Source organism: Streptococcus wuxiensis (assembly GCF_040888245.1).
In the GTDB taxonomy this organism is placed as follows: Bacteria; Bacillota; Bacilli; order Lactobacillales; family Streptococcaceae; genus Streptococcus; species Streptococcus wuxiensis.
The window spans coordinates 1-115,343 of sequence record NZ_JBFNFE010000004.1 but is presented as its reverse complement, the minus strand read 5'-3'; the positions used below and the strand labels follow the sequence as shown (position 1 = coordinate 115,343).

Below are 115,343 nucleotides of genomic sequence, written 5' to 3'. Positions count from 1 at the left end.
AAATTTGAGTGCAAAAATTAATGATACTAGCTTATAGGAGGAAGTTATTCAGTATCAAAAACTATTGGCATTTATGAATCTAGGAATAATTTGTATTTTTATCACAATGATAGAAATTACTTATCATGTCTGTAAGATGAAATTTTCAGGCAAATGTTTTGAAAAGATCATGAAAAAGAGTTAAGATGTTTATGTAAGAAGAAGTAAACGCTTACTCGACAAGGAGGATATTTTATGTCATATAAAACAAGCAATGCAGAAGGACTTGTAGATTTCATTAACACCTATGATTTAGAGCCAATGGCGCAACAAGTTATTCCAAAGGCGGCATTTGGTTATATCGCTAGTGGAGCAGAAGATACCTTTACTTTGAGAGAGAATATCCGAGCTTTTAACCACAAACTCATTGTTCCTCGGACCTTATGTGATGTGGAAAACCCAAGCACAGAGATTGAATTTGATGGTGAAAAACTATCTTCACCAATCATTATGGCACCTGTTGCAGCCCATAAACTAGCTAATGAGCAAGGAGAAGTTGCGACTGCGCGTGGAGTACACGAGTTCGGTTCACTCTATACAACTAGCTCCTACTCAACAGTTGACCTGCCAGAAATTTCTCAAGCCCTTCAAGGTACACCTCATTGGTTCCAATTCTACTTTAGTAAAGATGATGGCATTAACCGTCACATTATGGATCGCGTCAAGGCAGAAGGTTATAAGGCTATTGTCTTGACAGCAGATGCGACAGTTGGAGGTAACCGTGAGGTAGATAAACGAAACGGTTTTGTGTTCCCAGTTGGCATGCCTATCGTAGAAGAATACCTACCTCAAGGTGCTGGTAAGTCAATGGACTATGTCTATAAATCAGCCAAACAACGCCTATCTCCACGAGATGTAGAGTTTATCGCAGAATACTCAGGACTTCCTGTTTATGTCAAAGGTCCACAATGTCGTGAAGACGTTGAACGCTCACTGGATGCAGGGGCTTCAGGTATTTGGGTAACCAACCACGGTGGTCGACAAATTGATGGTGGACCGGCTGCTTTTGACTCGCTACAAGAAGTGGCTGAAGCAGTAAATAAACGTGTGCCAATCGTTTTTGACTCTGGTGTTCGTCGTGGTCAGCACGTCTTTAAAGCCTTGGCTTCTGGAGCCGACTTAGTAGCCATTGGACGACCTGTCATTTATGGTTTAGCCCTTGGTGGTAGTGTTGGTGTACGCCAAGTCTTTGAACATTTGAATGATGAATTGAAGACAGTTATGCAGTTATCTGGAACACAGACAATTGAAGATGTGAAACGATTCAAGCTTCGTCACAATCCATATGATCCAAGTTTCCCAGCTGATTCACATGATTTAAAATTGTATTAGTAGTAAAACAAACCTCCACTCCATGTGGAGGTTTTTGAGTTATGTTTTTGTAAACATGAAAGAGAGTTTAAAAAGTGAACTTAACGAGTATATAAGAAAAATTTTAATACATTTTAAACTATTTTAAAAATTTTTAGGAAATTTAGTTGACAAATGTAGATTTTGAGAGTATACTGATAATTGTAATTGACAAATGTAGATTTTGGAGGTATGCTGATGCAGATTTCGGATGCAGAATGGCAGGTCATGAAGATTATCTGGATGCAGGGGAAACAGACTAGTACTGATATCATAAAAGTATTAGAGAAAAGGTTTAGCTGGTCCAAATCCACGATCCAGACACTCTTGGCTCGTTTGGTGGAGAAAGAATGTTTGACTCGGGAAAAGCAGGGCAAGTCCTTTGTCTATTCGGCCCTTTTAACTCTAGACGACAGTAGAGTTTTAATGGTTCAGGATATCAAAGACAAGCTTTGTTCTCGCAGGATGAAGCTCTTGCTAGCTGATTTGATTGAAGAATGTGACTTTACCCTAGCTGACTTGGAAGGCTTGGAAGAAGTGATTTCAAAGAAAAAAGCAAGTGCTGTAACAGAAGTAAAATGTAATTGTATGTAAAGGAGACGCTATGTTAAATCTATTTGTATCTATTGTTGTTTTAGGAATGATTGCTTTTATCCTCTTTTGGTTTTTCAAAAAACCGCAAGAAGATGCTAAGAGAGCCCAGCAAAAAAATGGCTATCAGGAGATTCGAGTGGAGGTCATGGGGGGCTACACTCCAGGAACCATTATCCTCAAAAAATCGCAACCTGCTCGCATTATTTTTGATCGAAAAGATCCTTCACCTTGCTTGGATCAAATCGTTTTTCCAGACTTTGGAGTGCATGCAGATCTGCCTATGGGAGACCAATATGTGGTTGAAATCACTCCTGAAAAAGCAGGAGAATATGGTTTCTCTTGTGGCATGAATATGATGCACGGTAAGATGATTGTAGAATAGGAGAATGATATGACTGAAATTGTAAAAGCAAGTCTTGAAAATGGCGTTCAAAAAATCCGTATCACGGCAGACAAAGGCTACCATCCAGCCCACATTCAACTGCAAAAAGGGATTCCTGCTGAGATTACCTTTCATCGTGTGACACCTTCAAACTGTTATAAAGAGATTCTCTTCGAAGAAGAAGGGATTCTAGAACCAATCGCTCAAGACGAGGAAAAAGTCATTCGCTTTACGCCTCAAGACTTGGGCGAGCATGAATTTTCATGCGGCATGAAGATGCAAAAGGGGACCTACACCGTTGTTGAAAAAACTAAAAAGTCTCTCAGTCTTTTACAACGTTTTTGGATTACTAGTATCTTTACTGTGCCTCTTGTGATTCTCATGATTGGGATGTCGACAGGAGGAATTAGTCACCAAGTCATGCGTTGGGGCACCTTTTTAGCCACAACACCCATTATGCTGGTAGCTGGAGTTCCATATATCAGAAGCGCCTGGGCTAGTTTTAAAAAGCACAATTCCAACATGGATACCTTGGTTGCTCTGGGAACCCTAGTGGCCTATTTCTATAGCTTAGTTGCCCTCTTCACTGGTCTGCCCGTTTACTTTGAAAGTGCTGCATTTATCCTTTTCTTCATTCTTTTGGGAGCAGTTTTTGAGGAAAAAATGCGAAAAAATACTTCGCAGGCAGTCGAAAAATTATTAGACCTACAAGCAAAAACAGCAGAGGTTTTGCGTGATGATGTTTATGTTCAAATACCTCTAGAACAAGTCAAAGTTGGGGATCTCATTCGCGTTCGACCAGGTGAAAAAATTGCCGTTGATGGTATTGTCTTAGAAGGTGAAACGAGTATTGATGAATCAATGGTGACTGGGGAAAGTATTCCAGTCGATAAATCAGTTGGAGATGCTGTCATTGGTTCAACCATCAATAATAGTGGTACGATCATTTTTAGAGCCGAAAAAGTGGGCTCTGAGACTATGTTGGCTCAGATTGTGGACTTTGTGAAAAAAGCGCAAACGAGTCGTGCTCCTATTCAAGATTTGACAGACAAGATTTCTGGGATTTTTGTACCAGCAGTTGTCATTTTAGGACTTCTTACTTTTTGGATCTGGTTTGTTTTCTTAGGAGAAAGCTTTGTGACGTCGCTCCTCTATGGAGTAGCAGTTTTGATAATTGCCTGTCCTTGTGCACTAGGACTCGCGATACCGACAGCACTCATGGTTGGAACAGGACGAAGTGCCAAGATGGGGATTCTTCTCAAAAATGGTACAGTTTTACAGGAAATCCAAAAAGTCCAAACAGTTGTTTTTGATAAGACAGGAACCTTGACCGAAGGGAAGCCAGTGGTAACAGATGTTGTCGGAGATGAAGGAGAAGTGCTAAGTTTGGCTGCTTCACTGGAAGATGTATCTCAACACCCGCTAGCTCAAGCTATTGTTAATCGTGCATCTGAACTAGGAATTAGCCTTTACCCAGTGGAAAACTTCCAAGCCTTGCATGGAAAAGGTGTGACTGGGATTATTAATGGTAAACAAGTCTTGCTGGGGAATGCCAAACTTTTAGCTGACCTAGCTATTCCACATGATTATCAAGAACGATTTGATTTGCTTGAGAAAGAAGCAAAAACAGTTGTCTTCCTATCCGTAGATGGTCAGTTAAAAGGCTTAATTGCCTTGCAGGATGTCCCTAAGGAAAATGCCAAAGAAGCTATTGCCAAATTGAAAAAACGTGGCCTTAGAACTGTTATGCTTACCGGAGATAATGCTGGAGTAGCCCATGCGATTGCAGAGCAAATTGGGATAGAAGAAGTGATTGCAAATGTCTTGCCAGAGGAAAAGGCACATGAAATTCACAAGCTTCAAAAGAATGGCAAATTGGCCTTTGTTGGAGATGGTATCAATGATGCGCCGGCCCTCAGTGTAGCCGATGTCGGAATTGCCATGGGCTCTGGTACAGATATTGCTATCGAATCAGCAGATCTTGTCCTTACAACCAACAATTTACTAGGATTGGCACGTGCTTTTGATATGAGTAAGAAGACCTTTAATCGTATTCTACTCAATCTTTTCTGGGCTTCTATCTATAACCTCATTGGTATTCCGATTGCAGCAGGAGTCTTTTCAGGACTTGGTTTAGTGCTCAATCCAGAACTTGCAGGATTGGCCATGGCCTTTAGTTCAGTCTCTGTTTTAATCAGCTCTCTTATGCTTAATTTTACTAAAGTCGATTAATACTCTTCGAAAATCTCTTCAAACCACGTCAGCTTTATCTGCAACCTCAAAGCTGTGCTTTGAGCAACCTGCGGCTAGCTTCCTAGTTTGCTCTTTGATTTTCATTGAGTATAAAAAGGCGGTCTTAACCGCTTTTTTCTATTCTAAAACAGATTTTCAAACCGCTTCCAAACTGTACTGTAATAGAGAATGAAAGTTTCTGAGCATATACTTAGAAATCTAAAATCAAATGTGATAAATTAGGATTGTAAATTTACTGAATCGTTTTCAAATAACATATAAAAGCGTTTTTTGTAAATATATGAAATTATTTTGAAGGAGAGTTATCATTATGACTCAAGGGAAAATTACTGCATCTGCAGCAATGCTCAACGTATTGAAAACATGGGGCGTAGATACTATCTACGGTATCCCATCAGGAACACTTAGCTCACTTATGGACGCTTTGGCTGAAGACAAAGATATCCGTTTCTTGCAAGTTCGCCACGAAGAAACAGGTGCTCTTGCAGCGGTTATGCAGGCTAAATTTGGCGGATCTATCGGTGTTGCAGTTGGTTCAGGTGGACCTGGTGCAACTCACTTGATCAATGGTGTTTACGATGCAGCTATGGATAACACTCCATTCCTTGCTATCCTTGGATCACGTCCAGTTAACGAATTGAACATGGATGCCTTCCAAGAGCTTAACCAAAACCCAATGTACAACGGTATCGCTGTTTACAACAAACGTGTAGCTTACGCAGAGCAATTGCCAAAAGTGATTGACGAAGCTTGCCGTGCTGCCGTTTCTAAAAAAGGTCCAGCTGTCGTTGAAATTCCAGTAAACTTTGGTTTCCAAGAAATCGACGAAAACTCATACTACGGTTCAGGTTCATACGAGCGTTCATTCATCGCTCCTGCTTTGAACGAAGTTGAAATCGACAAAGCTGTTGAAATTTTGAACAATGCTGAACGTCCAGTTATCTACGCTGGTTACGGTGGTGTTAAAGCTGGTGAAGTAATCACTGAATTGTCACGTAAAATCAAAGCACCAATCATCACAACTGGTAAAAACTTCGAAGCGTTCGAATGGAACTACGAAGGTTTGACAGGTTCTGCTTACCGTGTTGGTTGGAAACCAGCTAACGAAGTGGTCTTTGAAGCAGACACAGTTCTTTTCCTTGGTTCAAACTTCCCATTTGCTGAAGTTTACGAAGCATTCAAAAACACTGAAAAATTCATCCAAGTGGATATCGACCCTTACAAACTTGGTAAACGTCACGCCCTTGACGCTTCAATCCTTGGTGATGCAGGTCAAGCAGCTAAAGCTATCCTTGATAAAGTAAACCCAGTTGAGTCTACTCCATGGTGGCGTGCAAACGTGAAGAACAACCAAAACTGGCGTGATTACATGAACACACTCGAAGGTAAAACTGAGGGTGAATTGCAATTGTATCAAGTTTACAATGCAATCAACAAACATGCTGATCAAGACGCTATCTACTCAATCGACGTAGGTGACACTACTCAAACATCTACTCGTCACCTTCACATGACACCTAAGAACATGTGGCGTACATCTCCACTCTTTGCGACAATGGGTATTGCCCTTCCTGGTGGTATCGCTGCTAAGAAAGACAATCCAGATCGCCAAGTATGGAACATCATGGGTGACGGTGCATTCAACATGTGCTACCCAGACGTTATCACAAACGTTCAATACGACCTTCCAGTTATCAACGTTGTCTTCTCAAATGGTAAATATGCCTTCATCAAGGACAAATACGAAGACACAAACAAACACTTGTTTGGTTGTGACTTCCCTAATGCTGACTATGCGAAAATCGCTGAAGCGCAAGGTGCTGTAGGATTTACAGTTGACCGTATCGAAGACATCGATGCAGTTGTTGCAGAAGCTGTTAAATTGAACAAAGAAGGTAAAACTGTTGTTATCGATGCTCACATCACTCCACATCGTCCACTTCCAGTAGAAGTACTTGAGTTGGATCCAAAACAACACTCAGAAGAAGCAATCAAAGCCTTCAAGGAAAAATACGAAGCTGAAGAGCTTGTACCATTCCGCCTCTTCTTGGAAGAAGAAGGGTTGCAATCACGCGCAATTAAATAATTTCTCTCATCGAAAATCAAATGTAAACTGCGTTATCTTCACCTTGCCGTACTCCAGTACTGCCTGCGGTTTGATGCCTTGTTTATTCTTTGATTTTCATAGAGAGAAACTTGAAAAGATCGGAGCAATCCGGTCTTTTTGTGGAGGACAGTAAATGAATTTAAATCAATTAGATATTATCGTGTCAGATGTTCCCCAAGTCTGTGCTGAATTAGAGTGTATCTTGGATAAAAAGGCGGACTATGTTGATAACAGTTTTGCTCAGTTCACGATTGGCAGTCATTGTCTAATGTTGTCCCAAAATCATTTGATTCCTTTGGAAGATTTTCAGTCAGGTATCATTCTTCACATTGAGATTGAGGATCTAGAGCAGAATTACCAACGTTTAAAAGAGAGAGGTGTCGAGATTTTACACGGTCCTTGTGAAACGGATTGGGGAACAGAGTCCTTATTAGTTAAAGGTCCTGCTGGTCTAGTGCTTGATTTTTATCGTATGAAATAAGGGGCTTAGTCATTTGAAGATAACCTTAACTATTCTTAAAACAGAATGTGAGAATATGAACTATTGAAAGATCGGAGCAATCCGGTTTTTTTTCTGTTATGCGATTTTCAGTCCGTCTCGTTCCATTAGGTGCGAGACAAAAAACCACCCGCTGACGGGTGGTTATGATTTCTACACTTATTGTTTGGCTTCCTGTTTTAATTGTTGCACCTGTTCCTTGTACTGGAGAAGCTCCTTGTCTTTTTTATGGATAGTCGTTTCTGCTTCAGCAATGCGGCTTTTCAGCTCTTGAGTCTTGCCATGGTGATAGCTAAAACCAATAGCACTACCAACAATGATCCCGATTACTAGACAAGTAAAAATCACCAAAATCAAGGGAGCAGATAGTTGTGTAAAGACAAGACTGACAGTTACTGTTTGACGATTGAGCAGACCAAAGGAGATCACAATGACTAATAAGATCAAACCGCCAATTAGATAAGCCTTATCTTTCAGTGACAATTCATTAAATTTTTTTAGCATAAGTTCCTTTTCTCCTGACTATGTTGATAGAAAATTACACACCATTTAGGTATTAACAAAATTCATTTTACTAGAAAATTTCGATACTGTCAATAATTTCTAACAGCTTATTTACCATCAATCGATTCATTGAAAAGGAGTATTCATTTTCTAATATTTGATTGACTAAACAGATCGGAGCAATCCAGTCTTTTTTCTGTTCCCTCTTTCTTCTCACAAGATTGTGATAGTTTACATCTTTATAACAAAAGCTTCAAAGTCTTGATTGTTTTGAAAGAAGATTATAAAATAAGATTCAGTAAAAATGAAATAGGTTTTGAAAATAACTGAAAAACAAATGAAAATGTTAGGTTGGGTAGCGACCTTTATGTCTGTTATGATGTATATGTCTTACTTCCCACAAATCATGGACAATCTGGCTGGTCAAAAAGGAAATTTCATTGAGCCCTTGGTTGCAGCGATCAACTGTAGTCTATGGGTCTACTACGGTCTTTTCAAAAAAGAAAGAGATATCCCCCTTGCAGCAGCGAATGCACCAGGTATTATTTTTGGCCTAGTAACCGCTATCACAGCTTTGATTTAAAAGGAACAGAGGAGACTAGTTTTCAGTCTTCTTTTTTTGTTTCCGGGGAGGCTATTTGCTTTTTCGAGAGGATAATTTTTTAAAAAACAATCTGATCAACTTAAATAGTAGAATAGTATCAGTATGTCACAGTATTTTATAAGAAAAGGTTTCAGAATGAGCTATAATATAAGTAAATGAACAAGCAAATAAGAAAGTTGAGTAGACTTATGACCGAAAAACTGACTTTTCCGGATGGTTTCGGCTGGAACAGGCGAAATGAACAAGCGCTATGGCTTTATCTATGTGGATCGAGATAACGCAGGAAATGGGACTCTCAAACGTAGCAAGAAGAAATCCTTCTACTGGTACAAGGATGTCATTGCCAGCAATGGTGCAAGCATTGAGTAGAGCACATTTGTTCACTATTTTTATAAAATCTTCTCCCTAATTTATAAGATGTGAAAAAGAGTTCAATTCGAACTCTTTTTTTGCTATAATGAGGGGAGAAAAATCAGACAGGAGATTGACATGTCAGAACCGTTATTTTTACAATCAGTTATGCAAGAAAAAATCTGGGGTGGAACCAAGCTACGTGATGAGTTTAGCTACGATATTCCAAGTGAAAAAATCGGAGAATACTGGGCCATCTCAGCCCATCCAAATGGAGTCTCTAAAGTTGCCAATGGTCGCTTTGAAGGAACAGACCTAGCTACTTTGTATGCAGAGCACCGTGAATTGTTTGGCAATCGTCCAGAGCCTGTATTTCCACTCTTGACCAAAATCCTTGATGCCAATGACTGGCTCAGCGTCCAAGTCCATCCAGACGATGCCTATGGACTAGAGCATGAAGGCGAACTCGGAAAAACAGAATGTTGGTACATCATTGCAGCAGATGAAGGTTCAGAGATTATTTACGGTCACAATGCCAAGTCAAAAGAAGAACTCCGTCAGCAAATTGAAGATAAAAACTGGGATGCCTTGCTGACAAAGGTTCCTGTTAAGGCTGGAGATTTCTTCTATGTACCAAGTGGAACTATGCATGCTATCGGTGCAGGTATCTTAATTCTTGAAACGCAACAGTCTAGTGATACCACCTACCGAGTTTATGACTTTGACCGTAAGGATGATAATGGCAACTTGCGTGAACTTCACCTAGAAAAATCAATCGATGTTTTGAATATTGGTGATCCTGCTAACAGCCGTCCTGTGACTGTCAAAGCAGATGATTTGCGTTCAACTTTACTTGTCTCTAATGATTTCTTTGCAGTTTACAAGTGGGAAATCACAGGAAAAGTTGAATTTGAGAAGACAGCTGATTACAGCTTGTTGAGTGTCTTGGCTGGTCAAGGGAAACTGACTGTAGACGGAAAAGACTATCCAATCCAAAAAGGTAGCCACTTTATCTTGCCGAGTGATGTTGAAGCTTGGACCTTGGAAGGGCAAGGTCTAGAATTGATTGTTAGCCATCCATAAAAAGAAAAGACTTGAGAGATATTCTCAAGTCCTTTTTTGTATTTACATAAATTGGGCGATAAAGACCACGATGATGATAATTGGAATGATGAAACGAAGAAGGAAAAGCCAGACTTGGAAAAGTCCTTGTTTCCAAGGTGTTTCATCAAGATGAAGTTCCTCCATTGCTAGTGTTTTCTTGAAAATATAGCCTGTAAAAAGGGACAAGCAGAGAGCACCGAAAGGCATGAGGAGGTTGGAAACCAAGAAATCCATGGCGTCAAAGAAGGTCTTTCCAAAGATATGGACATCAGCCATCACACCATAGGATAGGGCCGAAGGGATACCAAAGACAAAAGTCAATACACCTAAAATCATACTCCACTTAGCACGCTTACGATTGTCTTGGTTGGTGATATTTCCAACGTTGATCTCAAGCATAACGACTGAGGAAGTTATCGTCGCAAAGAGGAAAAGCAAAAGAAAGAGAATATAGAAAATCGTACCAAAAGGCATATTGTCAAAGAGTTGCGGCAAGACAATAAAGAGGAGACTTGGTCCACCTTCAGATTGGATATTAAAGGCTGACATAGCAGGGAAAATCGCAAGTCCCGCCATGATAGAAACTGAAATGTTCAAGGCTACGATGGAAATTCCTGATTGGACCAGCTTTGTCTTCTTGTCTAGGTAGGAAGCGTAAGTCAACATGGCTGTAACTCCAAGGGATAGAGCAAAGAAAGATTGACCCAGTGCATAGAGAAGTCCAGCACTTGTTAGTTTTGAAAAGTCAGGTTTGAGGAAGTAAACGACGCCTTCCATAGCATTTGGCAAGCTAAGAGAACGCCCGATAATAACAATAAAGATGATAAAAAGTAGGGGCATCATAACCTTAGATGCTCTTTCAATACCTTTTTGAACGCCGTGTGATACGATGAAAATATTGAGGAAGATAAAGGCTGCTTGGGCTCCTAAAGCAATAACTGGATTAGAAATGATGGAAGAGAATTGCTGGGCATAATCTCCATTTCCGATTAGGTGGAATAATCTTCCAATCTCGATACCAAGGTATACCAGAATCCAACCTCCAATGACACTATAAAATGAGAGAAGGATGAAAAGAGCAAAGGCACCAATCCAACCAATAAAGTTGTACTTTTGATTGTTTCCAAGTTTGCCAAAGGTTTTGATTGCTGACACGCCAGCGCTTCGACCAAGGGCAAACTCAGCCAGTAGAAGAGGGAAACCAATCAATAGTGTCGAGATTAGAAAGACCAGTAAAAATCCACCACCACCATTAGCAGCAGTCATGTAAGGGAACTTCCAAACTGCTCCAAGACCAATTGCAGAACCAGCAGATGCAAGGATGAAACCCAGTTTTGAGCCCCATTGCGATTTTTCAGACATCGTTAAAACTCCAATCTATTTTTAAAATAAGAAAAGGCTACTTGAGTTGTCAAATAGCCCTCTCTCAATTGCTCTTTAAGAGCCTTTTATTTGATTGATAGACTTGATTATCCTATCATGTTTTCTGAAGCCTGTCAAGAAAGCGATTTTCAAGTTTTCATAAAAAATATGATAAAATACTTGACTCTACCCTAAGGTAAGGGGATATACTATTCATGTGAGGAGGAAATCATGTACCATATCAAAGAAGCTGCGCAACTTTCAGGTGTCTCCGTCAAGACCCTCTACCATTATGATAAGATAGGACTCTTGGTCCCCTTAAAGTCAGAAAATGGCTATCGAACCTATAGTCAAGAGGATTTAGAACGACTTCAGGTTATCCTCTATTACAAGTATCTAGGCTTTTCTTTAGAAAAAATAGCAGAGTTATTGAAGGAAGATACGACAGATATATTGTCACATTTAACTAGACAGTTGGATTATTTAACCCAGGAGAGGCAACATCTGGATACCTTAATTTCAACCTTACAAAAAACCATTCAAGAACAAAAAGGAGAAATAAAAATGACCGTTCAAGAAAAATTCACTGGATTTAGCTACCAAGACAATCAAAAATACCACCAAGAGGCGGTAGACAAGTATGGCCAAGAAGTCATGGATCAAGCCCTTGATCGTCAAAAAGGACGAGAGGATGAGGTTGCATCAGCCTTTAATCAAGTCTTTCAAGCCTTGGCTCAAAATCTCAAAGCTGGTCTGCCGATAACAGAATCTGAAAATCAAGAGGAAGCAGCCAAGCTCTTACAAGCTATTCGTACTTATGGATTTGACTGCTCTATCGAGGTCTTCGGTTATATCGGCCAAGGCTATGTCTATAATCCAGAGTTCAAGGAAAACATTGACAAATTTGGGCCAGGAACAGCTCAATACACTTCAGATGTTATTGCCCACTATGTTAGAACTCAGACAAAATAAAAATCGGCGGAGTAATCTCTGCCGATTTCTTACTTTAAAGTTTAATCATAATGCAGACTTCCTGCCACCCAGCCAGTACAGAGGGCAGAAGTGATGTTAAAGCCACCTGTGTGGGCGTTGATATCCAGCACCTCCCCAGCAAAGTGAAGTCCAGGAACCAATTTACTTTCCAGTGTTTTAGGATTGATTTCCTTGAGACTGACACCTCCTTTGGTAACAAAGGATTTAGCCAAGGACATCTTGCCAGTTACAGGGATTTTGAGAGATTTGATAGACTGGACAAGTTGCTCACGTTCCTTTTCAGTTAGCTGTTTGACTTTTTCAGGATATCCTTGGACAAAGAATTCTGCCAAGCGTTCTGGCAACAAAGATTTCAAGGCATTTTTTAAGGATTTTTCACGGTTTTCTTCTAGAAAATTTACTAAGTCGCCTTCAGAAAGTTGTGGCAAGACATCTAAAGATAGGATTTCGCCACCCTTGACAAAGCTTGACATACGAAGAGCAGCGGGACCAGATAAACCAAAGTGGGTAAAGAGCAGATCATGAGTAATGACGTGCTTGCCATAACTGAGGGTCACATCATCTAGGGAAATCCCCTGCAAAGCCTTGTGCGGAAAATCTGTCAATAAGGGACTTTCAGCAGCCTCAAGTTCGGTAATGGTGTGTTTGAAATGACGGGCAATCTCGTGACCAAAACCAGTCGAACCAGTAGAAGGATAAGACTTACCACCTGTTGTGACAATGAGTTTATCACAAGTAAAGGTCTGGTCTGCGGACTTAAGGACAAACTGGTCGTCTATCTTTTTAACAGAAACAATCTCTGTTTGAGTAGCAATTTGCCCACCAAGTTCAATGATTTTCTTTTCCAAGGCTTCGATAATGGTTCGCGATTTATCGCTGGCTGGGAAGACACGGCCGTGGTCTTCTACCTTGAGTTTGACTCCATTCTCCGTAAAAAAGTTAATGATATCATGGTTATCAAACTGGGAGAAGACACTGTAAAGAAATCGCCCATTTCCAGGTATTCCAGCTAGTAGGTCATCTAGAGTTCCGTTGTTAGTTACATTGCAACGACCACCGCCGGTTCCAGCTAATTTTTTCCCGAGTTTCCGATTTTTTTCGATGAGAAGTGTTTTCTGCCCGTAAAAGCTACTGGAAATCGTAGCCATCATACCAGCAGGGCCACCTCCGATGACAATAGTATCAAAATGTTTCATAAGAGTATTGTACCATAAAAAAACAAGAGATGATTAGACATCTCTTGTCAGATTCATTAGTTGATTTCGTATCCCATGAGGAGCCCGCCTTCTTCCGCATAGAAACTGCAGAGTCCAGAAGTTGGGATGATTCTAATGTCAGCTTGTGGGTATTTTTCTCGTAAGAGCTCTGAGAGCTGTTGGCAGAATTTTTCATTACTGCGGTGAGCCATGACGATACGCCCACCAGCGTAGCCAGCTTTGATTAACTCTTCATAAGCAGCCTGAAGGGACTTTTTAGCACCACGAGCTTTTTGGAGGAGTTCTAAGGTTCCGGTTTCGCTTGCTTCCCCAACCATACGAATATTGAGGAGCCCGACAACTGTACCGATAAGCTTACTTAATCGACCGTTTTTAACCAGGTTATCCACTTTAGCAAGAACGAACAACAACTTCGTTTTTGCTTGGTAAGTAGTAATAACTTCAACCACTTCTTCAAAAGAAAGTCCTTGGTTGATCAAGTCATTGATCTTTTCAACGATTAGGTCAACTTCCCCACCAGCTGATAAGCTATCGATGACATGAATTTGAGTATCAGGGTGTTCTTCGAGATAGATATTCTTAGCTAATTGAGCACTATTGTGGCTACCAGAGAGAGTTCCAGTGATAGTCACTACAAAAATATGTTTGGCACCTTCGAATGCTCGTAAGTAATCATCAGGACTAGGGCAGGCTGATTTTGAAGCTTCAGAAGTCGCATACATAGTTTCCATCATCTTATCGATATCCAGATTGGCATCATCGACAAAGACTTGATCTGCTACCTGAATCTTTAAGGGAACACTGACAAATTCAGTATCAAAAGCAAGGTTTTCCAGCTGGCGATAATCACAACCAGAGTCAGCTACAATCTTCCAAGTCATAGAAATTCTCCATCTTTATCACTTATACATTGACAAAGGTTCTGTCTTTTTTTACAATTATATCATGAAAGCCCTTGAAACAAAAGTAGTACCTCTCTGTTGTCACAAGTAGAAAGAAATTGTTATGTCTGAACGTAAAATATCTGAAAAATCGCTTGAAAACCTTAGAAAATCAAATCAAGAATCTAATTTGCTAACCAGAGAAGCGATTGAAACAGCTCTTTTGCAACTCTTGGAGAAAAAGGAGTTGGCTAAGATTAGCATTTCTGAGTTAGTCAAGCGTGCTGGCGTTTCTCGTGCAGCTTTTTATCGAAACTATGATTCAAAAGAAGAGATTTTAGAAAGTGTCTTTAAACGTAGCGTCCATAACATCATGGAGCAATTGAGTCATTACGATGTTAAAACAGACCTTTATCTCGTATGGGTTCACCTCTTTAGAGAAGCCAAGAAAGAAGCCAAAGTTATTCAGCTTGCCCTAGACTATCACTTAGAAAAAATCTTTGTGCAAGCCATGCAAGAATTTCTAGAAAAATACTATGGGAAATCAAAAGGTGTCAGTTCTTACCTGCATTCTTTTTGGAGTTCGGCCATCGTATCGGTCTTGCTTAAATGGATCAAGGATGGGATGAAGGTTCCTGCTGAAAAAATCGCAGATCTACGCCTGCCATTTTTTAAAAAATAAAACATGAGGAGAAATGCTATGACAGAAAAAAGACTAGCTTGGGATGAGTATTTTGCTGCTCAAGCCTTATTGATTGCCAATCGCTCAACCTGTAAACGTGCCAAGGTAGGAGCTGTTTTAGTCAAGGATAACAAGGTTATTTCAACAGGCTATAATGGTTCTGTATCAGGAACAGAGCATTGTATAGATCATGACTGTCTGGTGATTGAAGGCCACTGTGTCCGCACTCTTCATGCAGAGGTAAATGCTATACTGCAAGGAGCCGAACGTGGAGTTCCTAAAGGCTTTACAGCTTACGTTACTCATTTTCCATGCCTCAACTGTACAAAACAACTGCTTCAGGTAGGTTGTGAGCGTGTTGTTTATATCAACCAATACCGTATGGATGACTATGCCCAACACCTTTATCAAGAAAAGGGAACAGAATTAACTCACCTACCACTTGAAACAGTGCAGGCAGCTCTCCAAGAGGCTCACCTAATCTAGAAATTATAAAAAAATAAATGGTTTAGAAAGCTTTTTAAACCATTTTTTGATATAATAAGAAGAATAAATTGAAAGAAGGAATTCTGAAAATGGGAAAACTTGAAGTTATTAATCATCCACTGATTCAACACAAATTATCAATCTTGCGTCGCACTGACACTTCTACAAAAGCTTTTCGTGAACTAGTAGACGAGATTGCAATGTTGATGGGATATGAAGTGCTTCGTGATCTTCCACTTGAAGATGTAGAAATCGAAACACCGATCACAAAAACAGTTCAAAAACAGTTGGCTGGTAAAAAATTGGCGATTGTCCCAATCTTGCGTGCAGGTATTGGTATGGTTGATGGACTATTGAGTTTGGTTCCAGCAGCAAAAGTTGGTCACATTGGTATGTACCGTGACGAAGAAACCCTTCAACCAGTAGAATACTTGGTAAAATTACCTGAAGATATTGACCAACGTCAAATTTTTGTAGTTGATCCTATGCTTGCAACAGGTGGATCAGCGATTTTGGCTGTTGACTCCCTTAAAAAACGTGGAGCTTCAAACATCAAGTTTGTCTGCCTTGTATCAGCTCCAGAAGGTGTGAAGGCACTTCAAGCAGCACACCCTGATGTAGAAATCTTTACAGCAGCTTTGGATGAACGCTTGAACGAACATGGTTACATCGTTCCAGGTCTTGGAGACGCTGGAGACCGGTTGTTCGGAACAAAATAAGATTCTAAAGTGATATTGAGACTAAAGCCTAGTCTTAGTTTTGAAAGGAGGTTGAATTTTTGTATCTGTTAGTAGGATAGAGCAAAAATTTGACCTTTTTTGACCAAGGATATATAATAATCCTATTAACAAAGAAATTAGAAATCAAAAGGAGAAATGAATGATTCCTGTAGTTATTGAACAAACAAGTCGTGGAGAACGCTCGTATGACATTTACTCACGTCTTCTTAAGGACCGCATTATCATGTTGACTGGACCAGTCGAAGACAATATGGCAAACTCAGTTATCGCCCAATTGCTTTTCTTGGATGCCCAAGATAGTACAAAAGATATTTACCTTTATGTAAACACTCCTGGAGGTTCTGTATCAGCTGGTTTGGCAATCGTTGATACTATGAACTTTATCAAGGCAGATGTCCAAACTATCGTTATGGGAATGGCAGCCTCAATGGGGACTGTCATTGCATCAAGTGGAGCAAAGGGTAAACGTTTCATGCTTCCAAATGCAGAATACATGATTCACCAACCAATGGGTGGTACAGGTGGTGGTACTCAGCAGACTGATATGGCCATCGCTGCTGAACACTTACTTAAAACTCGTAAGACTTTGGAGCAAATCCTAGCAGATAATTCTGGCAAATCTGTTGAGCAAATCCATAAAGATGCTGAACGTGATTACTGGATGAGCGCTCAAGAAACTCTTGACTACGGTTTTATTGACGAAATTATGGCTAATAATTCTTTGAATTAAACTACTAAAGCAAGCTCGACTGAGCTTGTTTTTTTTGATATAATAGAAGGAAGATTGTAAGAAGGAAGTTGAATTATGTTTCAAAAAGAGAATCGGTCTGGTCTGATTATCTATTTATACTATAATCGCGATGCTAAAAAACTCGCAAATTATGGTGATATTTGTTACCACTCAAAAAAACATCGTTACCTACAACTTTATGTTCCAACAGAGGAAGTAGAAGAGCTGGTAAATCGTTTAGGAAAAGAGAAATTTATCAAGAAAGTGAGAGTTTGTCATATCCAAGAATTGGAAACTCCTTTCGTTGGGAACCTATATAAAACTAGCGAAAACGTTATCATTTAAAAAGTGAGAGAAACTTGTTGACAATTTTCTGATAATTCGGTATATTCTTAACATGTAATTTAAATTGAACATTAAAAGGAGATAAACATGAAGAAAAAATTTGCATTGTCACTTGTAGCTCTTGCAAGTACAGCTCTTTTAGCAGCTTGTGGGGAAGTGAAGTCAGGAGCTTCAAACACAACAGGTAATCCAATTGATGAAAAAGTTGTAAAAATTGGTTTCAACTTCGAAGAAACTGGTGCTGTAGCATCTTATGGTACTTCTGAGCAAAAGGGTGCTCAACTTGCAGTTGATGAAATCAACGCAGCAGGTGGTATCGATGGAAAACAAATCGAAGTAGTCGACAAAGATAACAAATCTGAAACTGCTGAAGCTGCTTCTGTTTCAACAAACCTTGTGACTCAATCTAAGGTAGCAGCTATCGTAGGACCTGCGACTTCAGGTGCGACTGCAGCAGCAGTAGCAAATGCTACACAAGCTGGAGTTCCATTGATTTCTCCAAGTGCTACTCAAGATGGTTTGACAAAAGGTCAAGATTTCCTCTTCATCGGAACATTCCAAGATAGTTTCCAAGGAAAAATCATCTCAAACTACGTTTCAAACAAATTGAACGCTAAGAAAGTGGTCTTGTATACAGATAACTCAAGTGACTACGCTAAAGGTATTGCAAAATCTTTCCGTGATTCATTCACAGGTGAAATCGTAGCAGACGAAACATTTGTATCAGGTGATACAGACTTCCAAGCAGCTTTGACAAAAATCAAAGATAAAGAATTTGATGCAATCGTATTACCAGGTTACTACACAGAAGCTGGTAAGATTGTAAACCAAGCTCGTGGTATGGGAATTGATAAGCCAATCATCGGTGGTGACGGATTTAACGGTGCAGAATTTGTTCAACAAGCAACTGCTGAACGCGCATCAAATATCTACTTCATCTCTGGATTCTCAACTACTGTTGATGTTTCAGATAAAGCAAAAGCCTTCCTTGAAGCTTATCGTGCAAAATATAACGAAGATCCTTCAACATTTGCAGCTCTTGCTTATGACTCAGTTTACCTTGTAGCTAATGCAGCAAAAGGTGCAAAAACTTCAGTTGATATCAAGAACAATCTTGCTAAAACACAAAACTTCGAAGGTGTTACAGGTCAAACAAGCTTTGATGCAGATCATAACACTGTGAAAACAGCCTTCATGATGACCATGAATAATGGTAAAGTAGATGCGGCAGAAGTCGTAAAACCTTAATTTTATAGATATCGTAAATGGGGAATGAGCTTTTACTCACTCCCTGTTTCGGTGTTTATAAAGGGATTATTTTTATAAAATCCTAAAAATAAAACTTAGAAAGAGTGAACCATATGCTTCAACAACTTGTCAATGGTTTAATCTTGGGTAGTGTCTATGCCTTGCTAGCCCTGGGTTATACTATGGTTTATGGAATTATCAAGCTTATTAACTTTGCCCATGGTGATATCTATATGATGGGTGCTTTCATGGGTTATTTCTTGATTAATGCCCTCCATTTAAATTTCTTTTTAGCCTTAATTTTGTCCATGATTGGTTCAGCTATTCTCGGCGTAATCATCGAGTTTCTAGCTTACCGTCCACTCCGTCATTCAACTCGTATCTCTGTATTGATTACTGCTATCGGGGTATCCTTCTTGCTTGAGTATGGAATGGTCTATCTAGTAGGTGCCAATACACGTGCCTTTCCTCAAGCAATCCAAACAGTTCGTTATGACTTGGGTCCAATCAGTCTAACAAATATTCAATTGTTGATTTTGACAGTTTCGATTGTCTTGATGATTCTTTTGCAACTCATCGTGCAAAAAACAAAAATGGGGAAAGCCATGCGTGCCGTATCTGTAGATAGTGATGCAGCTCAATTGATGGGGATCAACGTAAACCGTACAATCAGTTTCACCTTTGCCTTAGGTTCAGCTCTTGCTGGTGCAGCAGGTGTCTTGATTGCCCTTTACTACAACTCTCTTGAACCATTGATGGGAATGACTCCGGGTATTAAATCATTCGTGGCTGCCGTTTTAGGTGGTATCGGTATTATTCCTGGTGCAGCTCTTGGAGGTTTTGTAATCGGACTATTGGAAACTTTTGCAACAGCTTTCGGAATGTCAGATTTCCGTGATGCTATCGTGTACGGAATCTTGCTATTGATCTTGATTGTTCGTCCAGCTGGTATCCTTGGGAAGAATGTGAAAGAGAAGGTGTAAACAATGAAAGAAAATTTAAAAGTTAATATTCTCTGGTTGCTCCTTTTGTTGCTTGGATATGGTGTGATTAGCTTATTAGTTTCGTTTGGTATTTTAAACCTTTTCCATATTCAGATTCTAGAACAAATTGGTATCAATATTATTCTTGCAGTAGGACTTAACCTTATCGTTGGTTTCTCTGGTCAATTTTCTCTTGGACATGCTGGATTCATGGCTATCGGTGCCTATGCAGCAGCCATTATTGGTTCTAAATATCCAACTTATGGTGCCTTTTTTGGAGCTATGTTGCTTGGTGCTATCATTGCTGGTTTGGTTGCCTTGGTCGTTGGAATTCCTACCCTTCGTTTGAAGGGGGACTACCTTGCAGTTGCGACACTTGGTGTTGCTGAAATTATCCGTATCCTAATCGTCAATGGTGGTGATTTAACAAACGGAGCTGCTGGTATCCTTGGTATTCCAAACTTTACTAATTGGCAAATGGTATACATTTTTGCCGTGATTACGACAATTGCAACGCTGAATTTCCTTCGTAGTCCAATCGGTCGTTTAACCTTGTCTGTTCGTGAAGATGAAATTGCAGCTGAATCTGTCGGGGTCAATACAACAAAAATCAAAATTATCGCATTTGTATTTGGAGCTATGACTGCAAGTATTGCAGGTTCCCTTCAAGCAGGATTTATCGGTTCTGTTGTGCCAAAAGATTATAGCTTTATCAACTCTATCAACGTTTTAATTATCGTTGTATTTGGTGGCTTGGGATCAATTACAGGAGCAATTGTCGCTGCGATTGTTCTTGGTATTTTGAATATGTTCCTTCAAGACGTAGCTAGCGTTCGTATGATTATCTATGCTTTGGCCTTGGTACTTGTTATGATCTTCAGACCAGGAGGCCTTCTAGGAACATGGGAATTGAGCCTATCAAGACTCTTTAAAAAAGGTAAGAAGGAGGGACAAAACTAATGGCATTACTTGAAGTAAAACAGTTAACCAAGCATTTTGGTGGTCTGACTGCTGTTGGAGATGTAACTCTAGAATTGAACGAAGGTGAACTTGTTGGCCTGATTGGACCGAATGGTGCTGGGAAAACAACTCTCTTCAACTTGCTGACAGGAGTTTATGAACCTAGCGAAGGAACAGTAACCTTGGATGGTCACTTGTTAAATGGCAAGCAACCCTATAAAATTGCTGCTCTTGGCTTAGGGCGTACCTTCCAAAACATCCGCCTCTTTAAAGACTTGACAGTTTTGGATAACGTTCTTATTGCATTTAGTAACCATCACAAACAACATGTTTTTGCAAGTTTCTTGCGTTTACCAGCTTTTTATAAGAATGAAAAGGAATTAAAATCCAAAGCCTTAGAATTACTAAAAATCTTTGATTTAGATGGTGATGCTGAAACCTTAGCTAAAAACTTAGCCTATGGCCAACAACGTCGTTTGGAAATTGTTCGTGCCCTTGCTACAGAACCTAAAATCCTCTTCTTGGATGAGCCTGCAGCAGGTATGAACCCACAAGAAACTGCAGAATTGACTGAGTTGATCCGTCGCATCAAGGATGAATTCAAGATTACTATCATGCTGATTGAACATGATATGAACTTGGTCATGGAAGTCACTGAACGTATCTACGTACTAGAGTACGGTCGTTTGATTGCTCATGGGACACCAGATGAAATCAAGAGCAATAAACGTGTTATCGAAGCTTATCTTGGAGGTGAAGCCTAATGTCTATGTTAAAAGTTGAAAACCTCTCAGTTCACTACGGTATGATTCAAGCTGTACGTGATGTGAGCTTTGAAGTCAATGAAGGGGAAGTTGTTTCTCTTATCGGTGCTAACGGTGCTGGTAAAACAACCATCCTTCGTACTCTTTCAGGACTTGTGCGTCCAAGTGCTGGTAAGATTGAATTTTTGGGACAAGAAATCCAAAAGATGCCTGCACAAAAAATTGTGGCATCAGGACTTTCTCAAGTACCAGAAGGGCGTCACGTTTTCTCCGGTTTGACTGTTATGGAAAACTTGGAGATGGGAGCCTTTCTTAAGAAAAATCGTGAAGAGAATCAAGCAAATTTGAAAAAAGTCTTCTCTCGTTTCCCTCGTTTGGAAGAACGTAAAAATCAAGATGCGGCTACTCTATCTGGTGGTGAACAGCAGATGCTTGCCATGGGACGTGCACTCATGTCAACGCCTAAACTACTTTTATTAGATGAACCATCAATGGGGCTTGCGCCAATCTTTATCCAAGAAATTTTTGATATCATCCAAGATATTCAAAAACAAGGAACAACCGTTCTCTTAATTGAGCAAAATGCTAATAAAGCACTTGCCATCGCTGACCGAGGATATGTTCTTGAAACAGGAAAGATTGTCCTATCAGGAACAGGAAAAGAACTCGCAGCATCAGACGAAGTCAGAAAAGCATATCTAGGTGGCTAAAACAATCCAGTGGATTGTTTTAGTCGGCGGATAAAAATTGCGTCAGCAATTAATATCTAGTCTAGGGGATTGTTTTAATCGGCGGATAAAGATTGCAAAGCAATCATACAATCTACATAAGTATAAGATTAAGGGCTCTAAGTTGAGCTCTTTTTCGTAAAGTCCTTCAGATTTTTCTGAATCTTGAAAAAGAAATGAAAGCGTTTGATAGCTTTCCGTAAAAAGTGTATAATAAAACTATAAACATAAAGGAGATTTCCTATGGCAGTTAAAGATTTTATGACACGCAAGGTCGTTTATATCAGTCCTGATACAACTGTTGCACACGCAGCAGATTTGATGCGCGAACAAGGCTTGCACCGTCTCCCTGTTATTGAGAATGATAAATTAGTAGGCTTGGTAACAGAAGGGACAATCGCTGAAGCTAGTCCTTCAAAAGCGACTAGTCTTTCAATCTTCGAGATGAATTATCTGCTTAATAAGACAAAAGTAAAAGACGTCATGATTCGAGATGTTGTTACTGTCTCAGGCTATGCAAGTTTAGAAGATGCAACTTATCTCATGCTTAAAAATAAGATTGGTATTTTGCCAGTTGTTGACAACGGACAATTGTATGGAGTCATTACAGATCGTGATGTATTCAGTGCCTTTCTTGAAATCGCTGGATATGGTGAAGAAGGAATCCGTGTTCGTTTTATCACTGAAAATGAAGTTGGAGTTTTAGGTAAGATTGTTTCTTTAATCGTTGAGGAAAATCTTAATATCTCTCATACAGTTAATATTCCACGTAAGGATGGTAAGATCGTTATTGAAGTACAAATTGAGGGAAGCATTGATCTTTCATCGTTGAAAAAGAAATTCGAGGATGAAAATATTCTCGTGGATGAAATTACAAAAACTTCTGCAAAAAAACTCTAAAAAGAAAAATATAACTTACTTTAAGCTTGCGAAAAAAACTTTTTTCTAGTATAATAGTTTATTGTGAGCAAACCTCACTTACCCCATGCAATGACTTGGGGTCATTAGACCAAAAGGAGGAACATATCAATGGCTAAATACGAAATTCTTTATATCATTCGTCCAAACATTGAAGAAGAAGCGAAAAACGCTTTGGTAGCACGTTTTGACTCTATCTTGACTGACAACGGTGCAACTGTTGTTGAATCAAAAGATTGGGAAAAACGTCGTCTTGCATACGAAATCCAAGATTTCCGTGAAGGACTTTACCACATCGTTAACGTTGAAGCAAACGATGACGCAGCTCTTAAAGAGTTTGACCGTCTTTCAAAAATCAACGCTGACATTCTTCGTCACATGATCGTCAAACTTGACGCGTAAGAAGGTAGATTATGATTAACAATGTTGTACTTGTAGGGCGTATGACACGTGACGCTGAGTTACGTTATACCCCATCAAATGTAGCAGTTGCGACTTTTACTCTTGCAGTAAACCGTACATTCAAGAGTCAAAATGGCGAACGTGAGGCTGATTTTATCAATGTCGTTATGTGGCGCCAACAGGCTGAAAATCTTGCTAACTGGGCTAAAAAAGGCTCTCTTGTCGGTATTACAGGTCGTATTCAGACTCGTAGTTACGATAACCAGCAAGGACAACGTGTCTACGTGACAGAAGTCGTAGCTGAGAATTTCCAAATGTTGGAAAGCCGTAGTGCTCGTGAAGGACAAAGTGGTGGAGCTTATTCTGCACCAACTGCTAGTCATGCAGCACCTACAAATTCAGTACCTGACTTTTCACGTGATGAAAATCCATTTGGATCAACCAATCCTTTGGATATTTCAGATGATGATTTACCATTCTAATGGACAATTAATACTATAAAGGAGAAAAAACATGGCTCAACAACGTCGTGGCGGATTCAAACGCCGTAAAAAAGTTGATTACATCGCAGCAAACAAAATTGAATATGTTGATTACAAAGATACTGAGCTTCTTAGCCGTTTCGTTTCAGAACGTGGGAAAATCCTTCCACGTCGTGTAACTGGAACTTCAGCTAAAAACCAACGTAAAGTAACAACAGCTATCAAACGCGCTCGCGTAATGGCTTTGATGCCTTTCGTAAACGAAGATTAAAGAAAAGACCCTTACGGGTCTTTTTTTCACGAGATAGTTTTTTTCTGACCTTGGCGTGCTATAATGGTAATAGAAAGAGTAAAGGTGGGTAAGTCAAAGATGAATTGTACGATTAGAAATATGATTAAGTCTGATATTGAATCCTTATCTCATGGATTTATGAATCAAGGTTGGCCTGGTAGAGAGGAAATTTTGGCTAGATATTTTCTGGAACAGGAAAGTGGGGAGAGAGAAGTCTTAGTTGCAGAGATTGATGGTGTTGTAGCGGGCTACGTTACCATTTTGCCCTCTGCTAAACATGGTCCTTTTGCAGAAGTCTATCCAGAATTATCAGATTTTAATGTGTTTGAGCCTTTTCGAAATCAAGGGATTGGGAATCAACTGCTAGAAGAAGCAGAAAAACGAGTCAAGTTTGTTTCGAGTAAGGTCACTCTTGGTGTAGGTTTGCACTTAGGCTATGGCCCTGCCCAGAGATTGTATATCAGACGGGGCTACATTCCAGATGGGACAGGTGTCTGGTATCGAAATCAACCCTTGGAAATGAATGCAACTAGCCAAAATAATGATGATTTGGTTTTGTATCTAGTAAAGGAATTCGGATAAGAGACAAGGATTTTATTGGGGATGTGGGATTTCTCTACTTTATGGTATAATGGAAAGAGTGAATTGAAGGAGGTATTATAATGGATGCCAAGTTAAGATACAAGGCTAAGAAAACTAAAATTATCTTTTTTGATATAGATGATACTTTACGAAATTCAAAGACTGGCTTTATTCCAAGCACTATTCCAACAGCCTTTAAACAATTACGTGATAAAGGAATTTTGACAGGAATTGCGACTGGACGTGGAATTTTTGGTGTCGTCCCAGAGATTAAAGCCCTCAAACCTGATTTCTTTGTAACCTTGAATGGTGCTTATATTGAGGACAAAAAGGGCAATGTCATTTATAGTAACAAAATTGCTAAAGATAAGGTTGAGGAATATATTACTTGGACCAAAGAAGTTGGGATTGATTATGGTTTGGTGGGAAGCCATGCTGCTAAACTATCAAGACGAACAGAGATGATTAGCCAGGCGATAGACCCGATTTATCCTGATTTAGAGGTGGACCCTGATTTTTACCAAAAAGAAGATATTTATCAGATGTGGACCTTTGAGGACCAGGGAGATGACCTGAGATTGCCTGATGCTTTAGCATCGACTTTGCGTATGGTACGCTGGCATGAACATTCGTCAGATGTGGTGCCGATTTCCGGTTCTAAGGCAGCTGGAGTTGCCAAAGTGGTAGACCAATTAGGTTTAAAACCTGAAAACGTGATGGTTTTTGGGGACGGACTTAACGATTTAGAACTCTTTGATTATGCAGGCATTAGTGTCGCTATGGGTGTTTCTCATGAAAAAATCAAAGAAAAAGCAGATTATATTACAAAAACATTAGAAGAAGATGGCATCTTTGATGCCTTAGAAGGATTTGGTATGGTAGAAAAAGAATTACATTTTCCACAAGTAGACATTGAAACAGTAGAAGGTCCAATTGCGACTATTAAGACAAATCATGGGGATATGCGTATCAAACTTTTCCCTGATTACGCACCAAAAACAGTAGCCAACTTTATTGCTCTGTCAAAAGATGGTTACTATGACGGTGTGATTTTCCACCGTATTATTAAAGATTTTATGATTCAAGGTGGAGACCCAACTGGAACCGGTATGGGTGGAGAGTCTATCTATGGAGAATCTTTTGAGGATGAGTTTTCAGAAGAACTTTACAATGTCCGCGGAGCCCTTTCTATGGCTAATGCTGGGCCAAATACAAATGGTAGCCAGTTCTTTATCGTGCAGAATCAACACTTGCCATATTCTAAGAAAGAAATTGCTCGTGGTGGTTGGCCAGAGCCAATTGCGGAGATTTATGCAGAACAAGGTGGAACTCCTCACCTAGACCGTCGTCATACTGTATTCGGTCAACTTGCGGATGAAGCTTCTTATGAAGTTCTGGATGCAATTGCAGGTGTCGAAACAGGTGCAATGGACAAGCCAGTTGAAGATGTCGTAATTGAAACTATTGAAATTGAGGACTAAAATGAAAATCGGTGATAAGCTAAATGGCCGTATTACTGGGATTCAGCCCTATGGAGCTTTTGTTGAGTTAGAAACAGGAGTGACAGGCCTGATTCATATTTCGGAGATTCGGACAGGATTTATCGAGAATATTTACGAGGTTTTAAAAATCGGTGATGAAGTCCAGGTGCAAGTAGTAGATTTTGACGAATATACAGGGAAGGCTAGCCTTTCCATTCGTACCTTGGAAGAAGAAAAACATCAACTTCCTAGACGGAGACGTTTTTCGAATGATCGCATCAAACATGGATTCGCGCCGCTTGGTCGCATGATGCCTGTTTGGACACGAGAAGCCTTGAAACATTTAAAGAAAAACAGTAATTGATATCCCTCAAATCATTGTGATGTTATTATATTTTGCTATAATGGAAGTATGAACGAAGAACAATTATTAAAAACAGGAGAGCGAATTAACCAACTCTTCTCTACTGACATCAAAATTATTCAAAATAGTGAGGTTTTCAGCTATTCAGTGGATAGTGTACTTTTGTCACGCTTTCCTCGTTTTCCGAAAAATGGTTTGATAGTAGATTTCTGTGCGGGCAATGGAGCTGTTGGACTGTTTGCCAGTAGCCGAACCAAGGCTAAAATTCTATCTGTAGAAATTCAGGAACGTCTTGCTGATATGGCTGAACGATCAGTACGTTTAAATGGGCTGGACGGACAGATGCAGGTCATCTGTGATGATTTGAAAAATATGCCAAGTCACATTCAGGGGAGTAAGGTTGATTTGATTTTATGCAATCCGCCTTATTTTAAAGTGGATCCAAATTCTAATCTGAACGAAAGTGAGCATTACCTTTTAGCTCGGCATGAAATTACAACCAATCTTAAGGAAATCTGTCGTAGTGCCCAGAGTATTCTCAAATCAAATGGGCGGTTAGCTATGGTTCATCGTCCTGATCGATTATTAGATATCTTAGCTACGCTCCAACAGCATAATCTGGCTCCAAAACGTCTGCAATTTGTTTACCCTAAACGGGAGAAGGAAGCCAATATGCTTTTGATTGAGGCTATTAAGGACGGCTCCACTAGTGGTTTTAAGGTTTTACCACCACTCATTGTTCATAATAGTGATGGTACTTATACACCAGAAATTCAAGAGATTTACTATGGATCATAAGGCTTATATGTATGTGGTAGAGTGCCGTGATGGTTCCTACTATACAGGCTATACAACAGATGTGAAGAAAAGAATTACCGTGCACAATAGCGGTAAAGGAGCCAAGTATACACGAGCTCGCTTGCCAGTAAAACTCATCTTTGCGGAAGGTTTTGACAGCAAGGAAGAGGCCATGTCTGCTGAAGCTTTTTTCAAGCGCAAGACACGCATGCAAAAAGAACATTATATTAAAGAGTGTCAAAATAAAAATTTAGTCGATGCTTTTGATATGTAATGAGGAGTCCTTTGGCTCCTCTTATTTTTGTCAAAAATTGAAAAAAATGCTACAATAAAGAGAATAAAGAAACGAGGTATTATCATGTCTAAGATTCTAGTATTTGGTCACCAAAATCCAGACTCAGATGCTATTGGTTCATCTGTAGCTTTTGCTTACCTTGCAAAAGAAGCTTACGGTTTGGATACAGAAGCGGTTGCTCTTGGAACTCCAAATGAAGAAACAGCTTTCGTCTTGAACTATTTTGGTGTAGAAGCACCGCGCGTGATCACATCTGCTAAAGCAGAAGATGCAGAGCAAGTCATCTTAACAGACCACAATGAATTCCAACAATCTGTTTCAGATATCGCTGAAGTAGAAGTTTACGGTGTGGTGGACCACCATCGTGTGTCTAACTTTGAAACTGCCAGCCCACTTTACATGCGTTTGGAACCAGTTGGATCAGCATCATCTATCGTTTACCGCATGTTCAAAGAACACGGTGTAGCTGTTCCAAAAGAAATCGCAGGTTTGATGCTATCAGGTTTGATTTCAGATACTCTTCTTTTGAAATCTCCAACCACTCACCCATCAGATAAAGTCATTGCTCTTGAATTGGCTGAATTGGCTGGTGTGAACTTGGAAGTATACGGTCTTGCCATGCTCAAGGCTGGTACAAACTTGGCAAGCAAATCTGCTGAAGAATTGATTGATATCGATGCCAAGACATTTGAACTCAACGGAAACAATGTTCGTGTGGCTCAAGTGAATACAGTTGATATTGCTGAAGTCTTGGACCGCCAAGCTGAAATCGAAGCAGCCATCCAAGCCGCAAATGCAGCTAACGGCTACTCTGACTTTGTCTTGATGATTACAGACATCGTCAACTCAAACTCAGAAATTTTGGCTCTTGGTGCTAATATGGACAAGGTAGAAGCAGCTTTCAACTTCAAACTTGAAAACAACCACGCTTTCCTTCCAGGTGCTGTTTCACGTAAGAAACAAGTGGTACCACAATTGACTGAAAGCTTTAATGCATAATCATAGATGGGGAAGCCCATTGTTAAAAAGGAGTTTCGACTCCTTTTTTTCTAGGAGAGAAAGATGTTAGAAAATGGCGATTTGATTTTTGTGAGAGAAGATACAGAAATGGGGCAGGCTATCCAGGAATCTACTGGTCACTATAGCCATGTGGCCATCTTTTTGGACGGACAGGTCTATCATGCTACGGTGGAAGGTGGCGTCCTTGCCCAGACTCCTGAGGAATTCTTTGAACACGGGAAAGTATATGACCTTTATCATTATGAGCAGATTGATTGTACAGAGGTCAAAAGGCGAGCAGAGAGTCTTTTAGGGGCTCCCTACAATGCTTCCTTTTACCCAGATGGAGATGGTTTCTATTGTTCCCAGTTTGTAGCAGAAATCCTCCCTATTTTTGAGACCATTCCCATGAAGTTTGGTGATGATACACAGGAAATCAGTGATTTCTGGAGAGAATATTATCGAGAGTTGGGGCTTCCTGTGCCTCTGAATCAGCCTGGCACTAACCCGAGTCAATTAGCGGCCTCTCCATTTTTAGTTTGTAAAGAAAGGAATCTTCATGATTCAGATTTTTAATCCATCTCGTTTGACACGACAACCATTCTTTAGAGATTTGGTTGACTATCTTGATCAGCACGACGATGTGATTCTGCGGCAAATCAAGGCTCAATTTCCAGATCAACCAGTGGATAAGTTGATGGAAGAATATATTAAGGCTGGCTTGATTTTACGAGAGAACAAACGCTATTATCTCAATCTTCCCTTTCTAGAGTCTACGGAATCTCTTGAATTGGATCAAGAAGTCTTTGTAAGAGATGATAGTCCCATCTATCAAGAAATATTGGAGAAAGATTTTCAGACTGAATTGCGCAATCAAACCAATGCAGCTATCCTAGAAGAGTATACGGATTTTGCTCGGGAAAAGATGACCTTGTCTAATTACTTTTATAAAGTTAAGCACCAGTATCCGCTGACAGAAGATCAGCAGAAACTCTATGCTGTTTTGGGGGATGTCAACCCTGAGTATGCTCTCAAATATATGACAACCTTTTTGCTTAAATTTCTCAAAAAAGACCAGCTTATGCAGAAACGTCGTGATATCTTTGTCGATAGTTTAGTTTTGTTAGGCTACATCGTTCAAAATGAAGAGGGGAAATATGAGTTAGCTGTAGAATTTGACAAAGAAAGACTCATATTTATAAAAAAATAAAGGCTAGGAAATTCCCTAGCCTTCTTTAAGTTCTTATAGAAAACGTTCTGCGATAGCTGCATCTCCAGCGTAGTCTTCCTTCTTGCCTTGGACGATTTGATAGCAATCAGCTCCTTTACCAGCGATAATCACAGCATCCAGTTCTTGATCTGTAACAGACATCGCAGCCTTGATAGCTAGCTCACGGTCAGCAATCTTTTCAACAGGACGATGGATGTAGCTGCTAATTTCATCAGCAATGGCCATTGGATCTTCATAGTTTGGATCGTCAGCCGTTAGAAATACTTGAATTTCAGGATGTTGATCGAGCAGAAGTCCAAAGTCCTTACGACGGCTTTCTCCCTTGTTTCCTGTTGATCCGAGTACTAAAGCAATCTTTCCAGTCTGATGTGTTTCAACGACTGAGATCAATTTCTTCAAGCTATCACCATTATGGGCGTAGTCGATGAAAACTTTTGCGCCATTTTTCTGAGTGAGAACTTCCATACGGCCAGGAACGCGTGTTGCAGCAATCCCTTTTTTGATGTCTTCAAGACTAGCACCTAAACGAAGGCAGGCAAGTCCTGCAGCGACTGCATTTTCTTGGTTGAAATATCCAATCAACTGGATATCATAATCGCCAGCTAATTTACCAGTAGCTGAGAAGCTAAAGGCTTTGGAGTTCTCGATTTGGTTACTTGACTGGCTACCGTAGAAGTCATGATCTTGGTTCTCAACTTGTTCTTTTAAGACAGAGAAGTGGTCCATATCGCTATTAATGACAACTGCTCGGCTATTTTTCATCAAGAGACGCTTGTGGTAGAAGTAGTCTTCAAAGGTTGGATGCTCAATAGGACCAATATGGTCAGGACTGATATTTAGGAACACACCTACATCAAAAGTAAGACCGTAAACTCGTTTCACCAAGTAGGCTTGACTGGAAACTTCCATAATCAGGTGGCTTCTTCCATTATCAACTGCCTGCGCCATCATATCAAAGAGGTCGATGCTTTCAGGTGTTGTCAGAGCAGACTTGAAGAAAGTTTTTCCGTCCAAAGTCGTATTCATAGTTGATAACATAGCAGGACGATGTTGCTGATTTAAGATATTGTAGGCGAAGTATGCCGCTGTTGTTTTTCCTTTGGTACCAGTGAAAGCGAGAAGTTTTAGTTTTTCCTGCGGATTGCCATAAAATTCCATGGCAATCAAACTCATAGCCTTCTTAATGTCGCTAACAACGATGACAGGAATGCCTACTTCATAATCCTGCTCCGCTACATACCAACCGAGTCCTTGTGAGATTGCTGAAAGAAGAAATTCCTTCTTGAAAGCAGCTCCCTTAACAAAAAATAGGCTATTATCTTTTGCTTTTCGGCTATCGTAGCAGATGCTATCAAAAGTTACATCATTAAAATTATAGTGGTAATGTCCTTGGTCGATAATCTCACGGAAGAGATCGTCTTTCTTTAAAATATCTAATACGGTTTCAATCTTTATCATACTTTCTATTGTAAACTGAAAGTCTGAATTTTACAAGTAACAAGGAAAAGTTTATAATGGAAGATAAGGAACTTTTCCTAGTGATTAAAATTGAATGAGGAAGTTATGTCTAACGAAAATAATCATCAGCAGGCCCAGATGTTACGCGGGACTGCTTGGCTTACAGCTAGTAACTTTATCAGTCGCCTGCTCGGGGCTATTTACATTATCCCTTGGTATATTTGGATGGGAACATATGCTGCTAAGGCTAATGGTCTCTTTACCATGGGTTACAATATCTATGCTTGGTTCTTGTTGATTTCGACAGCAGGTATCCCAGTGGCGGTCGCAAAGCAGGTCGCTAAATACAATACCATGCATGAGGAAGAGCATAGTTTTGCCCTGATTCGAAGTTTCTTGGGCTTTATGACTGTGCTAGGACTTGCCTTTGCCTTGATCTTATACCTCTTTGCACCTTGGTTGGCGGACCTTTCCGGAGTCGGTAAGGACTTAATTCCAATTATGCAAAGTTTAGCGTGGGCTGTCTTGATATTCCCATCTATGAGTGTTATCCGTGGATTTTTCCAAGGGATGAATAATCTTAAACCTTATGCCATGAGTCAAATTGCTGAGCAGGTTATCCGTGTCATTTGGATGCTCTTAGCAACCTTTATCATCATGAAGCTCGGTTCAAAGGATTATCTATCAGCTGTTACCCAATCTACCTTTGCAGCTTTTGTGGGAATGGTAGCTAGTTTTGCAGTCTTACTTTATTTCCTTTATAAGGAAGGATTGCTCCAAAAAGTTTTTGAAACACGAGATAAGATTGACAGTAAGAGTCTTTTGGTTGATACGATTAAGGAAGCAATTCCTTTTATCTTGACTGGTTCGGCTATTCAGCTTTTCCAAATCTTGGACCAAATGACCTTTATCAATAGCATGAAGTGGTTTACCAACTATAGTAATGAAGACTTAGTTGTCATGTTTTCTTATTTCTCTGCCAATCCTAATAAAATCACTATGATTTTGATTTCGGTTGGAGTTTCGATTGGTAGTGTTGGTCTGCCTCTCTTGACTGAGAACTATGTCAAAGGGGATTTGCCAGCGGCTTCTCGTCTAGTTCAAGATAGTATCACCATGCTCTTCCTATTCCTCTTACCAGCAACGGTTGGTGTAGTTATGGTAGGTGAACCCCTCTATACAGTCTTTTACGGTAAGCCAGATGGCTTGGCTATGGGTTTGTTTGTCTTTGCAGTCTTGCAGTCAACAATTCTAGGTTTGTACATGGTTTTGTCGCCGATGCTTCAGGCGATGTTTCGTAACCGCAAAGCAGTCTTGTATTTTGTATATGGTTCTATCGCCAAAATTATTCTTCAAATACCATCAATAGCGATATTCCATAGTTATGGCCCTTTAATTTCAACAACAATCGGACTCATTATTCCAAATGTTTTGATGTACCGTGATATATGTGAGGTGACAGGTGCGCGTCGAAAGATTATTCTGAAGAGAACAATCTTAGTTACTATTTTGACTCTAGTTATGTTTATTCTAGTAGGACTCTTGCAATGGATTATTGGATTTGTCTTCCAACCAACTGGACGTTTCTGGAGTTTCCTATATGTCGCCTTAATTGGTACAATCGGTGGCGGGCTTTACGGAGTTATGTGTCTCTATACTCGTCTCTTGGATAAGGTTATTGGACAGGAAAAAGCCAATCAGTTACGAGCACGATTAAAATTATCATAAAAATTTATAAATAAAATGAATAATTTGAACTTTTCTATCCGAAAAAGTTTAAATTGTTCATTTTTTTATTTAAAAAATAGGATAAAATATAAAATTAGTAGAAAAAAATCTATAATTTGGTAAAAATTAGATAAAATCACTTGACTAAAAAAAACAATAGCTGTATAATGATACAAATATTTAAATTTGGAGGTTCTGTTTATGAAAAAGTCTAAGGCAAAATATCTGACGTTAGCAGGCGTTGTCCTAAGTGCAGGTCTGCTATTGGCGGCTTGTAGCAACTCAGCTAGTTCTACTAAAACATACAACTATGTATATAGTAGCGATCCATCTAGTCTAAACTATCTCTTAGAGAATCGTGCAACAACAGGTGATGTTGTGACAAACTTGGTAGATGGTTTGATGGAAAATGACCAGTATGGAAATTATATTCCTTCATTGGCAGAAGATTGGACTGTATCCCAAGATGGTTTGACTTATACTTACAAACTTCGTAAGGACGCCAAATGGTATACAGCAGATGGTGAAGAGTATGCACCAGTGACAGCACAAGATTTTGTGACAGGATTGAAATATGCTGCGGATAAAAAATCTGAAGCTCTCTATCTAGTTCAAGATTCTGTTGCTGGCTTGGATGACTATATCAACGGAAAAACAACAGACTTTTCAACAGTTGGTGTAAAGGCTATTGACGACCAAACTGTCCAATATACCTTGACTCACCCAGAAACTTACTGGAACTCAAAAACAACTGCGACTATTCTGTTTCCAGTAAATGCAGACTTCTTGAACTCAAAAGGGGATGATTTCGGTAAAGTGGATCCAGCAAATATTTTGTATAATGGTCCATTTATTCTCAAATCATTCACATCTAAATCTGTCATGGAATACAAGAAAAATCCAAATTACTGGGATGCAAAAAATGTATTCGTAGATGAAGTGAAGTTGACTTACTACGATGGAAGCGACCAAGATGCCTTGGCACGTAACTTCATGGAAGGAGTATACAGCTACGCACGTCTCTATCCAAATAGTTCGAGCTTTGAAGGAATTAAGGAAAAGAATAAAGATAATATTATTTACAGCATGCAAGATGCGACATCCTACTATTATAACTTTAACCTAGATAGACAATCTTATAACCATACTTCAAAAACAACTGATGCTGAAAAGACAGCCCAACAAGAAGCAGTTTTGAATAAATCATTCCGTCAGGCTATCAACTTTGCCTATGACCGTACTGCTTATGGTGCCCAATCTCAAGGGGAAGATGGAGCAACTAAGATTATCAGAAACTTGCTCGTTCCACCATCATTTGTAACACTTGATGGTAAAGATTTTGGTGATGTCGTAGCTTCTAAGGTGGTCAATTACGGTCAAGTATGGCAAAATATGAACTTCGCTGATGCCCAAGATGCTTACTACAATGCCGATAAGGCCAAAGAAGTCTTTGCTCAAGCCAAGAAAGAATTGGAAGCCAAAGGTGTTCAATTCCCAATTCACCTGGATTTACCGGTTGACCAAACCTTTAAGAAGGGGGTGTTAGAGGCAAGTTCTTTCAAACAGTCTATTGAATCTGTTCTAGGTGCAGATAATGTCGTTATCGATATTCAAATGCTGACTACTGAGGAAATGGATAGTATTGGTTATCTAGCGAATACAGCTGCACAAAAAGACTATGACCTTTATAACGGTGGTTGGGGACCAGACTACCAAGACCCATCAACTTACCTCGATACTCTTAGCTTAACAAGTGGTGGCTCACTACAAAACCTCGGTTTGGAACCAGGAGCAACCAATGCTAAAGCAACAGCTGTTGGTTTGGATGTCTATACTAAGATGTTGGAAGAAGCCAATGCTGAACAAGATTTGAACAAACGTTATGATAAATACGCTGAAGCACAAGCTTGGTTGGTGGATAGCTCTCTAGCAATTCCAAACGTTTCTAAAGGTGGAACACCTACATTGAGAAAAACAGTTCCATTCTCTGCCGCCTTCTCTCAAGCTGGTAATAAGGGTGTTGAATCCTACAAATACGTGAAATTGCAAGATAAGATTGTCACAACAGCTGAGTATGAAGAAGCTAGACAAAAATGGCTGAAAGAAAAAGAAGAATCTAATAAAAAAGCCCAAGAAGATTTTGCTAAACACGTTAAGTAATCAGTCTATTCAACAGGAAAAACGATAGTTTCTCAGGAAGTTATCGTTTTTATATAGTTTGAAACTATAACTAGCTCTTGAAAACAAGAAAACGAAGGATCCAAAATAAGTGGTACAATAGTTACTATAGATTTGGAGGTAAAGTATGAGCAAATCATTTCACATCAACACAATTTTAGCCCAAGCAGGTATCAAGTCAGATAAAGCGACAGGTGCTTTGGTTACACCTATTCACTTTTCAACGACCTATCAACATCCAGAATTTGGTCAATCAACTGGATTTGACTATACCCGCACCAAAAACCCAACTCGTAGCAAGGCAGAGGAAGTTTTGGCAGCTATTGAATCAGCCAAGTATGCTTTGGCGACTAGTTCAGGTATGTCTGCGATTGTGTTAGCCTTTAGCGTTTTTCAAGTAGGAAGCAAGGTTTTGGCTGTCCGTGACCTTTACGGTGGCTCTTTCCGCTGGTTCAATCAAGTGGAGCAGGAAGGACGTTTCCACTTTACCTATGCAAACACAGAAGAAGAGCTAATTGCCGAGCTAGAAAAGGATGTGGATGTACTTTATATCGAAACACCAACCAACCCTTTGATGTTGGAATTTGATATTGAAAAATTGTCAAAATTAGCTCATGCTAAGGGTGCTAAAGTTGTCGTCGACAATACCTTCTATAGCCCGATTTACCAACGTCCAATTGAAGATGGAGCAGATATTGTCCTTCATTCAGCGACAAAATACCTTGCAGGCCATAATGATGTTCTAGCTGGTGTAGTTGTGACAGATAATGCTGATTTGTACGAAAAACTCTTTTACAATCTCAACACGACAGGGGCTGTTTTGTCACCATTTGATAGTTATCAATTGATTCGTGGTCTTAAAACATTGTCACTTCGTATGGAGCGCTCAACAGCTAATGCTCAAGAAATCGTAGCCTTTTTGGAACAATCACCTGCAGTCAAAGAAGTTTTGTATACAGGTCGTGGGGGAATGATTTCCTTTAAAGTGGCAGATGAAAAACGTATCCCTCATATCTTAAATACTTTGAAAGTATTCTCTTTTGCTGAAAGTCTGGGTGGTGTTGAAAGTCTAATTACCTACCCAACCACTCAAACGCATGCAGACATTCCTGCAGAGGTTCGTCATTCTTATGGACTGACCGATGACCTTTTACGCTTGTCTATTGGTATTGAGGATGCTAGAGACTTGATTGAAGATTTGCGTCAAGCTTTGGAAGGATAAGACTATGGGGAAATATGATTTTACGACTTTGCCCAATCGTTTTGGACATCATACCTACAAATGGAAAGAAGCAGAGACTGACCGTCAAGTATTGCCGGCCTGGATTGCTGACATGGACTTTGAAGTCTTACCTGAGATTCGTCAGACTGTCCATGACTATGCTGAGCAATTAGTCTATGGCTATACCTATGCTAGTGATGGCTTGATTGAAGCCGTTCAAAACTGGGAGGAAAAACATCATGGTTATCGCTTTGATAAGGATGCTCTTGTCTTTATCGAAGGGGTAGTGCCAGCTATTTCAACAGCCATTCAAGCCTTTACTAAAGAAGGTGAAGCGGTTCTGATTAACACACCGGTTTATCCTCCTTTTGCTCGAAGTATTAAGCTCAATAATCGTAGACTAATCACCAACTCTCTAGTAGAAAAAGACGGGCTTTTTGAGATTGACTTTGAGCAATTGGAGAAAGACTTTGTCGAAGAAGATGTGAAACTCTACGTTCTCTGCAATCCTCATAATCCTGGTGGACGCGTTTGGGAGAAAGAAGTTTTAGAAAAGATTGGGCAACTTTGTCAAAAACATGGAGTCTTGCTAGTATCTGACGAGATTCACCAAGATTTAGCTCTATTTGGAAATAAGCACCAGTCATTCAACACGGTAAACGAAGATTTTAAAGAATTTTCACTGATTTTAAGCAGTGCTACCAAGACCTTTAACATTGCTGGGACGAAGAATTCCTACGCTATTATCGAAAATCCTAAGTTGAGACTTGCTTTCCAAAAGCGCCAGCTGGCTAATAATCAACATGAAATCTCAGGTTTGGGTTATTTGGCAACAGAAACTGCCTATCGATATGGTGAAGATTGGTTGACAGAACTCAAAGAACTGATTGAGAAACACATCAATTATGTAGTGGATGTATTTGGCAAAGAAACTAAAATCAAGGTCATGAAACCTCAAGGGACCTATCTCATTTGGCTTGATTTTTCAGCCTATGATATTAGCGATGAAGAGCTAAGAAAGCTTTTAAGAGACGAAGCCAAAGTTATCCTGAACAGGGGCTTGGACTTTGGTGAAGAAGGAGCCCTCCACGCTCGTCTCAATGTAGCCATGCCAACATCTATTTTGGAAGAAGTCTGCCAACGAATCATTGCCACTTTTTCAAATCTTTAAAAACTAGCCTTTTAGGAGAAAAGTCTTCCTAGAAGGCTATTTTCATAGGCGAAAATATGGTATAATTAAGAGATAAAGTAAAGGGGAAATTATGGCTAAATTGATTCCAGGAAAGCTTCGAATGGAGGGAGTGGAACTCTACGAAACTGGTCAGATTGAAATCATTAAAGAACAAGACCATCGCATCTATGCGCGTGTAGCGGAAGAAGAAATTCGTTATAGTTTAGACGATGACTTGATTTTTTGTGCATGTGATTTTTTCAAAAAAAGAGGTTACTGTGTTCATTTAGCAGCTCTAGAATATTACTTGAAAAATGATCAACTAGGACAAGAAATTGTACTCAATCTGGAGGCTAATCAGGAAGAGAAGGAAACTGTTGAGACACAGGTGACTTTCGGAGGAGAATTCTTGAAGTCTATCCAAGTTCCGCGTCAATCCAACATCTATCGGCTTTCTGCTCAAGGGCAGGTGGAAGCAGGAACCAATCGCATTATCTGGACCTTAAGAATTGGTCTTTCTCAACAAGACAAATTTTATGTGATTAGGGATATCCCTCTTTTCTTAAAAGTCATAGAGTTTTCCAAACCTTACATGATAGGAAAGCATTATGAGACTTCATTAAGACTTGAACAATTTGATAAAGCCAGTCAAGAAGTTTTGAATTTTTTACTTGGATTAGTTGAGGAGAAAACAGACAATTCTATTTTTTTCCCAAATCAAGGACGACATCTCTATTTCCCTAAAACCTTTTTTGAGCAGGGGGCTAGTCTACTGATGGGATTAGAAGCCTTTCAGTTTGACCACCAACTTTCGAGTTATCATCATCTTCTCTTCCAAGACTTTGATGGCCAAGCAAGTTTGTTTTCATTTAGAATTGAAGAAAAATCCAACTATTTTGAAATGGAGATTTTCGAACAGACAGGGCTTAATTTCTTTTACAGGGGACAAGTATTATTCTACAAAGGGAATTTTTTCCTGATGACGAAAAAACAGGCTAGTTTATTAGATGCGCTTAGAAAAGTTCCTTTAGATAATGGTGGCAGAAAGATCTTACAGTTTGATACTTGTGATCGAGATCTTTTAGCTTCGACCTTGTCACAGTTTAAATGCCTAGGAAAAGTAGAAGCTCCTGATTCACTACAAATCCAATCCTTCCGTCCGTCTTTTTACATGGAACGAGAAGAGAATGGTTCTATTCGATTAGATATGCAATTTCAATATGAAACTTACCTAGTAACCAATCGTAATGAACTAGAGAACCTCCCTTTTGCTAGTGACATTCAATTGGAAAAACAGATTTTTCAGTTGGCCTTATCTGCTGGGTTTGAAGCGGATTTTCGTTCGTGGCGTCAAAGTTTGAAAGCTGAAGCAGTCCATGCTTTCTTTCAGGAAGTTTTACCAGCATTTTCAGTGCTTGGAGAATTAAAGATTTCGGAGAGCATGCAAGATCTTTATCAGATTCAAAAACCTCAAGTTCAGATATCATCCAAGGGAAGTCTTTTAGAAATTCAATTTGATTTTCAGGATATTGATCCAGAAGAAATCAATCGAGCAATGAAAGCTCTCGTTGCCAAGCAGGACTATTATATTAGCTCGTCTGATCAGGTCTATTATTTTGATGAACAGACAAAACGTATTCGACAAGATTTAGAAGACTTAAGAATTGATGAGATAGAGAGTGCTGCTTTTCAGGCTCGCAAGTCTTTGGCTTATACCTTATCTCATCTGTTTAAGGACCAGGACCAGGTTACTTTTACTGATGAATTTCGTCATTTGGCGCATCATTTAACGCATCCAGAGGATTTTCCAATGAAACCTCTGAATATCAAAGCAGATCTCAGAGACTATCAGAAAAAGGGGATTCAATGGCTTCAGATGTTAGACCATTATGGATTTGGTGGAATTTTAGCTGATGATATGGGACTTGGAAAAACCTTACAAGCCATCGCCTTTTTAAGTAGCCAACTTCAGGAGTATAGCCGTGTCTTGATTCTTGCTCCATCTGGTCTCATCTATAATTGGGCTGATGAATTTAAAAAATTTGCACCGAATTTGGATGTGGCTGTCGTACATGGATTGAAACCTTATCGCGAGACTATTTTAGCAGAAAAACATCAGGTCTATGTAACCAGTTATGCCACTTTCCGTCAGGATAGTGAAATCTATCGAAGTTTATCTTTTGATTTTCTATTTCTAGATGAAGCCCAAGTGATGAAAAATGCCCAAACCAAAATTGCTAAGATTTTGAGAAAGTTTGTGGTTCCATCAGTTTTTGCCCTTTCCGGAACACCAATTGAAAATAATCTAGGGGAATTATGGTCTATCTTTCAGATTGTATTGCCAGGACTTTTGCCAGCAAAAAAAGACTTTATGAAATTGCCTGCTGAGAGAGTGGCACAGTTTATCAAACCATTTGTCATGCGTCGAAAAAAAGAGGATGTTCTTACAGAGTTACCTGATCTGATAGAAGTCGTTTATAAAAACGAACTGGAAGACCAGCAAAAAGCTATCTATCTAGCTCAACTTCAACAGATGCAAGAGCGTTTGGGACAAGTGACCGATGCAGAATTTCAACGAAATCGAGTTGAAATTTTAACAGGACTCATGCGACTTCGCCAGATTTGTGATACTCCAGCTCTATTTATGGAAGATTATAAGGGAGATAGCGGGAAGCTTGATAGTTTACGAGATCTGCTAGGTCAAATTGCTGAGGGAAATCATCGTGTACTCATCTTCTCTCAATTTAGGGGAATGCTTGATCGCATCGAAAATGAGTTGCCTCAGCTTGGCTTAACTTCCTTTAAGATTACTGGCTCTACACCATCACAGGAGCGTCAAGAAATGACCAAAGCTTTTAACCAAGGTGAGCGCGATGTGTTTTTGATTTCTCTAAAAGCTGGTGGAGTTGGTCTCAATCTTACTGGTGCGGATACAGTTATTCTGGTAGACTTATGGTGGAATCCGGCAGTTGAATCGCAGGCTATTGGCCGGGCCCACCGTATGGGACAAGACCAAGCTGTTGAGGTGTATCGTCTGGTAACTAGAGGCACAATTGAGGAGAAGATTCAAGAGTTGCAGGAAGAGAAAAAGAATCTGGTCTCAGAAGTATTGGATGGAACAGAGTCTCGTGGAAGTCTCACACTTACTGAAATTCAAGAAATATTAGGAATTTCTGAAGCCAAGACTTGAAAAATCAAGACTTTACGTTATAATGGAGTATTGAAAGGGAATAAAAATGAAACAAGTACGATTTCCAATAGTGTCAGATGATGAGATCATGCTGACAGAGATGCCATTTATGGACTTATATGATGAGTCGGATCTCATTAGTAATATCAAGGGAGATTACCAGGACAGAAACTACTTGGAATGGTCACCAATTACTACCGAAAAAAAGCCACTGGTTCAAGCATCAGATAAGCTACCTGAAAAGAAGGAAAAATCCTATGCTGAACTTGCTCGTGAAGAAGCAAGAGCCGATCTAAAACGGAAACGTTCAGCAAAATATTTGACTCAAGATGTTAGTTTTACGAAACGTTATAAACCTTCAAATAATGTAGTAAGACAGGCAAATCAGCCAACAGCTCCTTTCCAAAAGGAAAATCCTGGGGAGCTAGCAAAATTTAGTGACAAACTAACTCAGAACCATTATATTTTGGCTGAAATGGCTCCTCAGATGCAACAGACAACTAAAGAAGAGCATCTTGGACCAAAGAAAAATAATTATGATTTTTTAAAGAAAAGCCAAATTTATAACAAAAAAGAAAATCAATCAGAAAAAGAACGTAAAATTGCTCAAGAGTTGAACTTGACAAATATGACAGAGTAAAGGGGAAAAAGATGGCAAAAACCTATCATTTTATTGGAATTAAAGGATCAGGGATGAGTGCCTTGGCCTTGATGTTGCACCAAATGGGGCATAAGGTCCAAGGATCTGATGTAGAGAAATATTACTTTACACAAAGAGGCTTAGAGCAAGCAGGGATCAAAATTTTGCCTTTTGATGAGAAGAATCTCCAAGGGGATTTAGAAATCATCGCTGGGAATGCCTTTCGTCCAGACAACAATGTTGAAATTGCTTATGCAGATAAGAACGGACTAAGCTATAAACGTTATCATGAGTTTCTTGGTAGCTTTATGCGTGACTTTATCAGCATGGGTGTTGCCGGAGCACACGGTAAGACTTCAACAACAGGTATGCTTTCTCACGTTTTGTCACACATCACTGATACAAGCTATCTAATTGGAGATGGTACAGGTCGTGGTTCTGAAAATGCTAAGTATTTTGTCTTCGAATCAGACGAGTACGAACGTCATTTCATGCCATATCACCCAGAATACTCTATTATTACTAATATCGACTTTGACCATCCTGACTATTTCACAAGCTTAGAGGATGTCTTCAACGCCTTCAATGATTATGCTAAACAAATCACCAAAGGTTTGTTTGTCTACGGTGAAGATGCTGAGTTGCGTAAGATTACGGCAAATGCCCCAATCTATTATTACGGTTTTGAAGCAGACAACAATGACTTTGTAGCCAGTGATTTGCTTCGTTCTACTACAGGTTCAACCTTCACAGTTCATTTCCGTGGACAAGAGTTGGGTCAATTCCACATTCCAACTTTTGGTCGCCACAACATCATGAATGCAACAGCAGTAATTGGTTTGCTTTATACTGCTGGCTTTGACTTGGATTTGGTGCGTGAACACTTGAATACTTTTGGAGGCGTTAAACGTCGCTTTACAGAAAAGATTGTTAACGATACAGTCATTATCGATGATTTTGCGCATCACCCAACTGAAATCATTGCAACTCTAGATGCTGCACGTCAAAAGTACCCAAGCAAGGAAATTGTTGCTATTTTTCAACCGCATACTTTTACTCGTACAATTGCTTTGTTGGATGATTTTGCACAAGCTTTGAATCAGGCTGACGCAGTTTACCTAGCACAAATCTATGGATCAGCTCGTGAAGTTGACCATGGTGATGTTAAGGTTGAAGATTTAGCAGCTAAGATTGATAAGAAACATCAAGTTATCACTGTTGAAAATGTGTCTCCGCTCTTAGACCATGACAATGCTGTATACGTCTTTATGGGAGCAGGTGACATTCAATCATATGAATACTCATTCGAACGTCTCTTGTCAAATTTGACAAGTAATGTTCAGTAAGGAACACCATGGAATTTCCAATTAAAATAAGGGAAGTTCAGCAATCTGATATCGAGCAGGTTTGCTTGATACAGAAGAGTAGTCAAAACTTCCAAGCAACATTTAATAGAGAAATAATAGAAGAACGTATCCGTAATTTTGCGGATACGTTTCTCTTAGCTAGTTTAGATGATCAGGTGATTGCTTATATTTTAGCGACAGATTTTGCTACATCCTCAGTAAGTAGATGGATAGTAGAGATGGCAGATGGAGAAGCTATTAGTAATGGAAATCTTGTGATTGATGCTTTATCTGTTCATCCGAATTATCAAGGGCAAGGATTTGGAACCTTGTTGCTTGCATCCATGAAACAAGTTGCTCTTCAACAAAATAGTCCAGCTATTTATCTGGTCTGTAAAGATGAATTGCTGTCTTATTTTGAGATGAATGAATTTATAGAGCAAGGAATAGTAGATCTGGGAGTCGGAAATGAAGTTAATTTTCTCATGTGCTGGAAGAATCCCTTTTATCAGGAGGAACTATGATTATTCGACAAGCTAGACTGAGTGATTTAGACCGTATTTTAGAGATTGAACTAGAAAATTTTTCTATTGAAGAAGCCATACCTCGATCTGTCTTTGAAGCACATTTAAAGGAAATAAAAACGAGCTTTCTAGTGGCTGAAAAAGAGGGAGAGATACTCGGTTATATCGAAGGACCAGTAGTCCCTCATCGTTATTTACAAGACCAGTCTTTCACTGAAGAAATAAAAGACCACAGTCGTCAAAAAGGCGGATATATATCTGTGACTTGTCTTTCTATAGCAAAAAAAGCTCAATCTCTAGGGCTAGGGAAAAAACTCCTGACCGCATTGAAAGAAGTGGCTCTTAAGCATGAACGAGAGGGAATCAATCTGACCTGTCATGACTACCTTATTGAATACTATGAGAAGCATGGTTTTGTCAATGAAGGAAAGTCTAAGTCCCAATTTGCGGGAGAAGAATGGTATGATATGGTCTGGGAAAACAAGAATTAGTGAGTAGAAAGGCTTCTAAGGTTGCTTTTCTTTAGTTTTTAAGATATAATATTAAGGATTATCAACAAGGAGGTAAATACCTTTGAGCGAAAATTCAAATGAAGAAAAGTTGAGTTTTAAAGAGCAAATTTTGCGAGATTTAGAACGACTAAAAAAAGAGGCAAATGAAGTTGAACAAACGGATGACCTTTTTTCAACTTTAGCAAAACCTTCTGAAGCAACTTCAGAAAAAAAGGAACCAAGTATTTCGGAAGAGGAGTTGATTGCAAAATCAGTTGCAGCTGTTGATCAATTGATTGATAATGCCCCAACTGTTCCTGAGCGTCCTGTTCTTGTAGAAGAAGTTCCAGAAGAAGCTGCAGAGGAAGTACAAGAAGAAATTCCAGAAGCAGTACGAGAAGAAGTAGTTGAGTCATCTCAATCAATTCCGGAAAAAGAAGAGAATAATTCAATTCCAACTAGAGTTTCAGTTTCTTATCGTGCATTTGATACTGCTCCAGAAAAAGAAACAGTAAACCTTGCGTCACACAAGGAAGAATTGACAAGTCAAGAAGCTACTGAAGAAGCGGACCTTCCTAGAAGAAGTCGGAGAGAGACTGTGAAACCAGCCAAGAAAAAGAAGAAATCCCGCTTAAAAGGATTTTTAGTAACAGTTTTGGTATTATTGATTCTAATTGGTGCTGGTGGATTCTTTGGCCTACGCTATGCTGAATCAGCTCTACAACCAGTAGATCCAAGTTCTAAACAATATATGTCAGTTCAGATTCCAGATGGTGCTAATACTCAAGAAATTGGCTCAGTTTTGGAAAAATCTGGTGTTATTAAGAACGGTTTGGTCTTTACACTTTATGCCAAGTATAAAAACTACACTGGATTGAAGTCTGGTTATTACAACTTGCAAAAGAGTATGAGTGTTGAAGATGTCATTAAAGAGTTGCAAAAGGGTGGTACACCTGAACCTCAGGAAGTTGCTCTTGCAGACTTGACTATTCCTGAGGGCTATACTTTGGAACAAATTGCTCAAACTGTTGGCCAACTTCAAGGTGACTTTAAGGAACCTTTGACAGCGGAAGCATTCTTGGCTAAGGTCCAAGATGAGACCTTTATTGCTCAAGAGGTTGCCAAATATCCAAACTTGCTTGAAAGCTTGCCAGCAAAAGATAGTGGTGTTCGTTACCGTTTAGAAGGTTATCTTTTCCCTGCGACTTATACGATCAAAGAAAGTACAACTGTTGAAAGTTTAATTGATTCAATGCTTGCAGCTATGGATAAGAACCTTTCTTCACACTATGCTGCTATCAAAGAAAAAAATTTGACCGTAAATGAGCTCTTAACAATTGCATCACTTGTTGAGAAAGAAGGAGCAAAAACAGAAGATCGTAAGCTGATTGCAGGAATCTTCTATAACCGCTTAAACCTCGGTATGCCACTTCAAAGTAATATTGCTATCCTTTACGCAGAAGGCAAACTTGGTCAAAACATCAGTCTCTCTGATGATGCAGCCATTGATACATCTATTAATTCACCATACAATGTCTACACAAAAGTAGGTCTAATGCCTGGTCCAGTTGATAGCCCAAGCTTGGATGCTATCGAATCAAGTATCAATCAGACAAAGAGTGAATATCTCTATTTTGTAGCCAATGTTCAAGATGGTAAAGTTTACTATGCAACAACACTAGAAGAACATGATCGTAATGTTCAAGAACATATCAATAGTAAATTACCTCAATCAAATAGCACAAACTAAAATTATGTGGTTTTCCACATAATTTTGCTTTAAAGCATATATTTATTAATTTAATCAAAAGAAAGTTGAGAAAAATGGTAGAAAAAACATATCCAATGACCTTGGAAGAAAAGGAAAAACTCGAAAAAGAATTAGAAGAATTGAAACTAGTACGTCGTCCAGAAGTTGTAGAACGTATCAAGATTGCTCGTTCATATGGTGATTTGTCAGAGAACAGTGAGTATGAAGCAGCGAAAGACGAGCAAGCTTTCGTTGAGGGACAAATCTCAAGTCTAGAGACTAAGATTCGTTACGCAGAAATCGTTAACAGCGATGCCGTTGCAAAAAATGAAGTTGCTATCGGAAAAACTGTAACAATTCAAGAAGTTGGAGAAGACGAAAAGGAAGTATACATTATCGTTGGTTCAGCTGGTGCTGATGCCTTTGCGGGTAAAGTGTCAAATGAAAGCCCAATTGGTCAAGCATTGATTGGTAAGAAAAAAGGTGATGTTGTTACAATCGAAACACCTGCTGGAAGCTATGATGTTAAAATCTTAAAGGTTGAAAAAACCGCTTAATAGGATAAAAAGAAGGAGTGGATTTAGGGAAAGCGTTTTCTATCACTCCTTTTCTTATTTTTTTAAAACTTAAGGAGACTAGATGAATTCAGAAAAAAAGCACAAAAAGAAAAGTAAAATGGAGCGTGGCCTAACCAATCGCCATGTTCAGGTTATGGCCATTGCAGGAACGATTGGTACGGGATTATTTCTTGGGGCTGGTCGGTCTATCAGTTTAACTGGACCTTCGATTGTCTTGGTCTATATGATTACAGGTGGCTTCATGTATCTCATGATGCGTGCTATCGGAGAAATGTTGTATCAAGACCCAGAGCAACACACCTTTATCAATTTTATTACTCGCTATCTTGGAAAGGGCTGGGGATATTTCTCGGTTTGGTCTTATTGGTTATCAGTAGTCTTTATTGGTATGGCTGAGATTACAGCTATTGCTCACTATGTTCAGTTTTGGTTTCCGTCTTGGCCATCTTGGTTGATTCAGGTTGTCTTTTTATCAATTTTAGGATTGGTTAATCTGATTGCAGTTAAAATATTTGGTGAAGTGGAATTTTGGTTTGCCATGATTAAAATCGTTGCTATTCTTGCCATGATTGCGACGGGTATTTTTATGGTCTTGACCGGCTTTGAAACTCCTTATGGATTAGCAAGTCTCGCCAATATTAGTGAGCAATTCTCCCTTTTCCCAAATGGAGGAATGAATTTTGTCATGGCCTTTCAAATGGTTTTCTTTGCTTACTTGATGATTGAATTTATTGGCGTTACAACATCTGAAACCAAAGATCCTCGAAAAGTCTTGCCTAAGGCGGTTAAGGAAATTCCTTTGCGAATTATCTTCTTCTACGGTGGGGCTTTACTTGCAATCATGTCTATTATTCCTTGGCGTGAGCTTTCTGCGACGGATTCACCATTTGTAACGGTATTTGAACTTGTTGGTCTTAAGTGGGCAGCAGCCTTGATTAACTTTGTTGTTTTGACTTCCGCTGCGTCAGCCTTGAATTCAACCCTTTACTCAACAGGTCGTCACTTGTACCAAATTGCCCATGATTCACCAAATCGTTTCTTGAAAGCTATTAAGGCAGATACACTTTCACGCCACAACGTTCCTCAGAATGCTATCATTGCTTCTGCGGTATTGATTGGTCTTGCAGCCTTCATCAATGTACTTCCTGGCGTATCAGATGCCTTTGCTTTGATTACGGCTTCTTCATCAGGTGTTTATATCGCCATCTACATCTTAATCATGGTGGCCCATCTTAAGTATCGCAAGTCAAAAGACTTTATGGCAGATGGCTATCTCATGCCCCAATATCGCTTGCTAAATCCTCTGACTATGCTCTTCTTTATCTTTGTATTTGGAATTCTCTTCTTACAAGAATCAACTGTAATGGGAGCCAGAGGTTCAGCTATCTGGATTGTTGCTTTTGGTATTTATAGCCAATGGAAATTTAGAAAATAAGTTATAAGCTCATCAACTCAGGTTGATGAGCTTTCTAGTTTGACTGCTCTTGGTAATAAGACTATAATGAAGCTATAAGTGTCTTTAGGAGGTTTTGATGCAGGTAAGATTGGAAAATACAGAGTCTCAGAAATCGCAAATTATAGGAGACTTGATTCGCTCCTATAATCGTTCCAAAAGAGAAGTTGCTGAAAGTGAGCCACTAAACCTTTATGTCGAAGATGAACATGGTGAAATCATGGCTGGTTTAGTAGCAGAGACTTTCGGGAATTGGTTAGAAATTGAGTATTTGTTTGTGAAGGAGGACTTGCGAGGACAAGGAATCGGCTCCCAACTATTACAGCAAGCAGAAAGTGAAGCTAAAAAGAGAAACTGTCGCTTTGCTTTTGTGAATACCTATCAGTTTCAAGCGCCAGCCTTTTATCAAAAGCAGGGCTACAAGGAAGTCTTTATCTTAAAAGATTATCCCTACACTGGACAAAGGCACTATTATCAAAAAGATTTGTAAACATAGAACTCTCTATCATGTAAGTGGTAGAGTTTTTTTGTAAAAAAAATCTCACAAAATGACAGATATATATTGCATAATGTAAAATATATGATATAATAAAGTTGAAAAAAGAAGCGCGACTTTTAAAATTAAGGAGGAGGTAACAAGTGGCTAAGAATTTAAAATTAAAGTTAGCTCGAGTGGAGCTTGATATGACACAAGGTGATTTGGCAGAAGCTGTGGGTGTAACTAGGCAGACTATCGGTTTGATAGAAGCTGGAAAGTACAATCCTACGCTTTCACTTTGCCAATCCATTTGCAGATGCTTAGGGAAAACGCTGGATCAATTATTTTGGGAGGAAGAAGATGAAAAATAGATTATTTTATTATCAATTACTGGATGAAAGAGAAGAGCAACTGATGAATAAAGCGGGGGCTGAAAGTTTCTATATCTCTATAGCTTTCTTGCTTTTATCTTATATGATTGCAGTATTAGCACCAAGTCTTTTTAATCCGAGAATGATTCTCATCATTATCATTATTGGAACTTTTTACTTTTTCGGCCGTGCTCGAGATCTCGGTGTGACCTACTATAGTCGTTTTCATTTTACATTTTTAGGATGCCTGTTATTAACTCTTGTGATTACAGCCATCTTGATGCTACAAAACTACCAGTTTAATATCGAAATTTATCAGCACAACCCTCTACATATTAAGTACATTTATGCATGGGTATTTACTTATATCTTTTATCTTCCTTGGGTATTTATTGGCAACTTAGGCTTGAAAAGTTATGGTGAATGGGCTCAGAAAAAGTTTGAGCAGGATATGGATGAACTTGAGAGTATGGAATAGCTTGTTAGCTTTTTCTCCATCTTGGTAAAATGTGTTATAATAGTACTAATTTATGAGAAAAGAAGAAATTTTTTCTTTTTTTACAAATAAGGAAGAAGGACAGTATATGTACCCAGATGACAGTTTAACATTGCACACAGATTTGTATCAGATTAATATGATGCAGGTTTACTTCGACCAAGGAATTCATAATAAGAAAGCAGTTTTTGAAGTTTATTTCCGCCAACAACCGTTTAAAAATGGTTATGCTGTTTTTGCAGGTTTGGAACGAATTGTGAACTACCTAGAAAACCTGCGCTTTTCTGATAGCGATATAGCTTATTTAGAGTCACTTGGTTATCATGGCGCCTTCTTGGAATATCTCCGTAATCTCAAGTTAGAGTTGACGGTGCGTTCTGCTCAAGAAGGGGACTTAGTATTTGCTAATGAACCGATCGTTCAAGTGGAAGGACCTTTGGCGCAGTGTCAATTGGTTGAAACAGCTCTTTTAAATATTGTCAACTTTCAAACCTTGATTGCGACCAAGGCAGCTCGTATTCGTTCAGTCATTGATGATGAACCATTGATGGAGTTCGGTACACGTCGTGCGCAAGAGATGGATGCAGCGATCTGGGGAACTCGTGCCGCTGTTATTGGTGGTGCCAATGGAACTAGTAATGTGCGTGCTGGTAAGCTCTTTGGAATTCCGGTTTTAGGGACTCACGCCCATGCCTTGGTTCAAGTCTATGGGAATGACTACCAAGCTTTCAAGGCTTATGCCTCAACTCACCGTGATTGTGTCTTTCTTGTAGATACTTATGATACTCTTCGTATCGGTGTTCCAGCAGCCATTCAGGTTGCAAGAGAATTAGGTGACAAGATTAACTTTAAGGGTGTTCGTATTGACTCTGGAGATATCGCCTATATTTCTAAAAAAGTTCGTCAACAACTGGACGAGGCAGGGTTTACTGATGCTAAGATTTATGCATCCAATGACCTAGATGAAAATACCATCCTTAACCTCAAGATGCAAAAAGCTAAGATTGATGTCTGGGGTGTCGGGACTAAGCTCATTACAGCCTATGACCAACCAGCACTTGGAGCAGTTTACAAGGTGGTTGCCATTGAAGATGAAAATGGTCAGATGCGCAATACTATCAAACTTTCAAACAATGCAGAGAAGGTTTCAACACCAGGTAAGAAACAAGTTTGGCGCATCACCAGCCGTGAAAAAGGCAAGTCTGAAGGTGACTACATTACTTACGATGGTGTAGATGTTACTAGTATGACAGAGATTAAGATGTTCCATCCGACCTATACTTACATCAAGAAAACTGTCCGAAATTTTGATGCCGTTCCCCTCTTGGTGAATATCTTCAAGGAAGGTAAGCTAGTCTATGATTTACCAAGTCTGCCTGAAATCCAAGCCTATGCTCGCAAGGAATTTGACAAGCTTTGGGACGAATACAAACGTGTTCTTAACCCACAACATTATCCTGTGGACTTGGCTCGTGATGTATGGCAAGACAAGATGGACTTGATTGATAAGATGCGTAAAGAAGCTCTGGGCGAAGGAGAAGAAGAATGAGTTTGCAAGAGACCATTATCCAACAACTAGGTGTTAAACCAGTCATTGATGCTCAAGAAGAAATTCGTCGTTCCATTGACTTTTTGAAAAAATACCTTAAAAAACATCCTTTCCTTAAAAGTTTTGTATTAGGAATTTCTGGTGGTCAAGACTCGACTTTAGCTGGTCGCCTTGCCCAACTAGCTATGGAAGAAATGCGAGCTGAAACCGGTGATGATTCTTATAAATTTATAGCAGTTCGCCTGCCTTATGGCATTCAAGCTGATGAGGATGATGCCCAAAAAGCCCTAGCTTTTATCCAGCCAGATGTGAGTTTGGTGGTCAATATCAAGGATTCTGTAGATGCAATGGCAGCGGCAGTAGAGGCTACTGGTAGTCTAATGTCAGACTTTAATAAAGGGAATATCAAGGCTAGAAGCCGGATGATTGCCCAATATGCACTCGCAGGAGCTCATAGTGGAGCTGTTATTGGTACTGACCATGCTGCCGAAAATATCACAGGTTTCTTTACTAAGTTTGGTGACGGCGGAGCAGATATTCTCCCTCTTTATCGTCTTAACAAACGCCAAGGAAAACAACTATTGAAGGAGCTAGGAGCTGATCCTGCTCTCTATGAAAAAGTACCGATTGCTGATCTAGAAGAAGAGAAACCAGGATTGGCAGATGAAGTTGCACTCGGTGTAACCTACGCAGAGATTGATGACTACCTGGAAGGTAAGCAAGTAAGCCCAGAAGCCCAAGCAACCATTGAAAAATGGTGGTACAAAGGCCAACACAAACGCCACCTACCAATCACAGTCTTTGATACGTTTTGGGAGTAAAAAAGAAGGAAAAGTGCTGCTTTTCCTTCTTTCTTTTTATAAGTATTAATTAAAATGTTTGAGATATGAAGTGTGGAAAGGTTACTCATCTTGCATAAAATATGATATTGTAACTAATGAATTACTATCAAAATAAGAATCTTTATCAAAATATTTGCAATTTCCTATTGTAATACTATGTATTTTGTAATTCTTAATAAAATAAGGTAATTTTTCATATTTTTTTTCAAGTAATGTTACATTATGAAATCCAATATTTTCAAAAAGCTCTTTTACTTCAGAAGCTTCTTTTGCAAGTAAAATGTCATAATCATCAGGTGGAAGGATATACTGATTTTTTAAAATATCAGTAAGTCGCTCCGAAATTCGTAAACTAACATTTTCAGGAATACTTGAATCACTATTCTCACTGGAGATTATAACTTTCCCTGTTAAAATTCCATAATCATTATAATCTAAAGTAAAACACCAAGTTGAAATTCGACTATTTGAATACACCTCAAAATTAATTAAAGCTTGGTTAATTTCTACTTTTTTAAATCGATTAATTTTATCGATTTCTTCGTGAATTATTCTATTGAACTCTTCTTGATTTAAGAATTCTGGAAATTGAATGGATAAAGACTGTCTAAGCTCCTCGTCTTGTTTCTCTTCAAGACGCTCTTGACTATGCCATGAGTGTATTTCAGCAACAAAATTTACAACTTTACCTGGGATACTAATAACATTAGAAATTCCTGTTATAGTATTATTGGCTACACTAACAACTCCATCGACAGTATTACTAGTTATTTTTGAAGTTTCATCAACAACTACTTTTACGGCTTTTGAAGTCTCAGTAGCAATATCATTTACAACCTTTGAGGATTCATTAGCGATACCGTTTACAACTTTAGAAGTTTCATTGGCGATACCATTTACAACTTTAGAAGTTTCATTAGTAACGTTATCTACAAATTTAAAGAAATCATTTAACATAAAACAATACCGTTAATCAAAATAAAGCAAATCTTTGCTAGTACTTGTAAACAGATCGAAACCATCTTTGGTAACAACACCGCAGTCCTCGATACGAACACCGACTTTACCAGGGATGTAGATACCAGGCTCAACTGAGAAGCACATGCCTTCTTCGATTACCATGTCGTTTCCTTCCATGATGGATGGGAATTCGTGGACGTCCATACCAATACCGTGGCCGAGACGGTGGTTGAAGTATTCACCGTAGCCAGCTTTTTCAATCACTTCACGAGCTGCGCGGTCTACTTCATGCGCAGTCACACCAGGTTTGATAAAGTCAAGGGCAGCTTGTTGAGCTTCCAGAGTCAAGTTGTAAATGTCTTTCTTGAATTGATCAGGTTTACCGACAGCGACTGTACGAGTCATATCTGATGCATAACCATTCACCATTACACCGAGGTCAAAGAGGAGAAGGGCATTGTTTTCAACCTTATTGGCTCCAGGAATACCATGAGGGTTTGCAGCGTTATCACCTGTCAAAACCATAGTATCAAAACTCATTTCATAGCCTTCGCGTTTCATGGCAAAATCAATCTGTGCGATAATATCAGTTTCCGTATTATCAAGAGAGATATTGTCAAAACCAACTTTGACAGACTTGTCTGCATAGACACCTGCTACCATCATCTTTTGAACTTCGTCAGCTGACTTGATCAAGCGCATACGCTGGATTAGTGGAGTCAAGTTTTCAAATTCAGCAGTTTCAAAGACAGATTTTAAACCATGGTATTTAGTCAAAATAAGGTTGTCAAACTCAACTGCGACACGTTTGAAATCAAGTTGTGGCAAGGCGTTTTGGATTTTTTTCCAAGGGTTTTCAGAGTCTACATAACCAACAACCGGGAATGAAACAGTGCTAGTTGCTCGCTCAACTTCAAGGGCTGGGACAAAGAGAAGTGGTTCCTGGTCTCCAAGGACAAAGAGGAACATTTGACGTTCGTGTGGATCACTGTAAAAACCAGTGAGGTAATTGATAGTGACGGGGTCAGATACGACTGCGACGTCTAACTTTTCAGATTCGAGATATGTTACAATTTGTTGTAATTTAGACATATGTTACCTTCTTTCTACCCCTCTATTTTTGCAAAAATTAGTAGAAAATGCAAGAGAGAAGGGGAAAAGAGCCTAAAAAAATTCCAACAGCTAATAGCATGTTGGAATAGAAAGATCAGTTGAATTCTGCCTTACTTTTCACATCGCTGTATTCTTCAGCAACTTCTTGGCTAAGAATATCTTCATAAGCTGGCAGAACAATGTCGTGACCATATTTTTTCTTGAGTGCAGTAGTGACCAAGCGATAGGCTAAGTTTGCATTACGAGATAAGATAGGTCCGTGGAAATAAGAGCCGAAAACATTTTTATAGTGAACACCTTCACCGATCTTTTCTTCATTATTTCCATTTCCGTATACGACCTGCCCGAGTGGTTTTTGGTCATCTGAGAGGAAGGTACGGCCTTGGTGGTTTTCAAAACCATAATAGGTTTCATCAAATTCTTCGTTATGAATTTTAATGTCCCCAATAAAGCGGTTGTTAGTTTGGTTGAGGGTGTAGTGTCCCATGACACCTAGACCTTCGATACGTCTTCCAGAAGCTTCGATATAGTATTGACCCAATAGTTGGAAACCACCACAGATAGCAAGGACGACACCGTCATTTTGGATAAAGTTATCGATACTTTCTTTTTTAGCAGGCAAATCACCAGCAATGATACTTTGTTCAAAGTCTTGGCCACCACCGAAAAAGGCAATATCGTAGTGATGTTCATCGAAATCATCATGAAGCGAAACGATATCAATTGTTACATGTGCACCCAGCTTTTCAGCGACGTACTTGAGCATGAGGATGTTTCCATTATCTCCGTAGGTGTTCATGAGATTCCCATAGAGGTGGGCGATATTTAGTTGGTAAGGATAATTGCCGTCTTTTGAGGAAAGTGAAGTATAAACCATTAGTTCATCTCCTTTCTAACAAGCTGACGATTGGCAAGTAATTCTCGGAATTCTAGCATAGCCGTATAAGTCGCAAGGATATAGGCATGCTTGCAGTCTTGAGCTTCGATTGTTTTGAGAACTTGTTCCAGGCTACTTGTTTCAGTGATCTTGTCAGCTGGATAGCCAGTAACACGTAGACGACGAGCAATTTCAGAATGACGAACTCCACCCGCATTGATTTCAGGAATGTCCATATCCGTAATTTGCTCAAAGTCAGCATCCCAAATCCAGCTGGTATCAATCCCGTCTGCATAGTTGGCATTGAGGAGAACAGATAGACTAAATGGATAAGGAGCTAGCTTGATCATTTCGATGGCCTGGGTAGCACCAACAGGGTTTTTAATAAGAACCAGTGTGCATTCCTTGTCACCGATATGGAAGGTTTCTTGTCGTCCAAAGACAGCACGACTCTTGTCAAATCCTTGTTTAATCAGTTGAGAATCAGCGCCTAGGTAACGAGCGATAGCAACTGCAGCAAGAGCATTGTAGATGTTGTAGAGACCACCGATTTGAATACCATATTCCTGACCATCAATAACAAAACGAGAACGATTGTTAGTCAACTCAACCAATTCTGTCAGACGGTAGTCCAAGTCAGGACGCTTGCATCCACAATTTTCACAGATATAAGCTCCCAAGTTAGCATAAGTGTTGAGCTCGTATTTCAGAATACTTTGACATTCAGGGCAGAGGATACCTTCAGTATTGTAGTGAGCAAGTTGCGCTGGACCTTTTTCTAGATCAAAACCAAAATACTGAACAGGATTTGAAATTGCAGGCTTGTAGAAAAGCGGACTATCACCGTTTAGCAGAACAGTAGCAGTAGGAACTTTTCGAATAGCGTCCAAAATCATGTTGTAGGTCGTATAGATCTCACCGTATCGGTCCATCTGATCGCGGAAGATATTAGTGATAACGAAAAGACTAGGCTGGATATAGTCACAGATATGTGAGAGACTAGCTTCGTCGATTTCAAGTACTGCTATATTTTTTCCAGTTTTTGAAGATTTTGCAGTCAAGAAAGTAGTCGTAATCCCTGTGATCATGTTGGCACCACTTGGATTGGTTAACACTTGACCATAAATTTCCTTTAGGATACCGACAGTGAGAGCGGTTGTCAAGGTTTTTCCATTGGTACCAGTTATCACAACAATCTCGTAGTTCTTCGCTAAATGTTGTAGAATATCTTTATCAAATTGAAGGGCGAGTTTTCCAGGTAGCGTACTTCCACGGCCAAGACGGCTCAAAATAAAGTGAGAAGAACGCCCAGCAAGAAGGCCCAAAGTAGTTTTTAATTTCATGTTTCTATTATATCATAAAAGCCAGAAAAGATAGATTTGAGATTTTGGATAAAAAAACAACCCTAAGGAGGTTGTTTTTTCATAAGTGTATCTTAGCTTAAATCGCAAACAAGTCATTCAAGTTTTCAGCCAATGTTGGGTGAGTGAAGATTTGTTTTGTGAAGTAAGTGTATGGGATTTTGTTGTCCATAGCAACAGTAATAATGTTGATGATTTCTTGTGATCCTTCTGAAAAGATAGTTGCACCTAGAATTTCTTTAGTTTCAGTGTTGACAACAGCTTTGAAGGCTCCACGAAGATCTCCATTCACATGACCACGAGGCATAGCTGCAACAGGGATTTCCTTAACAGCGTATGGAAGTTTCAAATCAGCTGCTTGACTTTCAGTCAAACCAACTTGTGAAAGTGCTGGTGTGATAAACATAGTGTTTGGAACATTGAGACGGTCTTCAAGTGTGTAGCTGCCATCACCAGCAAGGTAGCTGTAAACAACACGGAAGTCATCTAGTGAAATGTAGGTAAATTGAAGTCCACCGTTGACATCTCCAACTGCAAAGACACCAGGAACATTTGTTTGACAATGTTTGTCCACCTTAATCGCACCACGTTCAGTTAGTTCAATGTCTGTATTTTGAAGTTGAAGTGGTTCTACATTTGGTTTACGTCCTGTTGCGTAGAGAAGGGCATCGAAACGGTAGGTTTCATTCTCTGTCACGACAAGAACTTGATCACCATCGTTTTTGATTTCAGTAGTATGGATATTTTGAAGCAGTTCAATGCCGTCTTCTTCCATGTATTGTTTAGCAAGAGCAGCAATAGAAGGTTCTGCGCGAGGTAGGAAAGTATCTAGAGCATCTAGGACTGTTACCTTGCTTCCAAGTTTATTGTAGAGACCAGCAAACTCAAGACCGATATTTCCACCACCAAGGATTCCGAGTTTTTCTGGTAATTGTTCCAAGTTTTGGATACCAGTTGAATCAAAGACATTCTTGCTAGTAGATAGTCCTGGAATAGGCAAAACGTTTGAAACAGCACCAGTGTTGATGACGATTGTTTCAGCAGTTAGTTCTTGTTTTTCATCACCAACTTGAATTTCGATGACTTTATTAGACACAAAGTGGGCTTCAGCATCAATGATATCAACTCCAGTACCAGCAATCGTAGCATAGTTTTTACCATTGAGGCGTGTAGTAACAGTGTTTTTAGTAGCCATGACCTCGTCAAATGACAAGTCCTTCTCTGCGGCAACTAACAAGGTTTTAGTTGGAATACAACCGATGTTGATACAAGTTCCACCGTACATAGCCTTGTTGCGTTCGATAAGGGCAACTTTTTTACCAGCAGAAGCCAGTTTGGCAGCAAGAGTTTTACCTGCCTTACCAAATCCAATAACAATTAAATCGTATGTTAACATTTTTAAATCCTCCTGTTTGATTTTCATTCTAGCACAAGAAAAAAACTTTTGCACAAATCTGCTACGGGAAAAAAAATTCAAACAAAATAGTCTCGAGAATGCTTTGATAAAATCGACTTCAAAAGATAGAAAAATCGTTTACATGACTTAATCAGGAGGTTAGACTATCTTTTGAACTTCTCTTGTGTTATACTAGATAAGTTGCAAAAAAGCAGTACTTTTTCTTTAGTGGAAAAGAAGCAACACGGTCTTTCATAAAAGATATGAAAGTACGTCATGACAAGAAAAGTATAAACTAAGCGCTATAGGATGGCTTCGCACCATCTTTAGAAAGAAGAATAACGTGAAATTTAATGAATTTAATCTTTCTGCGGATTTGTTAGCAGAAATCGAAAAAGCAGGATTTGTAGAAGCAAGTCCTATCCAAGAGCAAACCATTCCTTTGGCTCTTGAAGGGAAAGATGTTATCGGACAAGCTCAAACCGGTACAGGGAAAACTGCAGCCTTTGGCTTGCCAACCCTTGAAAAAATTCGTACAGAAGAAGGAACCATTCAAGCTTTGGTCATTGCACCAACCCGTGAACTAGCTGTACAAAGTCAGGAAGAACTTTTCCGCTTTGGTCGAAGCAAGGGTGTAAAAGTCCGTTCTGTTTATGGTGGTTCAAGTATCGAAAAACAAATCAAGGCACTTAAATCAGGAGCTCATATCGTAGTTGGAACGCCTGGTCGTCTCCTAGACTTGATCAAACGCAAGGCCTTGAAACTACAGGACATTGAAACTCTTATCCTTGACGAAGCAGATGAAATGCTGAACATGGGATTCCTTGAAGACATCGAAGCAATCATCTCTCGTGTACCAGAAAATCGTCAAACCTTACTCTTTTCAGCAACCATGCCAGAAGCTATCAAACGCATCGGGGTTCAGTTCATGAAAGAACCAGAGCATGTGAAGATTGCTGCCAAAGAATTAACAACAGAACTGGTAGACCAGTACTATATCCGTGTAAAAGAACAAGAAAAATTCGACACCATGACTCGTCTCATGGATGTTGATCAACCTGAGTTGTCTATTGTCTTCGGTCGTACCAAACGTCGTGTAGATGAGTTGACTCGTGGACTTAAAATCCGTGGTTTCCGTGCAGAAGGGATTCATGGAGATTTGGACCAAAACAAACGTCTTCGTGTCCTTCGTGATTTTAAAAATGGCAACCTTGATGTCTTAGTTGCAACAGACGTGGCTGCTCGTGGTTTGGATATTTCAGGTGTGACTCATGTCTACAACTACGATATCCCACAAGACCCTGAAAGTTACGTTCACCGTATCGGCCGTACAGGTCGTGCTGGTAAGTCAGGTCAGTCTATTACCTTCGTTTCACCAAATGAAATGGGTTATCTCCAAATCATTGAGAACTTGACTAAGAAACGCATGAAAGGTCTTAAACCTGCAAGTGCAGAAGAAGCCTTCCAAGCTAAGAAGCAAGTAGCTCTTAAGAAAATCGAACGTGATTTTGCTAATGAGGAGATTCGTAGTAACTTTGAGAAGTTTGGCAAGGATGCTCGTCAATTGGCCTCAGAATTCAGTCCAGAAGAATTGGCTATGTATATTTTGAGTCTTACGGTTCAAGACCCAGATAGTCTTCCAGAAGTTGAAATTGCGCGTGAAAAACCTTTACCATTTAAACCATCTGGTGGTGGCTTCGGTGGCAAAGGCAAGGGTGGTCGAGGAGGCCGTCGTGGAGACGACCGTAGAGACCGTGAACGCCGTGGCAATGGCCGTCGTGATGACTATCGTAAAGGTGGACGTTCAAAGGATCGCTTTGATAAAGAGAAGCGTTACCGTAAGGACAATAAAAAACCACGCAATACTTCAAGCGAAAAGCAAACAGGCTTTGTTATTCGTAACAAAGGAGATAAATAACAAAAAAAGCGATTCACTAAGGTGAATCGCTTTTCTATATAAGGAGACCGAGAGTCATATGAAAAGTAATACGAGAAGTTTGTATTTATAAATTTGTTATCTTGTAATATTATCTTATCAAAAAAATAAAATACTGTCAATAAGAAAATAATAAAAAAATAGGAAAAATTTTCGAATACACTTGAATTGCAATTCAATAAACAATTTTCAGATAATTGTTGAAAAAGTCAGAATTTTATGATATAATGAAAGCGATTATATGCGAGGTAAAAAATGGCACATTTATTAGAAAAAACAAGAAAAATCACATCAATTTTAAAGCGTTCGGAGGAGCAATTACAAGATGAGCTTCCTTATAATGCCATTACACGTCAATTAGCAGATATTATTGACTGTAACGCTTGTATTGTGAATAGCAAGGGTCGTTTGTTGGGCTACTTTATGCGCTACAAGACTAATAATGACCGAGTAGAGCAATTCTTCCAATCAAAGACTTTTCCAGAAGATTATGTGCAAGGTGCGAACATGATCTATGATACAGAGGCCAATCTTCCAGTAGAGCATGATTTGACAATTTTCCCAACTGAGAGTCGTTCTGATTTCCCAGATGGTTTGACAACAATTGCTCCAATCCATGTCTCTGGTATTCGCTTGGGTTCATTGATTATTTGGCGCAATGATAAAAAGTTTGAAGAAGATGATTTGATTCTGGTTGAGATTGCCAGTACAGTAGTAGGAATTCAACTCTTGAACTTCCAACGTGAAGAAGATGAGAAAAATATTCGTCGTCGTACGGCTGTAACTATGGCGGTCAATACACTTTCTTACTCTGAACTTAGAGCAGTATCGGCTATTCTAGCTGAATTAAATGGTAATGAAGGTCAATTAACAGCTTCAGTCATTGCTGACCGTATCGGTATCACTCGTTCTGTAATTGTTAATGCTCTTCGTAAACTCGAATCGGCAGGGATTATTGAGAGTCGTTCTCTTGGTATGAAAGGAACTTATCTCAAAGTTCTCATTCCAGATATTTTTGAAGAAGTGAAAAAGAGGGACTATTAATGGCTAAGGCTTTAATTTCTATTGACTATACAGAAGATTTTGTAGCGGACCATGGGAAACTGACTGCGGGAGCTCCAGCTCAAGCAATATCTGATGATATATATGGGGTGACCCAAAAGGCTTTTGAACGTGGAGATTATATCTTTTTTACCATCGATGCTCATGAAGAAAATGATGTTTTTCATCCTGAAAGTAAGCTGTTCCCGCCTCATAATATTATTGGGACTAGTGGACGAAACTTGTATGGCAAGTTAGCAGACTTTTATCATGAGCATGCTGATGATAGTCGTATTTTCTGGATGGACAAACGTCACTATTCGGCCTTTTCTGGAACAGATTTGGATATTCATCTCAGAGAGCGTAGAGTAGATACAGTCATTTTGACAGGAGTTCTTACAGATATCTGTGTCTTGCATACAGCCATTGATGCTTATAATCTTGGTTATCAGATAGAAGTTGTGAAACCAGCAGTTGCATCCATTTGGCCTGAAAATCATGCCTTTGCACTTGGACATTTCAAGAATACACTTGGTGCGAAATTGGTTGATGAAAATTTGCTTGAAATTACAGAATAATACATTTCAAGATGAAAAAATCTGAAAAAAGTGTTGACAATTTTTTTCAAAGTTGATATACTAGTAAAGTAATCGACGCGGGGATGGCGGAATTGGCAGACGCGCAGGACTAAGGATCCTGTGACCGCTTTAGGTCGTGAGGGTTCAAGTCCCTCTCTCCGCATAATAGTGAGCTAGCTTTGGCTAGCTTTTTATTTTTCATCAAAAAGAGCAAAAATATTTTTGCTCTTTTTTTGGTATTTCATAAACATTTCATATTTGAATATTATAATGGTTTTACAAATATGGAGGTGCTATATGAATCCCACTCAAAGAGCTTGGGCTTACGTCAGTAGAAAACGACTGAGAAGTCTCATATTATTCTTGATTCTATTTGTCTTATTGGCTGGAATATCGGCTTGTTTGACGCTTATGAAGTCCAACAAAGCAGTAGAAAATAATCTCTATCGCTCATTGAATACGTCTTTTTCGATTAAAAGAATAGAAGTAGATCAGACCTTTCAACTGTCTCAACTAGATGACCTTAAAAAAATAAAAGGTCTTGAGAAGATTTCACCTGAGCTAGAAACAATAGCCAAGTTAACTGACAAAGAAGTTGTTACTGGAGAACAAAGCATCCAAAGGGATGATTTGACAGAGGCTGAAAAAAATCTCATCAGTTTGATAGCTTTAGAAGATTCTTCCAAGGATGTTTCTTTTACAAGTTCCGCCTTTAGTCTTAAAGAAGGAAGACATCTCGAAAAAGGGGATCGTAAAAAAATCTTAATCCACGAAGATTTAGCCAAGAAAAACAATCTAAAAGTAGGAGATCAGATAAGCTTAAATCCTGCTCAAGTAGAAGGAAATAGTGGACAAAGGCTAGACTATGAAATCGTCGGTATTTTCTCAGGTAAGAAGCAAGAGAAATTTACCGGTCTATCATCAGACTTTAGTGAAAACACGGTCTATACAGACTACGAAAGTAGCCAAAGTCTTCTTGGAAATAAGGAAGCTCAAGTTACTGCCGCTCGTTTCTATCTAGAAAATCCAAAAGATATGGATAGTATCATTCAAGAGGTTGAAAAGTTATCTCTGGAAACTAAAGGTTATCAAGTCGAGAAGGAAAATAAGGCTTTTGAACAAATCAAGGATTCAGTTTCGACCTTCCAAACCTTCCTACAGATTTTCCTCTATGGCATTATGATTGCTGGTGTAGGAGCGCTGATCTTGGTCTTGTCACTTTGGTTACGAGAGCGAGTCTACGAGGTTGGGATTTTATTGGCATTAGGTAAAGGGAAAATAGCAATCTTTAGCCAATTCTGCCTGGAAGTCATCCTAGTTTCATTGGCATCTATTCTGCCAGCATTTGTGGCTGGGAATGCTATTACTTCCTATCTCTTGAAGACTATTCTAGCAAGTGGCGACCAAGCTGCCCTACAAGATACGCTAGCAAAAGCAACGAATTTTTCAACAAGTCTTTTATCATTTGGAGAATCTTATATCTTCCTACTTATAATCAGCTGCTTGTCAGTTGCACTTTGTTTCCTATTTTTATTTAGAAAATCACCGAAAGAAATTTTATCATCCATCAGTTAATAAAGGAGAAATCATGACTTTACTACAATTACAAGATCTTACTTATCGTTACAAAAACACTGCAGAAGCAGTATTATATAAAATCAATTACGATTTTGAACCAGGCAAGTTTTATAGTATTATCGGAGAATCAGGAGCTGGAAAGTCAACACTCTTATCTCTATTAGCAGGGCTCGATAACCCAGTCGAAGGTGCTATCCTATTCGAAGGCAAGGATATTCGTGAACAAGGGTATTCTTATCACCGAATGCACCATATCTCACTAGTTTTCCAAAACTATAACTTGATTGATTATCTTTCCCCATTGGAAAATATCCGCTTGGTTAATAAAAAAGCTAGCAAGGATACCCTTCTTGAACTTGGTTTAGATGAAAGTCAAATCAAGCGGAATGTTCTCCAATTATCAGGTGGACAGCAACAACGGGTTGCCATTGCTCGTAGTCTTGTATCGGAAGCACCAGTGATTTTAGCAGATGAACCAACTGGAAACTTGGATCCTAAGACTGCTGGAGATATCATCGATTTACTCAAATCTCTTGCTGAGAAAACAGGTAAGTGTGTGATCGTTGTGACCCACAGCAAGGAAGTAGCACAAGCATCAGATATTACACTGGAATTGAAGAATAAGAAATTGACTGAAACAAGGAAAAATAGTAACTAAAACTTTTAAACATATTAAAAACGGAAGTAAATCTAGAAAGGAATCTTATGTTACACAACGCATTTGCCTACGTCACAAGAAAATTTTTTAAGTCTATTGTGATCTTTCTTATCATTCTCTTGATGGCTAGTTTGAGTTTGGTCGGCTTATCAATCAAGGGTGCGACAGCCAAGGCTTCTCAAGAAACCTTTAAAAATATCACCAATAGTTTCTCCATGCAAATCAACCGTAGGGTCAATCAAGGTACTCCACGTGGTGCTGGGAATATCAAGGGTGAAGATATCAAAAAAATTACCGAAAATAAGGCCATTGAATCCTACATCAAACGGATTAATGCTATCGGTGATTTGACAGGCTATGAACTGATTGAAACGCCTGAAACCAAGAAAAATCTAACTGCGGATCGAGCTCAACGTTTTGGAAGTAGCTTGATGATAACAGGGGTTAATGACTCTTCTAAAGAAGACAAGTTTGTGTCAGGCTCTTACAAACTGGTCGAAGGAGAACATTTAACAAACGATGACAAATACCAGATTCTCATGCACAAAGACTTGGCTGCTAAACATGGCTGGAAGGTTGGAGATAAGGTCAAACTGAACTCCAATATCTACGATGCAGATAATGAAAAAGGAGCCAAGGAAACAGTAGAAGTAACGATCAAAGGACTTTTTGATGGACACAACAAATCTGCTGTAACCTACTCACAAGAACTCTATGAGAATACAGCTATCACAGATATTCACACAGCAGCACAACTCTATGGTTATACAGAAGATACAGCTATTTATGGAGATGCTACCTTCTTTGTGGCTGGAGATAAGAATCTAGATACTGTCATGCAAGAACTAGGATCTATCAACGGCATCAACTGGAAGATGTATAGCTTGATTAAGAGTTCATCTAACTATCCTGCCCTTGAACAATCTATCTCAGGCATGTACAAGATGGCTAATCTTCTCTTCTGGGGTAGCTTGAGCTTCTCTGTTCTTCTACTTGCTCTCTTACTGACACTATGGATTAACGCCCGTCGTAAAGAGGTTGGAATCCTCCTTTCAATTGGTCTAAAACAAGCAAGTATTCTAGGACAATTTATCACAGAAGCAGTTATGATTGCAATTCCAGCACTAATTTCAGCTTACTTCCTAGCCAACTATACTGCTCGTACTATTGGAAATACAGTTCTCGCAAATGTCACATCAGATGTGGCTAAGCAAGCTAGTAAGGCAGCCCAAGCCTCTAATCTTGGTGGTGGTGCAGAAGTTGATGGCTTTAGCAAGACTCTTTCAAGTTTGGATATTTCCATTCAACCTTCTGACTTTGCTATTATCTTTGTACTTGGCTTGGTTCTAGTGGTACTAGTTATGGCACTTGCTTCAAGCAATCTCCTCTTTAAACAACCAAAAGAACTCTTGTTGGATAGTGAATAAAAAACATGCTACCTATTCTCACTCAAATGAGATATAATATAGGTAGCATTTTTGATAGAAAAGGATTTATATGAAAATTCTAATTGTAGAAGATGAAGACATGATCCGCGAGGGAATTAGTGATTATTTGACGGATTGTGGCTATGAAACCATTCAGGCAGCAGATGGCCTTGAGGCCTTAGAACAATTTTCGAATCACCAAGTTGCCTTGGTTCTCTTAGATATTCAAATGCCGAAACTCAATGGTTTAGAGGTTTTGTCAGAAATCCGAAAAAGTAGCCAAGTTCCGGTCTTGATGTTGACAGCCTTTCAGGACGAAGAATATAAGATGAGTGCCTTTGCTGCATTAGCAGATGGTTATTTGGAAAAGCCTTTTTCTCTATCTTTGTTAAAAGTACGAGTGGATGCTATTTTCAAACGTTATTATGATGTAAGTCGTATATTTACCTATGGGGATACTCAGGTAGACTTTGACAGTTATAGCGCTAAAGTAGCTGGTCAAGAAGTTGCAGTGAATGCAAAAGAACTGGAAATTTTAGACTATCTGGTTAAAAATGAAGGTCGAGCCTTAACACGGTCGCAGATTATCGATGCTGTATGGAAGATGACAGATGAGGTTCCTTTTGACAGAGTGATTGATGTCTATATAAAGGAACTACGGAAAAAATTGGATTTAGACTGTATTCTTACCGTGCGCAATGTTGGTTATAAATTGGAGAGAAAATGAGACGTTCAGGTTTATTTAAAAAAATTTTTATCTATACCTTCTCGGTATTTTCTACCTTGGTCATTTGTTTGCATTTGGCCATCTATTTCCTCTTTCCTCCGACCTATCTCAGTCACCGTCAGGAGAGCATAGGGCAAAAGGCTACAGAAATTGCCCAGTCTCTCCAAGGCAAAGATAGTCAAGCTATTCAGGAAGTCCTTGAACTTTATTCTAAAAGCAGTGATATTAAGGGAGCTGTTAAGGGAGAGATGACTCAGGATAAGTTGGAAGTCAATGATAATCTTCCCGTTGATAAACAACGACAAACAGCCTCCTTGGTTATTGAGGAAAGAGAAGTTCAAACTAAGGATGGTCAGACCATGACCTTGCAGTTTTTAGCTTCTATGGATTTGCAGAAAGAAGCAGAAGACATCAGTCTGCAATTTTTGCCTTATACGCTATTAGCGTCTTTCATCATTTCGCTCCTCATCGCCTTTATCTATGCTAGAACCATTGTTGCTCCTATTTTGGAAATCAAACGAGTGACTCGACGGATGATGGATTTGGATGCAGAAGTGAGGTTGCGCGTGGATTCTAAGGATGAAATTGGTGATCTTAAAGAACAAATCAACAGCCTTTATCAGCATCTCTTGACTGTGATTGCAGATTTGCATGAAAAGAACGAGGCCATTCTCCAGCTGGAAAAGATGAAGGTTGAGTTTTTACGAGGTGCTTCCCACGAACTGAAAACACCTCTAGCTAGTCTAAAGATTCTTCTGGAGAATATGAAAGCCAATATTGGACGCTATAAAGATCGTGACCATTATCTGGGAGTTTCTTTGGGTATCGTGGATGATTTGACTCACCACGTTCAGCAAATCTTATCCCTTTCTTCAGTGCAAGAATTGCGAGATAAGAAGGAAGAAATCAACCTTCTTGAAATGACAGATTTTCTCTTAAAGGATTATGATTTATTAGCCAAAGAGAGGGAAATTTCAGTTGTGAATCAACTGACTGACCAACAAACTTATCTAAATCCTTCGGTACTAAAGCTGATTCTTTCCAATCTTATCAGTAATGCTGTGAAACACTCTGTTCAAGGTGGTTATTTAAAAATTGGGACAGAAGATGGCTGGGTTTTCATTGAGAACGCCTGTACACCTGAGGAGCAAGATAAGTTTGAACAATCCTTTACAGTATCTAGTCGACAAAGTAAGGGAGCTGGTTTGGGACTATTTGTAGTTAAAAGTTTATTGGAAAACGAAGAAATTGACTATCGATTTGAACGCTATGAAGACCACTTAGCCTTTTATATGAACCTACCCAAAGACCTGTAAGATTAGGACTTTGAGGAGAGTTCCATATTTTTAGATAGAAGAAATTCAATCTAAACTACAGGAAAAACTAGATTTTTTTGTCAAAAAGTGATAAAATGAACAATGTAAATGGGATATCCCATAAAAATATACAGGAGGCCTGATAAAATGGCAATCGTTTCAGCAGAAAAATTTGTCCAAGCAGCTCGTGACAACGGTTATGCAGTTGGTGGATTTAACACAAACAACCTTGAGTGGACTCAAGCTATCTTGCGCGCAGCAGAAGCTAAAAAAGCTCCAGTTTTGATCCAAACTTCAATGGGTGCTGCTAAATACATGGGTGGTTACAAAGTTGCTCGCAACTTGATCGCTAACCTTGTAGAATCAATGGGTATCACTGTACCAGTAGCTATCCACCTTGACCACGGTCACTACGAAGATGCACTTGAGTGTATCGAAGTTGGTTACACTTCAATCATGTTTGACGGTTCACACCTTCCAGTTGAAGAAAACCTTAAATTGGCTAAAGACGTAGTTGAAAAAGCACACGCTAAAGGTATCTCAGTAGAAGCTGAAGTTGGTACTATCGGTGGTGAAGAAGACGGAATCATCGGTAAAGGTGAATTGGCTCCAATCGAAGACGCTAAAGCAATGGTTGCAACTGGTATTGACTTCTTAGCAGCTGGTATCGGTAACATCCACGGTCCTTACCCTTCAAACTGGGAAGGTCTTGACCTTGACCACTTGCAAAAATTGACAGAAGCTCTTCCAGGCTTCCCAATCGTATTGCACGGTGGATCAGGTATTCCTGATGACCAAATCCAAGCAGCTATCAAACTTGGTGTTGCTAAAGTTAACGTTAACACTGAATGCCAAATCGCATTCGCTAACGCAACTCGTAAATTTGCTCGTGACTACGAAGCAAACGAAGCAGAATACGACAAGAAGAAACTCTTCGACCCACGTAAATTCTTGGCTGACGGTGTAAAAGCTATCCAAGCATCAGTTGAAGAACGTATCGACGTATTCGGTTCAGAAGGTAAAGCTTAATCTAGCTGAACAATACAAAACGAAACCCGCCTGTGAAGGTGGGTTTTTTGTGTTTACAGAAAACTTCTTTTATCGCACATAAAAAAGCAAAAATAACTAGAAGTTTTTTGCTTTTTGTTTTAAGAACTAAATATTATTTCTTGTCTTTTGAGTTCATTAAGGCTGCAACAACTGTTGCCCCAATAATTGGTGCAAGAGAACCAATTATTCTAGAAGCATTTTTAACAGTAGAAGTGGTTGCAATTAATGAAGATGCTTCACTAATTTGTTCAAAATCTACTGATTTATTCTCAGACACCGCATATTTTTCTGATTCATCAAAAAAATTTAGCAACAACTCTGCTCTATCAGCTCTGTCTTGATCAGTAGTTTTTAAATTTTCAATTTCAAAATCTATTACGGTACGTAATGCAATATAGTGGAGTTTTGTTAATCTACTTTTTTGAGTTTCAAGATTACTGATGGTTTGTTTAGTAACTCCTATAAGATTGCTGAGATCTGAACTTGTCCAATTCAAAATTTCTCGAATAGCTTTTAAGTTATTTTGTAGAATTGCTCTTGTATCTTCTGTTGATGGATATTTTTCTTTTAACATATCTTTTACCTATAATTTTCTACTTCTATTATAACAAAAATAAAATAAAATTTAAATAGTTGACTACTCAAAAATATTTTATTTGATAAAAAATAAAATATTTGTTAAAAATACTTGACAAGTATAATATTCTATATTATACTGTATCTAATAAAAGTAGAAGGGATTTAAATTATAAGATTGGTTATTACAAAGTATAAAATAAAGAGGAATTTATAATATTGTCTTCTTTATGATTAACAGTAAAACTATTTATAAAAAATAAAGAGGAGTTTTTTTATGGATATTCAATTGGCGTTTATCTTATTGTTAATTTCTTTGTGTTTCTTTCTATTGGTTAGAAAGAACATAATTACTAAAAAGTTTACGGAATTTTTGATAAAAAATAGATGTCCAGAACTGGACTTCTTAGAGTCTAGTGAATTCAGTGTTTTAGAATGTGCAAAAATATTGAACAAAAAATATAAAATTGGTTTGATTAATTCATATATTGTGGTTAATTCAATAAAAGTAGGTTAATATAAAATAAATGGGTAGTTATAATGGATGAACTTGTAAAAAAAATAGCAGCTTTTGGTTTACCTGGCGTAGTATTAATGATAGCAATGAGTGCGACAGGATTAGCAGGTGGGGCAGCATTGACAACAGCCTTAGCTGCACTTGGACCTTTTGGAATGATAGGAGGAATAGTTCTTTTAGCAACTATTGGTTTATTAGCCGATAAAATAGCGGAGTTAGGTTATGAAGAAGTTACAAAGCTTGTTCTTAAAGAACATCTTAAAACATCTTCTAAGGAAGAAGCTATTGAATTGGTTAAAAAATATCCTATTACAAAATCTATGAAATTAAAAATAATTGACTACATTGAAAATTTTAATGAAAATTAAAAAGAGGTAATATTATGGCAAAACTATACGAATGTAGAGAGTGCTTACAACAGTTTACAAAAAAGGAAATTGATTGGGAAGCTAGTGATGAAAGATATGAAGATTACTACTGTCATGACTGTTCAAGGTTTCTAGAACAATGTGGTATTGATGCGATGGATCCTGATGGATTTGGATACGATGATTATGGTAATTGGGATCAAGAACGTTTAGGTTTTTAGATTTTTTACTTACTACAATAGATATGTTTTTATCTTATTTAACAAACTAACCCACCTGTGAAGGTGGGTTTTTTGTTTCTGGATATAGACAGATTATACTGGAAAATTCTTAAACTTAAGTTGCTAAAAGAGTCTAATTTTTGTACAATAATGCTATGAAAATACTGAAAAAATCAGCCCTTGTCCTTCTTAGTTTCCTTATCTTGTTTTTAGTAGGGACATTTATCTTTCATCGTATCAGCTTAAAAAAGGAACAAGCCTCTCTAACTCCTATGGGTAAAACTGTTCTCGTTAATGGGCACAAAATTAATGTCTACGTTGAGGGGGATGGTCCAGAGACAATAGTAGTTCTATCAGGTGCTGGAATTGCTTCACCTATATTAGACTTTAAGAATCTAACAGATTCCTTATCAAAAAAATATAAGGTAGTCATTGTGGAGCGGGCTGGCTATGGTTATAGCGAGGATAGTAATCAGTCCAGAGATGTGATGGAAGTTTTGTCTGAGACACGTCAAGCTCTATCACAAGCAAATATATCAGGACCTTTTATCATTCTGTCTCATTCCATGGCTAGTCTTGAAAGTCTGGCTTGGCAGGAAAAGTATCCTGATGAAGTGAAAGCCTTGGTTGGTCTGGATTGGGCATTACCAGCAAGTTATGAGGATTTAAAGGATAATCAGGCCTTGCTTTCTGTTGCTTATTGGAGCAGTAAGATTGGCTTATTACGCTATTTTCCTGAGTCCTTTTATATAAAAAATCCAACTCTGACTGAAGCTGAACGACAACAATATAAATTACTAGCATATAAGCAGTTGATGTCACAAGCCATGCTTCATGAATCCCGTTTGGCAAAGGGAAATGCCAAGAAAGTTCCATCTAGCATTAATCCGAAAATTCCAGCCTTACTCCTGGTTTCTAACGGTGAAGGCACGACCTTTAGCCAATCAGAATGGCAGCATTATGCAGAGAAATTTTCTAGTGACCAGTCTAATGTTCAAGTCATCTATATGGACGCGCCTCACGAACTTTATCATTATCAAAGTCATGAAATAGTTTCTCAGATTGAAGATTTTTTAAAGAGTCATTGATGGTTTAGAGATCGTTTTAATTTTAGACTGCTGACAATAATTGAAAGGTAATGACTTATGAATAATTCTTATATTTTACTTAGACATGCTCATTCAAAATTTTCAAGTGATGATTTTAATAGAACTTTGTCAGAAAAAGGATTTTCATCTCTTGACCAGTTAGAGTTTTTGAATTCTTTTAATATTGATCATTATTTTTCTAGTCCTTATAAACGAGCATTTGAAACGATTAATAGCTCGCCAATTCAATTTGATAAAATAGTTCTTGATAATCGGTTACGAGAGCGAAAATTATCTTCAACCTTTATAAAAGATTCTGAGTTTGAAGACAGTATTAAATATTTATGGCAAAATCCCAGTGAATCTCTTTCAGGAGGGGAATCAAATCAAGATGCACTAGCTAGAGTACTAAATTTTTTAATGGAATTGGAAGAGAGATACTCAGAAAAAACGATTTTACTTAGTTCACACGGGAATTTGATAGGAATACTACTACATCATTTTGATTCCAGTTTTGATTATGAAAAATGGGAGCAGATGACCTTTCCAGATTGTTTTCTAATTGATAGAAATGGGATTGTGAAAAGAATTATGAAAGATTAGTTCTTTGATTAAATAGTGATTCTTATTGATCAAAATAGTTTGCCTTTTTACAATTCGTAGCCTGCCCCTAATGGCAGGTTTTTTGATGTTTTAAGGAAACTATTAAACCAGAATTTCTGATTCAAAAGCATTATTTTAAGAGAGAAATATCTAATTTCATAATCTATAAGCAAACGCTTGCATTCCTTTTTTTATTGGATTATAATAGGTTGGTATAAATCCTTCTGTAATAATATTGAGAAGGTGTAGAAAGTAAGGATTTAGAATATTTGTAGTCAAAAATACAATGTTGTTTCTTACTAAAGGGAGATAGATATGGCAATGATAGAAGTGCAACATCTTCAGAAAAATTTTGTGAAGACTGTTAAGGAACCGGGCTTGAAGGGAGCTTTGCGCTCCTTTATTCATCCTGAAAAGCAGACCTTTGAAGCGGTCAAGGATTTGACTTTTGAAGTTCCAAAGGGGCAGATTTTAGGTTTTATCGGGGCAAATGGAGCTGGGAAGTCAACAACCATCAAAATGCTGACAGGGATTTTAAAGCCGACATCTGGTTTTTGTCGGATAAACGGCAAGATTCCGCAGGACAATCGCCAAGATTATGTCAAGGATATTGGAGTGGTCTTCGGACAACGAACTCAGTTATGGTGGGATTTGGCTCTGCAAGAGACCTACACGGTCTTAAAAGAGATTTACGATGTGCCAGACTCGCTTTTTCATAAGCGCATGGACTTTTTGAATGAAGTCTTGGATTTGAAGGACTTTATCAAGGATCCCGTGCGGACTCTTTCGCTTGGTCAACGGATGCGAGCAGATATAGCGGCTTCCTTACTTCATAATCCCAAGGTTCTCTTTTTAGATGAGCCGACTATTGGTTTGGATGTGTCGGTCAAGGATAATATTCGACGCGCTATCACTCAGATCAATCAGGAGGAAGAGACAACAATTCTCTTGACCACTCACGACCTGAGTGACATTGAGCAACTCTGTGATCGGATTTTTATGATTGACAAGGGGCAGGAGATTTTTGATGGAACGGTTAGCCAGCTCAAGGAAACCTTTGGCAAGATGAAGACTATCTCCTTTGATCTGGTGCCAGGTCAAAGTCATCTCGTATCTCACTATGAAGGCTTTTCGGATATGACCATTGATAGAAAAGGAAATAACCTGACTATTGAATTTAATAGTTCCCGCTACCAGTCAGCTGATATTATTAAGCAAACCCTGTCTGATTTCGAAATTCGCGATTTGAAGATGCTGGATACGGATATTGAGGATATTATCCGTCGCTTCTATCGAAAGGAGCTCTAAGATGGTCAAATTGTGGAGACGTTACAAACCCTTTATCAATGCAGGAATTCAGGAATTGATTACCTATCGAGTCAACTTTATTCTCTATCGGATTGGTGATGTCATGGGGGTTTTTGTGGCCTTTTATCTCTGGAAGGCTGTCTTTGATTCTTCGCAAGAGTCCTTGATTCAGGGCTTCAGTATGGCAGATATCACTTTCTACATCATCATGAGTTTTGTGACCAATCTGTTGACCAGGTCGGATAGCTCCTTTATGATTGGGGAGGAGGTCAAGGATGGTTCCATTATCATGCGTTTGTTGCGACCAGTGCATTTTGCGGCCTCTTACCTCTTTACCGAACTTGGCTCCAAGTGGTTGATTTTTATCTCTGTTGGACTGCCATTTTTAAGTGTCATTGTTTTGATGAAAATCTTATCTGGGCAAGGTATTGTAGAAGTGCTGGGATTAACTGTCCTTTATCTCTTTAGCTTAACTCTGGCTTATCTGATTAACTTTTTCTTTAATATCTGCTTTGGATTTTCAGCTTTTGTGTTTAAAAATCTATGGGGTTCCAACCTACTCAAGACTTCAATAGTGGCCTTTATGTCTGGAAGTTTAATTCCCTTGGCTTTCTTTCCGAAAATCGTTTCAGATATTCTGTCCTTATTGCCTTTCTCATCCTTAATTTACACTCCGGTCATGATTATTGTTGGGAAATACGATGCCAGTCAGATTCTTCAAGCACTTTTGCTTCAGTTTTTCTGGCTTATAGTGATGGTGGGCTTGTCTCAGTTGATTTGGAAACGAGTCCAGTCATTTATCACCATTCAGGGAGGTTAGGATGAAAAAATATCAACGCATGCATCTCATTTTTATCAGACAATACATCAAACAAATCATGGAATACAAGGTAGATTTTGTGGTTGGTGTGCTGGGAGTTTTTCTGACTCAAGGCCTGAACCTCTTGTTTCTCAATGTGCTCTTTCAACACATCCCCTCGCTAGAAGGCTGGACTTTTCAAGAAATCGCCTTTATCTATGGATTTTCCTTGATTCCCAAGGGACTGGACCATCTCTTTTTTGACAATCTCTGGGCTTTAGGTCAACGACTAGTTCGAAAAGGGGAGTTTGACAAGTATCTGACTCGTCCTATCAATCCTCTCTTTCACATCCTCGTTGAGACCTTTCAGATTGATGCCTTGGGTGAACTTTTGGTCGGTGGAATTTTACTAGCGACAACGGCGACTAGCATTGCTTGGACTCTTCCAAAATTCCTGATTTTTCTAGTTTGTATTCCTTTTGCGACCTTGATCTATACTTCCTTAAAAATCGCGACAGCCAGCATCGCTTTTTGGACCAAGCAGTCAGGTGCCATGATTTACATTTTCTATATGTTTAATGATTTTGCCAAGTACCCGATTTCTATTTACAATTCGCTCCTTCGTTGGTTAATTAGCTTTATTGTACCTTTCGCCTTTACAGCCTACTATCCTGCCAGCTATTTCTTGCAGGACAAGGATGGACTCTTTAATATTGGTGGTTTGATTCTGATTTCCCTTGTCTTCTTTGTCATTTCTTTGAAACTATGGGACAAGGGCTTAGATGCCTACGAAAGTGCGGGATCGTAAGAGATAATATAGGATGAGATTTAAAAATTAAGTATGTTACAAACAACCGTTGAAAATTATTGCGGTTGTTTTTGCATGTTTATGAAGACATAAATTCTATCCATACCACTTTTTGCGATTTTGGTAGTTATTCCAGTTGATTGATAATATTTTTGATGGTAGGAATGAGTCTATATTGTACCCAGTTAACTATAATATTTATCGATTAGATCATTTGTTAACATGGATTAAAAAAAAAATTAACCCGCGTTAATTTCTCTTGACTTAAATTTTTTTAATTGATATACTATTTTTCAGAGAGCTAACAATTATATATAAATGTACTACTCTATTTCCTAGATAATACTTAGTAAAACTTTTTATAACAAAGGCTAGCAAAGTTAAAGTTTTCTATCTATTGGAAGTTAAATAAATATGTAAGGAATTAAAATGAAAAAAAGTACAGTATTGTCACTAACTGCAGCTGCAGTTATTTTAGCAGCATATGTCCCTAATGAGGTAGTCTTAGCAGATACATCTAACTCTGAAGATGCTTTAAATATCTCTGATAAAGAAAAAGTAGTAGTAGAGAAGGAAACAGAAAATAAAGAAAAACATGAAAATATTCCTAATGCTATAGAAACTTCAAAGGATACTGAAGAGAAGAAAACAACAATTATTGAGGAAAAAGAAGTTGTTAGTAAAAATCCTGAGATAGATAATAAAACTAGCAATGAAGAAGCAACAATCAAAGAAGATTCCAATCAATCTCAAGGAGATAAAGCGGACTCGTCTGCAAGTAAAGACCCAGAAAGTCCCAAAAAAGAGGATAAACTTGTCTATATTGCTGAATTTAAAGATAAAGCATCTGGAGAAAAAGCAATCAAGGAATTATCCAATCTTAAGGATACAAAAGTTTTATATACTTATGATAGGATTTTTAACGGTAGTGCTATTGAAACAACCCCAGATAATCTGGACAAAATTAAACTAATAGAAGGTATCTCATCGGTTGAACGATCACAAAAAGTCCAGCCAATGATGAATCATGCTAGAAAGGAAATTGGAGTTGAAGAGGCAATTGATTACCTAAAGTCTATCAATGCTCCATTTGGTAAAAATTTTGATGGTAGAGGTATGGTCATTTCAAATATCGATACCGGGACAGATTATAGGCATAAGGCCATGAGAATTGATGATGATGCTAAAGGCTCAATGAGATTCAAAAAAGAAGACTTAAAAGGTACTGATAAAAATTTCTGGTTGAGTGATAAAATCCCTCATGCTTTCAATTATTATAATGGTGGTAAAATCACTGTAGAAAAAGCTGATGATGGAAGCGATTATTTTGATCCACATGGGATGCATATTGCAGGGATTCTTGCGGGAAATGATACTGAAAAAGATATTAAAAACTTTAACGGAATAGATGGAATTGCTCCTAATGCACAGATCTTCTCTTATAAAATGTACTCTGACGCAGGATCTGGGTTCGCAGGGGATGAAACAATGTTTCATGCTATTGAAGATTCAATCAAACACAATGTCGATGTTGTTTCAGTATCATCTGGCTTTACAGGAACGGGCCTTGTAGGTGAGAAATATTGGCAAGCTATTAGGGCGTTAAGAAAAGCAGGCATTCCAATGGTTGTAGCTACGGGTAACTATGCAACTTCTGCTTCAAGTTCTTCATGGGATTTGGTGGCAAATAATAATCTGAAAATGACCGACACTGGAAATGTAACACGAACTGCAGCACATGAAGATGCGATAGCGGTCGCTTCTGCTAAAAATCAGACAGTTGAGTTTGATAAAGTCAACATAGGTGGAGAAAATTTTAAATACAGAAATATAGGGGCCTTTTTCGATAAGAATAAAATCACAACAAATGAAGACGGTTCAAAAGCTCCTAGTAAATTGAAATTTGTATATATAGGTAAAGGTCAAGACCAAGATTTGATAGGATTGGATCTTAAGGGCAAAATTGCAGTAATGGATCGAATTTATACCAAGGATTTAAAAGATGCTTTTAAAAGAGCAACGGATAAGGGCGCACGCGCCATTATGGTTGTAAATACTGTCAATTACTACAATAGAGATAATTGGACAGAGCTTCCAGCCATGGGATATGAAGCGGATGAAGGGACTAAAAGTCAAGTATTTTCAATTTCAGGAGATGATGGTGTAAAGCTATGGAACATGATTAATCCTGATAAAAAAACTGAGGTTAAACGAAATAGTAAGGAAGATTTCAAAGATAAATTGGATCAATACTATCCAATTGATATGGCCGGCTATAATTCTAATAAACCGAATGTAGGTGACGAAAAAGAAATTGACTTTAAGTTTGCACCTGACACAGACAAAGAATTGTATAAAGAAGATGTTATAGTTCCAGCAGGATCCACATCTTGGGGACCGAGAACAGATTTGCTTTTAAAACCTGATGTCTCAGCACCAGGTAAAAATATTAAATCCACTCTCAATGTCATTAATGGGAAATCAACTTATGGTTATATGTCAGGGACTAGTATGGCAACTCCAATCGTGGCAGCTTCTACTGTTTTGATTAGACCAAAGTTAAAGGAAATGCTTGAAAGACCTGTATTGAAAAATCTTAAGGGAGATGACAAAATAGACCTTACAAGTCTTACAAAAATAGCCCTACAAAATACTGCACGGCCTATGATGGATGCGACTTCTTGGAAAGAAAAAAGTCAATACTTTGCATCACCTAGACAACAGGGAGCAGGTCTAATTAATGTTGCCAATGCTTTGAGAAATGAGGTTGTAGCGACTTTCAAAAACACGGATTCTAAAGGTTTGGTAAACTCTTATGGTTCTATTTCTCTTAAAGAAATAAAAGGAGATAAAAAATACTTTACAATTAAGCTTCACAATACATCAAACAGACCTTTGACCTTTAAAGTTTCAGCATCTGCTATAACTACAGATGCTCTAACTGACAGACTAAAACTCGATGAAACATATAAAGACGAAAAATCTCCAGATGGGAAGCAAATTGTTCCAGAAATCCATCCAGAAAAAATCAAAGGAGCAAATATTACATTTGAGCATGACACTATTACCATAGGAGCAAATTCTAGCTTTGATTTAAATGCGGTTATAAATGTTGGAGAGGCTAAAAACAAAAATAAATTTGTAGAATCATTTATTCATTTTGAGTCAGTGGAAGAAATAGAAGCTCTAAACTCCAACGGGAAGAAAACAAATTTCCAACCTTCTTTATCGATGCCTCTAATGGGATTTGCTGGGAATTGGAACCACGAACCAATCCTTGATAAATGGGCTTGGGAAGAAGGATCAAAATCAAAAACAATGGAAGGTTATGATGATGATGGTAAACCAAAAATTCCAGGAACCTTAAATAAGGGAATTGGTGGAGAACATGGTATAGATAAATTTAATCCAGCAGGAGTTATACAAAATAGAAAAGATAAAAATACAACATCCCTAGATCAAAATCCAGAATTATTTGCTTTCAATAACGAAGGGATCAACGCACCATCATCAAGTGGTTCTAATATTGCTAAAATTTATCCTTTAGATTCAAATGGAAATCCTCAAGATGCTCAACTTGAGAGAGGATTAACACCTTCTCCACTTGTATTAAGAAGTGCAGAAGAAGGATTGATTTCAATAGTAAATACAAATAAAGAGGGAGAAAATCAAATCGACTTAAAAGTCATTTCGAGAGAACACTTTATTAAAGGAATTTTAAACTCTAAGAGAAATGATGCAAAGGGAATCAAATCTTCTAAGCTAAAAGTTTGGGGTGACTTGAAGTGGGATGGACTCATTTATAACCCTAGAGGTAGAGAAGAAAATGCACCTGAAAGTAAGGATAACCAAGATCCTGCTACTAGGATAAGAGGTCAATTTGAACCGATTGCGGAAGGTCAATATTTCTATAAATTTAAATATAGATTAACTAAAGATTATCCATGGCAGGTTTCCTATATTCCTGTAAAAATTGATAACACAGCTCCTAAGATTGTTTCAATTGATTTTTCAAATCCTGAAAAAATTAAGCTGATTACAAAGGATACTTATCACAAGGTAAAAGATCAGTATAAGAATGAAACGCTATTTGCGAGAGATCAAAAAGAACATCCTGAAAAATTTGACGAGATTGCAAACGAAGTTTGGTATGCTGGCGCCGCTCTGGTTAATGAAGACGGAGAGGTTGAGAAAAATCTTGAAGTAACTTATGCAGGTGAGGGTCAAGGAAGAAACAGAAAACTTGACAAAGATGGAAATACCATTTATGAAATTAATGGTGCGGGAGATTTAAGAGGAAAAATCATTGAAGTCATTGCACTAGATGGCTCTAGCAATTTCACAAAGATTCATAGAATTAAATTTGCTGATCATGCTGATGAAAAGGGGATGATTTCCTATTATCTAGTAGATCCTGATCAGGATTCATCTAAATACCAAAAGCTTGGCGAGATTGCCGAATCTAAATTTAAAAATTTAGAAAATAGAAAAGAGGATAGTCTTAAAAAAGATACAACTGAGGAAGAAAATCATCAAGACAATGAAGAGTCTATCGAAGAAAAATCTAGCTTGACTATTCATAAAACGATTTCAACAATTAGAGAGTTTGAAAGTAAAGACTTAAAGAAACTCATTAAAAAGAAATTTAGAGAAGTTGATGACTTTACAAGTGAAACTGGTAAGAGAACAGAGGAATACGATTATAAATACGATGATAAGGGAAATATCATTGCTTATGACGATGGTAGTGCCTTAGAATATGAAACTGAAAAACTTGACGAAATAAAATCAAAAATTTATGGTGTTCTAAGCCCGTCTAAAGATGGACACTTTGAAATTCTTGGAAAGATCAGTAATGTTTCTAAAAATGCCAAGGTATATTATGGAAATAATTATAAATCTATAGAAATCAAAACGACCAAGTATGATTCCCACTCAAAAACGATGACATTTGATTTATACGCTAATATTAATGATATTGTGGATGGATTAGCTTTTGCAGGAGATATGAGATTCTTTGTTAAAGATGATGATCAGATAAAAGCTGAAACTAAAATTAGAATGCCTGAAAAAAATAAGGAAACTAAAACAGAATATCCCTATGCATCAAGTTATGGGAATGTAATAGAATTAGGAGAAGGAGATCTTTCAAAAAACAAACCAAACAATTTAACTGAAATGGAATCTGGTAAAATCTATTCTGATTCAGAAAAACAACAATATCTGTTAAAGGATAACATCATTCTAAGGAAAGGCTATGCACTAAAAGTGACTACCTATAATCCTGGAAAAACGGATATGTTAGAAGGAAATGGAGTCTATAGCCAGGAAGATATAGCAAAAATACAAAAGGCCAATCCTAATCTAAGAGTCCTTTCAGAAAAAATAATTTATGCTGATAGTAGAAATGTTGAAGATGGAAGAAGTACTCAATCCGTATTAATGTCGGCTTTGGACGGCTTTAACATTGTAAAATATCAAGTGTTTACCTTTAAAATGAACGATAAAGGGGAGGCAATCGATAAAGATGGAAATCTTGTAACAGATTCTTCTAAACTTGTATTATTTGGTAAGGATGGTAAAGAGTACACTGGGGAGGATAAATCCAATGTAGAAGCTATAAAAGAAGATGGTTCTACGTTATTTATTGATGCAAAACCAGTAAATCTTTCAATGGACAAGAACTACTTTAATCCATCTAAATCTAATAAAATTTATGTACGAAATCCAGAATTTTATTTAAGAGGTAAGATTTCTGATAAGGGTGGTTTTAACTGGGAGTTGCGAGTGAATGAATCGGTTGTAGATAATTATTTAATCTACGGAGATTTACACATTGATAACACTAGAGATTTTAACATTAAGCTTAATGTTAAAGACGGTGACATCATGGACTGGGGAATGAAAGACTATAAAGCAAACGGATTTCCAGATAAGGTAACAGATATGGATGGAAATGTTTATCTTAAAACTGGCTATAGCGATTTGAATGCGAAAGCGGTTGGAGTACACTATCAATTTTTATATGATAATGTTAAACCAGAAGTAAACATTGATCCTAAGGGAAATACTAGTATTGAATATGCTGACGGAAAATCTGTTGTCTTTAACATCAATGATAAAAGAAATAATGGATTCGATGGTGAGATTCAAGACAAACATATTTATGTAAATGGAAAAGAATATAAATCATTTGATGATATTAAACAACTAACAGATAAGACACTAAACATTAAGATTGTTGTAAAAGATTTCGCAAGAAATACGACCGTAAAAGAATTCATTTTAAACAAGGATACGGGAGAGGTAAGCGAATTAAAACCTCATACGGTGACTGTGACCATTCAAAATGGAAAAGAAATGAGTTCTAAGATAGTGTCGGAAGAAGATTTCATTTTACCTGTCTATGAGGGTGAATTAGAAAAAGGATATCAATTTGATGGCTGGGAAATTTCTGGTTTCGAAGGTAAAAAAGATGCTGGTTATGTTATTAATGTGTCAAAAGATACCCTTATAAAACCTGTATTCAAGAAAATAGAGGAGAAAAAGGAGGAGGAAAATAAACCTACTTTTGATGTATCGAAAAAGAAAGAAAAAACACAACCTGATTCAACTAATGATGTCAACAGTATTGTTTCTGGTAAAAATGATAAAAACTTTGAAAATAAGAAGGAAGTTTATCTTAATGAACAAGAGAGCATAGCTAATAAACATACCGATATCGATAGTAAATCAACTACTAACAATTCTGATAGGTTGCCAAAAACTGGAACAGTTAGAGCAGTTCTTACACCATTCATTGCTGGAATATTGTTTATAGTAGGATCACTCCTTGGATTGAAGAAAAAAGATCAAGATTAGGACAAAAGCTATAGATAAAAAATTGGTTTATGTACTGAGATTAGCTAGTGTGATAATGAAACAGTTTTGTGAAAATAGTCATTTTTAACTCAATTAGTTAGTTTGCTTTGATATTGATACCCTTTTTGGATTTATGAATGGACTTAGTTTAGGTAAGTAATGAATTGATTGAAAGGGTTAGTCTTGACAATATTGGTCATATTGATTAGAAAATAGAGTCTATCAAAATTTAAAGGTTAATAGAGGTGATGAGACAATTTCAAGGAATTAAGTAGCGTTTGGTTACTTAATTCCTTTTTCTTTTATAAAATTCTGACCACATAGTCTATCATGACTACCAGATAGGCAAAACCTATTGTTTGCTTTTTTTATTTCTGTTATAGTAGTAATTGTCAAGGGGGGATTAAACTTCCTAACAAAATAGAAAATGAGGTTATATCATGAAAAAAGTAGTAGGTATCGGATTTTTAGTCGTTGCAGCAGCAGTCTTGTATTTTGGAATTGTTGGATGGCCAAGTTTTGATGTTAACATCTGGGCACTCTTTCCAGTAGGTTTATTCTTATTCTTTACTCTTGAGAATTTGGTTAAAAAAGATTATAAGGCCAGTCTCATGAGCTTGATTATTGCCTTTATCATTGCAAATGCTATTCTTGATATCTTGCCACTTTCAAGTGGTTTGGTTATCGGTGCAGGAGTGCTAGCTTGCGTGGGAATTGGATTTCTCTTTCCTGACGCTAATAAGAAAGAAGCATAATAAAAAAGCCTCGAGATTTCTCGAGGTTTTTGCTTTATTTGCCTGCGTAATATTTTTGAATACCTTTGACAATACCTGCCACCAATCTATTTTGGTAAGCATCGCTACGAATTTGTTGGTTTTCGTTGAAATTGTCAATGTAACCAAGCTCCAATAGAACTGCTGGTTTATCAGTTTCTCGAAGGACAGCAAAGCTACTTTGGAGGAGACCTGCATCCTTAGCACCTGTTTCAGCTAGGAGTGAAGAGTGGATATCAGCAGCAAGGCGATTACTTTCACTGATACGATCAGGATGGTTATGCCAGTAAGGATTTATCTTAGCGCGATAGCCCGAATCTTCTTCGTAAGAATAGGTTTGAATTCCAGAACGGTTAGAAGCAGGGTTGCCACTAGCATTAAAGTGGATACTAATGAAAATATCTGAGTTTGTACTATTCACCATTTTTGAACGTTCAGTGATAAAGTCGACATAGACATCACTATCTCTCGAAGAAAGAACGGTATAACCAAGCCCCTCGAGTTCCTTGCGAAGTTTCTTGTAAACTTGCATAGTGAGGTCTTTTTCATTCGTGTTATAGTAAACAGCACCAGGATCTCTACCACCGTGTCCTGGATCTAAGAAAACAGTCTTCGTGTATTTTCCTTTTTCAAATCCACGACTTACAGGAATTTCGCCAATCCATTTCCCATTACTTTGGAATTGCTGTGCTTTTCCGTCGATTTTGCGAGTTCCTGTGACATAAATACCATTTTCATCCACATAGTAACGGGCATTGTAGTAACTGTCGTTAATCCATTCACTCTTAGCCATGTAACCACCTGACTTGAGGTAGTATGAGCCAATCCATTCACGCGCAGCATAAGTACCACTAGATTTCAAGTAGAACCAGCTATTATACTTTTTATCGAAAATCCACTCTTTCTCAGCCATAACTCCATTAGCTTTTAGGTAGTAGCTACCTTGCCATTGGTTACTTGCCATAGCGGCATCTTTGTTAAAATAGTACCATGATCCAGCGATTTTTTCCCATTTTTGTTGTGCGGCTTTACCAGAGCTTAGAGCGTAATATGATTTGCCATCATGTTTTACCCAGGAATTTTCAGCCATGGCACCACTGTTAGAAAAGAGATAACCATTGAAAATAGTGTTGCTGAGCATGATACCGTCTTTATCAAAATAGTACCACACACCACCAACTTTTTCCCATTTTTGCTGTGAGATTTTACCAGATGGCTTTGCATAATACCATTTATCTTTGACTTTACCCCAGCCATTATCGACCATAGCACCGCTAGAAGTTAGAATGTATCCATCGAAAATAGTATTATCAAGCATGATTCCATTTTTATCGAAATAGTACCATTTGCCGTTAATTTTTTTCCAGTTTAGAGCAGGTTTGTTTGCTTCATAGAAGCGCCAGATATTTTCTTCAAATACCCAACCATTCTTTTTGACTTCTGGAGCTTTTGTCTCTTCTTTCTTGTCTGAACTTGTACTTGGAGTTGTAGTAGATGTTGTAGGGAGGCTTGATCTTGCCTCTGTTGAAGGAAGAGTTTCCTTGGTTGAAGGGGTGCTCTTTTTTTCTTTTTCTGTAGTTGTAGTTTCTTGTGTCTTTTCTACTGTAGTAGTTTGTAGGTGTTTTTCTTCAGCAAAAGTTGGATTTGTTGTGAATCCTAGAAAAGTAAGCGTGATGGCACTTGCCAAGAGCGTTTTTTTCACTTGTTTTATCTCCTATTTTTTTAATAATCTCTTTTTTTAATATCATTAGAAAAGCACCTCATGTGGAAGAACGAGTCGCCAACTGTTGAGGTGCTGGCATGATTTATTTCATCATGAAAATTTGAACAATCATAACGATGTAGATGAGCAATGTGAGTAGAAATCCAGCTCTCCAAAAGAATTTAAGGAATTTTGGATAATAAAAGCTGCGTTTTTTGCTCAGGAAGAAAAAAGCTAGAATAATAGCTAGCAAAGATAGGGCTGCCCCCAAAATGGGAAGTTGATTATGGGTAAAAACCTTTGCACTGATTAAATAGTATTCAAAAATCAGAAAAGGAAAAGCCAAATCTGCAAATTTAATCCCCTTTTTCTTTAACTTAAAAAATCTACTAAAGATAATTGCCAAAGCCAAGGTTAGTACCAAAAGCAAGACTGAAGCGAGTTTCATTAAAATCATAACAATATTGTATCATAAAATTTGAATAAAAGGAAAGCATATTCCTTGATTTAACAGTGTTTTTCTAAAAATTTTTGTTTAGAAACTGATTTTTTATACTATATCAAACATCAATATGATTTACTTTGTAAAGTTGGAGTAGTTTGAACCTTCATTATAAATCTTTTTTATAGTGACAATAAAAAATATATATTAGTCAGGAGAGAAGAATAGTAGTAGAATGAGTAGCAAATAAAACAAAGGAGTTTCTTATGAAATTAGTTACTTTATGGTCAAAACTCTCACTAGGCATTCAATTATTGGTGGCTTTGGTCTTGGGTGTTATCGCTGCCCTTATCTGGCCACAATTTGCAGGCTTTTATCAATTTTTAGGTCAAGCCTTTATTAAATTGATCAATATGGTGATCATTCCGCTAATCTTCCCAACCATCGTTGTTGCAGTAGCTGGCGTTATCGGAAAAAAATCTTTCGGAAAAATCTTGACCAAGAGTTTGGTTTACTTTTTTGCCGTAACAACTGCCATTACTCTTTTGTTTGTATTTGCTAGTTACTATTTAGGATTTGGTCAAGGAGTGAATATCGGTCAAACTGGTGGAAACCTTGATGGGATTGCTAACAATGTCAAGTTCAGCGAATTTTTGCTTGGTTTCATTCCATCAAATATCGTTAAATCTCTTTCAGATGGCGCTCTATTGCCAATTATCGTTTTTGCAATCTTTCTTGGTTACGGAATTGGGAATCTTAAGTCTGATAAATCTCAGAAGATTATCGAAGGTTTCCAAATTTGGATTGAAGCCATTTACAAGATTGTTGCAGTAATTATCAAACTATCACCGATTGGAATTTTTGGATTTATCGCTAAAGATGTTGCTACTACTGGTGTTGACAAGTTGATTGGGCTTGGCCAGTTTGTAATTGGAACTTATCTGGCTTATGCTGTTTTGGTTCTCCTTATTTTCCCTTTGATTGCTTTCTTCTTTAAAGTGCCGTATTTATCAGCCTTTCGTGAAAATTGGAGTCTCTTGACTCTAGCCTTTGTTACTGGAAGTTCTAGTGTGGTCTTGCCATCACTTCTTAAAGATTTGAAAAAACAGGGGCATGACGAGCATACAATTGATTTAGTTGTCCCTTTAGGATATACTTTTAACTTGGAAGGAGCAGCGGTTTATTTCTCAGTAGCGACAATTTTTATCGCCCACGCCTATGGTATTCAATTTTCTTTATCAAGTCTCTTGTTTACTGTTTTATTGTTGACCTTGATTGGAAAAACTGCAGCAACTGTGCCATCAGGAGCTATCGTAGTTCTATTAGCTGCAGCACCTCAACTGGGCTTGCCAGTTGAAGGAGTGGCCTTGATTTTTGCAGTTGATTTCTTTGTCAATGCAGGCCGTACCATGATTAATGTTTTGGGACAAATCTTAACAGTCAGCGTTATCGAAAAAACAGAAGGATATATTTTAGAAGAAGATAAAGAAAGCCAATTATCAGTCAGCTTTTCTTAAGGAGTTATAAATAATGAGTGAAGCAAAAGTTTATGTGATTCATGAGAATCTAGAATGGACTCAACATTTAGTGAAATGGTTGGAAGAATTAGAAGTCCCTTATGAACTATGGGATTTGTCTAGTGGGATTTTAGATTTGCAAAGCCCACCGCCACAAGGTATCTTTTACAATCGTATGTCTGCCTCTTCTCACACAAGAGGACATCGTTATGCGCCAGAATTTACAGAGCAAGTGATTACTTGGTTAGAAGCACACGGACGCAAAGTTGTGAATGGTACCGGTGCTATCAACCTTGAAATTAGTAAAATCAAACAATATTTGAAGTTAAACGAATCTGGTATCGAGACTCCCGCAACAGTTGCAGTTTTGGGTCAAGAAAACATCATTGAAGCAGCAAGAAAATTAAACATTTATCCTTTGATTACTAAGCACAATAGAGCAGGTAAGGGATTAGGCGTTCAACTCTTCCAAAATGAAGAAGAACTGGCAGCTTATGTCAATAGCCCTCTCTTTGAACCATCAGTGGACGGGATTACCTTGTTACAAGCTTACATCAAGCCAAGTGATGGACGTATCCGTCGTTCAGAGTTTATCAATCAGAAGTTTCTCTATACTGTTTCTATCGATTCTTCAGATGGATTCCAACTGTGTCCAGCAGATGGTTGCCAAATCGGCAAGAGACCAGAGCAACTAGAAACGTCTGAAAAATTCCAGATTACAGAACCTCTACCAGATGACCGGAGAGAAGCTTATGAGAATTTCTTGAAAAATGCTCAGATTAAAGTTGCGGCGATTGAATGGGTTCAATCAGAGAGTGGAGATATTTATGTCTATGATGTAAATACCAACACCAACTACAATCCTACCGCAGAAAAAAATGCCAATATTTTTGCTCACCAACATTTGGCTCAGTATCTAAAAACAGAATTGCAAGCCCTCACTAGTGGACAATAAAGTAGGAAATTCAAAAATCCCCCAGTATCAAATGACTGGGGGATTGATTTGTTTATACTCTTCGAAAATCTCTTCAAACCACGTCAGCTTCGCCTTGCCGTACACAAGTATAGCCTGTGGCTCGCTTCCTAGTTTGCTCTTTGATTTTCATTGAGTATTAATCGATAAAAAATTATTGATTAGATTTAAAGTCCGGGTCTTTAAGGCTTTGAACACTGGCATTGATGACAGCGCCGATAATTAATATCTTGGCAATGATAATGAACCAGAACATCATGACAACGACGACGATTGAACTGAAAAATCTGACGTCAACGAGATAATTGACATAATTGTTGAAATAAGCTGCAAAGATGTTTAATAAAGCAATAGTGGTAACTAGTACAAAGAGACTTCCAGGTATGACGTATCGAATCTTACTTACTTTAACATTTGGTAGGAAATAATAGAGCATAATCACGGTAGCAAAAAGAAAGGCATAGATCAGCGGTCCTGTAAAATCTTGTAGATAAGAAAACAGAGCACTCTCGGATTTCCAGTAGTTTTTAAGCAGGTCCAATAACATATGGCCGAAAATACTGAGGAATAAGGCAAGGGCAAAGAGAATTTGAAGGCCAAAGCTAACCAAGAGACTCATCAGCTGGTGTGAGATAATTCCTCTATTTTTTGCAACTCCATAGGCTTTATTAAAGGCCTTCTGAAGAAAATCCATGGATTTGGAAAATGTCCAAAGAGCTGATAAGATAGCAAAACTTAGTAAACCTGTTGATGGTTGAGTCAGAACTTCTCTGACAATCTTCGCGACTACTTCATAGATAGTATCTGGTAAAAATTCCTTGATTGTTAATAGAAAGTTTGAGATGGGAATTTGAAAGTAGGGTAAGATATTGACCACTATCATGAGTAAAGGGAAGATTGAAATCAACCAATAGTAGGCAACAGCAACGCTAGTTAACTCACTATCGGAGGCTTGATAGTAGTGCAAAAAAGCTTTTAATAAGGGTCTATCAGTCAGCTGTTTCCACAACTTTTTCATGTTACAATCCTCCAGTTTTTCTCTTGTTTTCTATAGACTTTAATTTCTTCGAACTAATTCCATCATATCATAAGGTAAGGTATTAGCAGATTCTTTTAAGGAATAAGTTTCTAAATTATTGACATTTTGGCGTAGCTTTTTAGCATACTGAGCTGAGATGAGTTTTTGAGCTTCGTATTCAAAGATACACTTACGCTCAAGGTAGTATCCTCTAAGCATTTCATCAATGTTATTGGGTTTGATACGATTGATAACTCGTTCCACAAAGGCACCACTCGTAATATGACTGGTTTCGCGAAGACGAGATTCCTGCATGAAGCTGATCAGAGAACTCTTATAAATCCCTTTAAGGTTTTCCAAACTCTCGATAATAATTTCAGTGTTGGCTAGGTAGAGTTCTGCAATCTGGTCATAATCAATGGCAAGAAGTCGCTGTTTTTCCTTGTCTTTCCACGAGCGGAATGTTTTCCCAAATGTGAGCAATTCATGAAGTAGAAAACGAAGAATGCGTATGGAGACAAGGAAGTAGTAGGTTAGTCGAGAAGCAAAGTTTCGCTTAATATTTTTCTCCATGCTTTTCAAGTAGCGTTGGTAGACACGATAAGCACGATCTCCAATCTTTCCTTCTTCATAGGCTTGTTCCAAGCCATCGCTTTCAACACTGAGAATCAAGAGTTTCAGAGCTTCCCAGTCCTCCTGAACTTCTTTGTTTTCTTGACTAAGAATAAGATTTTCAATACGTCCATGATAATTGTCAATAGCCGCATAGAGTGGAACCTTGTTTTTTGTGTTCTCTAAATCCTTCTCTAATTCCATAGCGACATCGTTTAAGATAGCGATGTGCATGAGCTGATCCTTAGATGGTTCTTTCTCTTCAGAAAGGTGAGGGAGTACTAGTAATCCCGTCAGGAAACTTACCAGAGTTACACCGGCTACGAGGAAGAGAAGAAGAGGGTATTCTTGTTCTAGATTAGACGGTATCAAGAGAATAGTGGCAATGGATACAGTTCCCTTCACACCAGAAAAGGTAAGAAGGAGCATGTCTTTGACATATTTGTCTAAACTTTTATGAAGCTTCTTAATCCGAAATGCGTAAAATCCATAAATCATGACAAAGCGGATAGCAAAAAGCAGGAAGGTCAAGAGAAAAACACTGAGTAAGAGAAGTACTTTGTTGTAGAATGCACTCTTAAGAATTGGTTCCGCGATCATTTCCAGTTCCATCCCAAGAATGACAAAGACTGAACCATTGAGCATAAAGGTTACAGTCTGCCAAACGGTCTCAGTGACAGTGTCAACTTGAGCTTCAAGTAGATTTATTTTTTTAAAACGACTAGCTTTTAAAATACCAGCGACAACGACTGCAATAATTCCAGAAACATGAATTCCTTCAGCAATGAAGAATGTTAGAAGTGGTAAACTAAGTTCCAATAAGAGCTCACTTGCGATATCTGTTGCACGGACGCTGAGTAGAAAGGTATGAAGGAAGCGATTGATTAGGGCTGTTATAAAGCCGACTGCAAAACCTCCAATGATGGAAATGATCAATGAAGTTCCGGCTTGGGTGAGCGAAAATGTTCCTGTTGTCCAAGCGATGAGAGCCATACGAAAGGCTACTAGTCCAGAAGCATCATTCAGAAGACCTTCTCCTTTTAGGATATTAGAGACCCGTTTTGGGAAGGAAAAGCGTTGAGAAAGGGATGCGAAGGCGACTAGGTCTGTTGGCCCTAAGGCGGCACCAACTGCTACACAGGCGGCTAATGGTAGGCTAGCCCAAAGGACATGAGCGACTCCCCCCATGCTCAGCGCTGATATAAAGATAACTGGGAAAATCAAGTAGAGGACAATCCGCCAGTGTTTTAGGATAGAAGTAATGTCTGCTTCTTGAGCCTCTCGGAATAGTAGCGGGCCAATGACTAAAGCTAGGAATAACTCAGTATCCAAATGATATTGGTTGTTGGGTAAGCAAAGCCCAATTCCAATCCCTAACAAAATTTGAATCAGAGGCATGGGTAAAAAGGGCAGAAGCTTATTGGTCGTACTAGAGACAATAAGAACTAGTAAAAATACCAAGAGATAAAAAAGTAAATTCATTTTCCACCTCCCTATTTTTGTTTACGACAATTTTCAAAAAGTTCCTTTTGTTCTTGGATTTTTTGATCAATCTTTGAGCAGTCCTTATGCTCGATTTTCTTCTGACAACGCTCCATTTCAAGTGAAATCATTTTCTTCTTGATTTTCAGCATTTTTTTACTCATATGTGCTTCATCCAAAATACCAACTGCACGTTCATGTTGGGTTGACTCGACAAAGTTGTGACGAAGAGCTTCGATTTTATCTTTTAGGTATTGTTTATCCATGGCGATACCTTTCTAATTTTTCAATCATAACTAAAAATGGTGGATTGTTAATTTGGTTGAGGGTGCGATAGATAGTAGCAGTATATTCTTGTTGCGGTAACTGACTAACATAATCCATAACTGCATCCCGTTCTATATCTCCGCCTTCATGCCCGTAATAAATCATGATGGCTATTCGTCCGCCTTTAACGAGCATCTGACAGAGTTTCTCAAGTGCCTCAATGGTTGTGTGAGGTTTAGTAATGATAGACTTATCGGCAGTAGGAAGATAACCTAGATTAAAGATGGCTGCTTTCACCTCAGTTGCAAACTGATCTACGTTTTCATGACCTTGTAGAAGTAACTCGACATTGGTCAAACCGGCTTCTTGTAGACGTTGACTTGTTTTTTCAAGAGCTTGTTCTTGTATATCAAAAGCGTAGACTTTTTTAGCTAATTTGGCAAGGAAAAGTGTATCATGTCCATTTCCCATTGTTGCATCTACAACAACATCATCTTTTGTGATGAGTTGGGCAAGAAAATCATGTGCCATTTCAAGTGGTTTTTTCATTTATAAACTCCTGTTTTACAGCCTTGCATCCTTGGACACTACCTCGACGTCTCATTTCAGCTTCTATGCTATTTAGAACTTCCCATTTATTGAGACTCCACATAGGACCAATCAGCATATCTCTAGGCGCATCACCCGTAATTCGATGGATGACTATATGTTTGGGAATAATTTCTAGTTGGTCACAGATAACTTTCACATAGTCATCTTGACTCATAAGCTGCAGTCTACCCTCGTGATAATCACGTTGCATCCGAGTATTTGTCATAAGGTGAAGTAGGTGAAGTTTAATCCCTTGAATGTCATTATCAGTCACACAGCGACGAACATTTTCCACCATCATGTCATGAGTTTCACCTGGCAAGCCGTTAATCAAATGGGCAACAATCTCAATCTTGGGATATTTTCTCAAGCGCTTAACCGTTTCCACATAGAGTTCATAGGAGTGGGCACGGTTAATCAATTCAGAAGTTTCCTCATAGGTTGTTTGTAAACCTAACTCTACAGTAACATGCATTCGTTCAGAGAGCTCTGCCAAGTATTCGATAGTCTCATCAGGCAGGCAATCTGGTCGTGTACCGATATTGATTCCAACCACACCGGGTTCATTAATGGCTTGTTCATAGCGTTCGCGAATGACTTCGAGCTTTTCATGAGTATTAGTAAAGTTTTGGAAATAGACTAGATATTTTTTTACATCTGGCCATTTGCGGTGCATAAAGTCAATTTCTTTATAAAATTGCTCACGAATAGGAGCGTCAGGTGCAACGATAGCATCTCCAGATCCAGAAACTGTACAGAAAGTACAACCTCCATGAGCTACTGTACCATCACGATTTGGACAATCAAATCCGGCATCGATAGGAACTTTGAAAGTTTTTTCTCCGAATAAATTTCGATAATAATCATTCAAGGTATTATAGGATTTCATAGCTAATATTATATCAGAAAAACCCAGTAAACTCAAAGTTAGTAAACAATTGAAGAGAAGTAAGAAATTTTTAAAATCAAAAAATTTTATATAAATCCTTTACAAAAAAATTTAAAGTGGTATAATAGAGGTGTGATTGGTGCAAACGTTTTCGTAAATCGTTTGCATTAAAATAAAAATAAGGAGATTTGAATGATGAAAGATACATTCAAAAATGTTTTGTCTTTCGAGTTTTGGCAAAAATTCGGTAAGGCTCTAATGGTGGTTATCGCTGTTATGCCGGCTGCTGGTTTGATGATTTCAATCGGTAAGACGCTTGCAATGATTAATCCTAACTTTGCGCCACTTGTTGTTACAGGTGGAATTCTTGAGCAAATCGGTTGGGGAGTTATCGTTAACCTTCACATTTTATTTGCTCTAGCTATCGGAGGAAGCTGGGCTAAAGAACGTGCAGGTGGTGCCTTTGCAGCAGGACTTGCCTTTATCTTGATCAACCGTATCACTGGTGCTATCTTTAGTGTTAGTGGTGATATGTTGAAAGATCCTAATGCAATGGTTTCAACAATCTTTGGTAACTCTATCAAAGTTTCTGATTACTTCATCAGTGTGTTTGAAGCTCCAGCATTGAACATGGGTGTCTTCGTAGGGATTATTTCTGGTTTTATTGGGGCAACTGCCTTTAACAAATACTACAATTTCCGTAAGCTTCCTGATGCACTTTCATTCTTTAACGGAAAACGTTTTGTACCGTTTGTAGTTATTCTACGTTCAGTAATTGCGGCAATCTTGCTTTCAATTTTCTGGCCACTTGTTCAGACAGGTATTAACAGCTTTGGTATCTGGATCGCTAACTCTCAAGAAACAGCTCCAGTCCTAGCACCATTCCTGTATGGTACTTTGGAACGCTTGCTCTTGCCATTTGGACTTCACCATATGTTGACAATCCCAATGAACTACACAGCTCTTGGTGGTACTTATGATGTGATGACTGGTGCAGCAAAAGGAACGCAAGTATTTGGTCAAGATCCACTTTGGCTTGCATGGGTAACAGACCTTGTAAACCTTAAAGGTACTGACGCAGCCCAATACCAACACTTGTTAGATACAGTACATCCAGCTCGTTTCAAAGTTGGACAAATGATTGGTTCGTTTGGTATCTTGATGGGTATCATTGTTGCGATCTACCGTAACGTTGATCCAGATAAGAAACACCAATACAAAGGTATGATGATCGCAACTGCTCTTGCAACATTCTTGACAGGGGTAACTGAACCAATCGAGTATATGTTTATGTTCATCGCAACACCTCTTTACCTTGTTTACGCTCTTGTTCAAGGTGCTGCCTTTGCAATGGCTGATATTGTGAACCTTCGTGTACACTCATTTGGTTCAATCGAATTCTTGACTCGTACTCCGCTAGCTATCAACGCTGGTATTGGTATGGATATTGTTAACTTTATCTGGGTGACAGTACTCTTTGGATTTATCATGTACTTTATCGCTAACTTCATGATTAAGAAATTCAACTATGCAACTCCAGGACGTAACGGTAACTACGAAAACGCAGATGGTTCTTCTGAATCTTCAGCTGCCGGTGAAACTAAAGTTGCAGAAGCTTCTCAAGCAGTTAACATCATCAACCTTCTCGGTGGACGTGCGAATATCGTTGATGTAGATGCATGTATGACTCGTCTTCGCGTTACTGTAAAAGATGCAGAAAAAGTTGGAACAGAAGAACAATGGAAATCTGAAGGAGCTATGGGACTTGTCATGAAAGGACAAGGTGTCCAAGCTATCTACGGACCTAAAGCTGACGTTTTGAAATCAGATATCCAAGATATTCTTGATTCTGGAGAAGTGATTCCTGAAACTCTTCCAAGTCAAATGGCTGCAGCTCAAAAAGATACTGTTGTCTACAAAGGTGTAACTGAAGAAGTTTATTCAGTTGCTGACGGTCAAGTCATTGAATTGGAACAAGTTAAGGATCCAGTCTTTTCACAAAAAATGATGGGTGATGGATTTGCAGTAGAACCAGCAAACGGAAACATTGTATCTCCAGTTTCTGGTACTGTATCAAGCGTCTTCCCAACTAAACATGCTCTTGGTCTTGTAACTGAAGCAGGTCTTGAAGTTCTTGTTCACATTGGTCTTGATACTGTAAGTCTTGAAGGAAAACCATTTGAAGTTGTGGTTTCAGAAGGTCAAACAGTAGCTGCTGGTGATCTCTTGGTCAAAGCTGACCTCGGAGCTATTCAGGCTGCTGAGCGTGAAACTACAACAGTAGTAGTCTTTACAAATGGAGATGCCATCAAGTCAGTTAAATTAGAACAAACCGGTTCTCTTGCAGCTAAAACAGCAGTTGCAAAAGTAGAATTGTAATACACTAAGGGGTTGGAAGCTGTTTTCCAACCTCTTGTTTATAGGAGAAAAACATGAAGTTTTTAACACTCAATACTCATAGTTGGATGGAAAAAAATCCTGAAGAAAAATTTCAGCTCTTGTTTCAAGATATACTTGAAAACAGTTATGATTTGATTTGTTTTCAAGAAATCAACCAAGAAATTACATCAACTCAAGTAGAGTCTGGACCACTTTACAATCCGTTACCTTCAGCAGAACCCATTCACCAAGACCACTATGTTCGTCTTTTGGTAGAGAAGTTGTCTGAAAAAGGACTGGACTATTATTGGACATGGGCTTATAATCATATCGGATATGACCGTTATCATGAGGGAGTTTCAATTCTATCTAAAACACCGATTGAGGCGCGTGAGATTTTGGTTTCAGATGTAGATGATCCAACTGATTATCACACTCGTCGAGTTGCACTAGTAGAAACAGTAGTAGAAGGTAAAGAGCTTGCAGTTGCGAGTGTGCATCTCTCTTGGTGGGATAAAGGATTCCAAGAGGAATGGGCAAGATTTGAAGCAGTTCTAAAAGAGTTGAATAAACCTCTATTACTAGCAGGAGATTTTAATAACCCTGCAGGTCAGGAAGGATATCAAGCTATCCTAGCTAGTCCGCTAGGCTTACAGGATGCCTATGAAGTTGCAAAAGAGAGAAGTGGAAGCTACACTGTTCCTCCAGAAATCGATGGTTGGAAAGGGAATTCAGAACCTCTTCGAATTGATTACGTCTTTACGACAAAAGATCTTCAGGTAGAAAAGTTACAGGTAGTTTTTGATGGCCAAGCAAGTCCGCAGGTCAGTGATCACTACGGTCTTCAAGCAGAACTTTCTTGGAAGAATTGATATAACTAGTTTACTAAATACAATAGGCTCCCTTCTAATTTAGAAGGGAGTTTCATGTGCTAAAAAGGTTAATATAGTCAAAGTTTTTAGTTGAATAACTTGTAAAATGAAATAAAATCCTTTAAAATAAAAAGTGTTGGAGGAATTTATGAATGTAAATCAAATTGTGCGTATGATCCCGACGCTAAAGATAAATAATAGAAGATTAAATGAATTGTTTTATATCCAAACCTTGGGTATGAAACCCTTGCTTGAAGAGTCGGCTTTCTTATCGCTAGGAGACCAGTCAGGCATTGAAAAATTGGTTTTAGAAGAATCACCAAGTATGAGAAGCCGTAAGGTTGAAGGGATCAAAAAATTAGCTAGATTGATTGTAAAAGTAGCGAATCCATCCGAGGTTGAAGCACTTCTAGCTAGAATGGAAAAACTTCCTCAACTCTATAAAGGAAACAAGGGATATGCTTTTGAAATCCTTTCTCCAGAAGGGGATCTTGTCTTAATCCATGCGGAAGATGACATCAAAGATTTGAGAAAGTTTGATGAAACTGTTACTTTCACAAAAGATGAGAAAGTGCAATATTTGACAGCGTTTGATATTTCAGCAGAAATTAACTTGCCTGCTGAAACGACGAGCCTACTTGAAAAAGAGGAAATCGAAACTAGCATAACTTTTAAACAAGCCCAAGGTAGTGATTTACTTGTTGAAAATAATGTAACTTGGGATTTGTCTATGTTGAAATTCCAGGTAAAAGAACTTGAATTGGCTGGTCTCCGTCAACGTTTTGAAACTGCAGGTTACTTTATTCCTAAGTCTGAGAAGTTTTTCCTAACCAAGGATGCCAACAATATCGAATTGTGGTTTGAGGAAGTATGAAACAAGAAATCATTCAAAAAATAGAGCAACAAATTGAGGCAGGGATTTATCCTGGTGCCTCTTTTGCGTATTATCGGGATGGTGAATGGTCTGATTGCTACCTCGGAGAAGCAAATCCAGAAATTGGAGAGCAGACTTGTCGAGGTTTAGTCTATGATTTGGCAAGTGTGAGCAAAGTCGTCGGAGTTGGAACTGTCTTAACTTTTTTGTGGCATCAAGGGGAATTAGATTTAGAAAAGTCAGTGACAGAATTTTTACCTGACTCTGATTATCCAGATATCACCATTCGTCAACTCCTCACACATTCTACGGACTTGGACCCGTTTATTATCAATAGAGACCAGTTGAATACAGAAGAATTGAAAGAAGCCATGTTTCATTTGAATCGACGAGAGAAGAGAGCTTTTCTATACTCGGATGTGCACTTTCTCTTGCTCGGTTTTCTCCTAGAGAATTACTTTGAGAAAGACTTAGACCAGATTTTACAAGAGCAAATTTTCGATCCATGGAAGATGAAGGAAACTCAGTTTGGACCAGTTAGCAGTGCTGTTCCTACTGTTCGGGGACAGAAAGCAGGAGTGGTGCATGATCCTAAGGCATGTTTACTAGGTAAACATGCTGGAAGTGCAGGCTTGTTTTCAACTGTGAAGGATTTAAAAATCTTCCTTGAGCATTATTTACAGGATGATTTTGCTGCAGGATTAAGTCAGAATTTTTCAGATTTGAGTGATAAGGAACGCTCCTTGGCCTGGAATCTTGAAGGTGATTGGCTAGATCATACAGGCTATACTGGAACCTTTATCATGTGGAATCGTAAGAAGCAGGAAGCTGCGATTTTCTTGTCCAATAGAACCTACGAAAAAGACGAGCGTGCCCAGTGGATCATAGACCGTAATCAGGTCATGGACCTAATTCGTGAAGCAGACTAGGGAGGAAGTATGTCAAAAGCTCTTAAAGGAACTCTTTTTACAGTGATTGCTGGTATTGCTTGGGGCTTGTCTGGGACCAGTGGTCAGTACCTGATGGCTCATGGAATATCAGCTCTAGTCCTAACCAATATCCGTTTGATTGTTGCAGGTTTGCTCTTAGTTCTCTTGTCCTATATAAAGTCTAAGGAACAATTTCTAGCTTTTTTAAAGGATAAATCAAGTCTCTTTTCTCTCTTGTTATTTTCATTATTTGGTCTCTTTCTAAATCAATTGGCCTATTTATCGGCTATTCAGGAGACAAATGCTGGTACAGCGACAGTGCTTCAGTATGTCTGTCCCGTTGGTATTCTAGCATTTACTTGTATAAAGGATAAGGTAGCACCTACTATAGCCGAAATACTTTCTATGATTTTAGCAATAGGTGGAACCTTTTTAATTACGACTCACGGTCAAATGGATCAGCTTTCTATGACACCAGCAGGTCTCTTTTGGGGTTTGTTCTCTGCTTTAACCTATGCTCTTTATATCATTTTATCCATTAAGCTCATTCAAAAATGGGGGAGTATTCTGGTTATTGGTGTCGGTATGACCATCTCTGGTTTTGTAGCAGTGCCATTTACTGGGATTATCGGTACTAGTCTACCTATGTCTTTTGATATCTTCTTAGCATTTACTGGAATTATTCTCATCAGGACTGTTTTTGCCTACACGGCCTTTCTTAAGGGGGCAAGTCTGGTTGGACCAGTTAAGTCGAGTCTTTTAGCATCCATTGAGCCTATTTCTGCTGTATTCTTTGCTTTCATAATTATGGGAGATATCTTTTATCCTGTAGATTTTCTTGGTATGGCAATGATTTTATTGGCTGTGACTATTATTTCTTTAAAGGATTTAATGCTAGAAAAGAAACACAAGTCCATTTAAGAACAGAACAACCTTATATAGAGGTTGTTTTTTATGCTCTAGTATCAATTTAATTAATTTTAAGATTGAAAGTTTATAATAAAGTTACAAAAATAAGCTAAACGGAGGAAATATGAATTTTATACAAAGTATTCATCCTGCTAAACCTTTAAGATACTTAAAATGGTTCGACATCTTAATCATCACTGTTTTAATGTTTGGAGAGTTTATCATCCGTTCTACTCAACAATTTATGGAGAGTCTATCACCTTCAACTATTTCTAGTGTTGCGGAAACTACAACAAATGTAGCAAGTGATGGGGCAGCTTATTCTAGTAATTTTACTTTTCAACTGATGATGTTAGGGATTACTTTCCTTTATCTCTTGATTCGAAATTATGATTTTAAACAACTTCCTATACGTTTTTCCTGGTCTGTTTTCATCTGGGTTCCCCTTATCTTCGCTATTGTTGGAATAATTGGAGATACTGTAACAACCCTTAGTGGTGAGTACAATTATTTTAATCCTCAGTTGATTCCTTTTATAGACCCAATGGAAGTCATTAGAAAATTCATGGCCTTAACGCCAATGGCTATTGGCTATGCGCTTTTAAATGGTTTTTACGAAGAATTTTTCTTCTTGGGATTGCTGACTTCAGTAAGAGAAAAGCATCAGTGGCTGGTTCTAGTATACTCGGTAATCATACGGATTTCTTTCCATACCTACCAAGGATTACTCTGGGCCTTGGTTATTGGTCTTGTTTACGGACTATTCTATTATTTCTTGTACAAGTATGTAGTCAAGAATTTACTGCCATTCTTTCTCATGCACGCTCTTGCAGATATGTTTGGTTCAAGTCTCTTGTACCTCTTGATTACTTGGAGAACTTAAGCAAAAAATCCACTCAAATGAGTGGATTTTTTTATGAATGCTTTTAGTCTTTATTTTCGTATGGCAAGATCAAGTTCAAAAGGATACCTGTCATTGCTGATAGGGCAGTACCTGAAAGTGTAACTGGACCAAGTTTAAGGATTGCTCCACCAAGTCCAAGCACGAGCATTGCACTAGCGATGATAAGGTTACGCATTTGACCAAAGTCTACACGTTCCTTGATCAAAACTTTCAAACCGTTGCTGGCGATAACCCCATAAAGAAGGATTGACATACCACCAAGTACGGCGCTAGGGATTGTAGAAATCAAAGCAGTGAATTTACCAAGGAAGCTGAGGGCAATTGCGATAAAGGCAGCGTTACGGATAACTGAGACAGAAGCGATACGAGTCATACCGATCACCCCTGTATTTTCACCGTAGGTAGTATTAGCAGGACCACCAAGGAAGGCAGATACAGATGTTGCGATACCGTCACCAAGAAGGGTACGGTGAAGACCTGGTTCTTTCAAGAATTGACGGCCACAGATTTGGCTCAAGACCGTGTGGTCTCCAATGTGTTCTGAGATTGTTACGATCGCGATTGGTAAGATTGCGATTGTCTCTGGACCGAAGTAAAGGTTGTATTCTTTGAAGGCACCACCTGTGCTAAATGGTAGGTAGAAGCCTGGAATTTCGAACCAGTTAGCTTGAAGAACAGGTGTGAAGTCTACTAGACCAAGAAAGACTGCAAAGATATATCCACCGATAATGGCAAATAAGAAAGGAATGATACGAAGGAATCCCTTGCCTTTTGTATTGATAAAGGCAGCGATGAGGAAGGTAACCACAGCTACAAGAGCATTTTTCCAGTTGCCATCAGCAACAAGACCAGCATTTGTTACAGCTGAACCTGCAAGACCAAGACCAATTACGATAATCATAGGTCCGATAACGATTGGTGGTAAAAGTTTATCAATCCATTTTGTACCAGCAAAGCGGATGCTAGTTGAAACAAGAACGTAGATTAAACCAGTTAAGATAACCCCTGTTTGAGCGGCAGAAACATCGCCACCCATTTCCTTCATAGCAAGAGACATTGCAGTGATGAAGGCAAAAGAAGAACCGAGATAGACCGGAACTTTAAAGCCAGTACATACCATGTAAATCAGTGTTCCGACACCTGATGCAAAAAGGGCAACAGATACAGGCATTCCCAAAATCAGTGGCACCAAGATGGTAGCACCAAACATGGCAAACACGTGCTGGAAGCTGAGTAGAATTCCCTTACCAAAAGAAGGACGTTGGTCAACGTCGAGTAACAAATCAACAGTTGATTCTTGTTTCATAAATACCTCACTTTTTGGACATCAAAAAAGAGCCCATTATTTTACAGCAATAGGCTCTCAGAGTAAGACATCTTTAAAACATGGTTATCCCAATATTTAAAGAATTTCATATATATCTGCGTCTTCGTCACCTCACGGGATGACATTAAAAACCTTTGCTTGTGATAGTATAGCAGAAAAAAATGATTTTGTAAATCATTTTTTCCCGAGCCAAAAAACAAAAAAGCGAGGTGTGATTTTGTAAATCATTTTTTCCCGAGCAAGGAAATAAAGACACGAGGTATAATCTTGTGAGTATCTATTTAAAATATCCTAAAGTGGTCGTTTATTTGGCATACCAGCCTTACGTGGGTATTTATTTGGAGTTTCTTTTTTCTTTTCTACAATGGTGATGTAGCGAGGATCTCCATTAGGAAGTGTGTAGCTGATGTTATCTTCAACCTTACTAAAGAGAAGGTTGAGAGCATTTTTGGCTTCTGTCAATTCCTCAGGAGCATTACTGGCCTTAAGTGCCAAAAGTTTTCCACCAACTTTAAGGTAAGGAATGGTTAACTCTGAGAGAACTTGCATGCGAGCAACTGCACGAGCTGTCACAATGTCGAATTGGGCACGGAAGTTCTTGTCTTGGGCAAAGTCTTCGGCTCGTCCATGGTAGAAATGAATCCCTTCTAAATCAAGCTCCTCAGCTAGAAGCTGAAGGAAGTTAATGCGCTTGTTCAGAGAATCAATGATGGTCACATCTAGCTGAGGGTAGAGAATCTTCATAGGAAGACTTGGGAATCCTGCACCAGCGCCAATATCCAGTAACTTAATTTCTTGGTTTTCTATCAACCCTTGTAGAATAGGAGCGATGGAATCATAAAAGTGCTTAAGATAAACCTCTTCCTTTTCTGTAATTGCAGTCAGGTTGATTTTTTGGTTCCACTCGACTAAGAGTTCGAAATAGCGCTCAAATTGAAATTTTTGCTGGTCAGTGAGATTAATATTCTGTTGGTCAAGTAGTGAGTAAAAAGTTTCTGTTTTCATAGTTATATCCTTCTTGTATATCATCTTATTTTACCACAAAAACATGGAAATTTGATATACTTGTACTAATCTAAAAGCAGAAAGGATAAGATTATGACTTGGATTATTCTTGGAGTTTTGGCTCTGATTGTTATTTTTGTGATTGTTAGCTATAACGGTTTGGTGAAAAATCGTATGCAGACCAAGGAGGCTTGGAGCCAGATTGATGTTCAGTTGAAGCGTCGTAATGATCTCCTCCCAAACTTGATTGAAACAGTTAAAGGTTATGCTAAATACGAAAGTTCTACTCTTGAAAAGGTGACTGAACTCCGTAGACAAGTAGCTGCAGCAACTACACCTGCAGAAGCCATGAAAGCTAGTGATGCACTGACTCGTCAGATATCTGGTATCTTTGCGGTTGCAGAGAACTATCCTGACTTGAAGGCTAGTGGCAACTTTGCTCACTTACAAGAAGAACTGACTAACACAGAAAACAAAATATCATATTCTCGCCAACTTTATAACAGTGTCGTTAGCAACTACAATGTTAAATTAGAAACTTTCCCAAGTAATCTGGTTGCGGCTATCTTTGGCTTCAAGGCAGCAGATTTCCTTCAAACTCCAGAAGAAGAAAAGGCTGTGCCTAGAGTTGATTTTAATGGTTTAGGTGACTAAGATGCTGTACAAACAAATTGCTAGTAATAAACGTAAAACTTGGATTCTTTTAATTGTCTTCTTTCTTTTGCTAGCCATAGTTGGTTATGCGGTTGGTTTTCTGTTCATGAACTCAGGTATCTGGGGCGTGACCATAGCTATGATTATCGGTTTCATCTATGCCTTGACCATGATTTTTCAATCTACAGAGATTGTCATGAGTATGAATGGTGCGCGTGAGGTTGATAGAAACGAAGAACCTGTTCTCTATCATGTTGTCGAGGATATGGCAATGGTGGCGCAGATTCCTATGCCACGAGTTTATGTAATTGATGACCCGGGTTTGAATGCCTTCGCCACCGGTTCGAATCCTCAAAATGCTGCTGTTGCTGCTACGTCAGGCCTTCTAGAGATTATGAATCGTGAGGAGTTAGAGGCAGTAATCGGGCATGAAGTTAGTCACATTCGCAACTTAGATATTCGAATCTCTACCATTGCTGTTGCTCTTGCTAGTGCCATCACTCTTTTATCGAGTATGGCTGGTCGTATGATGTGGTGGGGTGGAGCTAGTCGTAGTCGTAGAAGTAATGACCGTGATGGTGGAGGACTTGAGATTATTTTATTGGTCCTATCTCTACTAGCCATCGTCCTAGCGCCTCTTGCAGCAACTTTGGTGCAGTTAGCTATCTCTCGCCAACGAGAATTCTTAGCGGATGCTTCAAGTGTGGAATTAACACGCAATCCTCAGGGGATGATCAATGCCCTCCTTAAACTAGAAAATAGTCAACCCATGAGTCATCATGTGGATGATGCTAGTAGTGCCCTTTATATCAATGATCCTCAAAAACCAGGTGTCTTGAAAAAACTATTTTATACGCATCCACCTATTTCAGAACGGATTGAGCGTTTGAAACAAATGTAAAAAAACATCCAGAGAACTTTCTCTGGATGTTTTTTTATAAGTTTAATACATGAGATTCTACTTTTATTAAAGACCAAAAACAGGTCCGTAAAGTGTCAATGTATGTTTAACGTGATCGAAGTGGAACTTGTCATAGTTTCTCCAAGCAGTGCGAGCTTGATCGTTTAGTTTTAGTGAGCCAAGTCCAATCAAAAGACTAGTCAGTTGGTAAAAGCTTTCCAGTTCAATTAAGATAGCATTGTCTAATTTCTCAGCTTTTTTAAGTTCTCTGAGAATCTCATCTATATTTCGCTGTAAGCGTAAATCATCAGGTAATCCTTGTTTACAGTTTTGTATCGTTTGATTTAATTCTGAAACGAGTTGATAGGCTTCAGCTAAAAGAGCTTTGTCTTCCATATGAGCGTCCTCCTTTGCTCATGTATTGATGCCTATAGTATAGCACAAAAAATAAAATTGTCATAATAAATATATCAAAAAATAGAGAATGATATTTTAAAAGTTTAGTTACCTTGCTTGCGGTTCTTTCATGGTATAATCAAGTGAGTAAATCTTTATGGAGGAAGTATGAAATTAAATATTCAAGAAGTTCGTAAGCAGCCTGAGGGTTTGTATTTTGAAGCAGCCTTAGACTTAGTAGCCGACTTACGTGAGCGTAATCAAGAAATTATAGATGTAAAAGATATCCACGCAGTAGGGAAGGTTCAGTACGAAGACCGTATGTTTTTCCTAGACTATCTCTTGTCTTATACAATCGTTCTAGCTTCTAGCCGCAGTATGGAGCCGGTAGAATTGAAAGAGTCTTACCCAGTGACAGAAGTCTTTATGGAAGGTGCTACCAATCAATTGGACCAAGAAGTTCTAGATGATGACTTAGTATTACCGATTGAAAATGGTGAAATCGACCTTTCTGAGAGCGTATCTGATAACATCTTGCTAAATATTCCAATAAAGGTCTTAACGGCTGAAGAAGAGGCTGGTCAGGGATTTGTTTCTGGAAATGACTGGCAAATCATGACAGAGGAAGAATATCAAGCTCAACAAGCAGTCAAAAAAGAAGAAAATAGTCCTTTTGCAGGCTTGCAAGGGCTGTTTGACGGAGATGAGTAGATGGTTTTATCCAAGAAACGTGCCCGTCATGTCATTGAGGAAATCATAGCCCTTTTTCCCGATGCGAAACCAAGTCTAGATTTTCGCAATCATTTTGAGCTTTTGGTTGCCGTTATGCTATCTGCTCAAACGACAGATGCTGCGGTAAATAAAGCAACTCCTGCTCTTTTTGAAGCATTCCCCACGCCTCGGGCTATGGCAGATGCCAGTGAGAGTGAAATTGCTAAACATATTTCTCGCCTTGGTCTTTATCGAAACAAAGCAAAATTCCTCAAAAAATGTGCCCAACAACTTCTAAATGATTTTGGTGGTCAAGTTCCTCAGACCAGGGAAGAATTAGAAAGCTTAGCTGGTGTTGGTCGTAAAACAGCTAATGTTGTCATGAGTGTTGGCTTTGGAATTCCGGCTTTTGCAGTAGATACTCATGTTGAGCGTATCTGTAAACATCACGATATCGTTAAAAAATCAGCTACACCACTTGAAGTTGAAAAACGTGTCATGGAGGTTTTGCCACCAGAAGAATGGTTGGCGGCTCACCAGGCCATGATTTACTTTGGTCGTGCTATCTGTCATCCCAAAAATCCAGAATGCGAACACTATCCACAGTTATACGATTTTAGTTCATTATAAGGCCAAACATTGAATGTTTTTACTTGCTTTGGTCTAGGCTTTGTGATATAGTAAGGACAATAAAATATTCCTTTAAACCTGTCCCGTGAGGCAGGCAAGGAGCTGGATTAAGTAGAAGGGTAAGTCTATACTGTTTACAGTAAGGCTCGCTTAGTTATACATTCTCAAGTCTCCTTGAAAAAGGAGACTTTTCTTTTTGGAGGTTTGTCATGAAGACAAAAGAAGTTGTAGACGAATTAACCGTCAAGCGAGCAATTACGCGTATCACTTATGAGATTATCGAACGCAACAAAGATTTGAATAAAATCATTTTAGCGGGAATTAAAACACGTGGTGTCTTTATTGCTCACCGTATCCAAGAGCGTTTGGAACAATTGGAAAATATCTCTGTTCCCGTTGTAGAATTAGATACTAAACCCTTCCGCGACGATGTCAAAAGTGGTGAAGATACTTCCTTGATTTCTGTCGATGTGACAGACCGCGAAGTTATCTTGGTGGATGATGTTCTTTACACAGGTCGTACAATCCGTGCCGCTATCGATAACATTGTCGGACATGGTCGTCCTGCCCGTGTGAGTCTAGCGGTACTAGTGGACCGTGGACACAGAGAATTGCCAATTCGTCCAGATTACGTTGGGAAAAATATTCCAACTAGTCGTTCTGAAGAAATCATCGTTGAGATGACAGAACTTGATGGCCAAGATAGAGTTTTGATTACTGAAGAAGCTTAAAAGCTAAAGGAGTAGCCATGTCAGAAAATCAACAAGCACTCAAACATGTGGTGTCCATGGAAGATCTCACTGTAGATCAGGTTATAAAATTGATTAAACGAGGGATCGAGTTTAAAAATGGAGCCCAGTTGCCCTACGAAGACCATCCCATTGTTTCCAACCTTTTCTTTGAAAATTCGACAAGAACGCATAAATCCTTCGAAGTTGCAGAGATTAAACTGGGATTGGAACGACTTGACTTTGATGTGAATACAAGCTCTGTAAACAAGGGTGAGACACTCTATGATACAATCTTGACCTTGTCTGCACTTGGTGTAGATATCTGTGTTATTCGGCACCCAGAGGTTGATTACTACAGGGAATTGATTGCGAGCCCAACCATTACGACATCGATTATCAATGGTGGTGATGGCTCAGGGCAACATCCTAGTCAGAGTCTGCTTGATTTGATGACAATTTACGAAGAATTTGGCCGTTTTGAAGGGCTCAAGGTTGCCATTGCTGGTGACTTGGACCATTCACGTGTTGCCAAGTCCAATATGCAGATTTTAAAACGTTTAGGTGCTGAACTTTACTTTGCAGGACCTGAGGAATGGAGAAGTCAAGAGTTTGCTGACTATGGCCAGTTTGTAACTATTGACGAGATTGTTGACCAGGTGGATGTTCTGATGTTGCTTCGAGTTCAACATGAACGCCACGAAAGTGGAGCAGTCTTCTCAAAAGAAGAGTATCATTCTCAACATGGCTTGAACCAAGAACGCTATAATCGCTTAAAAGAAGAAGCAATTATTATGCATCCGGCTCCTGTTAATCGGGATGTGGAAATTGCCGATCATCTTGTTGAAGCACCAAAATCACGCATTGTCCAACAAATGACTAATGGAGTATTTGTTCGAATGGCAATCTTAGAATCCGTATTGGCAAGTAGAAAAGCCAAATAAGACACAAAACGTTAAAAGACGCCAGTGAGCGTCCACGAGAGGTGAAAATATGACAAAACGACTTCTAGTTTTAGAAGATGGCACAGTTTTTGAAGGTAAGGCCTTCGGTGCAGATATTGATGTAACAGGGGAAATAGTCTTTAACACTGGAATGACAGGATATCAAGAATCCATTACAGACCAATCTTATAATGGACAAATCTTGACCTTCACATATCCACTAGTAGGGAATTATGGAGTTAACCGTGACGACTACGAGTCTATCAGTCCTACTTGTAAGGGAGTTGTGGTTTTCGAAGAGGCTCGTAGAGCTAGCAACTGGCGTAACCAAATGACGCTGGACGAATTCTTGAAGGCTAAGAAAATTCCTGGAATTTCAGGCATTGACACTCGAGCTCTTACAAAAATTATCCGTAAACATGGAACAATGCGTGCAACTTTGACACATGCTGGCGATAGTATGGATCACATTGCAGATCAACTTCAAGCAACTGTCTTACCGACTGATAATATCAGACAAGTTTCTACAAAGACTGCTTATCCAGCTCCAGGAGTTGGTTTGAGCGTTGTTTTAGTAGACTTCGGTCTTAAACACTCTATTTTACGAGAGCTATCTAAACGTGATTGTAACGTGACTGTAGTTCCATACACAACTACGGCTGAGGAAATCTTGCATTTAAACCCTGACGGAGTTATGTTGTCAAATGGTCCTGGAAATCCAGAAGATGTACCAGAAGCTCTTGAGATGATCCGTGGTATTCTCGGGAAAATTCCAATCTTTGGTATCTGTATGGGGCACCAGCTCTTTGCGATGGCAAATGGTGCTAAGACCTATAAAATGAAGTTTGGTCACCGTGGCTTTAACCATGCTGTTCGTGAAATTGCAACTGGGCGCGTGGACTTCACAAGTCAAAATCATGGTTATGCAGTTAGCCGTGAGGATTTACCAGAGCACTTAATCATCACACACGAAGAAATCAATGACAAGTCAGTTGAAGGCGTACGTCACAGATATCTACCAGGTTTCTCTGTGCAATTCCACCCAGACGCAGCTCCTGGGCCACATGATGCAAGTTATCTATTTGATGAGTTCATCGAGATGATGGAAGCTTTCAAACAAGCAAACTAAAGACGAGTGAGAAATCGTCGGAGAATTTATGGAATTGAACACGGACGGAAAGCTCGGAATTTAGATAAACCAACAAGGATAGAAATCCTTCTATGGTTTCCTAAAATTCAGTCGCTTTCTTATCGTCCTTTGTATCTTATTTAATGTCGCTCTGTGAGGCGACGAATAGAAAGGCAGGTCGTTTCTTTTAGTCGCTATATGGCGAACTAAAAACTCCCTGCACTAGATTTTTTACCGAAAATGATCGTTTCGCTAAAAAATCGTCGGAGAATTTATTTAATGGCAATCAGAGAGTTGCCGAATAGAAAGGAGAAGATACATTGTTCGCGGAAGTGAACACGCCCTAAGAACTGTGTGAAAAAGATAAACATTGATTTGACGCTGAAGGCGTCTGCACCAAGTTTCCTATTTTCACTGTGTTCTTGATGGGCTTTGTATCATAAACTATGCCTAAACGTACTGATATTCAAAAAATTATGGTGATTGGTTCTGGTCCGATTATTATTGGTCAGGCTGCTGAGTTTGACTATGCTGGAACCCAGGCCTGCTTGTCTTTGAAAGAAGAGGGGTATGAGGTTGTCTTGGTTAACTCAAATCCTGCAACCATCATGACAGATAAAGAGATTGCAGACAAGGTTTACATCGAACCAATCACACTTGAGTTTGTGACTCGTATTCTCCGTAAGGAACGTCCAGATGCTTTGCTTCCAACTCTTGGAGGTCAAACGGGACTTAATATGGCCATGGAATTGTCTAAAAATGGTATCTTAGATGAGCTCGGAGTAGAACTTCTCGGGACTAAACTGTCTGCCATCGACCAAGCGGAGGACCGAGATCTCTTTAAACAATTGATGGAAGAACTCAAGCAACCAATTCCAGAATCTGAAATTGTAAACACAGTTGAGGGAGCAGTTGCCTTTGCTGCAACTATTGGTTATCCAGTTATCGTCCGCCCAGCCTTTACTCTAGGTGGTACTGGTGGTGGTATGTGTGCCAATGAGGAAGAATTGCGTGAAATTGCTGAAAATGGTTTGAAGTTGTCACCTGTTACCCAGTGTTTGATTGAACGTTCTATTGCCGGTTTCAAGGAAATTGAGTATGAAGTCATGCGTGACTCAGCTGATAATGCCCTTGTTGTTTGTAACATGGAAAACTTTGACCCTGTCGGAATTCACACAGGTGACTCTATCGTATTTGCCCCTGCGCAAACCATGTCCGACTATGAAAACCAAATGCTTCGTGATGCTAGTTTGAGCATTATCCGCGCTCTCAAGATTGAAGGCGGATGTAACGTTCAGCTTGCGCTTGATCCACATAGCTTTAAGTACTATGTTATCGAAGTAAATCCTCGTGTATCTCGTTCTTCAGCTCTTGCTTCTAAAGCAACAGGTTACCCAATTGCTAAATTGGCTGCTAAGATTGCGGTAGGGTTGACCTTGGATGAAGTTATTAACCCAGTTACAGGTTCAACCTATGCTATGTTTGAACCAGCACTTGACTATGTGGTGGCTAAGATTCCACGTTTCCCATTTGACAAGTTTGAAAAAGGGGAACGTCGTCTTGGTACCCAGATGAAGGCAACTGGAGAAGTTATGGCAATCGGTCGTAACATTGAAGAGTCACTTCTTAAAGCTTGTCGTTCGCTTGAAATCGGGGTGTATCACAATGAAATGCCTGAACTTGCAGATGTTTCAGATGATGCCTTGATTGAAAAAGTTGTCAAGGCTCAAGATGACCGTCTCTTCTACGTATCAGAAGCTATTCGTCGTGGTTATACACCAGAAGAGATTGCTGACTTAACTAAGATTGATATTTTCTACCTTGATAAACTCTTGCATATCTTTGAGATTGAACAAGAATTGGGCGCACATCCTCAGGATATCGATGTCCTGAAAACAGCAAAACTCAATGGTTTCTCAGATCGTAAAATCGCAGAACTTTGGGGAACTACAGCTGATCAAGTTCGCCAACTTCGTTTAGAAAATAAGATTGTCCCAGTTTACAAGATGGTAGATACTTGTGCCGCAGAATTTGAATCAGAAACTCCGTACTTCTACTCAACATATGGATGGGAAAATGAGTCTATCAAGTCTGATAAGGAATCTGTACTTGTCCTAGGTTCTGGTCCAATCCGTATCGGTCAAGGGGTAGAGTTTGACTACGCAACAGTTCACTCTGTTAAGGCAATTCAGGCTGCTGGCTACGAAGCCATCATTATGAACTCAAACCCAGAGACAGTTTCAACAGACTTCTCTGTATCAGATAAACTCTACTTTGAACCATTGACTTTTGAAGATGTGATGAATGTCATCGATTTGGAGCAACCAAAAGGCGTTATTGTTCAGTTCGGTGGTCAAACAGCTATCAACCTAGCTGAGCCATTAGCAAAAGCTGGTGTGACTATCCTTGGTACTCAAGTTGCTGACTTGGACCGTGCAGAAGACCGTGACCTCTTCGAACAAGCCCTCAAAAACTTGGATATTCCGCAACCGCCTGGGCAGACTGCAACCAATGAAGAAGAAGCAGTGCTTGCTGCACGTAAAATTGGTTTCCCAGTTCTCGTTCGCCCTTCATATGTTTTGGGTGGACGTGCCATGGAAATCGTTGAGAATGAAGATGATCTTCGTTCTTACATGCGTACTGCGGTTAAGGCAAGTCCTGACCACCCTGTTCTTGTTGACTCTTATATCGTTGGGCAAGAGTGCGAAGTTGATGCCATTTCAGATGGACAAAATGTCCTCATCCCTGGTATCATGGAGCATATCGAACGCGCTGGTGTCCACTCAGGTGACTCCATGGCGGTTTATCCTCCTCAAACCTTGTCGCAAAAAGTGCAAGAAACGATTGCAGATTACACCAAACGCCTTGCAATCGGCCTCAACTGTCTTGGGATGATGAACATTCAGTTTGTTATCAAGGATGAGAAAGTATACGTCATTGAAGTAAACCCTCGTGCCAGCCGTACTGTTCCATTCCTTTCTAAAGTAACCAATATCCCTATGGCACAGGTAGCGACTAATCTAATTCTCGGTCAAAGTCTTGAAGAACTTGGTTACCAAGATGGACTTTACCCAGAAAGCACTCGCGTTCATATCAAGGGACCAGTATTCTCCTTTACCAAGCTAGCTAAGGTAGACAGCCTTCTTGGCCCTGAAATGAAGTCAACAGGGGAAGTCATGGGTTCTGATACCACTCTTGAAAAAGCACTCTACAAGGCCTTTGAAGCTTCTTATCTTCACTTACCAACCTTTGGTAATGTTGTCTTCACTATCGCAGATGATGCAAAAGAAGAAGCACTAGATTTGGCTCGTCGTTTCCAAAATATTGGCTACGGAATCCTTGCTACTGAAGGAACAGCAGACTTCTTTGCAAGTCATGGATTGCAGGCTCAACTCGTTGGAAAGATTGGTGATAATGAGCACGATATCCCAAGCTACGTCCGCAAAGGAAAAATTCAAGCTATCATCAACACAGTTGGTACCAAACGGACAGCTGATGAAGATGGTGAGCAAATCAGACGTTCAGCAATTGAACATGGAGTTCCTCTCTTTACAGCTCTAGACACAGCAGATGCCATGCTCAAAGTACTAGAAAGCAGAAGTTTTGTCACAGAAGCCATCTAAATAAAAAAATGATTCTCGTAAGGGAATCATTTTTTATTTTATGAAAATGATAATATTTTCACAATCATTAAAATGTAATCAAAATGAAATACTAAGTAATAAAATTATAATAAATAATGAGATAGTTAAATAAAAAAACCATAAATAAGGGGAACTAAATCTCCATACATATAAATATATATAATGAGTATTTTTGTTTTTTTAAAACCCTAAAATTCAATAAAGAAAACGTTTTCAGGAGCACATAATTCTTTGAAAACCGTTTGAGCTTTTGATATGATGGAGATGCTAGAGTGGGTATTCTATACACTTCAATAATTGTACCTAAGATACAATTATTGTAAAAATATTACCTTCTGATAGTAAAAAATATAAAGGAGAACTTATCATATGATAAGAAAAGAACGACAACGTTTTTCTTTGCGGAAATATAAGGTAGGTGTTGCATCGGTATTTTTAGGAACAACTCTTAGCTTTATGTTGGCAAATGGTGGTGCAGTAAAAGCTTCTGAACTTCCTACGCAACCAAGTTCTGAAGAAAAAACAGAGTTGGTGAAAAAGGATAGTGTCAGCGAGGATTCCTCTAAGAAGGAAGAGAATGTTGTAGAAAATGTTGCAACAACTGAACTTGCTGAGACAAACAAGGTTGAAGAAGGGAAAGCAGCTTCTGAGGCTAAAACAGAAGAAGCTAAATCTGAACCAGTGTCTTCAGAAAAATCAGAAGAAGTAAAACCTGCTTCAACTGAGGCTGAGGTTGCTAGTAAGGAAACTGCTAAGCCGGTTGAAAAAGCTGAAGAAACTAAGCCAGCTGTTTCAGAAGGTGATAAACCTAAAGTTCGTAATCGTCGTGCTACAACGGAAGATGCAGTTTCTGGAGATCACAACTCTAAGCCAGTCAGTGTTAGTACATATCTAAAAGATGGTGAAACAGTTGATCCAACTATACAAAACCCAAATGGAGCTACGGTTGGGTCTCAAACTGTACCAGCTGGATATGCAAGAAAAGAAGGTGATTACTATACTTATAGTATCGTAGACCTTACTAAGTTCAATGAACGTTATAATACAAACTACTATACACGTGCATATAAGAATTTTGATGTTACTACAGACACAACGGTTGAATTGATTGATAAAACGACTGGTAATGTAGTAGAGACTAGAAAAATCACAGCAACAAGTGGAATTCAAAAATTCACTACTACTAAGACGGCATCAAATGGTGAATTAACTTGGCAAGTTGATTACAACCCAGGTACAGGAGCTGGACCTGGTAAAACGGACCAACCATTTATCCAATTAGGTTATGAAGTTGGTGCAAGTATTCAAGCTTTAGTAAATCCAAAGAATGAAGCTGAACAAAAATTATATCAAGATGTTTATAACGCTCGTACATCAACTGATATTATTAACGTTGTAGAACCAGCTTATAATGGTCGTACAATCACAGATACAAATGCTAAAATTCCAATATTCGTTGATAAAACAACTTACTACAGAGTAGTTGATAAAAATAACCCAACATTTAACGCTAATAAAACAGATAAAACTGTTCAAGATTACGTACCAAATGGTAATGAAGTAGACTTGGCTAGATATACAACTAAAGCCATGGAAGGACAAAACTTCACAGCATCTGGTGAGCGCCAATTTGATGGCTACAAATTGTATCAAACGGCAGATCCAGATTCAACATCTGGTTATGTAAGCCGTCCTTATACTGTTGGTACCAAATTCATGGATGCTGAGCGTGCAGGAATTAAGCGTATCAAGGAAATCGTAGGGGAAGATGGAACTGTAGTCGTTCGTGTTTACTTACTAGATCCAAAACAACAAAGCAAACGTTCTGATGGTACATTGAGCACTGATGGCTACATGTTGTTGGCAGAAACCAAGCCGATTAAACCTGGTGATTATAACAAACAAGAATTAAATGTTAAGAAATCACCTCTTAACACAATTGCTTTCACTGATAATAAAGGTGTAAATTATCCAAACGGTAAAGAAGTTACATTTGATTTCCAAAAAGCTGCTGGATATACGCCGTATAAAACGGTATTCGTACCATTCTTAGGAGACGGTATCGGACACCTTTCACCAAATAGTCAATTAGAAAATGGTGCATATGTACAAATAGGTACAAACGTTGACTTGCTCAACTCATTGACACCATACAAGCAACCAATTTATTACTATGTCAAACAAAAGCCAGTTGAAGTCATTCCAGAAGTTGAAAAACAACTTGAAGGACGTGTCTTGACAGACGGCGAGTTTACTTTCAAATTAACAGAAGAGAAAAGTACTCCTGATAAGCACGAAGAAACTGTTACCAACAAGGATGGAAAAGCTACATTCAGCAAGCTTACTTTTAACAAAGCTGGTACTTATAAATACAAGATCACTGAACAAAAGGGTTCTGATACAGACGTTGACTACGACGCAATGACTGTTACCATGACAGTTACTGTAACTGAGAATTCTAAAGGTGAATTGCAAGCAACTGTTAAATACAGTGCTGAAGGTGGATTCAAATCAAGTGATGATGATAAGGTCTTCAACAACTATGTGGTAGCACCAGTAAAAGTTAAATTTGACTTCACGAAGAAATTGGCTGGACGTGAACTTAAAGACGGAGAATTCAACTTTGTTCTTAAAGATTCAAGAGGTCAAGAAGTTGAAACTGTTGCCAACAAAAAAGATGGTACAGTGACATTTACTGAATTGTCATTTGACAATACGAAAATTGGTACACATACCTATACTGTAGAAGAAGTTATTCCAACAATGAAAGAAGTTGGTATGACTTACGATACGATGAAGGCAACTATTACAGTTAAGGTTGCTAAGAACGGTCATACACTTACTACAGTAACAAGCGTATCATCAACTGGTGGTGTAGATGACAACGGAGCATCAACTGATGGTAAGGAAGATAAAGTATTCAACAACAAAATCACTCCTCCAGCAACACCTGAATTCCAACCAGAAAAATTCGTACTTAACAAAGAAAAGTATGACCTCACTGGTACTAAATTAGTCGATGATGACAACGAGTTGACTAATGAGTATACAGAAACCAATGCAGATCCGTATGCTGATAAAACTACGAACAACGAAGCAGAAAACATCAATACTAAGACCGTTGAACGTGGTGAGAAATTAGTTTACCAAGTATGGTTAGATACTAGAAACTTCTCAGATAAGAATAACATCCAATCTGTTGGTATCTCTGATACTTATGACGCTGAAAAAGTAACAGTTAATGCTGCTGATATTAAGGCATATGACAGTGTAACTGGCCAAGATGTAACTGCTAAGTTTGACATTAAAGTTGAAAATGGTGTTATTACAGCAACTTCTAAAGCTTCTATGAACAAGTCTTTAGGTGATGCGGATAATACTCAAGTTATCGACACAACTAAATTCGAATTTGGTCGCTACTATAAATTTGATATTCCAGCTACTGTTAAAGACACAGTTAAGGCAGGGGCTGATATTGAAAATAAAGCCAACCAAATCGTTCATGTCTACAACCCAGTAAGCAAATCTGTAGAAACACCTGAAAAACCAACTCAGAAACGTGTCAACTCTGTACCAGTTACAGTTGATCTCAAGTTCACTAAAAAGCTGGAAGGCCGTACTCTAGCAGCTGGTGAATTTAGCTTTGTTCTTAAGAAAGACAATGTTGCAGTTGAAACTGTTAAGAATGATAAAGATGGTAAGATTACCTTTAAGACACTTAAGTTTGGAAAAGATGATCTTGGCAAGACCTACACTTATACTGTTTCAGAGGTTGCAGGTACTGATACAACAGTAACTTACGACGATATGGTTGCAACAGTTACAGTGAAGGTAGCCCATGATGGTACTGCTAAGGCAATTGTAGCAACTGTTACAGACGCTCCAGATAAAGAGTTCAATAATACTGTAACTCCACCGGAAGAACCTAAGTTCCAACCTAAGAAATATGTTTTGGATCAAGAAGGTTTTGATATTAAAGGTAAGTCATTATTAGATGATGATAAAGAACTAGCTGATTCAGTAACAGAGACAAACAACGACCCTTATGTTGATAGATATGACAATAACGAAGAACATAACATCAACACATTGGGAGTTCATAAAGGTGATAAAATCGTTTACCAAGTTTGGTTGGATACAACTCAGTTTAACGAAAACAATAAGAATAATATCCAAACTGTTGGAATCACAGATGATTACGATGAAACTAAACTTGATGTAGATGCTTCAGCTATCAAGGCATATGACTCTGTAACTGGTGCTGATGTGACTAATAAGTTCGACATAAAGGTTGAAAATGGTGTCATGACCGCAACTCTTAAAGCTGGCTTCACCAAGTCACTTGGAGACGCGGAAAACACTCAGATCATCGACACAACTAAGTTCGCATTTGGACGTTACTATAAATTCGATATCCCAGCTACTGTCAAAGATACTGTTAAACCAGGTGCTGATATTGAAAATACTGCAAGTCAGTTAGTACATTATTACAATCCATCAACCAAGAAGGTTGAAAAACCAGTTAAACCAACTGAAAAACGTGTCAACTCAATTCCAATTGATATCGAATTCAACTTCACTAAGAAACTCGAAGGTCGTGAACTGCAAGCTGGTGAGTTCAGCTTCGTATTGAAAGACGAAGAAGGTAACGAGATCGAAACTGTCAAGAATGATAAAGATGGTAAGGTGAAATTTGAACCACTTTCATTCATGAAGGGTGACGAAGGAACTCATAAGTATACTGTAGAAGAAGTTAAAGGTTCTGACGCTACAGTAACTTACGATACCATGAAGGCTGAAATTACTGTTGAAATTTCTTACGATGGTACAGCTAAAGCACTTGTGAAGACACTAACTGATGCTCCAGATAAAGAGTTCAATAACACTGTGACTCCTCCGGAAGAACCTAAGTTCCAACCAGAGAAGTATGTATTGGATACAGCTAAGTTCTCAATTACTGATAACAAGCTTCTTGATGATGATTCTAAGTTGACAGACAAGTACGGAGATACTAATAACGATCCATACGTAGATAAGACTGACAACAACGAAGCAGAAAACATCAATACCAAGACTGTTAAGCGTGGAGCTAAGCTCTACTATCAAGTATGGTTGGATACAACTAAATTCTCAGCAACTAACAAAGAAAACGTTCAATCAGTAGGAATCACTGATGACTTCGATGAAACGAAGGTTGATGTAGATGCTTCAGCTATCAAGGCTTACGATTCAGTAACTGGTGCAGATGTGACAGACAAGTTCGACATCAAGGTTGAAAATGGTGTTATGACAGCAACTCTTAAATCTGGCTTCACCAAGTCACTTGGAGACGCAGACAATACACAAATCATCGACACAACTAAATTCGAGTTTGGTCGCTACTATAAATTCGATATTCCAGCCACTGTTAAAACAGACGTTGAAGGTGGAGTAGACATCGAAAATACAGCAGCGCAAATTGTAAACTACTACAACCCATCTACGAAGAAAGTTGAGAAACCAGAAAAACCAACTGAAAAACGTGTCAACTCAGTTCCAATTGAAGTCGAATTCAACTTCACTAAGAAACTCGAAGGCCGTGAGTTGAAAGCTGGCGAGTTTAGCTTCGTATTGAAAGACTCTAAAGGTACTGAAATCGAAACAGTTCAGAACGACAAAGATGGTAAGGTGAAATTCGCTAAACTTGAATTCACTAAAGCCCAAGTTGGAACTCATAAGTACACTGTAGAAGAAGTTAAAGGATCTGACGCTACAGTCAC

105 protein-coding genes, 1 tRNA gene and 1 pseudogene are annotated in these 115,343 nt (G+C 38.6%); 86 read left to right on the top strand and 21 right to left on the bottom strand.

The features are described from left to right. The first annotated feature begins 234 nt into the window (after nt 1–234). The 6 genes from lctO (at nt 235) to AB2B47_RS06090 (ending at nt 7,206) form a co-directional block, all read left to right on the top strand. Nucleotides 235–1,371, top strand: coding sequence for an L-lactate oxidase (gene lctO, locus AB2B47_RS06115; protein ID WP_006151769.1), 1,137 nt, complete (start codon nt 235–237; stop codon nt 1,369–1,371). 216 nt (nt 1,372–1,587) lie between these two features. Then, entirely contained in the window at nt 1,588–1,983 is a 396-nt protein-coding gene (locus AB2B47_RS06110; RefSeq protein ID WP_320693866.1) for a CopY/TcrY family copper transport repressor, read from the top strand. 10 nt (nt 1,984–1,993) lie between these two features. Beyond that, entirely contained in the window at nt 1,994–2,365 is a 372-nt protein-coding gene (locus tag AB2B47_RS06105) for a cupredoxin domain-containing protein (RefSeq protein WP_320693865.1), read from the top strand. Nucleotides 2,366–2,374: 9 nt separating this feature from the next. Beyond that, nucleotides 2,375–4,597, top strand: a complete 2,223-nt coding sequence (locus AB2B47_RS06100) for a heavy metal translocating P-type ATPase (RefSeq protein WP_320693864.1) — start codon at nt 2,375–2,377, stop codon at nt 4,595–4,597. Between the two features lie 331 nt (nt 4,598–4,928). Further along, nucleotides 4,929–6,704, top strand: coding sequence for a pyruvate oxidase (gene spxB, locus AB2B47_RS06095; RefSeq protein ID WP_320693863.1), 1,776 nt, complete (start codon nt 4,929–4,931; stop codon nt 6,702–6,704). A gap of 154 nt (nt 6,705–6,858) precedes the next feature. Continuing rightward, nucleotides 6,859–7,206 carry a VOC family protein gene (locus tag AB2B47_RS06090; RefSeq protein WP_320693862.1) on the top strand — a complete coding sequence of 116 codons (348 nt, stop codon included), beginning with the start codon at nt 6,859–6,861 and terminating at the stop codon, nt 7,204–7,206. 177 nt (nt 7,207–7,383) lie between these two features. Here AB2B47_RS06090 and AB2B47_RS06085 read toward each other — a convergent pair whose 3' ends face one another. Beyond that, nucleotides 7,384–7,728: a LapA family protein gene (locus AB2B47_RS06085; protein WP_049503129.1), complete on the bottom strand. Its 345-nt coding sequence runs from the start codon at nt 7,726–7,728 to the stop codon at nt 7,384–7,386. A gap of 322 nt (nt 7,729–8,050) precedes the next feature. On the opposite strand from AB2B47_RS06085, the gene AB2B47_RS06080 reads away from it, so the two are divergent. The 3 genes and pseudogenes from AB2B47_RS06080 to manA all read left to right on the top strand — a co-directional run bounded on the left by AB2B47_RS06080 (nt 8,051) and on the right by manA (nt 9,766). Then, nucleotides 8,051–8,311 (top strand): SemiSWEET family transporter, encoded by a 261-nt coding sequence (locus AB2B47_RS06080; RefSeq protein ID WP_025170330.1) that lies wholly within the window; start codon nt 8,051–8,053, stop codon nt 8,309–8,311. A 234-nt stretch (nt 8,312–8,545) separates the two neighbouring features. Then, a pseudogene (locus tag AB2B47_RS06075) lies at nt 8,546–8,701 on the top strand (family 1 glycosylhydrolase); the annotation flags it as partial. 120 nt (nt 8,702–8,821) lie between these two features. After that, nucleotides 8,822–9,766 carry a mannose-6-phosphate isomerase, class I gene (gene manA / locus AB2B47_RS06070; RefSeq protein WP_006151625.1) on the top strand — a complete coding sequence of 315 codons (945 nt, stop codon included), beginning with the start codon at nt 8,822–8,824 and terminating at the stop codon, nt 9,764–9,766. Nucleotides 9,767–9,808: 42 nt separating this feature from the next. Here the strand turns inward: manA and AB2B47_RS06065 are convergent, their stop codons facing one another. Next, on the bottom strand, nt 9,809–11,149 hold the full coding sequence (locus AB2B47_RS06065) for a sodium-dependent transporter (RefSeq protein ID WP_006151745.1): 1,341 nt from the start codon (nt 11,147–11,149) through the stop codon (nt 9,809–9,811). Nucleotides 11,150–11,380: 231 nt separating this feature from the next. Here AB2B47_RS06065 and AB2B47_RS06060 point away from each other — a divergent pair, with 231 nt between their 5' ends. After that, nucleotides 11,381–12,121: a MerR family transcriptional regulator gene (locus AB2B47_RS06060; protein WP_006151506.1), complete on the top strand. Its 741-nt coding sequence runs from the start codon at nt 11,381–11,383 to the stop codon at nt 12,119–12,121. A gap of 41 nt (nt 12,122–12,162) precedes the next feature. On the opposite strand, the gene AB2B47_RS06055 is transcribed toward AB2B47_RS06060, so the two are convergent. After that, complete coding sequence (locus tag AB2B47_RS06055) at nt 12,163–13,338, bottom strand: BaiN/RdsA family NAD(P)/FAD-dependent oxidoreductase (RefSeq protein ID WP_320693861.1); 1,176 nt, start codon at nt 13,336–13,338, stop codon at nt 12,163–12,165. 56 nt (nt 13,339–13,394) lie between these two features. After that, the gene (locus tag AB2B47_RS06050; RefSeq protein ID WP_006151684.1) at nt 13,395–14,240 is read right to left on the bottom strand and encodes a DegV family protein; all 846 of its coding nucleotides are present in this window, start codon (nt 14,238–14,240) and stop codon (nt 13,395–13,397) included. Nucleotides 14,241–14,364: 124 nt separating this feature from the next. Here AB2B47_RS06050 and AB2B47_RS06045 point away from each other — a divergent pair, with 124 nt between their 5' ends. The 22 genes from AB2B47_RS06045 (at nt 14,365) to AB2B47_RS05940 (ending at nt 29,729) form a co-directional block, all read left to right on the top strand. Further along, nucleotides 14,365–14,922 (top strand): TetR/AcrR family transcriptional regulator, encoded by a 558-nt coding sequence (locus tag AB2B47_RS06045; protein WP_004252362.1) that lies wholly within the window; start codon nt 14,365–14,367, stop codon nt 14,920–14,922. An 18-nt stretch (nt 14,923–14,940) separates the two neighbouring features. Further along, nucleotides 14,941–15,408, top strand: a complete 468-nt coding sequence (locus tag AB2B47_RS06040) for a deoxycytidylate deaminase (protein ID WP_004252363.1) — start codon at nt 14,941–14,943, stop codon at nt 15,406–15,408. Nucleotides 15,409–15,497: 89 nt separating this feature from the next. Further along, a complete protein-coding gene (gene upp, locus AB2B47_RS06035) occupies nt 15,498–16,127 on the top strand; it encodes a uracil phosphoribosyltransferase (protein WP_004252365.1) in 630 nt (209 codons plus the stop codon). 160 nt (nt 16,128–16,287) lie between these two features. Continuing rightward, nucleotides 16,288–16,878, top strand: coding sequence for an ATP-dependent Clp protease proteolytic subunit ClpP (gene clpP / locus AB2B47_RS06030; protein ID WP_004252366.1), 591 nt, complete (start codon nt 16,288–16,290; stop codon nt 16,876–16,878). 75 nt (nt 16,879–16,953) lie between these two features. Continuing rightward, nucleotides 16,954–17,223, top strand: coding sequence for a YlbG family protein (locus AB2B47_RS06025; protein WP_004252368.1), 270 nt, complete (start codon nt 16,954–16,956; stop codon nt 17,221–17,223). Between the two features lie 87 nt (nt 17,224–17,310). Next, nucleotides 17,311–18,471: an ABC transporter substrate-binding protein gene (locus tag AB2B47_RS06020; protein ID WP_006152153.1), complete on the top strand. Its 1,161-nt coding sequence runs from the start codon at nt 17,311–17,313 to the stop codon at nt 18,469–18,471. A gap of 113 nt (nt 18,472–18,584) precedes the next feature. Continuing rightward, a complete protein-coding gene (locus AB2B47_RS06015; protein ID WP_004252371.1) occupies nt 18,585–19,454 on the top strand; it encodes a branched-chain amino acid ABC transporter permease in 870 nt (289 codons plus the stop codon). Nucleotides 19,455–19,457: 3 nt separating this feature from the next. Next, nucleotides 19,458–20,414 carry a branched-chain amino acid ABC transporter permease gene (locus tag AB2B47_RS06010; protein WP_320693860.1) on the top strand — a complete coding sequence of 319 codons (957 nt, stop codon included), beginning with the start codon at nt 19,458–19,460 and terminating at the stop codon, nt 20,412–20,414. Further along, nucleotides 20,414–21,178: an ABC transporter ATP-binding protein gene (locus AB2B47_RS06005; RefSeq protein WP_320693859.1), complete on the top strand. Its 765-nt coding sequence runs from the start codon at nt 20,414–20,416 to the stop codon at nt 21,176–21,178. The genes AB2B47_RS06010 and AB2B47_RS06005 overlap by 1 nt, the downstream gene beginning before the upstream one ends. After that, a complete protein-coding gene (locus AB2B47_RS06000; RefSeq protein ID WP_320693858.1) occupies nt 21,178–21,888 on the top strand; it encodes an ABC transporter ATP-binding protein in 711 nt (236 codons plus the stop codon). The genes AB2B47_RS06005 and AB2B47_RS06000 overlap by 1 nt, the downstream gene beginning before the upstream one ends. 261 nt (nt 21,889–22,149) lie before the next feature. Then, nucleotides 22,150–22,806 (top strand): CBS domain-containing protein, encoded by a 657-nt coding sequence (locus tag AB2B47_RS05995; RefSeq protein WP_006148127.1) that lies wholly within the window; start codon nt 22,150–22,152, stop codon nt 22,804–22,806. 129 nt (nt 22,807–22,935) lie between these two features. Beyond that, nucleotides 22,936–23,226 (top strand): 30S ribosomal protein S6, encoded by a 291-nt coding sequence (rpsF, locus tag AB2B47_RS05990; protein WP_002896497.1) that lies wholly within the window; start codon nt 22,936–22,938, stop codon nt 23,224–23,226. Between the two features lie 11 nt (nt 23,227–23,237). Next, a complete protein-coding gene (locus tag AB2B47_RS05985; RefSeq protein WP_036755226.1) occupies nt 23,238–23,708 on the top strand; it encodes a single-stranded DNA-binding protein in 471 nt (156 codons plus the stop codon). A gap of 31 nt (nt 23,709–23,739) precedes the next feature. Then, nucleotides 23,740–23,979, top strand: a complete 240-nt coding sequence (gene rpsR, locus AB2B47_RS05980) for a 30S ribosomal protein S18 (protein WP_000068664.1) — start codon at nt 23,740–23,742, stop codon at nt 23,977–23,979. A gap of 99 nt (nt 23,980–24,078) precedes the next feature. After that, complete coding sequence (locus AB2B47_RS05975; protein WP_006152325.1) at nt 24,079–24,582, top strand: GNAT family N-acetyltransferase; 504 nt, start codon at nt 24,079–24,081, stop codon at nt 24,580–24,582. 80 nt (nt 24,583–24,662) lie between these two features. Then, entirely contained in the window at nt 24,663–26,063 is a 1,401-nt protein-coding gene (locus AB2B47_RS05970; protein ID WP_006152117.1) for a bifunctional Cof-type HAD-IIB family hydrolase/peptidylprolyl isomerase, read from the top strand. Between the two features lies 1 nt (nt 26,064). Further along, the gene (locus tag AB2B47_RS05965; protein ID WP_025170331.1) at nt 26,065–26,427 is read left to right on the top strand and encodes a S1 RNA-binding domain-containing protein; all 363 of its coding nucleotides are present in this window, start codon (nt 26,065–26,067) and stop codon (nt 26,425–26,427) included. A gap of 48 nt (nt 26,428–26,475) precedes the next feature. Then, nucleotides 26,476–27,225 carry a tRNA1(Val) (adenine(37)-N6)-methyltransferase gene (locus tag AB2B47_RS05960; protein WP_006151401.1) on the top strand — a complete coding sequence of 250 codons (750 nt, stop codon included), beginning with the start codon at nt 26,476–26,478 and terminating at the stop codon, nt 27,223–27,225. Further along, entirely contained in the window at nt 27,215–27,499 is a 285-nt protein-coding gene (locus AB2B47_RS05955; protein ID WP_006151530.1) for a GIY-YIG nuclease family protein, read from the top strand. Before AB2B47_RS05960 ends, AB2B47_RS05955 begins: the two co-directional genes overlap by 11 nt. An 84-nt stretch (nt 27,500–27,583) precedes the next feature. Beyond that, entirely contained in the window at nt 27,584–28,519 is a 936-nt protein-coding gene (locus AB2B47_RS05950) for a manganese-dependent inorganic pyrophosphatase (protein ID WP_006151657.1), read from the top strand. A gap of 63 nt (nt 28,520–28,582) precedes the next feature. Next, nucleotides 28,583–29,095 (top strand): YiiX/YebB-like N1pC/P60 family cysteine hydrolase, encoded by a 513-nt coding sequence (locus AB2B47_RS05945; protein ID WP_006151738.1) that lies wholly within the window; start codon nt 28,583–28,585, stop codon nt 29,093–29,095. Next, nucleotides 29,079–29,729 (top strand): DUF1803 domain-containing protein, encoded by a 651-nt coding sequence (locus tag AB2B47_RS05940; protein WP_006151924.1) that lies wholly within the window; start codon nt 29,079–29,081, stop codon nt 29,727–29,729. The genes AB2B47_RS05945 and AB2B47_RS05940 overlap by 17 nt, the downstream gene beginning before the upstream one ends. 33 nt (nt 29,730–29,762) lie before the next feature. Here the strand turns inward: AB2B47_RS05940 and AB2B47_RS05935 are convergent, their stop codons facing one another. Then, the gene (locus AB2B47_RS05935) at nt 29,763–31,208 is read right to left on the bottom strand and encodes a UDP-N-acetylmuramoyl-L-alanyl-D-glutamate--L-lysine ligase (protein ID WP_314944169.1); all 1,446 of its coding nucleotides are present in this window, start codon (nt 31,206–31,208) and stop codon (nt 29,763–29,765) included. 105 nt (nt 31,209–31,313) lie between these two features. On the opposite strand from AB2B47_RS05935, the gene AB2B47_RS05930 reads away from it, so the two are divergent. The 17 genes from AB2B47_RS05930 (at nt 31,314) to nadE (ending at nt 51,194) form a co-directional block, all read left to right on the top strand. Beyond that, the gene (locus AB2B47_RS05930) at nt 31,314–32,936 is read left to right on the top strand and encodes a putative polysaccharide biosynthesis protein (RefSeq protein ID WP_025170332.1); all 1,623 of its coding nucleotides are present in this window, start codon (nt 31,314–31,316) and stop codon (nt 32,934–32,936) included. 201 nt (nt 32,937–33,137) lie between these two features. Further along, nucleotides 33,138–35,096 (top strand): peptide ABC transporter substrate-binding protein, encoded by a 1,959-nt coding sequence (locus AB2B47_RS05925; RefSeq protein WP_036753553.1) that lies wholly within the window; start codon nt 33,138–33,140, stop codon nt 35,094–35,096. Between the two features lie 145 nt (nt 35,097–35,241). Then, a complete protein-coding gene (locus tag AB2B47_RS05920; protein WP_006152220.1) occupies nt 35,242–36,336 on the top strand; it encodes a cystathionine gamma-synthase in 1,095 nt (364 codons plus the stop codon). A 4-nt stretch (nt 36,337–36,340) separates the two neighbouring features. After that, nucleotides 36,341–37,507: a MalY/PatB family protein gene (locus AB2B47_RS05915; RefSeq protein ID WP_320693857.1), complete on the top strand. Its 1,167-nt coding sequence runs from the start codon at nt 36,341–36,343 to the stop codon at nt 37,505–37,507. Between the two features lie 91 nt (nt 37,508–37,598). Then, nucleotides 37,599–40,697, top strand: coding sequence for a DEAD/DEAH box helicase (locus AB2B47_RS05910; RefSeq protein WP_320693856.1), 3,099 nt, complete (start codon nt 37,599–37,601; stop codon nt 40,695–40,697). A gap of 46 nt (nt 40,698–40,743) precedes the next feature. Continuing rightward, nucleotides 40,744–41,337 carry a cystathionine gamma-synthase gene (locus AB2B47_RS05905; protein WP_320693855.1) on the top strand — a complete coding sequence of 198 codons (594 nt, stop codon included), beginning with the start codon at nt 40,744–40,746 and terminating at the stop codon, nt 41,335–41,337. 11 nt (nt 41,338–41,348) lie between these two features. Then, complete coding sequence (gene murC, locus AB2B47_RS05900) at nt 41,349–42,683, top strand: UDP-N-acetylmuramate--L-alanine ligase (protein WP_006151975.1); 1,335 nt, start codon at nt 41,349–41,351, stop codon at nt 42,681–42,683. An 8-nt stretch (nt 42,684–42,691) separates the two neighbouring features. After that, a complete protein-coding gene (locus tag AB2B47_RS05895; RefSeq protein ID WP_320693854.1) occupies nt 42,692–43,207 on the top strand; it encodes a GNAT family N-acetyltransferase in 516 nt (171 codons plus the stop codon). Continuing rightward, a complete protein-coding gene (locus tag AB2B47_RS05890) occupies nt 43,204–43,698 on the top strand; it encodes a GNAT family N-acetyltransferase (protein ID WP_320693853.1) in 495 nt (164 codons plus the stop codon). Before AB2B47_RS05895 ends, AB2B47_RS05890 begins: the two co-directional genes overlap by 4 nt. Before the next feature lie 82 nt (nt 43,699–43,780). After that, the gene (mltG, locus tag AB2B47_RS05885; RefSeq protein ID WP_320693852.1) at nt 43,781–45,448 is read left to right on the top strand and encodes an endolytic transglycosylase MltG; all 1,668 of its coding nucleotides are present in this window, start codon (nt 43,781–43,783) and stop codon (nt 45,446–45,448) included. 74 nt (nt 45,449–45,522) lie between these two features. Next, the gene (gene greA / locus AB2B47_RS05880) at nt 45,523–46,005 is read left to right on the top strand and encodes a transcription elongation factor GreA (RefSeq protein WP_006148148.1); all 483 of its coding nucleotides are present in this window, start codon (nt 45,523–45,525) and stop codon (nt 46,003–46,005) included. An 82-nt stretch (nt 46,006–46,087) separates the two neighbouring features. Then, complete coding sequence (locus tag AB2B47_RS05875) at nt 46,088–47,461, top strand: amino acid permease (RefSeq protein WP_006152130.1); 1,374 nt, start codon at nt 46,088–46,090, stop codon at nt 47,459–47,461. Nucleotides 47,462–47,558: 97 nt separating this feature from the next. After that, nucleotides 47,559–47,969, top strand: a complete 411-nt coding sequence (locus tag AB2B47_RS05870) for a GNAT family N-acetyltransferase (RefSeq protein WP_006151711.1) — start codon at nt 47,559–47,561, stop codon at nt 47,967–47,969. A gap of 149 nt (nt 47,970–48,118) precedes the next feature. After that, the gene (locus tag AB2B47_RS05865; protein ID WP_320693851.1) at nt 48,119–48,328 is read left to right on the top strand and encodes a helix-turn-helix transcriptional regulator; all 210 of its coding nucleotides are present in this window, start codon (nt 48,119–48,121) and stop codon (nt 48,326–48,328) included. Further along, the gene (locus AB2B47_RS05860) at nt 48,318–48,806 is read left to right on the top strand and encodes a DUF6773 family protein (RefSeq protein ID WP_320693850.1); all 489 of its coding nucleotides are present in this window, start codon (nt 48,318–48,320) and stop codon (nt 48,804–48,806) included. Before AB2B47_RS05865 ends, AB2B47_RS05860 begins: the two co-directional genes overlap by 11 nt. A gap of 106 nt (nt 48,807–48,912) precedes the next feature. Next, entirely contained in the window at nt 48,913–50,373 is a 1,461-nt protein-coding gene (locus AB2B47_RS05855; RefSeq protein WP_320693892.1) for a nicotinate phosphoribosyltransferase, read from the top strand. Further along, on the top strand, nt 50,370–51,194 hold the full coding sequence (gene nadE, locus AB2B47_RS05850; protein WP_254724372.1) for an ammonia-dependent NAD(+) synthetase: 825 nt from the start codon (nt 50,370–50,372) through the stop codon (nt 51,192–51,194). The genes AB2B47_RS05855 and nadE overlap by 4 nt, the downstream gene beginning before the upstream one ends. An 81-nt stretch (nt 51,195–51,275) precedes the next feature. Here the strand turns inward: nadE and AB2B47_RS05845 are convergent, their stop codons facing one another. The 5 genes from AB2B47_RS05845 to AB2B47_RS05825 form a co-directional block, all read right to left on the bottom strand. Continuing rightward, nucleotides 51,276–52,172, bottom strand: coding sequence for a hypothetical protein (locus tag AB2B47_RS05845; protein ID WP_254724371.1), 897 nt, complete (start codon nt 52,170–52,172; stop codon nt 51,276–51,278). Between the two features lie 12 nt (nt 52,173–52,184). Next, nucleotides 52,185–53,267, bottom strand: coding sequence for a M24 family metallopeptidase (locus AB2B47_RS05840; RefSeq protein ID WP_303942374.1), 1,083 nt, complete (start codon nt 53,265–53,267; stop codon nt 52,185–52,187). Nucleotides 53,268–53,382: 115 nt separating this feature from the next. Further along, nucleotides 53,383–54,165: a lipid II isoglutaminyl synthase subunit GatD gene (gene gatD, locus AB2B47_RS05835; protein WP_320693849.1), complete on the bottom strand. Its 783-nt coding sequence runs from the start codon at nt 54,163–54,165 to the stop codon at nt 53,383–53,385. Next, nucleotides 54,165–55,508 carry a lipid II isoglutaminyl synthase subunit MurT gene (murT, locus tag AB2B47_RS05830; protein WP_320693848.1) on the bottom strand — a complete coding sequence of 448 codons (1,344 nt, stop codon included), beginning with the start codon at nt 55,506–55,508 and terminating at the stop codon, nt 54,165–54,167. The genes gatD and murT overlap by 1 nt, the downstream gene beginning before the upstream one ends. Before the next feature lie 97 nt (nt 55,509–55,605). Beyond that, nucleotides 55,606–56,922, bottom strand: a complete 1,317-nt coding sequence (locus tag AB2B47_RS05825) for an FAD-containing oxidoreductase (protein WP_320693847.1) — start codon at nt 56,920–56,922, stop codon at nt 55,606–55,608. Between the two features lie 343 nt (nt 56,923–57,265). On the opposite strand from AB2B47_RS05825, the gene AB2B47_RS05820 reads away from it, so the two are divergent. From AB2B47_RS05820 to AB2B47_RS05775, 10 genes are all read left to right on the top strand, one after another. Then, complete coding sequence (locus AB2B47_RS05820) at nt 57,266–58,840, top strand: DEAD/DEAH box helicase (RefSeq protein WP_320693846.1); 1,575 nt, start codon at nt 57,266–57,268, stop codon at nt 58,838–58,840. Between the two features lie 273 nt (nt 58,841–59,113). Then, entirely contained in the window at nt 59,114–59,902 is a 789-nt protein-coding gene (gene codY / locus AB2B47_RS05815; protein WP_016466100.1) for a GTP-sensing pleiotropic transcriptional regulator CodY, read from the top strand. Then, on the top strand, nt 59,902–60,477 hold the full coding sequence (locus tag AB2B47_RS05810) for a cysteine hydrolase family protein (RefSeq protein WP_006152045.1): 576 nt from the start codon (nt 59,902–59,904) through the stop codon (nt 60,475–60,477). The genes codY and AB2B47_RS05810 overlap by 1 nt, the downstream gene beginning before the upstream one ends. Nucleotides 60,478–60,554: 77 nt before the next feature. Continuing rightward, a tRNA-Leu gene (locus AB2B47_RS05805) sits at nt 60,555–60,640 on the top strand. Nucleotides 60,641–60,774: 134 nt separating this feature from the next. Beyond that, nucleotides 60,775–62,052, top strand: coding sequence for an ABC transporter permease (locus tag AB2B47_RS05800; RefSeq protein WP_320693845.1), 1,278 nt, complete (start codon nt 60,775–60,777; stop codon nt 62,050–62,052). 13 nt (nt 62,053–62,065) lie between these two features. Continuing rightward, a complete protein-coding gene (vex2, locus tag AB2B47_RS05795) occupies nt 62,066–62,713 on the top strand; it encodes an ABC transporter ATP-binding subunit Vex2 (RefSeq protein ID WP_006151874.1) in 648 nt (215 codons plus the stop codon). Nucleotides 62,714–62,760: 47 nt separating this feature from the next. Next, complete coding sequence (gene vex3 / locus AB2B47_RS05790) at nt 62,761–64,140, top strand: ABC transporter permease subunit Vex3 (RefSeq protein WP_036753491.1); 1,380 nt, start codon at nt 62,761–62,763, stop codon at nt 64,138–64,140. 70 nt (nt 64,141–64,210) lie between these two features. After that, entirely contained in the window at nt 64,211–64,867 is a 657-nt protein-coding gene (gene vncR, locus AB2B47_RS05785; protein ID WP_314944142.1) for a response regulator transcription factor VncR, read from the top strand. Continuing rightward, on the top strand, nt 64,864–66,183 hold the full coding sequence (gene vncS / locus AB2B47_RS05780) for a sensor histidine kinase VncS (RefSeq protein ID WP_320693844.1): 1,320 nt from the start codon (nt 64,864–64,866) through the stop codon (nt 66,181–66,183). Before vncR ends, vncS begins: the two co-directional genes overlap by 4 nt. Nucleotides 66,184–66,330: 147 nt before the next feature. Next, entirely contained in the window at nt 66,331–67,212 is an 882-nt protein-coding gene (locus tag AB2B47_RS05775; protein WP_004252450.1) for a class II fructose-bisphosphate aldolase, read from the top strand. Nucleotides 67,213–67,345: 133 nt separating this feature from the next. Here the strand turns inward: AB2B47_RS05775 and AB2B47_RS05770 are convergent, their stop codons facing one another. Then, entirely contained in the window at nt 67,346–67,807 is a 462-nt protein-coding gene (locus AB2B47_RS05770) for a helix-turn-helix transcriptional regulator (RefSeq protein ID WP_320693843.1), read from the bottom strand. 279 nt (nt 67,808–68,086) lie between these two features. Here AB2B47_RS05770 and AB2B47_RS05765 point away from each other — a divergent pair, with 279 nt between their 5' ends. The 10 genes from AB2B47_RS05765 to AB2B47_RS05720 all read left to right on the top strand — a co-directional run bounded on the left by AB2B47_RS05765 (nt 68,087) and on the right by AB2B47_RS05720 (nt 81,137). Next, a complete protein-coding gene (locus tag AB2B47_RS05765) occupies nt 68,087–68,326 on the top strand; it encodes a hypothetical protein (RefSeq protein ID WP_006148166.1) in 240 nt (79 codons plus the stop codon). Nucleotides 68,327–68,349: 23 nt separating this feature from the next. Beyond that, entirely contained in the window at nt 68,350–68,694 is a 345-nt protein-coding gene (locus AB2B47_RS05760; RefSeq protein WP_004252453.1) for a hypothetical protein, read from the top strand. A 14-nt stretch (nt 68,695–68,708) separates the two neighbouring features. Next, nucleotides 68,709–68,915, top strand: a complete 207-nt coding sequence (locus tag AB2B47_RS05755) for a hypothetical protein (protein ID WP_004252454.1) — start codon at nt 68,709–68,711, stop codon at nt 68,913–68,915. Between the two features lie 155 nt (nt 68,916–69,070). Beyond that, nucleotides 69,071–70,003: an alpha/beta fold hydrolase gene (locus tag AB2B47_RS05750; protein ID WP_320693842.1), complete on the top strand. Its 933-nt coding sequence runs from the start codon at nt 69,071–69,073 to the stop codon at nt 70,001–70,003. Nucleotides 70,004–70,060: 57 nt separating this feature from the next. After that, the gene (locus tag AB2B47_RS05745; RefSeq protein ID WP_036753482.1) at nt 70,061–70,606 is read left to right on the top strand and encodes a histidine phosphatase family protein; all 546 of its coding nucleotides are present in this window, start codon (nt 70,061–70,063) and stop codon (nt 70,604–70,606) included. Nucleotides 70,607–70,921: 315 nt separating this feature from the next. Then, entirely contained in the window at nt 70,922–71,914 is a 993-nt protein-coding gene (locus AB2B47_RS05740) for an ABC transporter ATP-binding protein (protein ID WP_320693841.1), read from the top strand. A gap of 1 nt (nt 71,915) precedes the next feature. Beyond that, nucleotides 71,916–72,734 carry an ABC transporter permease gene (locus AB2B47_RS05735; RefSeq protein ID WP_223333240.1) on the top strand — a complete coding sequence of 273 codons (819 nt, stop codon included), beginning with the start codon at nt 71,916–71,918 and terminating at the stop codon, nt 72,732–72,734. 1 nt (nt 72,735) lies between these two features. Beyond that, nucleotides 72,736–73,521 (top strand): ABC transporter permease, encoded by a 786-nt coding sequence (locus tag AB2B47_RS05730; RefSeq protein ID WP_223333237.1) that lies wholly within the window; start codon nt 72,736–72,738, stop codon nt 73,519–73,521. Nucleotides 73,522–73,950: 429 nt separating this feature from the next. Beyond that, nucleotides 73,951–80,382 (top strand): S8 family serine peptidase, encoded by a 6,432-nt coding sequence (locus AB2B47_RS05725; protein WP_223333235.1) that lies wholly within the window; start codon nt 73,951–73,953, stop codon nt 80,380–80,382. A 440-nt stretch (nt 80,383–80,822) separates the two neighbouring features. Further along, nucleotides 80,823–81,137 (top strand): hypothetical protein, encoded by a 315-nt coding sequence (locus AB2B47_RS05720; RefSeq protein WP_320693840.1) that lies wholly within the window; start codon nt 80,823–80,825, stop codon nt 81,135–81,137. Between the two features lie 34 nt (nt 81,138–81,171). Here AB2B47_RS05720 and AB2B47_RS05715 read toward each other — a convergent pair whose 3' ends face one another. Further along, complete coding sequence (locus AB2B47_RS05715) at nt 81,172–82,857, bottom strand: N-acetylmuramoyl-L-alanine amidase (RefSeq protein WP_320693839.1); 1,686 nt, start codon at nt 82,855–82,857, stop codon at nt 81,172–81,174. Between the two features lie 103 nt (nt 82,858–82,960). Further along, nucleotides 82,961–83,320 (bottom strand): DUF3397 domain-containing protein, encoded by a 360-nt coding sequence (locus tag AB2B47_RS05710; RefSeq protein ID WP_320693891.1) that lies wholly within the window; start codon nt 83,318–83,320, stop codon nt 82,961–82,963. 245 nt (nt 83,321–83,565) lie between these two features. Here AB2B47_RS05710 and AB2B47_RS05705 point away from each other — a divergent pair, with 245 nt between their 5' ends. Continuing rightward, nucleotides 83,566–84,816, top strand: a complete 1,251-nt coding sequence (locus AB2B47_RS05705; RefSeq protein WP_320693838.1) for a dicarboxylate/amino acid:cation symporter — start codon at nt 83,566–83,568, stop codon at nt 84,814–84,816. 13 nt (nt 84,817–84,829) lie between these two features. Continuing rightward, entirely contained in the window at nt 84,830–85,771 is a 942-nt protein-coding gene (locus AB2B47_RS05700; protein ID WP_320693837.1) for an ATP-grasp domain-containing protein, read from the top strand. Between the two features lie 172 nt (nt 85,772–85,943). Here the strand turns inward: AB2B47_RS05700 and AB2B47_RS05695 are convergent, their stop codons facing one another. Genes AB2B47_RS05695 through mnmL form a run of 5 tightly spaced genes read right to left on the bottom strand, consistent with a single transcriptional unit; the run spans nt 85,944 to nt 90,648 of the window. Continuing rightward, nucleotides 85,944–86,807: a YihY/virulence factor BrkB family protein gene (locus AB2B47_RS05695; RefSeq protein WP_320693836.1), complete on the bottom strand. Its 864-nt coding sequence runs from the start codon at nt 86,805–86,807 to the stop codon at nt 85,944–85,946. A gap of 39 nt (nt 86,808–86,846) precedes the next feature. Then, entirely contained in the window at nt 86,847–88,901 is a 2,055-nt protein-coding gene (locus tag AB2B47_RS05690; RefSeq protein WP_320693835.1) for a cation:proton antiporter, read from the bottom strand. Nucleotides 88,902–88,912: 11 nt separating this feature from the next. Next, on the bottom strand, nt 88,913–89,167 hold the full coding sequence (locus AB2B47_RS05685) for a hypothetical protein (protein WP_006148185.1): 255 nt from the start codon (nt 89,165–89,167) through the stop codon (nt 88,913–88,915). Beyond that, nucleotides 89,160–89,717: a tRNA 5-(aminomethyl)-2-thiouridylate-methyltransferase MnmM gene (mnmM, locus tag AB2B47_RS05680; RefSeq protein WP_320693834.1), complete on the bottom strand. Its 558-nt coding sequence runs from the start codon at nt 89,715–89,717 to the stop codon at nt 89,160–89,162. Before mnmM ends, AB2B47_RS05685 begins: the two co-directional genes overlap by 8 nt. Continuing rightward, entirely contained in the window at nt 89,701–90,648 is a 948-nt protein-coding gene (gene mnmL / locus AB2B47_RS05675) for a tRNA modification radical SAM protein MnmL/YtqA (RefSeq protein WP_414170655.1), read from the bottom strand. The genes mnmM and mnmL overlap by 17 nt, the downstream gene beginning before the upstream one ends. Before the next feature lie 192 nt (nt 90,649–90,840). Here mnmL and AB2B47_RS05670 point away from each other — a divergent pair, with 192 nt between their 5' ends. From AB2B47_RS05670 to AB2B47_RS05645, 6 genes are all read left to right on the top strand, one after another. Then, complete coding sequence (locus AB2B47_RS05670) at nt 90,841–93,027, top strand: PTS transporter subunit IIBC (RefSeq protein WP_320693833.1); 2,187 nt, start codon at nt 90,841–90,843, stop codon at nt 93,025–93,027. Between the two features lie 53 nt (nt 93,028–93,080). Beyond that, nucleotides 93,081–93,899: an endonuclease/exonuclease/phosphatase family protein gene (locus AB2B47_RS05665; protein ID WP_320693832.1), complete on the top strand. Its 819-nt coding sequence runs from the start codon at nt 93,081–93,083 to the stop codon at nt 93,897–93,899. Between the two features lie 148 nt (nt 93,900–94,047). After that, nucleotides 94,048–94,773, top strand: a complete 726-nt coding sequence (locus tag AB2B47_RS05660) for a CppA N-terminal domain-containing protein (RefSeq protein WP_320693831.1) — start codon at nt 94,048–94,050, stop codon at nt 94,771–94,773. Continuing rightward, nucleotides 94,770–95,702, top strand: coding sequence for a serine hydrolase domain-containing protein (locus tag AB2B47_RS05655; protein ID WP_320693830.1), 933 nt, complete (start codon nt 94,770–94,772; stop codon nt 95,700–95,702). The genes AB2B47_RS05660 and AB2B47_RS05655 overlap by 4 nt, the downstream gene beginning before the upstream one ends. 9 nt (nt 95,703–95,711) lie before the next feature. Beyond that, nucleotides 95,712–96,623, top strand: a complete 912-nt coding sequence (locus AB2B47_RS05650; protein ID WP_320693829.1) for a DMT family transporter — start codon at nt 95,712–95,714, stop codon at nt 96,621–96,623. Between the two features lie 112 nt (nt 96,624–96,735). Continuing rightward, nucleotides 96,736–97,494: a CPBP family intramembrane glutamic endopeptidase gene (locus AB2B47_RS05645; protein ID WP_320693828.1), complete on the top strand. Its 759-nt coding sequence runs from the start codon at nt 96,736–96,738 to the stop codon at nt 97,492–97,494. Between the two features lie 43 nt (nt 97,495–97,537). On the opposite strand, the gene AB2B47_RS05640 is transcribed toward AB2B47_RS05645, so the two are convergent. Next, on the bottom strand, nt 97,538–98,821 hold the full coding sequence (locus AB2B47_RS05640; RefSeq protein ID WP_036753427.1) for a uracil-xanthine permease family protein: 1,284 nt from the start codon (nt 98,819–98,821) through the stop codon (nt 97,538–97,540). A 312-nt stretch (nt 98,822–99,133) separates the two neighbouring features. Continuing rightward, nucleotides 99,134–99,847 carry a 16S rRNA (guanine(527)-N(7))-methyltransferase RsmG gene (gene rsmG, locus AB2B47_RS05635; protein WP_320693827.1) on the bottom strand — a complete coding sequence of 238 codons (714 nt, stop codon included), beginning with the start codon at nt 99,845–99,847 and terminating at the stop codon, nt 99,134–99,136. A 93-nt stretch (nt 99,848–99,940) separates the two neighbouring features. Here rsmG and AB2B47_RS05630 point away from each other — a divergent pair, with 93 nt between their 5' ends. Both AB2B47_RS05630 and htpX read left to right on the top strand, forming a co-directional pair. After that, the gene (locus AB2B47_RS05630) at nt 99,941–100,501 is read left to right on the top strand and encodes a LemA family protein (protein WP_320693826.1); all 561 of its coding nucleotides are present in this window, start codon (nt 99,941–99,943) and stop codon (nt 100,499–100,501) included. Nucleotide 100,502: 1 nt separating this feature from the next. After that, entirely contained in the window at nt 100,503–101,402 is a 900-nt protein-coding gene (gene htpX, locus AB2B47_RS05625; RefSeq protein WP_320693825.1) for a zinc metalloprotease HtpX, read from the top strand. A 66-nt stretch (nt 101,403–101,468) separates the two neighbouring features. Here the strand turns inward: htpX and AB2B47_RS05620 are convergent, their stop codons facing one another. Beyond that, nucleotides 101,469–101,798, bottom strand: coding sequence for a hypothetical protein (locus tag AB2B47_RS05620; RefSeq protein WP_006152176.1), 330 nt, complete (start codon nt 101,796–101,798; stop codon nt 101,469–101,471). A gap of 168 nt (nt 101,799–101,966) precedes the next feature. Between AB2B47_RS05620 and AB2B47_RS05615 the strand changes: the two genes are divergently transcribed. From AB2B47_RS05615 to AB2B47_RS05585, 7 genes are all read left to right on the top strand, one after another. After that, nucleotides 101,967–102,509, top strand: a complete 543-nt coding sequence (locus tag AB2B47_RS05615) for a YceD family protein (RefSeq protein ID WP_006151910.1) — start codon at nt 101,967–101,969, stop codon at nt 102,507–102,509. Next, nucleotides 102,510–103,139 carry an endonuclease III gene (gene nth / locus AB2B47_RS05610; RefSeq protein WP_006151729.1) on the top strand — a complete coding sequence of 210 codons (630 nt, stop codon included), beginning with the start codon at nt 102,510–102,512 and terminating at the stop codon, nt 103,137–103,139. A gap of 209 nt (nt 103,140–103,348) precedes the next feature. After that, nucleotides 103,349–103,870, top strand: a complete 522-nt coding sequence (pyrR, locus tag AB2B47_RS05605) for a bifunctional pyr operon transcriptional regulator/uracil phosphoribosyltransferase PyrR (RefSeq protein WP_000850019.1) — start codon at nt 103,349–103,351, stop codon at nt 103,868–103,870. A gap of 17 nt (nt 103,871–103,887) precedes the next feature. Then, on the top strand, nt 103,888–104,811 hold the full coding sequence (locus AB2B47_RS05600; protein WP_006151454.1) for an aspartate carbamoyltransferase catalytic subunit: 924 nt from the start codon (nt 103,888–103,890) through the stop codon (nt 104,809–104,811). A 49-nt stretch (nt 104,812–104,860) separates the two neighbouring features. Then, on the top strand, nt 104,861–105,940 hold the full coding sequence (locus tag AB2B47_RS05595; RefSeq protein WP_006151564.1) for a carbamoyl phosphate synthase small subunit: 1,080 nt from the start codon (nt 104,861–104,863) through the stop codon (nt 105,938–105,940). Nucleotides 105,941–106,386: 446 nt separating this feature from the next. Next, nucleotides 106,387–109,563, top strand: coding sequence for a carbamoyl-phosphate synthase large subunit (gene carB / locus AB2B47_RS05590; protein WP_320693824.1), 3,177 nt, complete (start codon nt 106,387–106,389; stop codon nt 109,561–109,563). Nucleotides 109,564–109,953: 390 nt separating this feature from the next. Beyond that, nucleotides 109,954–115,343, top strand: a 5,390-nt coding sequence (locus AB2B47_RS05585; RefSeq protein ID WP_320693823.1) for an SspB-related isopeptide-forming adhesin, incomplete at its 3' end; no start/stop codon positions are given.

Coding starts and splice junctions, on each gene's coding strand:
- AB2B47_RS05940 (WP_006151924.1), top strand. CDS start 29,079: ATGATTCAGATTTTTAATCCATCTCGTTTGACACGACAACCATTCTTT.
- AB2B47_RS05895 (WP_320693854.1), top strand. CDS start 42,692: ATGGAATTTCCAATTAAAATAAGGGAAGTTCAGCAATCTGATATCGAG.
- AB2B47_RS05960 (WP_006151401.1), top strand. CDS start 26,476: ATGAACGAAGAACAATTATTAAAAACAGGAGAGCGAATTAACCAACTC.
- AB2B47_RS05955 (WP_006151530.1), top strand. CDS start 27,215: ATGGATCATAAGGCTTATATGTATGTGGTAGAGTGCCGTGATGGTTCC.
- greA (WP_006148148.1), top strand. CDS start 45,523: ATGGTAGAAAAAACATATCCAATGACCTTGGAAGAAAAGGAAAAACTC.
- AB2B47_RS06110 (WP_320693866.1), top strand. CDS start 1,588: ATGCAGATTTCGGATGCAGAATGGCAGGTCATGAAGATTATCTGGATG.
- AB2B47_RS05725 (WP_223333235.1), top strand. CDS start 73,951: ATGAAAAAAAGTACAGTATTGTCACTAACTGCAGCTGCAGTTATTTTA.
- AB2B47_RS05690 (WP_320693835.1), bottom strand. CDS start 88,901: ATGAATTTACTTTTTTATCTCTTGGTATTTTTACTAGTTCTTATTGTC.
- AB2B47_RS05825 (WP_320693847.1), bottom strand. CDS start 56,922: ATGTTAACATACGATTTAATTGTTATTGGATTTGGTAAGGCAGGTAAA.
- AB2B47_RS05840 (WP_303942374.1), bottom strand. CDS start 53,267: ATGTCTAAATTACAACAAATTGTAACATATCTCGAATCTGAAAAGTTA.
- AB2B47_RS05655 (WP_320693830.1), top strand. CDS start 94,770: ATGAAACAAGAAATCATTCAAAAAATAGAGCAACAAATTGAGGCAGGG.
- AB2B47_RS05615 (WP_006151910.1), top strand. CDS start 101,967: ATGAAATTAAATATTCAAGAAGTTCGTAAGCAGCCTGAGGGTTTGTAT.
- AB2B47_RS05700 (WP_320693837.1), top strand. CDS start 84,830: ATGAGTGAAGCAAAAGTTTATGTGATTCATGAGAATCTAGAATGGACT.
- AB2B47_RS05810 (WP_006152045.1), top strand. CDS start 59,902: ATGGCTAAGGCTTTAATTTCTATTGACTATACAGAAGATTTTGTAGCG.
- AB2B47_RS05640 (WP_036753427.1), bottom strand. CDS start 98,821: ATGAAACAAGAATCAACTGTTGATTTGTTACTCGACGTTGACCAACGT.
- AB2B47_RS05630 (WP_320693826.1), top strand. CDS start 99,941: ATGACTTGGATTATTCTTGGAGTTTTGGCTCTGATTGTTATTTTTGTG.
- AB2B47_RS05735 (WP_223333240.1), top strand. CDS start 71,916: ATGGTCAAATTGTGGAGACGTTACAAACCCTTTATCAATGCAGGAATT.
- AB2B47_RS06050 (WP_006151684.1), bottom strand. CDS start 14,240: ATGACTTGGAAGATTGTAGCTGACTCTGGTTGTGATTATCGCCAGCTG.
- AB2B47_RS05685 (WP_006148185.1), bottom strand. CDS start 89,167: ATGGATAAACAATACCTAAAAGATAAAATCGAAGCTCTTCGTCACAAC.
- AB2B47_RS05855 (WP_320693892.1), top strand. CDS start 48,913: ATGTACCCAGATGACAGTTTAACATTGCACACAGATTTGTATCAGATT.
- AB2B47_RS05765 (WP_006148166.1), top strand. CDS start 68,087: ATGGATATTCAATTGGCGTTTATCTTATTGTTAATTTCTTTGTGTTTC.
- AB2B47_RS05890 (WP_320693853.1), top strand. CDS start 43,204: ATGATTATTCGACAAGCTAGACTGAGTGATTTAGACCGTATTTTAGAG.
- vncR (WP_314944142.1), top strand. CDS start 64,211: ATGAAAATTCTAATTGTAGAAGATGAAGACATGATCCGCGAGGGAATT.
- AB2B47_RS06040 (WP_004252363.1), top strand. CDS start 14,941: ATGACAGAAAAAAGACTAGCTTGGGATGAGTATTTTGCTGCTCAAGCC.
- AB2B47_RS05660 (WP_320693831.1), top strand. CDS start 94,048: ATGAATGTAAATCAAATTGTGCGTATGATCCCGACGCTAAAGATAAAT.
- AB2B47_RS05945 (WP_006151738.1), top strand. CDS start 28,583: ATGTTAGAAAATGGCGATTTGATTTTTGTGAGAGAAGATACAGAAATG.
- mnmL (WP_414170655.1), bottom strand. CDS start 90,648: ATGAAATCCTATAATACCTTGAATGATTATTATCGAAATTTATTCGGA.
- AB2B47_RS05905 (WP_320693855.1), top strand. CDS start 40,744: ATGAAACAAGTACGATTTCCAATAGTGTCAGATGATGAGATCATGCTG.
- murT (WP_320693848.1), bottom strand. CDS start 55,508: ATGAAATTAAAAACTACTTTGGGCCTTCTTGCTGGGCGTTCTTCTCAC.
- carB (WP_320693824.1), top strand. CDS start 106,387: ATGCCTAAACGTACTGATATTCAAAAAATTATGGTGATTGGTTCTGGT.
- AB2B47_RS06005 (WP_320693859.1), top strand. CDS start 20,414: ATGGCATTACTTGAAGTAAAACAGTTAACCAAGCATTTTGGTGGTCTG.
- vex3 (WP_036753491.1), top strand. CDS start 62,761: ATGTTACACAACGCATTTGCCTACGTCACAAGAAAATTTTTTAAGTCT.
- mnmM (WP_320693834.1), bottom strand. CDS start 89,717: ATGAAAAAACCACTTGAAATGGCACATGATTTTCTTGCCCAACTCATC.
- clpP (WP_004252366.1), top strand. CDS start 16,288: ATGATTCCTGTAGTTATTGAACAAACAAGTCGTGGAGAACGCTCGTAT.
- AB2B47_RS05670 (WP_320693833.1), top strand. CDS start 90,841: ATGATGAAAGATACATTCAAAAATGTTTTGTCTTTCGAGTTTTGGCAA.
- AB2B47_RS05770 (WP_320693843.1), bottom strand. CDS start 67,807: ATGTTAAAAGAAAAATATCCATCAACAGAAGATACAAGAGCAATTCTA.
- murC (WP_006151975.1), top strand. CDS start 41,349: ATGGCAAAAACCTATCATTTTATTGGAATTAAAGGATCAGGGATGAGT.
- AB2B47_RS05730 (WP_223333237.1), top strand. CDS start 72,736: ATGAAAAAATATCAACGCATGCATCTCATTTTTATCAGACAATACATC.
- AB2B47_RS05870 (WP_006151711.1), top strand. CDS start 47,559: ATGCAGGTAAGATTGGAAAATACAGAGTCTCAGAAATCGCAAATTATA.
- AB2B47_RS05775 (WP_004252450.1), top strand. CDS start 66,331: ATGGCAATCGTTTCAGCAGAAAAATTTGTCCAAGCAGCTCGTGACAAC.
- rpsF (WP_002896497.1), top strand. CDS start 22,936: ATGGCTAAATACGAAATTCTTTATATCATTCGTCCAAACATTGAAGAA.
- AB2B47_RS05595 (WP_006151564.1), top strand. CDS start 104,861: ATGACAAAACGACTTCTAGTTTTAGAAGATGGCACAGTTTTTGAAGGT.
- AB2B47_RS05665 (WP_320693832.1), top strand. CDS start 93,081: ATGAAGTTTTTAACACTCAATACTCATAGTTGGATGGAAAAAAATCCT.
- codY (WP_016466100.1), top strand. CDS start 59,114: ATGGCACATTTATTAGAAAAAACAAGAAAAATCACATCAATTTTAAAG.
- AB2B47_RS05620 (WP_006152176.1), bottom strand. CDS start 101,798: ATGGAAGACAAAGCTCTTTTAGCTGAAGCCTATCAACTCGTTTCAGAA.
- AB2B47_RS06085 (WP_049503129.1), bottom strand. CDS start 7,728: ATGCTAAAAAAATTTAATGAATTGTCACTGAAAGATAAGGCTTATCTA.
- AB2B47_RS05695 (WP_320693836.1), bottom strand. CDS start 86,807: ATGAAAAAGTTGTGGAAACAGCTGACTGATAGACCCTTATTAAAAGCT.
- AB2B47_RS06015 (WP_004252371.1), top strand. CDS start 18,585: ATGCTTCAACAACTTGTCAATGGTTTAATCTTGGGTAGTGTCTATGCC.
- AB2B47_RS05985 (WP_036755226.1), top strand. CDS start 23,238: ATGATTAACAATGTTGTACTTGTAGGGCGTATGACACGTGACGCTGAG.
- AB2B47_RS06065 (WP_006151745.1), bottom strand. CDS start 11,149: ATGTCTGAAAAATCGCAATGGGGCTCAAAACTGGGTTTCATCCTTGCA.
- AB2B47_RS05925 (WP_036753553.1), top strand. CDS start 33,138: ATGAAAAAGTCTAAGGCAAAATATCTGACGTTAGCAGGCGTTGTCCTA.
- manA (WP_006151625.1), top strand. CDS start 8,822: ATGTCAGAACCGTTATTTTTACAATCAGTTATGCAAGAAAAAATCTGG.
- AB2B47_RS05705 (WP_320693838.1), top strand. CDS start 83,566: ATGAAATTAGTTACTTTATGGTCAAAACTCTCACTAGGCATTCAATTA.
- AB2B47_RS05860 (WP_320693850.1), top strand. CDS start 48,318: ATGAAAAATAGATTATTTTATTATCAATTACTGGATGAAAGAGAAGAG.
- AB2B47_RS06060 (WP_006151506.1), top strand. CDS start 11,381: ATGTACCATATCAAAGAAGCTGCGCAACTTTCAGGTGTCTCCGTCAAG.
- AB2B47_RS05975 (WP_006152325.1), top strand. CDS start 24,079: ATGAATTGTACGATTAGAAATATGATTAAGTCTGATATTGAATCCTTA.
- gatD (WP_320693849.1), bottom strand. CDS start 54,165: ATGGTTTATACTTCACTTTCCTCAAAAGACGGCAATTATCCTTACCAA.
- AB2B47_RS05950 (WP_006151657.1), top strand. CDS start 27,584: ATGTCTAAGATTCTAGTATTTGGTCACCAAAATCCAGACTCAGATGCT.
- AB2B47_RS05740 (WP_320693841.1), top strand. CDS start 70,922: ATGGCAATGATAGAAGTGCAACATCTTCAGAAAAATTTTGTGAAGACT.
- AB2B47_RS05970 (WP_006152117.1), top strand. CDS start 24,663: ATGGATGCCAAGTTAAGATACAAGGCTAAGAAAACTAAAATTATCTTT.
- lctO (WP_006151769.1), top strand. CDS start 235: ATGTCATATAAAACAAGCAATGCAGAAGGACTTGTAGATTTCATTAAC.
- AB2B47_RS06055 (WP_320693861.1), bottom strand. CDS start 13,338: ATGAAACATTTTGATACTATTGTCATCGGAGGTGGCCCTGCTGGTATG.
- AB2B47_RS05745 (WP_036753482.1), top strand. CDS start 70,061: ATGAATAATTCTTATATTTTACTTAGACATGCTCATTCAAAATTTTCA.
- AB2B47_RS05915 (WP_320693857.1), top strand. CDS start 36,341: ATGGGGAAATATGATTTTACGACTTTGCCCAATCGTTTTGGACATCAT.
- AB2B47_RS05910 (WP_320693856.1), top strand. CDS start 37,599: ATGGCTAAATTGATTCCAGGAAAGCTTCGAATGGAGGGAGTGGAACTC.
- AB2B47_RS06105 (WP_320693865.1), top strand. CDS start 1,994: ATGTTAAATCTATTTGTATCTATTGTTGTTTTAGGAATGATTGCTTTT.
- AB2B47_RS06025 (WP_004252368.1), top strand. CDS start 16,954: ATGTTTCAAAAAGAGAATCGGTCTGGTCTGATTATCTATTTATACTAT.
- AB2B47_RS05750 (WP_320693842.1), top strand. CDS start 69,071: ATGAAAATACTGAAAAAATCAGCCCTTGTCCTTCTTAGTTTCCTTATC.
- nadE (WP_254724372.1), top strand. CDS start 50,370: ATGAGTTTGCAAGAGACCATTATCCAACAACTAGGTGTTAAACCAGTC.
- AB2B47_RS05995 (WP_006148127.1), top strand. CDS start 22,150: ATGGCAGTTAAAGATTTTATGACACGCAAGGTCGTTTATATCAGTCCT.
- pyrR (WP_000850019.1), top strand. CDS start 103,349: ATGAAGACAAAAGAAGTTGTAGACGAATTAACCGTCAAGCGAGCAATT.
- upp (WP_004252365.1), top strand. CDS start 15,498: ATGGGAAAACTTGAAGTTATTAATCATCCACTGATTCAACACAAATTA.
- AB2B47_RS05760 (WP_004252453.1), top strand. CDS start 68,350: ATGGATGAACTTGTAAAAAAAATAGCAGCTTTTGGTTTACCTGGCGTA.
- htpX (WP_320693825.1), top strand. CDS start 100,503: ATGCTGTACAAACAAATTGCTAGTAATAAACGTAAAACTTGGATTCTT.
- vncS (WP_320693844.1), top strand. CDS start 64,864: ATGAGACGTTCAGGTTTATTTAAAAAAATTTTTATCTATACCTTCTCG.
- rpsR (WP_000068664.1), top strand. CDS start 23,740: ATGGCTCAACAACGTCGTGGCGGATTCAAACGCCGTAAAAAAGTTGAT.
- nth (WP_006151729.1), top strand. CDS start 102,510: ATGGTTTTATCCAAGAAACGTGCCCGTCATGTCATTGAGGAAATCATA.
- AB2B47_RS06045 (WP_004252362.1), top strand. CDS start 14,365: ATGTCTGAACGTAAAATATCTGAAAAATCGCTTGAAAACCTTAGAAAA.
- AB2B47_RS06010 (WP_320693860.1), top strand. CDS start 19,458: ATGAAAGAAAATTTAAAAGTTAATATTCTCTGGTTGCTCCTTTTGTTG.
- AB2B47_RS05935 (WP_314944169.1), bottom strand. CDS start 31,208: ATGATAAAGATTGAAACCGTATTAGATATTTTAAAGAAAGACGATCTC.
- AB2B47_RS05650 (WP_320693829.1), top strand. CDS start 95,712: ATGTCAAAAGCTCTTAAAGGAACTCTTTTTACAGTGATTGCTGGTATT.
- AB2B47_RS05875 (WP_006152130.1), top strand. CDS start 46,088: ATGAATTCAGAAAAAAAGCACAAAAAGAAAAGTAAAATGGAGCGTGGC.
- AB2B47_RS06020 (WP_006152153.1), top strand. CDS start 17,311: ATGAAGAAAAAATTTGCATTGTCACTTGTAGCTCTTGCAAGTACAGCT.
- AB2B47_RS05600 (WP_006151454.1), top strand. CDS start 103,888: ATGTCAGAAAATCAACAAGCACTCAAACATGTGGTGTCCATGGAAGAT.
- rsmG (WP_320693827.1), bottom strand. CDS start 99,847: ATGAAAACAGAAACTTTTTACTCACTACTTGACCAACAGAATATTAAT.
- AB2B47_RS06100 (WP_320693864.1), top strand. CDS start 2,375: ATGACTGAAATTGTAAAAGCAAGTCTTGAAAATGGCGTTCAAAAAATC.
- AB2B47_RS05845 (WP_254724371.1), bottom strand. CDS start 52,172: ATGTTAAATGATTTCTTTAAATTTGTAGATAACGTTACTAATGAAACT.
- AB2B47_RS05755 (WP_004252454.1), top strand. CDS start 68,709: ATGGCAAAACTATACGAATGTAGAGAGTGCTTACAACAGTTTACAAAA.
- AB2B47_RS05720 (WP_320693840.1), top strand. CDS start 80,823: ATGAAAAAAGTAGTAGGTATCGGATTTTTAGTCGTTGCAGCAGCAGTC.
- AB2B47_RS05930 (WP_025170332.1), top strand. CDS start 31,314: ATGTCTAACGAAAATAATCATCAGCAGGCCCAGATGTTACGCGGGACT.
- AB2B47_RS05965 (WP_025170331.1), top strand. CDS start 26,065: ATGAAAATCGGTGATAAGCTAAATGGCCGTATTACTGGGATTCAGCCC.
- AB2B47_RS05645 (WP_320693828.1), top strand. CDS start 96,736: ATGAATTTTATACAAAGTATTCATCCTGCTAAACCTTTAAGATACTTA.
- AB2B47_RS06090 (WP_320693862.1), top strand. CDS start 6,859: ATGAATTTAAATCAATTAGATATTATCGTGTCAGATGTTCCCCAAGTC.
- AB2B47_RS05920 (WP_006152220.1), top strand. CDS start 35,242: ATGAGCAAATCATTTCACATCAACACAATTTTAGCCCAAGCAGGTATC.
- AB2B47_RS06000 (WP_320693858.1), top strand. CDS start 21,178: ATGTCTATGTTAAAAGTTGAAAACCTCTCAGTTCACTACGGTATGATT.
- spxB (WP_320693863.1), top strand. CDS start 4,929: ATGACTCAAGGGAAAATTACTGCATCTGCAGCAATGCTCAACGTATTG.
- AB2B47_RS05800 (WP_320693845.1), top strand. CDS start 60,775: ATGAATCCCACTCAAAGAGCTTGGGCTTACGTCAGTAGAAAACGACTG.
- vex2 (WP_006151874.1), top strand. CDS start 62,066: ATGACTTTACTACAATTACAAGATCTTACTTATCGTTACAAAAACACT.